The 115,343-nt window shown below is 45.4% G+C and carries 78 protein-coding genes, 1 pseudogene, 1 riboswitch and 1 other annotated feature (2 of these 81 running past the window's edge); of the genes and pseudogenes, 60 read left to right on the top strand and 19 right to left on the bottom strand.

What is annotated here, in order from left to right:
• Positions 1 to 1,244: the 3' portion of an aminopeptidase gene (locus tag MKX68_RS28075; protein WP_340915082.1), read on the top strand. Its footprint begins 1 nt before the window's first position; only the last 1,244 of its 1,245 coding nucleotides appear in the window; its start codon straddles the left edge of the window (only 2 of its three bases are visible, at positions 1 to 2); the stop codon is at positions 1,242 to 1,244.
• Between the two features lie 96 nt (positions 1,245 to 1,340).
• Here MKX68_RS28075 and MKX68_RS28070 read toward each other — a convergent pair whose 3' ends face one another.
• On the bottom strand, positions 1,341 to 1,799 hold the full coding sequence (locus MKX68_RS28070) for an AraC family transcriptional regulator (RefSeq protein ID WP_340915080.1): 459 nt from the start codon (positions 1,797 to 1,799) through the stop codon (positions 1,341 to 1,343).
• Positions 1,800 to 1,965: 166 nt separating this feature from the next.
• Here MKX68_RS28070 and MKX68_RS28065 point away from each other — a divergent pair, with 166 nt between their 5' ends.
• Complete coding sequence (locus tag MKX68_RS28065; protein WP_340915078.1) at positions 1,966 to 3,126, top strand: leucine-rich repeat domain-containing protein; 1,161 nt, start codon at positions 1,966 to 1,968, stop codon at positions 3,124 to 3,126.
• 247 nt (positions 3,127 to 3,373) lie between these two features.
• Here the strand turns inward: MKX68_RS28065 and MKX68_RS28060 are convergent, their stop codons facing one another.
• Complete coding sequence (locus tag MKX68_RS28060) at positions 3,374 to 4,006, bottom strand: nitroreductase family protein (protein ID WP_074094845.1); 633 nt, start codon at positions 4,004 to 4,006, stop codon at positions 3,374 to 3,376.
• A 130-nt stretch (positions 4,007 to 4,136) separates the two neighbouring features.
• On the opposite strand from MKX68_RS28060, the gene MKX68_RS28055 reads away from it, so the two are divergent.
• A complete protein-coding gene (locus MKX68_RS28055; protein ID WP_017688780.1) occupies positions 4,137 to 4,376 on the top strand; it encodes a hypothetical protein in 240 nt (79 codons plus the stop codon).
• A gap of 134 nt (positions 4,377 to 4,510) precedes the next feature.
• Here MKX68_RS28055 and MKX68_RS28050 read toward each other — a convergent pair whose 3' ends face one another.
• Both MKX68_RS28050 and MKX68_RS28045 read right to left on the bottom strand, forming a co-directional pair.
• Positions 4,511 to 5,284: a M15 family metallopeptidase gene (locus MKX68_RS28050; RefSeq protein WP_017688779.1), complete on the bottom strand. Its 774-nt coding sequence runs from the start codon at positions 5,282 to 5,284 to the stop codon at positions 4,511 to 4,513.
• Between the two features lie 462 nt (positions 5,285 to 5,746).
• Positions 5,747 to 6,109, bottom strand: a complete 363-nt coding sequence (locus MKX68_RS28045) for an iron-sulfur cluster biosynthesis family protein (RefSeq protein ID WP_338594318.1) — start codon at positions 6,107 to 6,109, stop codon at positions 5,747 to 5,749.
• A gap of 254 nt (positions 6,110 to 6,363) precedes the next feature.
• Here MKX68_RS28045 and MKX68_RS28040 point away from each other — a divergent pair, with 254 nt between their 5' ends.
• The 4 genes from MKX68_RS28040 to MKX68_RS28025 are packed head-to-tail and all read left to right on the top strand — an operon-like array spanning position 6,364 to position 10,900.
• Positions 6,364 to 7,338 carry an ABC transporter ATP-binding protein gene (locus MKX68_RS28040; RefSeq protein WP_340915075.1) on the top strand — a complete coding sequence of 325 codons (975 nt, stop codon included), beginning with the start codon at positions 6,364 to 6,366 and terminating at the stop codon, positions 7,336 to 7,338.
• Positions 7,331 to 8,845 carry an osmoprotectant update ABC transporter permease/substrate-binding subunit OpuFB gene (gene opuFB / locus MKX68_RS28035; RefSeq protein ID WP_340915073.1) on the top strand — a complete coding sequence of 505 codons (1,515 nt, stop codon included), beginning with the start codon at positions 7,331 to 7,333 and terminating at the stop codon, positions 8,843 to 8,845. The genes MKX68_RS28040 and opuFB overlap by 8 nt, the downstream gene beginning before the upstream one ends.
• 50 nt (positions 8,846 to 8,895) lie before the next feature.
• Positions 8,896 to 10,242 (top strand): dihydrolipoyl dehydrogenase family protein, encoded by a 1,347-nt coding sequence (locus tag MKX68_RS28030; RefSeq protein WP_340915071.1) that lies wholly within the window; start codon positions 8,896 to 8,898, stop codon positions 10,240 to 10,242.
• Positions 10,243 to 10,279: 37 nt separating this feature from the next.
• Positions 10,280 to 10,900, top strand: coding sequence for a DUF1349 domain-containing protein (locus MKX68_RS28025; protein WP_235200736.1), 621 nt, complete (start codon positions 10,280 to 10,282; stop codon positions 10,898 to 10,900).
• A 231-nt stretch (positions 10,901 to 11,131) separates the two neighbouring features.
• On the opposite strand, the gene MKX68_RS28020 is transcribed toward MKX68_RS28025, so the two are convergent.
• Entirely contained in the window at positions 11,132 to 11,605 is a 474-nt protein-coding gene (locus tag MKX68_RS28020; protein ID WP_338594325.1) for an SET domain-containing protein, read from the bottom strand.
• 197 nt (positions 11,606 to 11,802) lie between these two features.
• Here MKX68_RS28020 and MKX68_RS28015 point away from each other — a divergent pair, with 197 nt between their 5' ends.
• Together MKX68_RS28015 and MKX68_RS28010 are read left to right on the top strand one after the other, a co-directional pair.
• On the top strand, positions 11,803 to 13,359 hold the full coding sequence (locus MKX68_RS28015) for an ABC-F family ATP-binding cassette domain-containing protein (protein WP_017688769.1): 1,557 nt from the start codon (positions 11,803 to 11,805) through the stop codon (positions 13,357 to 13,359).
• 453 nt (positions 13,360 to 13,812) lie between these two features.
• Positions 13,813 to 19,035, top strand: coding sequence for an S-layer homology domain-containing protein (locus MKX68_RS28010; protein ID WP_340915067.1), 5,223 nt, complete (start codon positions 13,813 to 13,815; stop codon positions 19,033 to 19,035).
• A 192-nt stretch (positions 19,036 to 19,227) separates the two neighbouring features.
• Here MKX68_RS28010 and MKX68_RS28005 read toward each other — a convergent pair whose 3' ends face one another.
• Positions 19,228 to 19,788, bottom strand: coding sequence for an NAD(P)H oxidoreductase (locus tag MKX68_RS28005; protein ID WP_036670680.1), 561 nt, complete (start codon positions 19,786 to 19,788; stop codon positions 19,228 to 19,230).
• A gap of 177 nt (positions 19,789 to 19,965) precedes the next feature.
• On the opposite strand from MKX68_RS28005, the gene MKX68_RS28000 reads away from it, so the two are divergent.
• The 6 genes and pseudogenes from MKX68_RS28000 to MKX68_RS27975 form a co-directional block, all read left to right on the top strand.
• Positions 19,966 to 20,355 carry a winged helix-turn-helix transcriptional regulator gene (locus MKX68_RS28000; protein WP_280523071.1) on the top strand — a complete coding sequence of 130 codons (390 nt, stop codon included), beginning with the start codon at positions 19,966 to 19,968 and terminating at the stop codon, positions 20,353 to 20,355.
• Positions 20,356 to 20,574: 219 nt separating this feature from the next.
• Positions 20,575 to 22,410, top strand: a complete 1,836-nt coding sequence (locus MKX68_RS27995) for an assimilatory sulfite reductase (NADPH) flavoprotein subunit (RefSeq protein WP_340915062.1) — start codon at positions 20,575 to 20,577, stop codon at positions 22,408 to 22,410.
• A 53-nt stretch (positions 22,411 to 22,463) separates the two neighbouring features.
• A complete protein-coding gene (gene cysI, locus MKX68_RS27990) occupies positions 22,464 to 24,185 on the top strand; it encodes an assimilatory sulfite reductase (NADPH) hemoprotein subunit (RefSeq protein ID WP_338594332.1) in 1,722 nt (573 codons plus the stop codon).
• Positions 24,186 to 24,462: 277 nt separating this feature from the next.
• A complete protein-coding gene (locus MKX68_RS27985) occupies positions 24,463 to 25,179 on the top strand; it encodes a YebC/PmpR family DNA-binding transcriptional regulator (protein WP_036608916.1) in 717 nt (238 codons plus the stop codon).
• Positions 25,180 to 26,637: 1,458 nt separating this feature from the next.
• Complete coding sequence (locus MKX68_RS27980; RefSeq protein ID WP_340915059.1) at positions 26,638 to 27,525, top strand: hypothetical protein; 888 nt, start codon at positions 26,638 to 26,640, stop codon at positions 27,523 to 27,525.
• A gap of 257 nt (positions 27,526 to 27,782) precedes the next feature.
• Positions 27,783 to 27,893, top strand: a pseudogene (locus MKX68_RS27975) (YebC/PmpR family DNA-binding transcriptional regulator); the annotation flags it as partial.
• Positions 27,894 to 27,979: 86 nt separating this feature from the next.
• On the opposite strand, the gene MKX68_RS27970 reads toward MKX68_RS27975, so the two are convergent.
• The 4 genes from MKX68_RS27970 to MKX68_RS27955 form a co-directional block, all read right to left on the bottom strand.
• A complete protein-coding gene (locus MKX68_RS27970; protein ID WP_062834134.1) occupies positions 27,980 to 28,468 on the bottom strand; it encodes a DMT family transporter in 489 nt (162 codons plus the stop codon).
• 14 nt (positions 28,469 to 28,482) lie between these two features.
• Positions 28,483 to 29,181, bottom strand: coding sequence for a Crp/Fnr family transcriptional regulator (locus MKX68_RS27965; protein ID WP_340915054.1), 699 nt, complete (start codon positions 29,179 to 29,181; stop codon positions 28,483 to 28,485).
• Between the two features lie 34 nt (positions 29,182 to 29,215).
• Positions 29,216 to 29,641: a DMT family transporter gene (locus tag MKX68_RS27960; protein ID WP_017688761.1), complete on the bottom strand. Its 426-nt coding sequence runs from the start codon at positions 29,639 to 29,641 to the stop codon at positions 29,216 to 29,218.
• Positions 29,642 to 30,160: 519 nt separating this feature from the next.
• Entirely contained in the window at positions 30,161 to 30,958 is a 798-nt protein-coding gene (locus MKX68_RS27955) for a Nif3-like dinuclear metal center hexameric protein (RefSeq protein WP_340915051.1), read from the bottom strand.
• Positions 30,959 to 31,306: 348 nt separating this feature from the next.
• Here MKX68_RS27955 and MKX68_RS27950 point away from each other — a divergent pair, with 348 nt between their 5' ends.
• From MKX68_RS27950 to MKX68_RS27860, 19 genes are all read left to right on the top strand, one after another.
• A complete protein-coding gene (locus MKX68_RS27950) occupies positions 31,307 to 31,909 on the top strand; it encodes a biliverdin-producing heme oxygenase (RefSeq protein WP_340915049.1) in 603 nt (200 codons plus the stop codon).
• 319 nt (positions 31,910 to 32,228) lie between these two features.
• Complete coding sequence (locus MKX68_RS27945) at positions 32,229 to 34,769, top strand: diguanylate cyclase domain-containing protein (protein WP_340915047.1); 2,541 nt, start codon at positions 32,229 to 32,231, stop codon at positions 34,767 to 34,769.
• Between the two features lie 209 nt (positions 34,770 to 34,978).
• Complete coding sequence (locus tag MKX68_RS27940; RefSeq protein ID WP_340915045.1) at positions 34,979 to 36,556, top strand: TerB N-terminal domain-containing protein; 1,578 nt, start codon at positions 34,979 to 34,981, stop codon at positions 36,554 to 36,556.
• Between the two features lie 6 nt (positions 36,557 to 36,562).
• Entirely contained in the window at positions 36,563 to 37,906 is a 1,344-nt protein-coding gene (locus tag MKX68_RS27935) for an ATP-binding protein (RefSeq protein ID WP_340915043.1), read from the top strand.
• Complete coding sequence (locus MKX68_RS27930; protein ID WP_340915041.1) at positions 37,903 to 40,122, top strand: DEAD/DEAH box helicase; 2,220 nt, start codon at positions 37,903 to 37,905, stop codon at positions 40,120 to 40,122. The genes MKX68_RS27935 and MKX68_RS27930 overlap by 4 nt, the downstream gene beginning before the upstream one ends.
• Positions 40,123 to 40,269: 147 nt before the next feature.
• Positions 40,270 to 40,380, top strand: a riboswitch (purine riboswitch).
• A gap of 107 nt (positions 40,381 to 40,487) precedes the next feature.
• Positions 40,488 to 41,441: an EamA family transporter gene (locus MKX68_RS27925; RefSeq protein WP_340016927.1), complete on the top strand. Its 954-nt coding sequence runs from the start codon at positions 40,488 to 40,490 to the stop codon at positions 41,439 to 41,441.
• 394 nt (positions 41,442 to 41,835) lie between these two features.
• Positions 41,836 to 42,261, top strand: coding sequence for a cupredoxin domain-containing protein (locus MKX68_RS27920; protein ID WP_165980157.1), 426 nt, complete (start codon positions 41,836 to 41,838; stop codon positions 42,259 to 42,261).
• A gap of 97 nt (positions 42,262 to 42,358) precedes the next feature.
• On the top strand, positions 42,359 to 43,381 hold the full coding sequence (locus tag MKX68_RS27915) for an SDR family oxidoreductase (RefSeq protein ID WP_340915037.1): 1,023 nt from the start codon (positions 42,359 to 42,361) through the stop codon (positions 43,379 to 43,381).
• A 155-nt stretch (positions 43,382 to 43,536) separates the two neighbouring features.
• Complete coding sequence (locus MKX68_RS27910) at positions 43,537 to 51,039, top strand: fibronectin type III domain-containing protein (protein WP_340915035.1); 7,503 nt, start codon at positions 43,537 to 43,539, stop codon at positions 51,037 to 51,039.
• A 127-nt stretch (positions 51,040 to 51,166) separates the two neighbouring features.
• Positions 51,167 to 51,877 carry a trehalose operon repressor gene (gene treR, locus MKX68_RS27905; protein WP_074094863.1) on the top strand — a complete coding sequence of 237 codons (711 nt, stop codon included), beginning with the start codon at positions 51,167 to 51,169 and terminating at the stop codon, positions 51,875 to 51,877.
• Between the two features lie 173 nt (positions 51,878 to 52,050).
• Positions 52,051 to 55,389 carry a DUF5107 domain-containing protein gene (locus MKX68_RS27900; RefSeq protein ID WP_340915032.1) on the top strand — a complete coding sequence of 1,113 codons (3,339 nt, stop codon included), beginning with the start codon at positions 52,051 to 52,053 and terminating at the stop codon, positions 55,387 to 55,389.
• A 52-nt stretch (positions 55,390 to 55,441) separates the two neighbouring features.
• Positions 55,442 to 57,781: a beta-galactosidase gene (locus MKX68_RS27895; RefSeq protein ID WP_340915030.1), complete on the top strand. Its 2,340-nt coding sequence runs from the start codon at positions 55,442 to 55,444 to the stop codon at positions 57,779 to 57,781.
• A gap of 412 nt (positions 57,782 to 58,193) precedes the next feature.
• Positions 58,194 to 59,126: a glycoside hydrolase family 5 protein gene (locus MKX68_RS27890; protein ID WP_370739085.1), complete on the top strand. Its 933-nt coding sequence runs from the start codon at positions 58,194 to 58,196 to the stop codon at positions 59,124 to 59,126.
• A gap of 180 nt (positions 59,127 to 59,306) precedes the next feature.
• A complete protein-coding gene (locus MKX68_RS27885) occupies positions 59,307 to 61,376 on the top strand; it encodes a bifunctional aldolase/short-chain dehydrogenase (protein ID WP_091016717.1) in 2,070 nt (689 codons plus the stop codon).
• A 19-nt stretch (positions 61,377 to 61,395) separates the two neighbouring features.
• On the top strand, positions 61,396 to 62,667 hold the full coding sequence (gene rhaA / locus MKX68_RS27880; protein ID WP_340915026.1) for an L-rhamnose isomerase: 1,272 nt from the start codon (positions 61,396 to 61,398) through the stop codon (positions 62,665 to 62,667).
• A gap of 157 nt (positions 62,668 to 62,824) precedes the next feature.
• On the top strand, positions 62,825 to 64,498 hold the full coding sequence (locus MKX68_RS27875; RefSeq protein ID WP_339784107.1) for a ribonuclease J: 1,674 nt from the start codon (positions 62,825 to 62,827) through the stop codon (positions 64,496 to 64,498).
• Positions 64,499 to 64,743: 245 nt separating this feature from the next.
• Positions 64,744 to 65,727 (top strand): LacI family DNA-binding transcriptional regulator, encoded by a 984-nt coding sequence (locus tag MKX68_RS27870; RefSeq protein ID WP_340915023.1) that lies wholly within the window; start codon positions 64,744 to 64,746, stop codon positions 65,725 to 65,727.
• 147 nt (positions 65,728 to 65,874) lie between these two features.
• Positions 65,875 to 67,350 (top strand): glycoside hydrolase family 32 protein, encoded by a 1,476-nt coding sequence (locus tag MKX68_RS27865; protein ID WP_340915021.1) that lies wholly within the window; start codon positions 65,875 to 65,877, stop codon positions 67,348 to 67,350.
• A gap of 26 nt (positions 67,351 to 67,376) precedes the next feature.
• Entirely contained in the window at positions 67,377 to 69,359 is a 1,983-nt protein-coding gene (locus tag MKX68_RS27860; RefSeq protein WP_340915019.1) for a sucrose-specific PTS transporter subunit IIBC, read from the top strand.
• A 186-nt stretch (positions 69,360 to 69,545) separates the two neighbouring features.
• Here MKX68_RS27860 and MKX68_RS27855 read toward each other — a convergent pair whose 3' ends face one another.
• A complete protein-coding gene (locus MKX68_RS27855; RefSeq protein WP_338594374.1) occupies positions 69,546 to 70,445 on the bottom strand; it encodes a manganese catalase family protein in 900 nt (299 codons plus the stop codon).
• Between the two features lie 131 nt (positions 70,446 to 70,576).
• Positions 70,577 to 72,304, bottom strand: a complete 1,728-nt coding sequence (locus MKX68_RS27850) for a cellulase family glycosylhydrolase (protein ID WP_340915017.1) — start codon at positions 72,302 to 72,304, stop codon at positions 70,577 to 70,579.
• Positions 72,305 to 72,626: 322 nt separating this feature from the next.
• On the opposite strand from MKX68_RS27850, the gene MKX68_RS27845 reads away from it, so the two are divergent.
• From MKX68_RS27845 to MKX68_RS27825, 5 genes are all read left to right on the top strand, one after another.
• Positions 72,627 to 73,457 (top strand): amidohydrolase family protein, encoded by an 831-nt coding sequence (locus tag MKX68_RS27845; protein WP_340915015.1) that lies wholly within the window; start codon positions 72,627 to 72,629, stop codon positions 73,455 to 73,457.
• 464 nt (positions 73,458 to 73,921) lie between these two features.
• Positions 73,922 to 75,364 (top strand): 6-phospho-beta-glucosidase, encoded by a 1,443-nt coding sequence (locus MKX68_RS27840; RefSeq protein ID WP_340915012.1) that lies wholly within the window; start codon positions 73,922 to 73,924, stop codon positions 75,362 to 75,364.
• 424 nt (positions 75,365 to 75,788) lie between these two features.
• Entirely contained in the window at positions 75,789 to 76,619 is an 831-nt protein-coding gene (gene licT / locus MKX68_RS27835; protein WP_340915010.1) for a BglG family transcription antiterminator LicT, read from the top strand.
• Between the two features lie 211 nt (positions 76,620 to 76,830).
• Positions 76,831 to 78,720, top strand: a complete 1,890-nt coding sequence (locus MKX68_RS27830; protein WP_340915008.1) for a beta-glucoside-specific PTS transporter subunit IIABC — start codon at positions 76,831 to 76,833, stop codon at positions 78,718 to 78,720.
• A gap of 487 nt (positions 78,721 to 79,207) precedes the next feature.
• On the top strand, positions 79,208 to 80,677 hold the full coding sequence (locus tag MKX68_RS27825; RefSeq protein WP_340915006.1) for an Msr family ABC-F type ribosomal protection protein: 1,470 nt from the start codon (positions 79,208 to 79,210) through the stop codon (positions 80,675 to 80,677).
• A 145-nt stretch (positions 80,678 to 80,822) separates the two neighbouring features.
• Here the strand turns inward: MKX68_RS27825 and MKX68_RS27820 are convergent, their stop codons facing one another.
• Positions 80,823 to 81,413, bottom strand: coding sequence for a biotin transporter BioY (locus MKX68_RS27820; RefSeq protein ID WP_036608438.1), 591 nt, complete (start codon positions 81,411 to 81,413; stop codon positions 80,823 to 80,825).
• Positions 81,414 to 81,525: 112 nt separating this feature from the next.
• On the opposite strand from MKX68_RS27820, the gene MKX68_RS27815 reads away from it, so the two are divergent.
• The 5 genes from MKX68_RS27815 (at position 81,526) to MKX68_RS27795 (ending at position 85,946) form a co-directional block, all read left to right on the top strand.
• Positions 81,526 to 82,380 carry an energy-coupling factor ABC transporter ATP-binding protein gene (locus MKX68_RS27815; RefSeq protein WP_340915004.1) on the top strand — a complete coding sequence of 285 codons (855 nt, stop codon included), beginning with the start codon at positions 81,526 to 81,528 and terminating at the stop codon, positions 82,378 to 82,380.
• A complete protein-coding gene (locus MKX68_RS27810; protein WP_340915002.1) occupies positions 82,365 to 84,128 on the top strand; it encodes an ATP-binding cassette domain-containing protein in 1,764 nt (587 codons plus the stop codon). Before MKX68_RS27815 ends, MKX68_RS27810 begins: the two co-directional genes overlap by 16 nt.
• Before the next feature lie 146 nt (positions 84,129 to 84,274).
• On the top strand, positions 84,275 to 84,574 hold the full coding sequence (locus MKX68_RS27805; RefSeq protein ID WP_338594391.1) for a hypothetical protein: 300 nt from the start codon (positions 84,275 to 84,277) through the stop codon (positions 84,572 to 84,574).
• A 170-nt stretch (positions 84,575 to 84,744) separates the two neighbouring features.
• Positions 84,745 to 85,320, top strand: coding sequence for a GNAT family N-acetyltransferase (locus MKX68_RS27800; RefSeq protein ID WP_100528943.1), 576 nt, complete (start codon positions 84,745 to 84,747; stop codon positions 85,318 to 85,320).
• 44 nt (positions 85,321 to 85,364) lie between these two features.
• Entirely contained in the window at positions 85,365 to 85,946 is a 582-nt protein-coding gene (locus MKX68_RS27795; RefSeq protein ID WP_340915000.1) for a GNAT family N-acetyltransferase, read from the top strand.
• A 116-nt stretch (positions 85,947 to 86,062) separates the two neighbouring features.
• Here MKX68_RS27795 and MKX68_RS27790 read toward each other — a convergent pair whose 3' ends face one another.
• Positions 86,063 to 86,422 carry a MerR family transcriptional regulator gene (locus MKX68_RS27790; protein WP_340914999.1) on the bottom strand — a complete coding sequence of 120 codons (360 nt, stop codon included), beginning with the start codon at positions 86,420 to 86,422 and terminating at the stop codon, positions 86,063 to 86,065.
• A 102-nt stretch (positions 86,423 to 86,524) separates the two neighbouring features.
• On the opposite strand from MKX68_RS27790, the gene MKX68_RS27785 reads away from it, so the two are divergent.
• Positions 86,525 to 87,235, top strand: a complete 711-nt coding sequence (locus MKX68_RS27785; RefSeq protein WP_340914997.1) for an SDR family NAD(P)-dependent oxidoreductase — start codon at positions 86,525 to 86,527, stop codon at positions 87,233 to 87,235.
• Between the two features lie 589 nt (positions 87,236 to 87,824).
• Here MKX68_RS27785 and MKX68_RS27780 read toward each other — a convergent pair.
• On the bottom strand, positions 87,825 to 89,342 hold the full coding sequence (locus MKX68_RS27780; protein ID WP_340914994.1) for a sensor histidine kinase: 1,518 nt from the start codon (positions 89,340 to 89,342) through the stop codon (positions 87,825 to 87,827).
• Positions 89,342 to 90,025 carry a response regulator transcription factor gene (locus MKX68_RS27775; RefSeq protein ID WP_036608910.1) on the bottom strand — a complete coding sequence of 228 codons (684 nt, stop codon included), beginning with the start codon at positions 90,023 to 90,025 and terminating at the stop codon, positions 89,342 to 89,344. The genes MKX68_RS27780 and MKX68_RS27775 overlap by 1 nt, the downstream gene beginning before the upstream one ends.
• 226 nt (positions 90,026 to 90,251) lie before the next feature.
• On the opposite strand from MKX68_RS27775, the gene MKX68_RS27770 reads away from it, so the two are divergent.
• The 6 genes from MKX68_RS27770 to asd all read left to right on the top strand — a co-directional run bounded on the left by MKX68_RS27770 (position 90,252) and on the right by asd (position 97,565).
• Positions 90,252 to 92,417, top strand: a complete 2,166-nt coding sequence (locus MKX68_RS27770) for a glycosyltransferase family 39 protein (RefSeq protein ID WP_340915527.1) — start codon at positions 90,252 to 90,254, stop codon at positions 92,415 to 92,417.
• A 239-nt stretch (positions 92,418 to 92,656) separates the two neighbouring features.
• Entirely contained in the window at positions 92,657 to 93,643 is a 987-nt protein-coding gene (locus MKX68_RS27765; protein ID WP_036608414.1) for a glycosyltransferase family 2 protein, read from the top strand.
• Entirely contained in the window at positions 93,636 to 94,028 is a 393-nt protein-coding gene (locus tag MKX68_RS27760; protein ID WP_340914991.1) for a GtrA family protein, read from the top strand. The genes MKX68_RS27765 and MKX68_RS27760 overlap by 8 nt, the downstream gene beginning before the upstream one ends.
• Positions 94,029 to 94,085: 57 nt before the next feature.
• Complete coding sequence (gene galU, locus MKX68_RS27755; RefSeq protein WP_036608409.1) at positions 94,086 to 94,958, top strand: UTP--glucose-1-phosphate uridylyltransferase GalU; 873 nt, start codon at positions 94,086 to 94,088, stop codon at positions 94,956 to 94,958.
• Between the two features lie 150 nt (positions 94,959 to 95,108).
• Entirely contained in the window at positions 95,109 to 95,954 is an 846-nt protein-coding gene (locus MKX68_RS27750; RefSeq protein WP_340914988.1) for a class I SAM-dependent methyltransferase, read from the top strand.
• Between the two features lie 78 nt (positions 95,955 to 96,032).
• Positions 96,033 to 96,309, top strand: a binding site (T-box leader).
• Between the two features lie 170 nt (positions 96,310 to 96,479).
• Positions 96,480 to 97,565 (top strand): aspartate-semialdehyde dehydrogenase, encoded by a 1,086-nt coding sequence (gene asd / locus MKX68_RS27745; protein ID WP_100528950.1) that lies wholly within the window; start codon positions 96,480 to 96,482, stop codon positions 97,563 to 97,565.
• Positions 97,566 to 97,805: 240 nt separating this feature from the next.
• Here asd and MKX68_RS27740 read toward each other — a convergent pair whose 3' ends face one another.
• The gene (locus tag MKX68_RS27740) at positions 97,806 to 98,297 is read right to left on the bottom strand and encodes a MerR family transcriptional regulator (RefSeq protein WP_340914986.1); all 492 of its coding nucleotides are present in this window, start codon (positions 98,295 to 98,297) and stop codon (positions 97,806 to 97,808) included.
• A 172-nt stretch (positions 98,298 to 98,469) separates the two neighbouring features.
• Here MKX68_RS27740 and MKX68_RS27735 point away from each other — a divergent pair, with 172 nt between their 5' ends.
• Positions 98,470 to 99,321: an aldo/keto reductase gene (locus tag MKX68_RS27735; RefSeq protein ID WP_340914984.1), complete on the top strand. Its 852-nt coding sequence runs from the start codon at positions 98,470 to 98,472 to the stop codon at positions 99,319 to 99,321.
• Positions 99,322 to 99,440: 119 nt separating this feature from the next.
• Here the strand turns inward: MKX68_RS27735 and MKX68_RS27730 are convergent, their stop codons facing one another.
• Entirely contained in the window at positions 99,441 to 100,409 is a 969-nt protein-coding gene (locus MKX68_RS27730) for a bile acid:sodium symporter family protein (RefSeq protein ID WP_036608400.1), read from the bottom strand.
• 140 nt (positions 100,410 to 100,549) lie between these two features.
• Between MKX68_RS27730 and MKX68_RS27725 the strand changes: the two genes are divergently transcribed.
• The 5 genes from MKX68_RS27725 to MKX68_RS27705 all read left to right on the top strand — a co-directional run bounded on the left by MKX68_RS27725 (position 100,550) and on the right by MKX68_RS27705 (position 108,863).
• Positions 100,550 to 101,020 (top strand): DUF6376 family protein, encoded by a 471-nt coding sequence (locus tag MKX68_RS27725; protein ID WP_162158960.1) that lies wholly within the window; start codon positions 100,550 to 100,552, stop codon positions 101,018 to 101,020.
• Between the two features lie 325 nt (positions 101,021 to 101,345).
• Positions 101,346 to 102,101: an SDR family NAD(P)-dependent oxidoreductase gene (locus MKX68_RS27720; RefSeq protein ID WP_338594414.1), complete on the top strand. Its 756-nt coding sequence runs from the start codon at positions 101,346 to 101,348 to the stop codon at positions 102,099 to 102,101.
• A 498-nt stretch (positions 102,102 to 102,599) separates the two neighbouring features.
• Positions 102,600 to 103,397 (top strand): sulfite exporter TauE/SafE family protein, encoded by a 798-nt coding sequence (locus MKX68_RS27715; protein WP_340914980.1) that lies wholly within the window; start codon positions 102,600 to 102,602, stop codon positions 103,395 to 103,397.
• Between the two features lie 187 nt (positions 103,398 to 103,584).
• Positions 103,585 to 105,966 (top strand): polyprenyl synthetase family protein, encoded by a 2,382-nt coding sequence (locus MKX68_RS27710; protein WP_340914978.1) that lies wholly within the window; start codon positions 103,585 to 103,587, stop codon positions 105,964 to 105,966.
• Between the two features lie 269 nt (positions 105,967 to 106,235).
• Positions 106,236 to 108,863, top strand: coding sequence for a PAS domain S-box protein (locus MKX68_RS27705; protein WP_340914976.1), 2,628 nt, complete (start codon positions 106,236 to 106,238; stop codon positions 108,861 to 108,863).
• Positions 108,864 to 108,998: 135 nt separating this feature from the next.
• Here MKX68_RS27705 and MKX68_RS27700 read toward each other — a convergent pair whose 3' ends face one another.
• Complete coding sequence (locus tag MKX68_RS27700) at positions 108,999 to 110,765, bottom strand: ABC transporter substrate-binding protein (protein WP_340914974.1); 1,767 nt, start codon at positions 110,763 to 110,765, stop codon at positions 108,999 to 109,001.
• Between the two features lie 145 nt (positions 110,766 to 110,910).
• Between MKX68_RS27700 and MKX68_RS27695 the strand changes: the two genes are divergently transcribed.
• The 3 genes from MKX68_RS27695 to MKX68_RS27685 all read left to right on the top strand — a co-directional run.
• Complete coding sequence (locus MKX68_RS27695; RefSeq protein ID WP_340914972.1) at positions 110,911 to 112,146, top strand: MDR family MFS transporter; 1,236 nt, start codon at positions 110,911 to 110,913, stop codon at positions 112,144 to 112,146.
• A 617-nt stretch (positions 112,147 to 112,763) separates the two neighbouring features.
• The gene (locus MKX68_RS27690; protein ID WP_340914970.1) at positions 112,764 to 114,509 is read left to right on the top strand and encodes an ABC transporter ATP-binding protein; all 1,746 of its coding nucleotides are present in this window, start codon (positions 112,764 to 112,766) and stop codon (positions 114,507 to 114,509) included.
• Positions 114,506 to 115,343 carry the start of an ABC transporter ATP-binding protein gene (locus tag MKX68_RS27685; protein WP_340914968.1) on the top strand. 932 nt of this gene lie beyond the right edge of the window, so the window shows 838 of its 1,770 coding nt (coding positions 1-838); it begins with the start codon at positions 114,506 to 114,508; its stop codon lies beyond the right edge, outside the window. Before MKX68_RS27690 ends, MKX68_RS27685 begins: the two co-directional genes overlap by 4 nt.

The following is a 115,343-nucleotide window of genomic DNA, read 5'->3' as shown; positions in this document are numbered from 1 at the left end:
TGAGTCAATTTGAACAAACCTTTGAAAAGTCATTGGAACAATACGCAGAACTGGTTGTCAAAGTTGGCGTGAATATTCAAAAAGGACAGGATCTGCTCGTCACTGCACCCATCGAAACGCTTGAATTCACACGTCTGATTGTGCAAAAAGCCTATGCGACTGGTGCAAACTATGTACAAGTGGACTTTGATGACGACAACATTACCCGCAGTCGTTTTGAACATGGCTCCAATGACAGCTTTGACTACTATCCAGCCTGGAAGGCGGATATGATGGAGAAGTTTGCAGAAGCAGGCGGCGCTACCCTGACGATCAAAGTTCCAGATCCTGAACTGTATAACGGAATTGACTCCGACAGCGTGTCCCGGGCAACCAAAGCGGCTGCTCAGGCACGTAAAGGGTACTCAAAATACACACGTAATCATGAAATTAGCTGGTGTCTGATCAAGGCACCGACCAAGGCTTGGGCGAACAAAGTGTTTGCCGACATCCCGGAAGAAGACCGAATCAACGTGATGTGGGAAACGATCTTCAAAATGAACCGTGTGGATGGCGGAGACGCTGTACAAAATTGGAGAGAACATCTGGATACCCTGAATACCATGAGTGATCTCCTGAACAAAAAGAACTATAAGAGTCTGCATTACCGTGCGCCAGGTACAGACCTGAAAATTGAATTGGTCCACAACCACATCTGGGGTGGCGGTGGTAGCGAAAATAAACAAGGTGTATACACGGTCGCCAATATGCCGACTGAAGAAGTATTCACCATGCCTAAGCGCAGCGGAGTGAATGGATATGTTAGCAGCACCATGCCTTTGAACCTGAACGGGCAACTGGTAGACCAGATGAGAATCACATTCAAGGATGGACAGGTTGTAGCGTTTACGGCAGCATCCGGTGAAGAACATTTGAAGAACCTGTTTGCCACCGATGAAGGAGCACGTTATCTGGGTGAGGTCGCACTAGTACCACATGACTCCCCGATTTCCAACCTGAATCGCATTTTCTACAATACGGGTATTGATGAAAATGCATCTTGCCACTTGGCTGTGGGAAGTGCGTATCCATTCAATATGAAAGATGGCACAACGATGTCGAACGAAGAGTTGCTGAAGCATGAGTGCAATGTGAGTTTGACTCACGTTGATTTCATGATCGGTTCCGCTGAACTGGATATCGATGGTGAGTTACAAGACGGTACAATCGAGCCGGTATTCCGTAAAGGCAATTGGGCATTTTAATATCTTAACAAGTCTTAACTAGCTAGTAGTAGCAATCGTTAACAAAAAAAGTGACTTCAATTTGAAGTCGCTTTTTTTGTTTCTTCATAACATGAATTACACAGGTCTTACAGGCACACATATCTCGCAATAATGCTGATTAAGCAGTTCCCAACGATATCGTTCTATAACCGGCTTGTTGTCCATCTGATAACCACTTGTTTGTAAATGAGGGATGATCATATTCCATGCTTGCTGAATAGCTTCTGCCGTGTGCTTTACTATACAGATGAGATAATCTCCGCCTGATAGCTCGCCAAACTCAATAGAATCATCTTTCAGACGTTCAGATTCAGTGATAACAATACAGGCATCATATCTGCAGTTCTGAGGAGGTGTGCTCGCCGGGTCATCCTGGGGAATACCGAGTAGAATTGCTGCTTCATTAAGCAGTTGATTTTTGTCTGCCCATTGTTTCAGCGTATTCATCGCTTGAGCATTGGCTGGACCGTAAGGACCCACTTGTCGAACATAGGCAAGACGATATGACGGGAGGTTTTCGATATACATTTGCATGGAATTCTTCCTCTCAATATGGTTTCTCTTACAAGTTGGATGCTAACATGGTATAAAAGAATTTGCTTAGGTTATTGTTGAATCTCGGCGACGAAACTCATAGAATAGGGATAATATGTTGGAAGACTGTTCCAATTGAGCAAAACGAGAGGGGGAGGTATTAGACATGGATATTACTTATGCCTTCACGGATGAACATTTCAGGCAAGTTGTGTTGGATCGTTTTTGTAATCAGCGGGATTTCATTCAGGAGAGTGACGTTTGTGAGGTTGAGACATTGCAACTTTCCAATCACAATATTAGCAGTCTTGACGGAATCGAGTATTTCAGGGATCTTCAAGAGTTGGATTGTACCTATAATCAATTGAGAAGTTTGGATCTAGCTCAGAACCACAAGCTGAGGACATTACGTTGCAGAGAGAATCAACTTCTTACACTGGACCTCAGTTCTAATTCGGATTTGCAAGTGCTGGATTGCAGTTTTAATCGACTTCGCAAATTGGATCTTTCTCATAATCCCAAACTTGTAACGGTGGAGTGTCATTGGAATATGTTATCTGAGCTGGCTTCGGAGCCCCTTGAGCAGTTGGAGGAACTTAGTTGCAGTTATAACGCTCTTTTCTCACTTGAACTTGAACACAATAACCAACTGCGGCGACTTGATTGCGCCAACAATTACATGTTGGAACTTGATGTAACTGGTTGTCCCAACTTGCTTGAACTTCGTTGTAACCACAACCATATTAAACAGTTGGATCTTCGTTCGAATTTGGTTTTGGAGAGTGTCCGGTGTTTTAACAACCATATTAGCAAGCTGGATATTCGCCATAACGTGCAACTGAAAGAGCTGTACTGTTCAGAGAACAAGTTGGCCGAGTTAGATTATAGCCTTAATCCCAAGCTGGAAAGATTGCAGTATGCAGACAATCTAATATTTGAATCCAATCATGAAGTTCCGGGTATGGGGGTGTTTCAGTATGACGTCTCGATGTCCAACTATCAGATGAGCTTACTTATTCAGGATAAAGAACTGGTAGTCACTGCACAGGTTTCAACCAAGACAGAGATGGAAATATTGTCCCCATATATGAAAGAGACGTGGAAACGGTGGGACATGCTTGGTGAACAGGCGCTTAAAACCATTGCCGAGGCTCATCCGGACGAGGATATCAATGCATTGATTTTGGCTGATGCAGAATTTCAGGAAGATCAATACCTTCGATTGGGTTATGATGCGGGGGATACACCAGCTGGTCGACTGTACATATATGCCGAGTTTGACGATGAATTTCAAATGTTGGATACGTTGATCTATGAAACGTACTAAAGCCACGAGATCGTGGCTTTTTTGCTGTGTTATTGTGCTATATAAGTTGAACTAAAGATTATTTACACTGTCACTACGATGACAGAACAACCTTCCAATCGCTGTTATCCCCAGATTTTATTCGATTCCTTTTCTAAAGGGGAAAATCCGGGGATAAAGGCGAACGCTTCGCTTTTTCAGGTTTTTTCTGTCCTCTCCGTTTTCGTGAAAATGTTAGTTCAACTTATATAAATTGTTATATTATATGTTACTCAGCGTGCATTTTGTTGAAGCTAACATATTCGTTAATTGGTTTACGGTAACCGCGCGGGCGCTGTTTGGCTTCCGACTTTTTGCCGATGGTGATCAGCATAACTGGTACATAATGGTTAGGGATTTCCAAACTCTTTTGCAGTTCTTCGGAGTCAAAGCCAATCATTGGACAAGTGTCCCAACCGCGATCCTGAGCGATCAGCATCAATTGCATGGCAGACAGGCTGGCATTGCGAATCGCATCCTCACGTTGGAAGAATCTGCCCCGAGATTCGTAAAATTCAGTGACACTTTGGGATTCCTGCTCGTATTGGAACGGAGTAAGAGCGCCCAGGTTCAGCAAGCCTTCGTTAATGGTGCGGATATGATGATGTGCGTTAACATCGCCCAGAACCACGATGACCGCAGAAGCTGTTTTTACTTTATATTGCTGGGAAGCTTCATAGACTTTCTCTTTCTGTTCCTCATCTTTAATCACAAGATAGTGCGTGTGTTGCAGGTTAAAGGCAGATGGTGCAAATTTGTTCAGGGCAAAAATCTCTTGTAGTTCCGAATCTGAAATTTCAATTCCTTCTTCAAAAATAACGGCCGATCTACGGTTTTTGACTAGATTCTCCAACTCACTCATGGTGGTTTCCCTCGCTTATGTATAATTTATAAACTGACTATAACACACTTAGTTACTTTATGTAAGTATTATTTTAGAATAAGACAAGGATTGTCTGCCATACGCTAAAATAAAACACTAGAGGTGATTCATGAAAGCATTGATCGCAAGGTATATGGGAGGACATGACCCTCATGAATTTCGGGTATATGTGATCCAATCTTCGACGTTAAAACGTTTTGTAGTTGTGGAGATTATTCTAGGCCCTATCGTGTACAATGTCGCACTTTATTTGTGCCATAATGCAATACTTGCTGGCGTAGGCTCTTGGGCTGGAACAGAAGGCCTGAAGAGACTGCCACTGGTCTTTAGAAAAATCGTTGGGACATGACGAGGGGTGTAAATGAAAGATTGAAGCAGAAGAGGGCCAGTTGCGGCCCCATCTTCTCCTTCAGTCATGTTATCTATAGTCACGCTTCTTTTATCTAATGAAGTAACTGTCTAAGTTTTGGGTTCATAACTGCCTTATTTGGCACGTTCCAAATACTGCTCCAGCGTAAGTTTCTGGTTGGTAATCTCACCAGCAATATATACTCCGACATAACGTACATGCCATGGCTCATAGGAGTAACCGGTCAATTTCTCCTGATCTTTGCCATAACGGATGATGAATCCGTACTTGTGGGCATTGGCTTTCAGCCATTTGCCTTCTTTGGTGTTGCCGAAGCTTTGCTGAAGATCATAACCAGCCGAAGCACTGGAGATATCCATGGCTAGACCAGTCTGATGTTCGCTTTGTCCTGGCCGAGCACTTGTTTTATTGGCAACAGCTTCACCTTTGATGCTGGCATTACGGTCAAAGATCGATTTCTGGGTCGCATAAGAGCGATAGCCAGACACCGCTTTGATATCGATGCCGTCTTTTTTGGCAGCCGCAAATAATTTTTCAATCGCGGTTGCAGCCACTTTACGCATTTGTTTCTTCGGACTGGAGCCTGAGAAGCTAAAAGGAATATTAGGTACAACCAAATCTTGAGGTGCATAAGTTGAAGGCAGATTTCTCTTTTTATTGACAAGTACAACTGTACTGGACACATTGGTCACGGTTGCCACATTTTTGATGGTTTTGATCGTACGACCAGGTGCATTATCATGCAGAAATTGAGTGAAGCTAGAGCTTGCAGCAGACGCGACGGGATTCAGGCTTGAAGTGATAGGAAACGTAGTAAAAGCAGAACCTGCTACAACAGAGCCTACGAGAATTGTAGATATGATGGATTTACGAGTAAAAGATTTCATGATGTGTGTTCCTCCTCGGATTATATGAATCTATATACCGAGTATACTAGAGGATTATATCCATAGGTTCTCCAATTGTTTCCGAGTTGTAAACAAAGTTTGCTATATTAGTTGAACCAAAGATTTTTACACTGGACACTACGATGACAGAACAACCTTCCGATCGCTGTTATCCCCTGATTTTATGAATTCCCCTTAATAAGGGGAAAATCTTGGGATAGCGTATGCTTACGAAGCAGTTTTCTTTCAGAAAGCTTTTAGGCGAACACTTCGTTTCTTCAGGTTCTTTCTGTCCTCTCCGTTTCGTGTAAATGTTTAGTTCATCTTTTATAGAGTCTTTTTTGCAACTCTGATAGAGGCATATAAGGAAAAGAACGTTAAAAAAGCCGTTGCATTAGATGCAACGGCTTTTGATGTGAAGAAAGATAATGCTAGATTACTTCAAGTAAGCTAGAGACTGTATTACAACATGCAGGCGTCAGATCCACCGGAGCTTCCCACAGTTACGGCACGCGTGTCACGAACACGAACATTGCCGCTGAGCACACCGGAATCACTGCTTAATTTGAAAGAAGGATAATTTTCTTCCGTATCCAGCTTCATATGTTGTTCTAGGTTCAGCTGCTGCTTCGGATCAACATAGAACGGAACCAAATTGGTTTCAATCTGCGCGTCGAGAGCCGCAAGTTCATCAACAATGATAATAGCGATAACTCCGTTACATCCGCAACCTTCCAAGTCATAGATCACTTTGAAATATCCGGGTTGGTCATTCAGGCTTTCCGTCAATCGTTTTGCAGCCAAATCTGTAATTTGAATATACATATAGGTACACTCCTTTATAAATGAAAAAAGTGGTGAAAGGATAATTCATACTCTCAATGACTACCAATATTATACCACTATCGACATAGATCAACGCATTATTTTTTAGTGAACAGATAGCTGTAGTGAAAATGATTGAAGCAACATCATTATCCGGAGCAGTGATTATACGAACACACTTTTGGGGAAATAGATGAAGATGAATGTTAGGGCGTGTCTGAAACACGCCCTAGATAAAGGGGCGAAGAGAGCGAATGATTCAGTTCGAAAATGTATCGAAACAATATCCTGATGGAACAACGGCTTTGCGTCAGGTTAACCTCAACATTAACAAGGGAGAACTGTTTGTCATGATTGGTCCGAGTGGATGTGGCAAAACCACCATGCTCAAAATGATCAATCGCCTGATTGAGCGAACAGATGGAACAGTGCGCATTAATGAACGCCCAATCGATGAATACAACATTCACGAATTGCGCTGGAATATCGGATATGTACTGCAACAGATTGCACTATTCCCGCATATGACAATTGCCGAAAATATTGCGGTTGTTCCTGAACTGCGAAGATGGAAGTCAGCTCAAATCAAGAAGCGTGTACATACGTTACTGGACATGGTGGGTTTGCACGGAGATACGTACAGTGAGCGTAAACCGTCCGAGTTATCTGGAGGACAACAGCAGAGAATTGGTGTGTTGCGTGCACTCGCTGCCGATCCCGAGATAGTTTTGATGGATGAACCGTTCAGTGCACTCGATCCAATGAGTCGGGAGAAATTGCAGGACGATATTCTGGATATCCAACGTCAGATGAAAAAAACAATTGTGTTTGTCACCCATGATATTCAGGAAGCGATGAAGCTGGGGGATCGCATCTGCATCATGAAGGATGGACAGGTTTTGCAGGTAGGCACCCCGGAAGAACTGATCCGACAGCCAGCTAATGATTTCGTACGTGAATTTGTTGGAAGTCCTAACGCCGATACGATTTCACAATCTGATTTTGATCTCGAATCCATCATGTCACCACTCTCACCGGGTCATGTGCCAAAATCAGCCAAAACCGCCGTTCCTGTATCCATTACGTTAACGGAGTTAGTTGATATCATGGCTTCCCATGACCATCTGCTGGTTGAACGTAACCGCCAGATTATTGGCGAGATCAGTCGAGTTGATCTGATGAAATACTGGTCTGGTCAGTTACAGGAACGAGGTGAAGGACATGAATAGATTCACGGAGGTGTTCAGTGAGCGCAAAGGTCAGTTGTTGTCTGCTCTGCTGGAACATATTCAGATCTCATTTATCGCATTGTTCTTTGCTGTCCTCATCGCTATTCCGCTAGGTATATACCTGACACGCAAACCAAGAGTGGCTGAACCCATTATCGGGGTTACGGCTGTGTTGCAGACGATACCTTCCTTGGCGCTTCTCGGATTGCTCATCCCGTTATTCGGTATAGGCACACTTCCTGCAATTATTGCATTGGTGGTGTATGCGTTGCTTCCCGTACTTCGCAACACATACACAGGCATATCCGAAGTTGATCCTTCCATGGTGGAAGCAGCTAATGCGATGGGCATGAATAGTTGGCAACGTCTAATCAAAGTGGAACTGCCACTGGCGATGCCTGTTATTATGGCTGGAATTCGGACCGCTATGGTCCTGATTGTAGGAACGGCGACACTTGCTGCCTTGATCGGCGCAGGAGGTTTGGGTGCATTAATCTTGCTGGGCATTGATCGGAACGATACGGCACTGATCGTCCTTGGAGCCATTCCGGCTGCCTTGCTGGCTATTTTGTTTGATGTACTATTACGTCAGTTCCAGCGGTTATCCTTCAAGAAAACACTGGTTACCCTTGGTTCGCTGGCAATAATCGCGATACTTGTGATTACCATTCCCTTCTTGGCACGTGGAGGGCAGAAGGATCTCGTGATTGCTGGCAAACTGGGAGCTGAACCCGAAATTCTCATTAATATGTACAAATTGCTAATCGAAAAAGATACAGACCTGACCGTTGAACTAAAACCCGGATTAGGCAAAACGCCATTCCTTTTTAATGCACTCAACTCAGGTGATATTGACATCTATCCCGAATTTACCGGGACAGCGATCTCCGAGTTCATGAAGGAAACGGCAGTGAGTACCGATCGGACTGAGGTGTACGAACAGGCAAGAGACGGAATGCTGAGCCAGTTCAACATGGTGCTTCTGAAACCTATGGATTATAACAATACGTATACGTTGGCCGTTCCAAAGAGCATCGCAGATCAATACAATCTCAAGACTATTTCGGATCTCAAGCCAGTGGAACAGCAGATGAAGGCAGGATTCACCCTGGAATTCTCGGATCGGGAAGACGGTTACCTAGGCATTCAGAAGAAGTATGGGATTGAATTTCCGAACGTTGCGACAATGGAACCGAAGCTTCGCTATGGTGCTGTTCAACGTGGCGATATCAATCTCGTAGATGCCTACTCCACAGATAGTGAGTTGAGACAATATGAACTCGTTGTGCTGGAGGATGATCAGGAATTGTTCCCACCGTATCAAGGCGCGCCGATGCTTCGTCAAGAAACGGCAGATCAATATCCACAACTGGTTGAGGTGCTGAATCAGCTTGCTGGCAAAATTACGGATGACGAGATGCGTCAGATGAACTATGACGTGAACGTGGATGGAGCGAATCCCGAGCAGGTGGCTAGGGAGTACCTTAAACAGGCTGGGTTGCTTTAACGTTGTGTATCCCAACAATAGATGTAACAAAAGGAAGAGGAGGAACCATGATGACACAAGAAACGTATGACTTGATTGCGATTGGCACAGGAAGCGCGGCAAGCTCTGTAATCACCCGTTGCGCTGAAGCTGGCTGGAAAATCGCTGTAATTGATGAACGTGAGTTCGGCGGAACGTGTGCACTGCGCGGCTGTGATCCCAAGAAAGTGCTGGCTGGAGCGGCGGAGCTGATTGACTGGAATGAACGGATGCAAGGGAAAGGAATTCAGGGACAGGCGATCATCAACTGGTCTGAACTTATGGCCTTTAAACGTACCTTTACCGAGAGCATACCTAGAGCAAGCGAGGATAAATTCAAACAGGCAGGAATGGACACATTCCATGGTAAAGCTTCATTTGTCGATGAAGACCACATTCAAGTTGGAGAAGAAGTGCTCCATGGCAAACACATCCTGATTGCTACTGGTGCAAGACCTGCGCCACTTGAGATTGAGGGCTCAGAGCATCTTATATATAGTGATGACTTTCTGGATCTGGAACAGCTGCCGGATCGTTTAGTTCTGGTAGGCGGTGGATACATTGCATTTGAGTTTGCGCATATTGCGTCCAGAGCCGGGACGGAAGTCCATATCCTGCATCGGAGTGAACAGCCTCTGAAGTCGTTTGATGCGGAGCTTGTAGAATGTTTGTTGCAAAAATCAAAAGAGATCGGCATTCATGTTCACTTGAACGCGGAGGTAAATTCCATACGGCAAGAGGGGAACTCATATGTCGTTCATGGCACACGCAATGGTGCTGATCACCAGTGGCAGTGTGGACTTGTCGTTCATGGAGCCGGACGTGTTCCTAATGTGGATGGGCTGGAATTGGAGAAAGCCAACGTCAGCTACAGCAAAAAGGGGATTACGGTGAACGAGTACTTGCAAAGTGAAAGTAATCCGAGAGTGTATGCTGCTGGTGATGTAACCGATACAAAAGGGTTGCCCTTGACCCCGTTAGCAGGTCAGGAATCCCGTGCTGTATCGTTCAATTTGTTGGAGGGGAATCAACACCAACCTAATTATAAAGTGATGCCTTCCATTGTGTTTACTGTCCCTGCCCTTGGAGCTGTAGGTATGAGCACGGAACAAGCCAAGAAAGAGGGCTACGAGGTGCAGGTAAATGATATGTCGAAATGGTATACTTACAAGCGAACTCATGAAAAATTTGCCATGGCCAAAGTGGTGATCGATAAATCAACCGGACGTATTCTGGGCGCGCATGTGCTCGGGAGCAAAACAGAAGAATTGATCAACCTTTTTGCAATGGCGATTCAGTTCAATCTGACTATCGATCAGTTAAACACCATGAATTTTGCATATCCTACTGCTGCATCGGACCTGGGTTCTTTAATTTAGAAGTGATGATGAACTCCCCTTTGGGACGGAAGGAAGGATGAAAACAACGATGTCATCGGATTTTATTGGGCTTCATGAAGGCAAGTGGACTAAGGAACCCGTTGCTGCACGGATGGATGGGGATCGTTTCGTTGTGGAAGCTCGGGAAGGCAGTGACTTCTGGGAGAACACATTCTACGGGTTCTGTCATCGGGATGGACATGCCATGCTTGCTCCATGGGACGGAACGGAAGCGATTGAGGTATCGTTTGATCTAAGCTCATTCACCGAATTATATGATCAGGCGGGATTAATGTTATGGTACGGAGAAGACCAATGGATCAAGGCCGGAGTTGAGGTCAACGATGGCGTGGCACATGTCGGAGCTGTCGTGACGGATACGTATTCGGATTGGTCGCTCTCTCCGGTGCCAGAGTGGGGTGGACGAATTGTAACAATCAGAGCCTCCTACAGTAATGAGGCTGTTGTCATTCGTGCTCGCACAGATGAGCATCCTTGGCGTACGATTCGGGTTGCACGGTTTGCCTATCCAACGAACAAACACGCAGGTCCATTTTTGTGTTCACCAAAGCGTGCAGGCTTTGAGGTAGCCTTTACCAAGTGGAGATCCACGACACCCGATCAAGACTTGCATACAGATCCGCCGATTACGGATTAAAAAAAGTTAAGATGCACGATAAACCATGAAACATGAACAGGTGTATCTGGCTTAGAAAGCAAGACAACACGAATAAGCAAGTCTTCCATTCATGGAGGACTTGCTTATTTTTGTGTTTAAACTTTGGACCATGAAGAGTACTCCAGGTACTCATTTGATCATTCACCGGGGTCAGTGAGTTCTTTTCGCACATACAACAGAGTGCTTGCAAACTTTACTTGAGTTTAACGTTTATTTACTCGTGTCCGTATCCAGGGACTGGGGTTCGGTCTCTTTTTCACCCTCATCATCATTGGACTTATTGAACTCAAGCATACGCTCCTCGTAATCATCCAGGAACCATAACGGGTCCATGCTGTCTTCCTCACCGTTGTAATTGATCACGATTTCTTCGCCAGCTTTGATGTCTGTATACGCGTAGAAGTCAAAGGTGTGGTTATCAAAATTGATATCGTAAGTAGCGTTAGGTTCATAGGAGTGGTTGATCAGACTGCCGTAACCGAGCAGAATGGCGGTATGATTCGCCCCGTATTCGAACACGTAATCTTCCAAAATCGTTTTTTCGACATGCTCATGATCTTCATTTGGGTAAGGCACAACGGGTGCCTGATGGATAAGAGTTCCTTTGGCAATATCAACGGTAGCAAATACCCCGCGGTTAAACTCACTACCATCACCCAACTTGGATTGTTTCACTTCAATCATATTGTTCACCTGATGCTCTTCGAAGAGCTCCGTTCTATATAGTAGTAATTCGTTAAGGCAAAATTTTACCCCATACTTTCATATAAGGCAAATTTCAGACAAAAAGGTGCAATATTTTTGAATATGGCGTTGAGTTGTGCAGGATATAACGCTTATAATATACAAAGAATTAAGTCTATATAGAAAAGGTGTCATGAATGAGCATATTAAATGTAGAAAAATTAAGTCACGGTTTTGGTGACCGTGCTATCTTTAACGACGTTTCATTCCGCCTCTTGAAGGGCGAACATATTGGTCTGATCGGGGCCAATGGTGAAGGTAAATCCACCTTCATGAACATTATTACAGGAAAACTTCAGCCGGATGAAGGCAAGGTGGAGTGGTCCAAACGGATGCGTGTTGGTTATCTGGACCAGCATGCTGTATTGAATAAAGGCCAATCGATCCGTGACGTACTTCGCGGCGCGTTCCAGTATTTGTTCGACATGGAACAGGAAATGAATGATATGTATGGCAAAATGGGCGATGTTACCCCGGAGGAACTTGAACAACTTCTTGAAGATGTGGGTACGATTCAGGATACATTGACAAACCAGGATTTCTACATGATCGATGCCAAAGTGGATGAAACCGCACGTGGTCTGGGTCTGACGGATATCGGTCTGGATAAAGACGTCAATGACCTGAGTGGTGGACAGCGTACCAAAGTACTGCTTGCCAAGCTGCTGCTGGAAAAACCCGATATTTTGCTCCTCGATGAGCCTACGAACTATTTGGATGAATTGCATATCGAATGGCTGAAACGTTATTTGCAGGAATATGAGAATGCATTTATCCTCATTTCTCACGATATTCCGTTCCTGAACAGTGTAATCAACCTGATCTATCACATGGAGAACCAGAATCTAACTCGTTATGTTGGCGATTATGATCATTTCCAGGAAGTGCATGAGATGAGAAAACAGCAGCTGGAGTCGGCGTACAAGCGCCAACAACAAGAGATTGCTGATCTCAAGGATTTTGTAGCGCGTAACAAAGCAAGTGTAGCTACACGTAATATGGCGATGTCCAGACAGAAGAAACTCGACAAGATGGATGTCATTGAGATCGCCAAGGAGAAACCGAAACCGCAGTTCAACTTCCGTGATGCAAGAACATCCGGCAAGCTCATTTTCGAAACCAAAGGTCTTGTAATTGGATACAACGAACCGTTGTCCAGACCACTGGATCTGCGTATGGAGCGTGGGCAGAAGATCGCCCTTGTTGGTGCGAACGGAATCGGTAAAACAACCCTGATGCGCAGTATTTTGGGTGAAATTCAGGCTTTGGAAGGAACCGTTCAACGCGGTGAACATCTGGAGATTGGTTACTTCCAGCAAGAGATGAAGGATGCCAACTACAATACGTGTATTGAAGAGATCTGGCAGGAGTTCCCTTCCTATACCCAATTCGAGGTGCGTGCTGCACTTGCTAAATGTGGTTTGACTACAAAACACATTGAGAGCAAGGTAGCTGTACTAAGTGGTGGCGAGAAAGCTAAAGTGCGTCTCTGTAAGCTAATCAATAATGAAACCAACCTGCTTGTGCTCGATGAGCCGACGAACCATCTGGACGTTGATGCCAAGGAAGAGTTGAAACGTGCGCTCAAGGCTTACAAAGGCAGTATTCTTCTGATCTCCCACGAACCGGAATTCTACCGCGATGTAGTTACAGAGACTTGGAACTGTGAGTCGTGGACAACAAAAGTATTCTAAACAGAGGTTGTTCAAAAAGTCCGGTTTTGATTACGAATCACGTGCGAGCTGGCGAATAAGCTCGAAGCGTGAGAAAAGGCGCGAATTTTGCTTGCAAAACAGGCAGAACTCGCGCCTTTTTTGCGTGGTTTTAACGAAAGATGTTTGAGCCCAATTCACAGTTGACAGCTTGAATAAGGCAATAATATAATTCAGGAAAGCGATTACATTTATATACTAAAAACCTGTTTCACTGCATAGGGGCAAAGAAAACACGGTATTCCGTATGGGTATCATTGCACTTAGAAGGGAAGACGGGTCTTTTTTTGCACTTCAATGAAACCGGTTTCATTAAAATAAGGAGGTGGACAAACGCTCGTTACTGACCACTGGTTGCTGAGGATAGGCTGAACAACAACACCGCGTATTCAAGAACCATGCTTTCATCTTTCACGTCAAAGGAGAGAATGAACATTGGATAAACTCAGGAAACCCATGATATTTATGTTATCTGCAACACTTGCGCTGTCTTCCGGACCGTTGTTGCTGCCGAGTAAGGCGTATGCCGATCTGAACAGTATACCCGCCACGTTGCTGCAGGACGATTTTTCGGATGGGGATTACACGGAATCACCTGCGTGGAACGTAAGCTCAGGCAACTGGGAAGTGATTTCTGACCCGACAGATGCGTCCAACTCCACGCTTTTCCAGAGCGATACCAATGAAGGCATCATTTCTACTGGAGACTCCATGTCGGACATGACCGTGTCCATGCGCTTTTATACGGGAGCCGGTCAGGGGTATCCGGGAATATTGCCGCGGTTTCAGGATAAGAGCAACTTTTACTATTTTCAAATGCAGGTCCCCAATAATAAACTCGTTTTCTCCAAACGTGTGAACGGATCAGACACACCTCTGAAAACGGTGGATTATGCGTTTGCCAAAAATACGTGGTACACGCTCAAAGTGGTGTTATCAGGTACCAACATTCGTGGATATATCGCAGAAAACGGCTCCGATCGGTTAGTATTTGATCTGGTCGATACTACATACGGGTCAGGTACCGTGGGCATTCGGAATAAGTGGCAGTCGGTACATGCAGATGACGTGATCATTGCGGAGCAGCCGCCTGGGAACGATATTCAGCTCTCCATTGCGGAGCAGACGGCGTCTTCGGTTTCACTGCAATGGTCTGAAATCGTAGGTGCATCAGCCTATCGCCTGTACCGTTCCTCTACGCCTGAAGGCGGTTATTCTCTGGTAACCAATACCGGGACTTTGGGACACACGGATGAAGGATTAAGCGGGGATACGGTGTATTATTACAAGCTGGCTTATGAATACGGAGGCCTAACCGAATCATTATGGACTGCTCCGCTGGAAGTTCGGACGACTGCGGCGGCACCACAGGCTCCTGGCGAATTAAAGGCCGAAGCACTCAACGCAACGAGCGTGAAGCTATCTTGGTCCGCCGTGGACAAGTCAACGGGTTATCGCGTGGTTCGGGCCGAAGCTGGCAGTGAGCAATACGAGCAAATCTATGAAGAGAAAGGGCTCACATTTACGGATATTGCACTTGAGCCGGGCACCCGCTACAGCTATCGTGTGACGGCCTTTAATGCAGCTGGTGAGTCAGCATTCTCCGTTGCAGAAGCTACTACGTACTCCATTGACTCTCCTGCAGAGTTTGCTGCCACAGCTGTGACGGATACTTCAATCTCTCTGGGGTGGAATGCCCTTGCTGGATCTGATGTAACGTATACGCTCTCCAGGTCTACCAGTGCTACGGGTACGTATCAGCAGGTCTATAGTGGCAATGAAAGCACGTTTAACGATAGTGGTCTGACGATGGGCACAGGATATTTTTACATCCTTCAGGCGACCGTGGACGGCGTAACTTCTCCAGCATCCACACCGCTGGGTGTTGCCACAGTTCGTACAAGCATTACACCAGGGCAATTGTGGCCAGATCTGGACGGCAAGCCGATTGATGCGCATGGGGCTGGCTTTTTCTATGATGAACAGACGGAGACCTATTACTGGTATGGCGAATATCATAAGGGCGGCTGGCCAGCTGTTGGTGTGCGTGTGTATTCATCCAAGGATCTGATGAACTGGACAGACGAGGGCATGGCTCTAACGACGCTTCAATCCATGGATGATTTTGACAATGACCCATTGATTTCCGAATTGTATGCAGGACGCGAAGACAAGGTGGATATCTGGGCAGATATTCGCAAAGGACGGATCATTGAACGACCGAAGGTCATCTACAACGACAAAACGAAGAAATACGTGATGTGGGCCCACATGGATGGCGACAAGGACCCTTATAACGATAATGCAAACTACGGTAAAGCGCGTGCTGGTTACGCGATCAGCGACTCTCCGACAGGGCCTTTCGTGTATCAGAAGAGTTACCGAATGGACAGAACCCCCGAAGGAGAGAAAGATTACTTCCCAAGTGATGTGGGGATGGCTCGTGATATGACACTATTTAAGGACGATGACGGCACTGGCTATCTGATCTACTCCAGTGAGGAAAACCTGACGCTGTATATCTCCAAACTGACTGAAGACTACAGTGACGTAACAGGGTGGCATAAGGAAGGACGAACGGATGACAAAGGCAATCCGGTACGTGATTCCACCTATCAGGCGGAATACGGCGTCGATTACGTGCGTGTGTTCCCTGGAGGGCAACGCGAAGCGCCAGCGATGTTCAAGTATCAGGGTAAATACTATATATTAACCTCCGGAGCTTCCGGATGGGCCCCTAACGAAAACAAAGTGACGGTGGCGGACAATATTTTCGGGCCTTGGTCAACGCAGACCAATCCGTTTGTACGTACGTCGCAGAGCGATCCCGATCCAGGCAAAGCATTTGGCACCCAGACTACATCCGTCATTCCGGTCGATCCGGAAAAAGGCAAATTCATTTACGTAGGGGATACGTGGAACGGTGGCAATTTCTCGAATGACGCTGCAAAATACGTGTTCTTGCCAATTGAGTTTGGAATAGGCTCCGACATCGCGATAAAGTGGTATAACAGCTGGACGCCTGACCTGCTGAATTCAATGGGCAAGGTGGATATCGCTGATCCGCTGCCAGAAGCTGTAGTGCTTGGCAAAGTGCCATCCCTGCCAACCACATTAAATGTGCGCGACGGGGATGAACTGGTGTCAACGCCAGCAGTATGGACGATTGATAATCGGGCTATGACGGCGGAAGATTTTGCTAAGCCTGGACCGCTCACGTTACAGGTAACGACACCGGAATATAACAACAAAAAACAGGCGGTCCGTGTAAACGTCATTCCAGAGAATACACTTTATTTTGTGAATAGCGGAGGTTATGAAACTGCTGATTACAGTCTCATGGGCGCTTATATGAAAGGAACACTTGCGAACCCCGGAATAGCGGATCAGATGTACGTTCCGGCAGAGGGACGTAATTGGGGGTATGTCAGCCCAGATGCACTGGCATCCGGTTCGAATGGCGGGGATATATTCTCGACCGTGCGTTATCTGAACGGTGGCAATGTCAGCAATTCTCCTAAAGGCACGGACTTAACCTATACATTTGATGTGCCGAATGGGACATACGACGTGTACGCCGGATTCAACGATCCGTGGACTAATGCGTCACGCAGAGCGAATTTCATCATCAATGGCACCAATACCGGTGCAGTTACTTTTACACCTGCCAGTGTGAGAGCGCACAAAGGTATTAGTGTGTCAGACAACAAGCTGGAACTGACCGTGCGCAACACGGCATCGCAGGACCCGATGATTAGTTGGATTATGATCGTTAAACCAGATGCGGAACCACCTGCCAATGAGAGTGCTGGCCTCAATGCTGAGGCGCTTGATTCAACGAGCGCAACGCTTCATTGGGATGCACGTCTTGGTGCAGCAAGCTACAAGCTCTACCGCTCAGATCGTGAGCAAGGTGAGTATAGAGTGGTCTATAACGGAAATTTGAGAGAATACAAGGACAGTGAGTTAAACCCCGGCACAGATTACTATTACAAAGTGGAAGCTTTTGATGCGTCTGGGCAATCCGTGAGCGGTCTATCTGCCGCATATCAGGTACTTACGGTCCAGCAGACCGCTGCCGATGTAGCTACAGGCATTACGGAACTGGAACAGCCTTCTGCAGGTGCAAAGAAACTGAAGTTACCGGTAGTGCCGCAAGGTTTCACGGTGACAATCGCTTCCAGTTCGGTACCGGCTGTCATTCAAACCGATGGAACGATTATCCCGCCATCAAAGGAAACAACGGTACTACTTGCGTTGGAAATAACTCGAACTTCTGACGACAGTAAAGCTCTGACTGTGCCTTTGACGGTGAAGGTACCCGCGTATGTTCCTTCCCCCGGAGGTAACCCTGGTTCGGGCGGTAGTCCAGGTGGCAATTCCGGTGGTAATCCAGGAAATAATTCTGGTTCAGGCAACAATGGCCAACAGTCAGGAAGTGGTAGCCCAGGTGAAGAGAATTCTTCACCACAACCTGAGCCACAGAAAGACCGTACTGTTCTGGAGTTGCGGGGACAGTCTGACCAGAAGGGTGTAGTGCAGTCCAACGTGGATGTTTCAACGATTAAAGAGGCTTTTCAAGTTGCACCCTCAACAGATGCGGGTCAGCGCTTGGTTGAACTTCGGCTGAAGCCGGTTTCGGGAGCAACGGCATATGAAGTATCTCTGCCTGTCTCTGCGTTAATAGATCAGGGTGAGTCACATGTGTTCAACATTGTTACAGAGCTGGGGATGTTGGAGCTTCCTGCGACACTGTTAACGAAGGATATCGTTGGTGATGGGGTTGCATCAATCCGATTGGTCAGAACGGAGTTACCAAAAACAGTCGCAGATCAGCTTGGCACGCAATATGGAGTCCAGCTTGAACTTCAACTGGATGGTCAACCATGGCCATCGGAAAGCCAGTTAATACTTCGTCTGCCATTCCAATCATCACAAAATGCTCAGCAGGATCGGATTGTAGCATTTGCCATTGGTGCGAACGATGTGGCAACACCATTGCCGCAAAGTTACTACGATCAAAAAAGCGGGCAGCTTGTATTTTCCGTAACATCACTCACAGGAAATTATGCTGTTGTGCCTGTGGAGCAGACATTCGCAGATCTTGCAGAAGTGCAGTGGGCCAAGAAAGCAATGGAGGCTTTGGCTGTCCGAGGTGTAATTGATGCTGAGGCAAGTGGTGATTCCACGCAGTTACATCCAAAACAGGAGATGACCCGCGGCCAATACATGCAGTGGTTGATGACTGCGCTGGGCTTGAATGCTTCTTCCGGGAATGCGTTCTCTGATGTAAACGAAAAGGCTCCATATTACGAAGCCGTTACAGCTGCGCGTTCGCTAGGTATCACCAGTGGTACAGGTGACGGGCGCTTCTTGCCAGAGTCCACGATCACTCGTCAGGAGATGATGACATTAACAGTGAGGGCACTTGCGGCGGCTGGACTGGTTGACTCCGAGAAGGCTGGAGCAGATAACCTTACTCGTTTCCGTGATGCTTCCGAGATTCGCTCTTATGCCCGGGATAGTGTAGCATTACTTGTGGATCTGGGCATCGCCCACGGGTACAACGGTGAGGTGAAACCACTTGCCGAAGCAACCCGAGCCGAATCGGCTACGTTGTTATATGCGATGATGAGCAAACTGGTATGGAAGAAATGATGATACACCAGAATCGTAGCGTGTGAAAAAGAAGGCTTACTTTGACCTGGAGCCCAGGTTGGAGTAAGCCTTCTTAATTATGCGCCAGCCATGGGCGATAAGTAATTTACTCAACGAACGAGTAGTTTAATGTCGTTTTACAGTTGTTATCTGTAATGTCTACGAATTATTATCTGTAATGTCTGCGATTTGTTAATTGTAATGTTTGCCGATTTGGTATGCTTGCTCCAGCAAGCTTTCGATATGTTCTTTGGATTCTGAAATGGTTTCATAGAGGAATTCAACTCGGGATTCCTGCATTCTCGCATAACCTGCGATCCCATTATTCAGGTAATTGGAAATCATGTTGTAATAGTCGTATTTATGGAATGAAGCCTCTGTCCCTCCGGCTAGTGCAATCCACAGTGCCTTTTTGGAGTTTGCCTTGTTCAGCAGCCCCATGTTCCATACCTTGTCCAGATAAGCTTTGAGCATGGAGGGAACGTTGTACCACCAGATCGGGAAAACAAATACAATGGCATCAGCCGCAAGTACACGATCCAGCTCTTTGCGAATCACAGGGGCATGCTGTTTATCGGGATTTTGCCAGTCTCGCTCATCTTCTACACGATATAGGGGATCGAATCCGTCATGATACAGATCGAGGATATCGATTTCATGGGAATTCTCCTGCATACCTTCTATAAAACGATTCATCACGGCAAATGTTAGGGAATCCTGTCTTGGGTGAGTAACGACCAGTTTAACTTTCATGTAGGAGTAACCATCCTTTTTTCTTTTTATTTTGGTTAAACATTCTGACCAATGTTATTATAAGTTTCATGACATCTTCTTGAGAAGTACGCACCTGAGAGTGCTGTAGATACTTTGGGGTTCTTCGGTTACTTTTAATAACGGATATACATATATGTGAATTATGGGGGAGTACAAGTGGAACAAGAAATGAAAAAATATGAGAGTGGCGTGCAGGCGATGCTGGAACTGGTCGGTGGAAAATGGAGGATTCTTATTCTGCATCAGCTGATATCAGGTAAAAAACGAACAAGCGAACTTCGCAGAGCCATTCCTGGCATTACCCAGAAGGTCCTAACCCAACAGCTGCGTGAACTGGAAAAGAATGAAATCATCCATCGGATCATTCATCCTCAGATTCCGCCCAAGGTAGAGTATGAGCTGACAGAGTACGGCTTGACTCTACAGGACATCATTGACCGCATATGTCTATGGGGAGAGAATCACTTGGACAGAGTATACGGAGATAAAAGCAGAGTGCTAGGAGATCATTTTAGTGACTATATTCCACTTTCAACTTCAACTTGAGCTGGCCGCCGAATTAAAAATAAAACAAAAACCGTCCTTGATGTAAAAAGGAGGGTATATGTTGTTTTTTGTCCTTTATCAGCGAAACTGATAAATGCTATAAAATCATTGAAATTGACCCTCAACACCCGGTGTGTTAGGTTTTAGAGAGAAGAAATTAAATTAATGTGATGATTTTAGTCGGAATTAAAATCGAAGCAATGCGCGAGGTGGCAAACAGTGGAACTTCAAGTGACAAACAGCCCTTTTAATCAAGAACAAGTTGAACTGCTTAATCGTCTTATTCCTACATTGACCGATGGACAACGGACTTGGTTGAGCGGATATATTGCAGCAATTCAGGCAAGCGCAACAATAGCGGCTCCAGCTAACCTGGTGCAGGCTGCACCAACTACAGGTGTTGCACCTGTCAGTGCTCCGCCCGTATCCCGGGAAGTTACCGTGCTCTTCGGTTCACAAACCGGGAATTCCAGCGGCCTATCGAAAAAGCTGGCCAAGAAACTTGAAGAGCAGGGTCTTCAGGTAACGTTGTCATCGATGGGAGATTTCAAACCGAACGGACTCAAGAAAATTGAAAATCTCCTCATTATCGTCAGTACGCATGGCGAGGGCGAACCACCAGATAATGCGATTCCGCTGCATGAATTCCTGAACAGCAAACGGGCTCCGAAGCTTGAAGGACTTCGTTACTCGGTGTTGGCTCTGGGAGATACCTCCTATGAGTTCTTTTGTCAGACAGGTAAGGACTTCGATAAACGATTGCAGGAGTTGGGTGGTACAGCCCTTGTACCACGCGTGGACTGTGATGTTGATTTTGATGAATCAGCTGCGGAGTGGATGAATGAAGTACTGGCATCCTTAAGCAGTACATCTGCTGGTGCGAGTACGGTAACCACTGAGGCTGTCACAGCTGCGGTGAGCGGCGGGGAATCCGAATATGATCGCACGAACCCATTCAAAGCTGAAGTGTTGGAGAATCTCAATCTGAATGGCAGAGGATCGGACCGTGAAACACGCCATATTGAGTTGTCTTTGGAAGGCTCCAGCCTGGATTACGAGCCTGGTGACAGCCTTGGGGTATTCCCTGAGAATCACCCGCGCCTTGTTGATGAATTGATTGCAGCCATGGGATGGAGTGCCGATGAGCGCGTGACCGTGAATAAAAACGGGGATCAGGCATCTGTGCACGAAGCGTTGCTGCGTTATTTTGAAATTACAGCGGTGACGAAACCGGTGGTAGAACAACTTGCGAAACTGAATCCTGGGAGTGGACTGACGGCGTTACTTGCAGATGATTCCGAATTCCGTACAGTCATGAATAGCTGTGATCTGCTTGATCTGGTTCAGGATTATAATCTGAAAGGTATTCCTGCTGCAGAATTCGTAGCTGTTCTTCGCAAAATTCCGGCACGTCTGTATTCTATAGCGAGTAGTTCGAAGTCTTTCCCAGATGAAGTTCATCTTACCGTTCGTACGGTACGTTATGAAGCGCGTGGCAGAGAACGTTACGGTGTATGCTCGGTACATCTGGCTGAACGAATCGAAGCTGGGGACACCCTGCCTGTATATATACAGCATAACCCGAATTTCAAGCTTCCTGAGAATCCGGATACACCGATTATCATGGTTGGCCCAGGTACTGGTGTAGCGCCGTTCAGATCTTTTCTTGGTGAGCGTGAAGAAACAGGAGCAGAGGGCAAGACATGGCTGTTCTACGGAGATCAGCATTTCTCCACCGATTTCTTGTACCAGACGGAATGGCAACGTTGGCTCAAAGATGGTGTACTCACGAAGATGGATGTAGCCTTCTCACGTGATACGGAACAGAAAGTGTATGTACAACATCGTATGCTGGAACATAGCAAAGAACTGTACCAGTGGCTCCAGGAAGGTGCAAGCGTATATATCTGTGGTGACGAGAAAAAAATGGCACATGATGTGCATGCTGCGCTCACCACGATTCTTGAACAAGAAGGCGGTTTATCGCCTGAGCAGGCATCGGAATATCTGACACGGTTGCAGCAGGAGAAACGTTATCAGCGGGACGTCTATTAATAACCGGCTCAGCCGGATTGCACCATCCCGCAGAGACGAGAGGAGAAAGCAGCATGGTTTATAATAACTTACTTAACCCACAGCGCACGAATAGTGATGTGGAAGATATAAAGATCAAAAGTGATTACTTGCGCGGAAGTCTGACCGAAACGTTGGCCGATCGTATCACGGGGGCTATTCCAGAGGACGACAACCGTCTGATGAAACACCACGGCAGTTATATGCAGGATGACCGTGACCTGCGCAATGAGCGTCACAAATCCAAGCTGGAGCCTGCATACCAATTCATGTTGCGTGTGCGTGCTTCCGGTGGGATTGTAACCCCGGAGCAGTGGTTGATGATGGACAGAGTGGCACATAAATATGCAAATGAGACGATTCGTCTGACCACACGTCAGTCTTTCCAACTGCATGGTGTACTGAAGTGGGATCTTAAGAACACCATTCGCGAAGTGAACGATTCGTTGCTAAGCACACTGGCTGCATGTGGTGACGTAAACCGTAACGTGATGTGTAACCCGAATCCGAATCAATCTGATGTGCATGCTGAAGTGTATGAGTGGGCATGTCAGGTGAGCAATCATCTGGACCCTCGTACGCGGGCTTATCATGAGCTATGGCTGGACGGCGAGAAAGTGATTGATTCTCAGGACTCCGACGAAGAAGTTGAACCAATCTATGGCAAAGTGTATTTGCCACGGAAGTTCAAGATCGGTATTGCTGTACCGCCTTCCAATGATGTGGATGTCTATTCACAGGATCTTGGCTTTATTGCTATTGTGGAGAACGGTAAACTGCAAGGCTTCAACGTTTCCGTTGGCGGCGGCATGGGAATGTCTCATGGTGACGCCAAAACCTATCCTCAGGTGTCCAAAGTCATTGGTTTCTGTACGCCGGAGCAAATGATTGATGTTGCAGAGAAAACAGTTATGATTCAACGTGACTATGGAGATCGTGCAGTTCGTAAACATGCTCGTTTCAAATATACGCTGGATGATCGTGGTGTGGAGTGGTTTGTCGAAGAGCTGACCACCCGTCTGGGATGGAAACTGGATGCGGCACGTCCGTATCATTTCGAGACAAACGGAGATCGATATGGTTGGGTAAAAGGTAATAATGGCAGATGGCACTACACGCTGTTCATTCAGAATGGCCGGGTAAAAGATGTAGACGGCTATCCGCTCATGACGGGTCTACGTGAAATTGCCAAAGTGCATACGGGTGATTTCCGTCTGACTGCCAATCAAAATCTGATCATCGGTAATATCAGCAGCCAGAAAAAGAAAAAGATTGAAGCACTCATTCAGCAGTATAACCTGACGGATGGAGCACATTACTCTGCGCTGCGTAGAAGTTCCATGGCTTGTGTTGCGCTTCCAACCTGCGGTCTTGCGATGGCTGAGTCCGAACGTTACTTGCCGTCCCTGATCGACAAACTGGAGCCTGTACTGGACGAAGCCGGGCTGAGAGACGAAGAGATTGTCATTCGGATGACGGGTTGCCCGAACGGATGTGCAAGACCAATGCTGGCGGAGATTTCATTTATCGGTAAAGCACCAGGGAAATACAATATGTATCTTGGTGGCAGCTTCACCGGACATCGTCTGAATAAGCTGTACAAAGAAAACATTGGGGAAGCCGAGATTCTGGACACGTTGACTCCAATGGTGAACCAATATGCCAAAGAGCGCTATGAAGGTGAACATTTCGGAGACTTTGTCATTCGTGCGGGCTATGTTCCTGAAGTGTTGGATGGTCGACAATTCCACGCTTAATGGACCGGGTCAGATGAACGAAGTTAGGACTGATTTAGCACGGAAGCATTCCTTAGGGGGTGCTTCTTGTTTGTTATATATGGAGAGAATAGAGGTAACGTTTGTTGCTGCTGAGAGATTTGTGAGAGGATAAACTGAGGCTAATCTTCAAATGGAGATGGATAATCACCGCAGTTACTCCCATATTTTCGTGGGTATTAACTTGTTGAAGTACGCTCAACAAGATATAATGGCATAGTAGAAAGCAGATTACATGTTGAAAGTGAGCGGAAACGATATGGGTCGTAAGTGGAATAATATTAAGGAAAAAAAAGCTTCAAAAGATGCAAACACAAGCCGGGTCTACGCTAAATTCGGCGTTGAGATCTATGTAGCTGCCAAGAAGGGCGAACCGGACCCGGAAGCGAACCGTGCACTGAAAGTCGTGCTGGAACGTGCCAAAACGTATAATGTACCCAAAGCCATTATTGATCGTGCGATGGAAAAAGCTAAAGGCAGCGGGGATGAGAACTATGAAGAGCTGCGTTATGAAGGCTTCGGACCGAATGGTGCGATGGTCATCGTTGATGCACTCACCAACAATGTAAATCGTACAGCACCGGAAGTACGCTCTGCGTTTAACAAAAACGCTGGTAACATGGGTGTCAGCGGTTCTGTTGCTTACATGTTTGATCCAACAGCGGTTATCGGGATAGAAGGCAAAAACTCCGAGGAAGTACTGGAACTTTTGCTTGAAGCAGATGTGGATGTACGTGATATCGTGGACGAAGACGACGCTGTAATTGTATATGCAGAACCGGATCAATTCCACGCTGTACAAGAAGCATTCAAAGCTGCTGGTATTACTGAGTTCACGGTAGCCGAGCTGACGATGCTGGCTCAAAACCATATTGAACTTCCAGAGGATGCACAAGCTCAGTTCGAGAAACTGATCGACGCGCTGGAGGACCTTGAAGATGTTCAGCAGGTCTACCATAACGTAGAGTTCGTTTAAGAGAACGAGGCGATACGTGGTTTGATTGCATCATTGTAGCCTTGTCAGGGTAGGACAAATATTAAGAATTCATCATTTTTATAGCTCAGCGAGGGTATACCTGTTAGCGCTTGGTGATTTTTATGATGATATACGTTTTCCTATCTAAGATGTCTAAGGGCAGTATTAAAACTCACTTTTTTTATGGGAAAATCCATATAAGGAGTGAGTTTTTTATGTTATTTGAAGATGTTTACAAAGAGTTTCTTTTTGATTAGGAGATCAAGGACCATAGTATCCCCACTATAAAAGGATATAGAAATAACAATAGGGTATTTCTGAATTATTTATGTAATGAATTTTCAGTTGTTGAAATAGAAGAAATCAACACCTCTCACATCAAAGCATATCTTATGAGCTTGAAAATGAAAGAACTGTTTGAGTTCTACATCAATCATTCCAGTAGTACCAGACTACATTAAGTCAACATATATTGACGTAGTCTCCTAATATATATGGTTGTACGATTGCTATAGGATCAGGAAACAGGAAACAACATCTTCAAGGCAGATAACAGAGGTGTTTATTTAGGAAATAACTTCAAAGTGAGTATGGATGGGTAAGTAAGCTTTATCCTAGATTACATTACAAATCACTACAATTAATCATTATTTTTCTCATTGGATGAATTAAGTTTTTCATACTGTTCCTGAAAGTGCTTAGTGATGGCTGCTTTTCTAATTTGATCGTATGTTTTAACCTTTGTTTGTTCTTATATATCACTAGGTATAGGTCCTAATGATCGAAAACATCTAGTAGACTTTTCTTCTAAGACGTATTCTTTGTTTCAGGAATTAACCATCTACCCCCATTCCTTGTGTTTTATACCATATGATATAAATTCGTAATCTCTAAAAGCAGTATACATGAAAAAGATTTATCTGAATTTAATTAGATATAACCTGTAGATATTTCAAAGCACCTATCTATGGGGAGAGGGCAAAGATAAAAATAGGTAAGAAACTTTAATTAACCAGGAAGGAATGGAATAAAGAACCTATATATGTTAAACGACATTAGGAAGAATTCTTGTTGGAGGAGTAACCGTTATTTTAATTAAAAGGTGAGCATACCATCTTAAGTGTGGTCTTTTATGGCTTGTTCAAATAGTTGTCTGAGGCTTTCAACCATATGAAAAACAGCAGTTAGAGAGCATTCCAAGAAAGGAACGAATTCAATTACATTATTATTTTTATAGAGATATTGAGCGAACTTTATCCACTATGTTAATTCAAAAGAAAAAATGGAAATAACAATTATAATTTATATTCTGAAGAAAATGTAGTAAAAAGACATATTATGTCGAATCATCTCCGCATTAATAGGACTTTATTATTAAAAAAGCTTGATATCATTTACATTTACATATATATCCTATAAATTACCTTTTGTATTAAAAAACAATTGGAGGTATTTTATATGCATTATAAAAAGTTCGCTTGTGCAGTTTTAGCTGCCAGTTTATTATTGCCTACCAGTAGTCAGGTTTTTGCTGGAATTGAGTCTATATCTTCTCAATCAGTGTCACAGGACAATGTCGACTTCTCTAACCTTGATAGTCAATCTATTGAGGAGGTCATGGAATTACCTAAAGATAATATTTCTTTTATTAAGGGTAACTATGGTGACCAAAATATTGAATATACGTACACAAGCGCAGGAAGGGAATGGAAAGCAGTAGAGAACTCGTCCTCTGATTATAAGGAATTGCACAGTGAGATTTATTTGAAAAATGATAATGGTGATTATGAGTTGTTCACGACAATGGATGTTAAGAACATATCTGCTACAAAAATCGATCTAACTTTCACACCAGAGAACGGAAAGGCTTCATACAATGAAACAATTGATATGACTTTCCAGCCTGCTGGTGTAGAAATATTAGATAATCAGCCTCAAGAAAGAATGTCAATTACTGCTGCTGCTGATAATCCATCCGGGCTTCCAATTTCAGATTGGAATCACTATGGTAATTTCTTTTACAATACTAAAGTTACTAAATATACAATTTCTTTTGTCACAAATATTGTGGTTGGTTTGGTTAGTTACAGTACTTTAGGGATAGGCGGTGTAGTTGTCACTACAGCGGTTACTAACTTAGTTAGCGAGATTGTTAAAGATAATATTCCAGATTTATGGTATACTGATAAAGTATATTATAAAACAGTAGTTCCACCTGAGCCAGGTATGTTCAGAATGAAAGTAGCAGAAAAGACTATTCATACATTCTATTCTGACAGTGCCAGAACTAAACATGTTAAAGGGAGTCCAATCACTACTGAAGTCTGGTTGAGAGGATATAAATAATAACAAATGAGACCAAAAATCTTAAAACTTTTAGTTGCTCTTATCACAGGTTTTGCAGTCGTTGTTATCTATCATCTGTTTAGAAATACTCTTAATGATTTTAATTGGATAGAATATTTATTTTTCGCATTAGTGGCTGTAGTTGTCTTTATCTTACTTTCGGTTTCAGATCGTAAGAGAAAAAAGTAGGAAAAAATCTAGTCTATAAATTGACGCTGGTATTATACCAGTGTCAATTTTTGTTTAAAATATATCTAAACCATATTGAACTTCCAGAGGATGCACAAGCTCAGTTCGAGAAACTGATCGATGCGCTTGAGGATCTTGAAGATGTTCAGCAAGTTTACCATAACGTAGAGTTCGTGTAAGAGAACGAGGCGATACGTGGTTTGATTGCATAAAAAGAGTGTCTGACCAATCTGCGGGATTGGACGGACACTCTTTTTTTGTTCTTTTAAGAGTCAGACTGCAACGTTCCAGGGGACTGCTCTGATTTTTCCGATTTACCCCCACCGAACTTGAATAACACAATTCCGCCTACAATCACAAGTACTCCGAGCAGTTGATTCCACGAAAAAGGAATTTGCTCCAGACCGAGCCACCCCATGGAATCAAACAATAGAGCAAAGCTCAGTTGGGATGTCAGCACGATCGAGATGGCATACGTGGGACCAAGTAACTTCATGCCTTGCACGAGACAGAAGACTACACCAACGCCGATGGCTCCACTGAGCCAATACCAGGGTTGCATATGCTGAAAGCTGAATGTATTTTTGCCCTCCACTAGCAGAGAGATGAGGAACGAAGCAATGAATCCGGTGAAAAGCACCATCGTTGTTGTGGACCATGAACCGGTGCGTTCATTAACTTTGCTATTAAAAATCGTTTGCAGACTGACAAGTGCACCTGCCAGTAGCGCAAGCGAAATACCTGTGATTAACATGGTTGTCGAACTCCTTATTCATAAATGTTGTGACCTGCTATTTCACGTAGACCCGCCCGGTCCTTGATCATAATCAATCCTTGATGTCGTTCAATTAACCCGTCTGCACAGAGCTTCTGGATGACCCGGTTTAGGTGTCGGTAACTGGTGCCGATCAGATTCGCGATGTCGGTCAGATTGAACGCATCCAGCTCTTCATGAACGACGTTACCCGCTTCTTCTGTTGAGATGGAGAGCAGGTAGCTGGCTAGACGAACCTCAACGGGATACATCAGGTTGAAATTGGAAAAGTTCGAGTCAATGTAGAATTTGTGTGAGATGATTTTGAGCAAAAATTTAAGTAAAGGTGCATAATCGCTGGCAAGCTCAGCGAGCCATTGATAATGAATGCGAAGCATCACCACAGGTGACACGGCCTGAACCGTATTAACAATATCGCTTTCACGGACATACTCTATGTCACCGACAACTTCAAGCGGTGTTTTGAAACAAAGCACCAGCGTTTTGTCCTGTGCGGAGGTGGTGAAAATCTTGATTTTACCTTCGACTAGCACGTACAAATATTCGGAAGTTTCCCCTTCACGACAGATCAGTTCACACTTCTCAAAGTGGCATAACGTCATATGTGTACGCAGGGGCTCGTGAAATACAGTTTCGAGTTGATATTGCTTCAGATATTGTATTAATTGTTGCTCGTTATGGATTTCTTGCACGCTGTTGTTCACCCCCGACGATATTCTCGAAAAGCTACAGTTTCATAATAATAACGCCCGTGATCATCAAGGCAATGCCTAGAAATTGCGGCAGTTTCATCTTTTGTTTTACCACGCCGAACCATCCGTTGCTATCCACCAGAAAAGTCAGGAACAGCTGTGCAATGAGCAAGGCCGAGATCGTGAATGTAACCCCAATTTGCTGAATTGCTGTCACTTCGCTGAAAATAATGACGGCACCAAAAGCACCTCCAGCCAGGTACATAGGTTTTACTTGTTTGAGTCCTTGAAGGTTGGTGTCTCTAACAAACATTAGGATCAGCGCCGCTAATATGAATCCTGTCAGTTGTGTAATCGTAGCGGCCTGCCATGTGCCCATGTCGGTGCTAATCCGAGTATTGGCAACACCTTGGAGCGTGATACACGCGCCGCCCAGTAGTGCAAAAATAATTCCTCTCATATGTACGCTCCTTATTTAATCACTTCGACTTCTATTATTAAATGACAAATTAACTCTGAACGCCAAGGACAAATGTCCTGAGCTTTGAAGTCACAGCATCTAGAGTACAATAAAGAACCCCGAAAATCCAGATGGGGTATAAAGAGAGATGCGTGGCATATGTGCTCAGTACTCAATTTTTATCATAATCTAACGAACCAGTGACACCTTATTGTACTGATTCGATTGAATTGAGAAATCTAAGGAATCTCAGCAACGTTAAATGGGCTAACTCGGGTAGAAAGTGGCTATAAAACAGGAGGGGATGAAGGAATAGGGTGTCTACGATTCGTTATTTTTGATAATCGGCAAATATTTGCTACATAGGGTGTATGAGGTTCGTTAGCTATCCAAGAAATGAAAAGAGAGTCTGCCGACTCGACCCCGAAGCGTTGAAGGTATACAAGCTCCGGGGTACGCTGGGCAATGAGATTAGAACCAATCAGCTAGATCCTCTCGGTACACATCAAATTCATATCATTAGATCACAGTATACAAAGGCTTCTCGCCTACAAAACGAACAGACAATTCGGGAAAACGTTCTGCCAACCTGTCTGCTAATAGCTTCATTCCCGGAGCCTCGCTCTCTGCATGCCCCATCATGATCAGTGCCTTGGATTTGCCCTGTTGCACAGCATCACGGATATATTCCGGTGTCTCCCATTCGAATCCTTCTCCAGCAATGATGAGGTCCACTTGCTCGTTCTGAATCAAGGGAATCGTCACATGTCCATTACCACGAAAACCTACCAGAACCGCTGCGCGTCTACAGACTATTTCCGCATTGCCTGCAACGCGTACATAGTCGATGCCCAGGGAACTTTTCATATGGCGAGCAATAGCTTCAACGGTGCTTCCTTCTGGAAAAGAAAGGATGTCTGCTTCTGGTATTCGTTGTTCCACATAAGAGGACCACCCCAAGGCCTGAATCAGTCCTTCGGTAATGCCATCCGGTTGGAAGCGGTGGATGATATCATGACATCGATAGATGGAAATGCCTGCTTCGTTGATCAGCTTTCTTTTGTCCATATAAACCGAATCATTTGCAAGCCAATCTGTATGACTGTGATGGTTATAGAACGGAGATTCATGCGCAATAATTAAGTTAGCACCTTGCTGTATGGCTTGTTCAATCACATATTGTGTGGGCATAAAAGCGATGATAATACCTGTGACCTTACGATCAAGTGAGCCGGTAATGAGCTGATCCACCGTGTTTTCCGGCAGTGCAATGTTATCTAAGAGATGAAGTACAACGTCTTGAACTGTAAGATCCATAGAATACATTCCTCCAATAATAGGATATAAAAATAGTGTACCATGTTGACATCTGAAATCTACTGCCTTCCAGATTATAGGGGTCAGTTTTATGGTTTTCGGTTAATACTAAAACATACAGATTACAGTCAGTTAAGATAACAACCAAGAAAAGTGTTAACTATGTACAGATGTTGGATTCATATAGTTTTCTCAAACAAGAATAAGTATACTTACATAGAGTCTTTTTTGCATTAAATGGAGCTGTTTGCAACAAACACGGTTTCTATTTCAATATATACTGAGATTCGATTGAGGATAAGCACTCATATGCAACAACAGAACAGATTGTGAAAGGGGATAACTACGATGACAGCAACAACTATTATGGAACGTCTGAAGAGCGAGACAGCTCATTACCACAGACAAGTAGAACAGAACCCTTATGCAAAAGCCATTATGAATCAAACTGTGACTATAGAAGAATATAGAACATATTTAGAGAAATTTTATGGATTCCTGAAACCGCTAGAGGATCAGGCTGTACAGCAGCCTTTCTGGGAAAGTACGGGACTGGATATTGAGATTAGAGGCAAGGCTGGACTCTTGGAAAAAGATTTACGAAATCTGGGTGCCAGTGAAGAAGAGATTACTCAACTTCCGCTCTGTAAAGAACTGCCGGATATTTCAACACCTGCCCGTTTGTTCGGATATCTGTATGTAATTGAGGGGTCCACGAACGGTGGACAGATCATGACCAAACGTTTGTCGCAGTTCCTGCCCATTGAAGCGGATCGTGGATTGGAATATTTCAATGCCTACGGCTCAGAGACAAGAACAAGATGGAGCGAGTTTACGGGGTTGCTACAGCAGTCCATCAGCACGCCAGAAGATCATGACAACATGGTACACAGTGCATCGGAGACGTTCCGCCTGCTGGATCAGTGGATTAATACGGACAAGGACAAGTAACATGCCGGTTCACCACCCCGAACGCCTGTAGGGCAGACTTTTTTCATATATTAAAAGGTATCTATATAAGTTGAACTTATACATTTACACCTAACGGAGAGGACAGAAAAAACCTGAAAAAGCGAAGCGTGCGCCTAAAAGCTTTCTGAAAGAAAGCTACATCGGAAGCATACGCTTATAACCGGATTTTTCCCTTTAGAAAAGGGAATCGATAAAATCTGGGGATAACAGCGATTGGAAGGTTATTCTGTCATCGTAGTGCAATGTAAATAATCATTAGTTCAACTTATAAACATCATGAGAGGGGATTTTCCTGGCCATGGCCGAACCGAAATCCAAGAAAGAACAAAATTTGTTGAACCGCACATTGCTTCATCAGGGAACATACACAAATGATCCGATAGATCTGAATAACTGTGATAAAGAACCCATTCATATCCCCGGCTTTATTCAACCACATGGTGTTCTTTTGGCCATCAATACCAGTCATACGCCAACCATTGTTCAGTGTAGCCAAAATACGGAGGATCATCTGGGTATTGCCTATGACGACGTTCTGGGCATGCCTTTGGAAAATCTGATTGGCGAGGAAGAAGTAATCAAACTTTTGGGTAGCAGCTTCAATGCAGATGTAACCTCTGATTTGCATTACATGGATCTGACCATTAAGGTGTCCGGTGAAGACCGGGTTTTCTCCTCTGTTCTTCATGAAAGTGAAGGGCTGCTTATTCTGGAGATTGAGCCTTTTTATGAAAAAGAGGACATGGAGACTACCGACTTTGAGTGGATATCCCGTTTTTTTGGTCGGATCAAAAGTACAGATAGTCGCGTGGAAGCAAGTCAGATTGCGGCTGAACAGGTGAAGGAAATGCTCGGTTATGACCGAGTCATGATTTATGAGTTTGACGAGCAATGGAATGGTAAAGTAATTGCTGAAGCGCGTGAACAAGAACTCGAACCATTCCTTGGACACCACTATCCGGCTTCGGATATTCCAAAACAGGCTCGGGAATTGTATCTTCGCAATTGGCTGCGAACCATTGTGAATGTGAATTATAAACCCGTCGAGATTGTCCCTATGCTACAACCGCTCACAGGCAAACCGCTAAATTTGAGTCTTTCGGTCCTTCGTAGCGTATCTCCTCTTCATATCGAATATTTGCATAATATGGGTGTAGGTGCGACTGTAACGATCTCTCTCATTCATAACAATCAACTGTGGGGACTCATCACATGCCATCATTATTCGGCCAGATATGTACCCCATCGCGTACGGAATCTGTGCAATTTTCTGGGGGCATTCTTCTCGAATGAATTGTTCCAGCGTCAGCAACTCGATGATTATCAAGCAGAGATTCAATCACGTGAAGCCGCTTCACGAATTGCCAACATTTTTATTGGAAATACAAGTCCTGCCCGAGTTCTAGAGGAATTACAGGGAGAAGAAGAGACAGTGTTAAACCTGATGGATGCTGCCGGAGCAGCGATCTGTTACCAGGACAAGCTGTTGTTGTATGGTGAAACGCCAAACAGCGGACAGATTCGTGAACTGGCAGGTTGGCTTGCAGGAAAGTCCGAGGATTATAGTTATTACACGTCGAAACTGAGTTCAGAGTATGAAACATCCAAAGCTTATCAGGATAAGGCTTCCGGGGTTATTTATGTTGCCATTTCGCCTGGACAGCATAACTACATGCTCTGGTTCCGACCTGAGGTCGTCCAGGTTGTCGATTGGGCGGGTGACCCAGCCAAAGCGGTGCTCAAGACGGATGATGGCATGCGTCTGTCCCCTCGTAAATCATTCGAAAAGTGGCGTGAGGTTGTAAAATCAACTTCGTATCCATGGACATCCAAAGAGCTGAGCGTGTTACCTTTACTCAAAACCATTGTACGTCGGCAGACAGAAAACCAGTTGGTTCAGGCTGAAGAACAGGCGCTGCAAAATGCTCGTATTTTGCGACAAAATGAACAGCGTTATTTGCAGTTAATGGATTACTCGCCCGTAGCATTCTTTACTTTGACTGACGGTCAGATTATCTACTGTAATACGAAGGCTGCCGAGCTGCTCGGGTTCGAGAGTTCCAAAAACCTGATGGGCAAGGACTTCAGGGCGTTTGTACCAGAGCAAACGAGAGTGACGTTACAACAGAATTTTGAGGAATTAAAGCACAATAACACAAGTTTGATTACCAGCCAGTCCTATTTCACCACAGCAGCAGGTACCTCATTGTTGCTTGAAATTACACTTGCTTCTGTTACGCACGCGGGTAAACCTTCTGTGATGGTTCTGTTGCACAGCGGCGCGTCCCACCATGAACAGGACAATTACACTGAAACGACGAGCCAGCTTCAGAACTATCTGACGACAGATCCGTTAACGGATATGCCAATTCAGACGGTGTTCAAGTCACAGCTTCAGGCTGACTGGGATGACTGTTTACAGGAAAAATGTAGTCTGGGACTGCTCATTATAGATATTGATGATTTCCGTTCGTATAATGCTGCATATGGCCTTCAAGGAGGCGACCTGTGTCTGCAATGGATCGGTGAGGTGCTTACGGTGGTTAGCGAACAGCATCATGCCTTGATCTCTCGTCTTCGTGGAGGCACATTCATGTTAAAATTGAAGAGCACAACGTCTGATTATGCAGGAGAACTTGCTGAAGAGATTAGACAGCACGTGCTGGCTCTCCAGATTCAAAGGGAATCATCCGGTCCGAGTGGAATCGTCACAGTTAGTGTCGGTGGTGCAGTAATGGTGCCAGATGAGCATTCCAATGCATCCGATCTGATCGAAAAAGCGAGTCGAGCGCTGGCTCAAGCGAAAAGTGAAGGCAAAAATCGCGCAATTGTCGTGTGATTACGCCTGTGCAACGTTCGATTTGAAACGATACAATCATTATTTGAAAAAAGTTAAATTGACATGATGAAAAGAGGGCAGAAATGCCTTCTTTTTTGTGTCCAAGAATGTCTAAATTTCGTCACCGCAGACACAGGACAAGTGATATAATGATCCCTATGGATACACTTGTTCGTATTCTGTCTTGGAGGAGGGTGAGATAACGTTCTATGAAAGACAACTCAAGACAATTGGAATTTATGGAGATAGATCTGAGTGAAGAACCTGAAACAGCAGCAGTTCCGGTTCCTGATCGCTCAACCATTGTGCAGTCTGCACATGAACCGATGCAGCATCGTGGAGGCATATTGTCCTCAGAGAAACGTTTTGTAGAGGAAGCAAAGCAGTGGGCAGAGATGGAGGGGGATGTATCCCCGTGGGTTCCCTTTATGAGTTACTGGCCAACGTATGGCGTGATGAATGAAGCCCAGCGCAAGTGGTTTATGTTTTGGAGGAAGGAAGTACGTCAGGGGAGATACCCGGATACCGATCTGTCCTATCTATTTGTTCATATCTACGAGTTAATTAACGGCATTGGCTGGCAGAATCCTCAGGATGGTTATGATCAATTGAAGCAGCTATGGGTGAACTACCGTGAACGGCTGCCTCAATTAAATATATATATGCAAGAATGGATGGTCGATTATGTGCTGGTCCATCAGATGGAGATGTCATTATCCGAGGTCATGGGCCTTTCGGGCGGATACCTGCCAGCAGAGATGCTGGATAGGGAACTGCAACGTATTTTACAGGATAAGGTATCGGATATCTCGCTGAATATGCTGCAAAGATACTATGATTACGATATTACACTCAGTAAATTTTATAGAGATGGCGGCAAAGAAGTGATGGAGCAGTACATCCCGCGGGTCATGGCCTTGGTTGATTCGTACCTGGAACGTACGCGACTAGTTGGACTGTTGCCTGAGTGTGATCCTAACGATGAACGCACGGTGGAGCGTATACTGTTTCGCAAAGCAGTCTATGATGATTCGATCTATGGAAGATCGGTATCGTTCAGATATATGCCCATAGGTGAACAGGCTGAATTTGTGCAGATGGTCACGCGAATCTATCGATGTACTGAAAATAAACTTCGTGAACTGCTCGGATTCAGAGGCCGATTGCGAGGACAGACTCTTGAACCCGAACTTGCAAATCTGATTGAACGTTACCTGGACAAAACATATGCGATCGAACAGGCGGAGTCTGTGGAACAACCGATGATTCGGATTGATTCAGAGAAACTGGCATCGTTACAGCAGGAAAGTGAGTACGTGCGATTGGCGCTTACAATTGAGGCTGAGCACCCTTCTGAAGTGAAGGATGAAGAGGATAACAACGCAAATGTTACAAGTAATCCATTCGATGTACTGGAAGCAGGGAATGAGATCACTCCAACTGAAGGTTCCATGGAGTCGGAGCCATCCGCAGTAGAGAATGCAACAGGAGTGTCAGCAGAATCAATTGGGCTGCAATGGGACGTGGGGGCAGAGGCTGATTTGGATGAAGAATGGCTGCTCTTTGCCCAGGAACTCTCCCCTCAGCAGGTGCAAACGATTCATGTTCTACTTGGTGCAAATCCTGATACGGAGCTGATGCGTCTGGCTGAGCAATATGGAACGATGCCTACGCTTCTACTGGATGAAATTAATGATGTAGCTATGGAAACGATCGGTGATCTTCTGATTGATGGTGATCGGATTGTTCCTGATTATATAGATGTGTTCGAACATGTGAAGAGGTGATAGGCAGTGACAGAACTTAAAATACCAAAGCGGCTGACCACCGCACTTGTAAATTCATTAACGGCGGGTGTTGTCCCGCGCATAGGACTGGAGCAGATTGCTGTTGGTCGGAAACCGGAAGTGGAAGCCATCTTGCGGGATATGGACAATATTGCGGAGGGTGGCGCTGCGTTTAAACTCATTACCGGCCGTTACGGTAGCGGTAAAAGCTTTCTTTTGCAGATGATTCGTAACTATGCAATGGACCGTGATTTCGTTGTGGCAGATGCGGATCTGTCACCTGAGCGACGATTGGTGGGAACCAAAGGGCAGGGACTTGCGACATATCGCGAACTGATGACTCGTCTGTCTACACGCACACGCCCGGATGGGGGAGCGGTGGAGCCAATTTTGCAAAAATGGATCGCAGGACTGCAACAATCCACGATGCAGAGTCAGAACCTGCGCCCGGATGATCCCGCTCTGCCGCTTGAGGTAGAGAAGCAGATCTACGCGGTGACAGGAGAGATGCAGAATCTGGTCCACGGCTTTGATTTTGCCAAAGTACTGGCTTCTTACTGGAATGGGTACAAGCTCGCTGATGATGATCGCAAACAGGCGGCGCTTCGCTGGCTTCGAGGAGAATTTGCAACCAAAACGGAAGCAAAAAAAGAACTGGCTGTTGGTGTTATCATTGACGATGACAACTGGTATGACTATTTCAAATTGTGGTCTGAATTCACAGCGCGCATTGGTTACAAAGGATTGCTGTTGTTCATTGACGAAGCGGTAAATCTGTACAAAATTACAAACAGCGTCTCCCGTCAAAGCAACTATGAGAAATTGTTGACGATGTTTAATGATACGATGCAGGGCAAGGCGGAGCACCTGGGCATATTTGTGGGCGGTACGCCGCAATTTGTGGAGGATGAACGGCGCGGACTATACAGCTATGAAGCGCTTCGCTCCAGGCTTATTGATGGTCGTTATGCAACCAAAGCGTACGCGAATTATACAGGCCCGATCCTGAAGCTGGCGATGTTATCGCATGAAGAGATTCTGATACTGCTCCAGAAGCTGCGGCAGATTCATGCCCTGCATTTTGGATACAGCGCGAGTCTGACGGATGAACAATTGGTTGATTTTATGCAAACGGCGGTGAACCGACTGGGTGCGGATGAATTGCTCACCACGCGTGAAGTGGTACGCGACTTTATGGATGTACTGCATACACTCCACCAGAATCCCAAAGTGACATATACTCAATTACTTGGCGAGCGGGCTGCCAAACCTCAGGAAACGGATAAAGGGTCAGATGCTTCCGCAAATACGGATGGGTTGGACGACTTTCTGGCGGAGTTTGAATTATGAGTGAGAATCCGTTCTATCGATTGGCACCATTCGTTCAGGAATTTATATATAAAAAAAGATGGGAATCGCTTCGGCCTGCTCAGATTGAGGCCTGCAATATCTGTTTTCATACTCCGCATCATATGCTGATTGCGGCAGGCACAGCCTCCGGCAAAACGGAGGCGGCTTTTTTTCCTGCATTGACCGAGCTGTATGAACGGCCTTCAAAATCGGTTGGCATTTTGTACATTGGACCTTTGAAAGCCCTGATTAACGACCAATTCGAACGTCTTAAGGATCTGTTATCCGAAGGGAATATTCCGGTTTGGCATTGGCACGGGGATGTGCCTCAGGCGGAGAAAACAAAACTGATGAAAAATCCTTCCGGTGTGCTTCAGATAACGCCAGAATCGCTGGAAGGTCTGCTCATGAATCGACCTAATGCAATCCCGGCGCTGTTTCATGACTTGCGATATGTCATCATCGATGAGGTGCATGCTTTCATGGGAGCGGATCGGGGAATTCAAGTACTCAGCGAACTTGCCAGAATCGAGCGTATGGCTGGCTGTACACCGCGAAGAGTGGGCTTGTCCGCTACACTTAGTGACTATGATGCGGCTACATCTTGGCTTGCTGCCGGAACGCAGCAGGGGGTGGATGTGGTCTCTTCACCGGGTGGCCGCAAGCTGCGACTGCGGGTGGAACATTTCTCCTTTCCAGATGCACAGGACGAGGAGCAAGCGGAGCAGCTTCATAACGCACGCAAAGCCTACTACGACTTCATCTATGAGAGCACACATCGTAAAAAAGCGCTGATCTTCACCAACAGCCGTACCGATGCAGAAGTCACCATTCTTGAGATGCGGCGGGTCGCGGCTCGCAGACAGGAACGTGATGTGTTCCATGTGCATCATGGAAGTATCTCCGCCATGCTGAGGGAGGAAACAGAAGCTGCCCTGCGCACCGGGTCGGGGCCCGCGGTTGCTGCGGCAACGGTCACGCTTGAACTGGGCATCGATCTGGGCGAACTGGAACGTGTGGTTCAGCTCGGTGCACCGTATAGTGCGTCCAGCTTTGTACAGCGTCTGGGACGATCAGGGAGACGAGAGGACATGGCATCAGAGATGCTTTTTGTATGTCCGGAGGAAGAGGACGAGGAAGCGCAATTGCCAGCGCGTATGCCGTGGACTTTGATGCGTGCGATTGCTGTTATTGAACTATATGTAAAAACCAAGTGGGTCGAGCCGCTTGAAGCCCGCAAAATACCCATAGGTGTGCTCTACCATCAGACGATGAGCATGTTGAAAAGTATGGGGGAGGCGGAGCCGAGAGATCTTGCAGATGCCATCCTTTCGCTGGCTCCCTTTGCGTTGATAAGACCTGATCAATATCAGGTTTTCCTGAATTACCTCATTGAGACAGATCACCTGCAATGGACAGAGGATCGAACATTGATTATCGGTCTGACAGGTGAAAAAATCGTGAATAATTATCGCTTCTACGCGGTGTTTAAGGACGATGAGGAACATAAAGTGCTGAACGGTTCCGAAGAAATTGGTTCGATTACAACTGTGCCCCCACCTGGCTATTGCTTCTCGCTCGCAGGCAAACTGTGGAAAGTGGAAGAGGTCGATCATAAGCACAAGGCTGTGTATGTAAAGTCTGCAAAAGGTAAAGTAGATACGTTATGGCTTGGAGCGGGAGGAGATATTCATACGTCGGTAGTGCAGAAAATGCGTGAAGTGTTGTCTGACTCAGTGATCTATCCTTACCTGTCACCACAAGCCGTCAATCGACTTGAACGGGCGCGCCGCCTAGCTCGTGAAAGCGGACTGTTGAAGCAGGTTGTCATTCCGGCAGGGGGAGATTCGATGTATGTTCTTCCTTGGGTAGGAAGTAAATCATTCCGTACATTGGAGCGCCTGATGAAGCATAATCTGTCCAAGAAACTTGCCTTGCGTTCGGTTGTGCCCATGGAGCCATATTATTTTGTAGTGTCCGGCAAGGTCGACGAACGAACATTGTTAGCCGAGATCATGAGTGAGTGTCGAACGGCCGAAGACGCATCTGCGTTACTGGCTGAAGATGAAGCGCCTTATCTGGGCAAGTATGATGAATTTGTCGCGCCGCCTTTGATCCGTGAGGCTTTTGCCGTGGATGGGCTGGATCTGGATGGATTGAAGGCAGGTTTACAGCAAACATTGGAGTGGGACTCTTCAGGCTCCAATCGAACATGACGTTTTTGCGTAATTATAGTGTGTGAAGAATGGTACAGCAATTGAAGCGACTCGGTGTAATAATTTAGTTCAACTTTTTATATGGAATAGGGTTGACACCATCTCACCTCCCATGTAATATATGAAAAGTCGTCACACACGAATTACATCAAATTGCATATATCATTTCGTATAACCTCGCAGGCCGAAAGTGTACACAGGGCGAGGGTCTCTACGGGAAGCCTATACTTCCTAACTACGATGCCAAGGAATCAATGTATTCCTTGCTCGTAGTTAGGATTTTTTGCATTTAGATGGTGTCTGTGACCTTGGCATGAACCAACATGCGGGCGTATTTTTCTTATCATCAGGAGGTTTATTCACAAATGAAATATTATCTGTCCGTTCTCGCGGGAGCGATGAGCTATGGCATATTATCCACGATTGTGGTTTTGGCGTACGGCGAAGGATATAAACTTGGTGAGGTTGTGGGAACACAGTTGATCACGGGTTTTCTTCTATCCTGGATGCTGGCGCTATACACAAGATTTAGAACCAAACGCAAGTCACAGGCAAATGGCAAAGCATCAGGAGCCGTGGCACAGGTATTCAAACGGTTGACGTGGAAACAACGTCTGTTATTGATGGCTGCCGGAACACCAACGGTAATTACAGGACTCGTGTATTATCAGTCTTTGCGTTATATCCCTGCTTCACTTGCTATTATCCTGTTGTTCCAGTTCACATGGATTAGCGTATTGATTCAGGCGATTAGCAAACGTCAACGTCCAGACAAAGTCACGTTCCTGACGTTGATCATTCTGTTTGGTGGTACCTTGCTGGCAGCGGGTTTCCTGGAACAAGGATTGGGTGAGTTCAACGGTCTGGGTATTGCTCTTGGACTAATGGCAGCCGTAAGTTATTCCCTGTTTGTCTTGTTCAGCGGTAAAGCGGTTCCTTCAGCGCATCCAGCCTTCCGCAGTGCGTGGATGGTTACAGGCGGATTGATCCTCCTGTGCATTTTGTTCCCGCCGACATTCCTCTTTAATGGATTGATCTGGAGCCAGTTGCTTGTATTTGGATTGCTGCTTGGATTCTTCGGGGCTTTTATTCCACCAGTACTGTTCGCTATCGGCGTTCCGCATATTGGTGGTGACATGGCCGGAATTCTGGGTGCAGTTGAGCTTCCAATTGCGGTACTGTTATCCTCAATCGTGCTCCATGAGCATGTCAGCGGATTGCAATGGTTCGGAGTTATCATTGTGCTCATTGGTGTAGCCCTGCCAGAGTTGTATAAATTACGCATGAGACGAAGTCGAAGCACACCGATCTATTCCTGAGTTATACGAAAAGGGATATTAGGAAGCATGAACGGGAATAACCGTAGTAAAGCCTGAGAAATCAGGCTTTTTTTAATGAAATATTCTAGATAAATTCAACTAAACATTTACACGAAACGGAGAGGACAGAAATAACCTGAGGAAGCGAAGCGTGCGCCTTTATTCCCGGATTTTACCCTTTGAAAAGGAAATCAAAAAATCTGGGGATAACAGCGATCGGAAGGTTGTTCTGTCATCGGAGTGTCCAGTGTAAATATTCACTAGTTCAATTTATATGGCTCAACCGCAATAGCCCAGAGGGGTCATTTTCATTGTCATGCGAATCAGGTATGCTTAAAGAATACATCCGTCTGTTGATTGAATATTGATGGGACATCGAATGAGGAGTGTTTATATGAAAAGCTGGTTTGGAAAAACATGGCCTTGGTTAACGCTGGGCCTGACCGTTGTTGTACTGCTTGGATCATTTTTGGTTTATTTTATGGGTAAAGACTTATCCCCCGGATCAGGAAGTGCTGTAACTGCACAAGCTGAGACAGCGGAGGATTTGAAGGGATATGAAGTCATTGATGTGGACGTAAGTAACGATGGTTTTGGACCAGACGTTATCGAGGTGAAAGCTGGCGTGCCGACCAAAATCAACTTTATTCTGACCCGGTCGGTGACACATGTCAAATCAGTCGGCTCACAAAAGCTTGGCATGGATCTATACATGCAAAAGGGACCCAATTATTATACGGTCGACAAAGATCTGCCCAAGGGAGAATACGAGATTCACTGCGGTATGTATATGATATACGCAACGATTAAGGTCGTATAAGCAGAAGGAGCATGGTTTCGGGTCACCGAGCTTTGCTCCTTTTTTTGGTGCGTGATATCATGAGAAAGTGGGTAAAATCGATCAGGAGGTGGCAAAAATGAAAGCGCTATTTATTGGAGGGACAGGCACCATTAGTACGGCCATTACGGAGATGCTTGCACAGCAAGGCTGTGAACTGTATCTGATTAATCGAGGCAATCATAACCGTGACTTACCTAAGGAAGTCAACGTACTTCAAGCGGATATTAATGACGAGCCACGTGTAGCGGAACTGATAGCTGATCTGGAATTTGATGTTGTGGCAGATTTTATCGCTTTTGTACCGTCTCAACTGGAGAGAGATTACCGTTTGTTCAAGGATAAAACAAAGCAGTTTATATTTATAAGTTCAGCATCAGCGTATCAGACTCCTCTGGCTGATTACCGGATCACGGAAGGTACGCCTTTATCAAATCCATACTGGGAGTATTCTCGCAATAAGATTGCCTGTGAAGACTATCTGATGAAACAATATCGTGAGCACGGATTCCCGGTGACCATTGTGCGTCCGAGCCATACGTATGGCCACAAATCGGTACCTCTCGGTGTTCATGGTGCTCAAGGCAGCTGGCAGGTTCTCAAGCGTATACGTGAAGGCAAACCCGTTATCATCCATGGAGATGGCACCTCACTGTGGACCATTACGCACAATACTGATTTTGCCAAAGGGTTTATCGGGCTTATGGGTAATATCCATGCCATTGGTGAATCGGTACATATCACCTCGGACGAATCTGTCACCTGGAATCAGATTCATGAGATTATAGCTGGCGTGTTAGGTGTTAAGCTTCATGCAGTACATGTACCCTCTGAGTTCTTGGCAGCATGCAGTGATCAGGATCTTCGCGGCGGATTGCTGGGTGACAAAGCCAATACCGTTGTGTTTGACAACAGTAAGCTGAAGCGGCTTGTTCCGGAATTTGTAGCAACGACAAGAGCTGATCAGGGTATTCGAAGTACGATTGAGCACATACTGGCCCATCCTGAATTACAGACCGAAGATCCGGAATTTGATGTATGGTGTGACAAGGTCGTTGGCGCACTGGACGAAGCGTTATTAAAGATCAGAGATGAGAAATGAGAAGTAAGGCGTTCATGATCAAGTGTTTACATTCATGCGCTTAATCGTTATAATCAAGAAAAAATGACACTTGTTAGGGGAGGCACCCCAACTTAGGACATCGTTCCTTTGTTGGGGTGCCTCCCTTTTTTGTGTGCCAAAAAGGAGAGTAGACGTTGAAGAAATCAGGAAAACGTGTGAAGAAACAAGCCGAACAGTTAACCAAAGTGGTACTGGCATTTGCGTTATTATCACCTCAAGCCCTGTTGCTTGATTGGGGCGCAACTACGGTAATGGCTGAAACGGTTGAATCAATCGGGATTGTATCCGATACGTCCAGCATGAAGGCTGTACAGTCCTCCAAGGTGAAAGTGGAGATGAACAGTGATGGTAAATACAGAATTGTATTGCTACCAAACACAAATGTGTTTTACGGTGGCGATACAGGGAATGTATCCACCATTATCGACCATAACGGATCTCCCGTGAACTTCAAAACATTGCCGCTGAATTATTACCGAATTAACAATAATGTGATTGAAATGTCCCGGCAAAAAGATAATGTGGAATATATTTTACGTGTATCTATCGTTAATGCTACCTCACAAGGTGGGTACATGAAGGTTGAACTGGAAGCTATCAACCGTAGTGGAACGGCACTGAATTTGGGTGGAACATTTTATTGGGATACGATGGTGAATGGCAATGATGCTTCTCCGTTTGAAGTCATAGAGAATGGATGGCGCAATTACAGCGGCGGCGTTCAGGTCACGGCTTTTTATGCCAATACGTACAATGTTGTGAATGCAGATCGCATATACATGGGACAGTACAGCGGTCCGGACAATGCGCAGCTAACAGGGGGTTCTTCACCTTCGTCATTCACTCCAGGCCAGACCGTTACGGCGAGTGATACAGCTGCACAATTTTGGTGGGACGCCAAGTCAACAGTAAATCAGGCTTCACGCAAATTTTCAACCATTGTGGGGATCGGCCCCAAAAATGCTCCACCTTCATTTACCTTAACAGCACCCTCTTCAGGTCAAACCTATTACAAAGGCGAGCAACTTCAGATCTCTGGTACAACGCGAGATACGGATGTAGGCGACCTATTGACCGTAAAATGGTCCATTGATGGTGGGTCCGAGAACATTCTGACCCAGATGACCGCAACGGGTTCTAATCAGTCTTTCAACACCAATTACACTTTGCCTGACACCCTGCCAGATGGCACACACACATTACAAGTATGGGTCATGGATGACAAAGGTGGGGTGTCCTCAGCAGGCACCGTTAACTTTACGGTAAGAAGTTTTGTTGTGCCCGGAACGCCGACGTATACATTGGTTAACCCTAATAACTTGACGGTGAACTGGGATAAGAAGGCGAATGATGCCTCCGTTACGTATGAGCTGAAGAATATGACGACGAATCAGATCGTGGATACAGGTACATCAAACAGTCGGCAGGTGACTGGGCTCACTCCGAATACCAGTTATTCTTTTGCCGTACGGGCCAAAAATTCAAGTGGTTCCTTCACGGGGTACTCTAGTCCATCCACCAAATATACATTGGCCAATCCACCCGCTGCTGCAGCTGTGACACAATCAGGCAACTCCGTTACAGCGAGTTGGAATAATAATGGAAATCCTGCAGGCACCCATTACAAAACGGAAATACGCAGTCCAGGTGGGCAAGTACTCGGAACGGGAACAACAACTTCCACACGTACAGCGTTTGCCCTGACCGGACTCGCGGACGGAAAATATGAAGTATTTGTGGGGGCATTGAATGGAGAAGGGATACAGACCCCATTTATATCCGCTGGAGAGATGATGAAAGATACGACGGGTCCAACTGCTCCGTCTGTTACAGTCACTCCATCCTCATGGACTAAGGAAGATGTTCTCGTCACGGTCGAAGAAGGAAAGGATGCCTTGAGCGGAACTCAGAAGACTGAAGTGAAAGTTGGTCAGGCAGGAGAATGGCGTGAATACAGCGCTCCGTTTACCGTAAGCAGTGAAGGCAACACAACTGTTATGGCACGCAGTATTGATACGTTTGGTAATACAGGACAGGAAACGGCTGTGACAGCCAGGGTAGATCGGACGGCACCAACACCACCTGTTATCTCTTTGAATCCGCCCGAATGGACAAAAGCGGCAGTAATTGTGACATTAACGGAGGGTATGGACGAAGCAAGTGGCATTGGTCTGACACAGTATAAGCTGGGAAGTGAGGGAGAATGGATCGACTACAGGACCCCTTTTACACTCAGTGAAGAAGGAATAACGGAGATTTATGCACGAAGTGTCGATCGGGCCTCCAATGTCAGTGCTTCCACTTCGGCAACAGCCAGAATCGATAAGACTGGGCCTGAGCAACCAACGATTACGTTAAGTGAAGAGGATTGGACGAATCAGGATGTAACTTTTGCGATAAACAGTGGTGAAGATACGGGCAGTGGGCTTGCCAAGAGCCAATATCGACTTAACAAAGAAGGTCCCTGGATCGATTACACGGGCGAAGTGACGGTTACCGATGAGGGAGAAACGATCGTATATGCACGCTCACTTGACCGTGTGGGCAATATAAGCACGTCCGCTCAGGCTAAGGTTCGAATCGACACGACAGCTCCAACCGAGCCGGTGATTAGTTTAAGTTCTTCTGGATGGAGTAAAGAACATGTGCAATTTAATATCGCTGGTAGTGTGGATGAACGAGCGATATCCTATGAATACAGCTTGAATGATGCTCCGTATATGACAGGAAATACAGGTACAGTTAGTACAAACGGAGCTACCACCATTCGGGCGCGAGCAAGGGATACCGTTGGCAATGTGAGCAAGGAAGTCAGTCGAATCGCCTATGTGGATCAGATGGCTCCAACGATTACATTTGCACCGAACGGACATGGCTGGACGGACATGGACATATCCACCACCATTCAATATGCAGATGCCCACTCAGGCATTCAGGAACTGGAACGATTCTATCAAGTTACGAACAGTGCAGAATCACCGGAGCATTGGCTTGAAGCTCGCTCTGACGAGCATAAAATATCCATCGAATCGGAAGGCATATGGTACATCCATGCGAAAACCATGGACAGAGCAGGGAATACATATGAGACAACATCATCACCTTACCATATTCAACGCAAGCCCCAGCAACCGAATCATGTGAGAATGACACAGATCGCTGAGACATCAGCTGAACTTACAGTGGACTTGCCAACTGGGGAAAGGTATACCGATGGATATCAGTATGAGATAACGAATAAAACAACAGGACAGTCATGGACACTGGATTATCCTAACCACAGTATAATCGATCACTCTCTAAGTGGTGGTCAGGTCTATGAATATGAAGTTAGAGTGAGAAACCATACCGGAGTAAGTGATGCAGTAAGCGCTCAAGTATTAACTATCCCGGCAGCTCCCGGAACGTTGCGCGTTCGAAAAGTAGATTCGCAACCCAATTTGGCCGAAATTCAATTTGATTCAGTACGAGGAGCGGATGCTTACCGCATCATCGCGACTACTTCGGACGGTGCCACCGTATTTGATCAGAAGGTATCTGATCCTGGTAGCCTTCCCTATGTCAGCAACCTCGTTCCAGGAACCATTCATAACATTTCGGTAACGGCAATGAATGAAAGTGGCGCAGGTGGTAGCAGTAGGACCGGATTTCTCACACTGCCGGCAATGCCCGGTGAGTTTATGGCCGTTCAGATTCGGGAGCATGATATTTCATTAACGTGGGATACGGTGACTTCTGCAACGTATTATGGTCTTTCGCGTGATGGAACAGCTATATATGAAGGAGAGCAGACAGAGTATCTGGATTCAGGTCTGGATAGTGGCACGGAGTACAGCTATGCGTTGATTGCCGGAAACGAGACAGGCCCAGGGCCCTTGGCAGGATTACCTTTGCTCAAGACTTTACCTGGGCAAGTGTCCGGCTTACAGGTATCCGATGCTTCCACAGCGAGCCTTCGTCTGAATTGGGAAGCAGTACGAGGAGCCGATCGTTATGAGTTATGGTTGAATGGAGAGAAGTCGGGAACGGTTTCTGCTGGAACCCAAGAATGGGTCTTTGCGGGACTGAGTTCAGGAACATCTTATCAACTGGATGTACAAGCAGTGAACGGAAGTGGACAGGGGATACGCAGTTCGGTATCAGGAACAACACTACCGGAGAGCCCGTCGGGACTTCACGTTGTTCAAGTAACTGAACAGGGAGCAATCTTGAGCTGGGAGCCTGTAGCTGGGGCAACGAAATATCGGGTGGTCATCGATGGACAGAGCCATGAGATATCAGATACACAACTCGCGGTTCGCCATCTGTCAAACAGTCGTGAGTATACCTATGAAGTACAGGCGGGCAATGCTGCCGGGTACGGTGCATCCACCAGTAGTACAATTCTTACGCTACCTAGCAGGCCGGAAGGGCTAATTGTCACATCGACTGATGAGACAAGTATGGGACTTGCATGGCAAGCTGTAGATACGGCGAATCTCTATATTGTGAAAATCAATGGAACAGAAGTGGGCAGAACATCAGAACAGGCCTACAAGGTTGAGGGATTATTGCCAGGTACAGAGTACGCTTTGCAAGTTCAGGCTACGAATGCTTCTGGTCCAGGTGAGACAGCGCAGCTCATCCGATTGTCCAAACCTGTGTCTCCTGCCGAAGTACTTGTTGATCCAGGAGTACATCATGCAAAAGTTTCCTGGTCTCTCGTGGAAGGTGCCACTGAATACGTGATTGAGCAGAATGGCAAGGAGATCTATAGAGGAATGGAGAATGAAGCAACGATTACAGGGCTCCAGGATGGAACGAGGCATCGCTATCAACTATGGGCGGTCAACAGACAGGGAACTCGTTCTGAAGCGACGGATGTATCTCTGCTGACTTTGCCTCAGAAACCCGATAAGGTTCCAGTATATGATGTGGCAAAAAACAGCCTAGGTCTGGATTTCAGTAACACTGGTGTCCAAGGGGCAGATCATTATGTCATTGAACGGGATGGAAGAGAGATCGCTCAGATGGATTCAAGTGAAACCCAATTCGTAGACAAGCATCTGTCGCCAGGAACGAAATACACTTATGTGATTCGGGCAGTCAATGCGAGTGGAACGAGTGCGCCGCTTACTTTCGGTATAATGACTCAAACTTTGCCATTGGTTGCAGAAGATATCACAGTGAAAGCAGGAACACATCAGGTGGATCTGGCTTGGGATGTTGTTCAGGGAGCTGTTGCATATGAGATTCGCAATCGGGTAACGGGAGATGTACAGAGCGTGTCTGAACCGTCTGTACATCTCAATAGCATGCTGGATGGTACAGCGTATGAATTCGAACTTGTTGCTATTAATGAAGATGGTCATCGGTCAGAGTCTATTCAGATTGAAGTTTTAACGAAACCCATATCACCTCAGACGGCAGGTATAACCCACATCACAGATCAGACTGCGGTACTGGACCTGACTGGAAGCTTCACACGGGGAGCAGAGCAATTCATTATTATGCGGGATGGTGTTGAAGTCGCTAAGGTTCCAGCAGATCAAACTTCATTTGAAGATCATGGACTGACACCAGGAGAGCATTACACGTATACCATCAAAACATCCAATGCAACGGGAGAGAGTGATTCCGGTTTCGAAGTTTACTTACGAACGTTGCCTGCGACCATACATGAACCTTTACATGCAAGCAAGATTGGAGAAAAGGGGGGATTGATCTCTTGGCCTAAGGTACAAGGGGCGGAGGGATATATCATACGTATCGGAGAGCAGACGTTCACCACGATTGAAGAAGGGGATATCACAGAGGTGAAATTAACTCATCTGGAGAGTGCAACCCGATATGATCAGGTACAGATTATTCCTTATAATACGGCTGGTTCAGGAAGCCCAGTGACCGTGACTCCTTTTTACACCTTGCCTCATGTTGATTCACTGGAAATGAAGATATACCCCGAGACTGATCACGCCAAACTGGAATGGGACTTTCCTTATGGGAACGAAACATTCGTTGTATTGCTAAATGGTACTGAAGTATATAGAGGCAAAACAAAAGAGTTTATTGTTGAGCAACTAGATGCAGGCAAGCAGTACCCGATTCAAATCTACACAGAGAATGATCAGGGAGATGCATCGGAGAAGCTGGCGTATTCTGTCCTGACCAAGCCAGCAGCTCCGGTCAAAGTGGAGTATCATTCGGCGAAGGACCACATTCGTCTTATATTGGAACAGAGCCGGGTCGAAGGTGCCGAGTTGTTTATCATTGAACGGGATGGTGTAGAGGTTGCTCGTATTCCTGCAGACGAACTGTTCTATGACGACAAGGAACTCGAACCGGGTGTGAACTATATCTATACAGTGAAGACCATGAATCCCTCGGGCAGTAGTAATGGGGGTTATTACCTTCATGCAATGACTTTGCCCGGTAGTGCTGCTTCATCACCTGTAGTAGAGGGACGTTCAATGAATGGTGCAGACATCGTTTGGGAGCTGATTCCTGGTGCTGCGGGTTATCGAGTTTATCGAAATGAAGAGCTTATCGGAACGACAACGGAGACATCCATACATGTGTCTGATTTGAACAGTGCAGAGCGTTATACTGACTTTGCAATCATTCCATTTAATGAGGCAGGGGAGGGTGAGGCGCTCCAGGTTCCGGAATTCGAGACGTTGCCTTCCGAGGAACTGACAGTAGCAGCCATAGCGCAAGGTACGAATACGATTAAGCTAACTTGGGAACTGGATTCAATGAATGAAGTGATTGTGATCACCCATAATGATCGTGAGATTTACCGTGGCACCGAGCGTAGTTATGTATGGTCAGGGCTGAATGCCGAGCAGCATTATGAGGTGGAAGTATGGACGGAGAATTCAGCAGGTGAGAAAAGTGAAAGCAAACGGGCCGCAGCCATGACTTTTCCGTATCCACCATCCGCCTGGAGCGGTGGCGGTACAGCTTCAAATCCAGCAGGTACTTCGGTAAAAGCCGATGAGGTGAGTCCACAACCTGAACCTTCTGATGAGCAACCTGAGTTACCTGCGAAAAAAAATATCAAATTTATTGATATCAGCCAAACATTCAATAAAGACCAGATCACCTGGCTGGCGGAACAAAATATCATTCAAGGTGTTAGTGAAACTCGCTTCGAACCACGCCGCCCGATCACACGTGCAGAGTTTACCGCATTAATCGTGCGTTTGATGAATGTGGACACAATGGTCAATCAACAGCATGGATTCCAGGATGTGAACGATGAGGATTGGTTCGCTCCTGAGATTAAGGCAGCCGTTCATCATGAGATGGTTCAAGGGATGGGGAACGGCAAATTCGCTCCGTATGCACTGGTAACACGTGAACAGGCATCCAAGATTATAGCAAATGTTGTTCGTAAAATCAGACCGGAACCGCTGACTTCCCCAAGAGCGTTTACCGACCAGACTGATGTATCATATTGGGCCCAAGAAGTGCAGGAACTTGCGGGTTTGTACATGATTACCGGATATGAAGACGGCAGCTTCCGTCCCATGCAGCATTTGAGCAGATCCGAAGCTGCAGCGCTGATCTTCCGCTTAAATAAGCTGATTCAAGTCATGGATGAGAACCGTACAGATCAAGTGAAGAAAGCGTCAGCGTTTGATCGTCATATCTAAATTGAATTGATTCTTACATGTGATACTGCAAGCATCGCTAGTAACGACATTACCGCTTGATTGGTTTTTAATGCTATAATGGTTGCCAATATGATAAAAAAAGGGTAATGAACAATGGTGATGAATAATGAATAATAAATTTATCCGGATATATGAAGATATTGCAAATCGTATTCGGACCGGAGAGATTGAGGCAGGGACGCTGCTTCAATCGGAACTGGATCTATCGGAAAGTTATCAAACGTCTCGAGAGACTATTCGCAAAGCATTGAAAATGTTGTATGAAGAAGGTTATATTCAGAAGATTCAAGGCAAGGGTTCGATTGTACTGGACATACGCAAGATCGATTTTCCCATCTCAGGTCTGGTTAGCTTCAAGGAATTGGCCAAAAAAATGGGACATCGTGCTCAAACGTATGTGAAGGTTTTCGAGGAGAAACAGGTTGATCAGGCGTTGCACAAAAAAATTAACTTTGGTCTGAATGAACAGGTCTGGGAAATCAGACGTGTGCGCAAAGTGGATGGAGAGCATGTCATACTGGACAAAGATTACATCAGCCAGCGGCTTGTTCCTGGGCTCAGCAAAGAGATCTGTAATGATTCCATCTATGAGTACATTGAACAAGAGTTGGGGCTTTCCATTTCGTTTGCCAAAAAAGAGATTTTGGTGGAAGAACCAACCGCTGAGGACAGGGAACTACTTGACCTTGAAGGGTTCCATAATGTGGTTGTGGTGAGGAGCCAGGTGTACCTGGAGGATGCCAGTCAATTTCAGTATACGGAGTCGAGGCATCGACCGGACAAGTTCAGATTTGTGGATTTTGCACGTCGTAGATAAGTTAATGAAGATCGATCAGAGAGTACCTATCACTGCACTAATCAGTTGATGGGTACTCTCTTTGGTTATGGGGGAATCCGAAGATCGTCCATCAAGAACCGCTTAATGTCAATGTTCTTCCTGCATGTCGGAGCGTATGATCACAATATATACGAGGCCGAGGAGTGAGGGAATTGAATCACGTGACAGCAAAATTAAACGTTCGCATATGGGAAGAAACCAGAGATATCCCAACCTATGGTACAGGTAAACCGGACAAAAATCCGATGTTTCTTGAAAAGAGAATCTATCAGGGAAGTTCGGGTAAGGTGTACCCGTATCCTGTGATCGACAGCATTGAAGATAAGGCCCAAATGAAATCGTATCGATTAATTATTCTCGAAAATGAATATGTACGTATCGAGATGATGCCCGAACTGGGTGGACGGATCTATCGTGCGCTGGATCGGACCAACAACTACGATTTTGTATATTATAACCGGGTGATTAAACCTGCACTTGTGGGTCTGGTAGGGCCATGGATTTCCGGAGGAATTGAATTCAACTGGCCACAGCATCATCGGCCCAACACGTTTGGTCCAGTTGATTATACATTTGGCAGTAATGAAAATGGAAGCGCTACCGTGTGGGTGGGTGAGATTGATCGCATGTATGGTACCAAAATGACCGCTGGCTTCACATTACATCCTGGCAAAGCCTATCTTGAAATCCATGCCGAGGTATACAATCGCACCAGCGCACCTCAAACTTTTCTATGGTGGGCCAACCCGGCTGTAGCCGTCAACGATCATACGCAATCTGTGTTTCCGCCTGATGTAACAGCTGTGCTGGACCACGGAAAACGAGACGTATCCCGCTTTCCCATCGCAACCGGCACTTATTACAAAATGGACTATTCCGAAGGTGTGGATATCTCGCGATACAAAAATATACCGGTTCCAACATCCTATATGGCTTATAAGTCGGATTATAATTTTGTAGGGGGTTATGACCACGGGGTTCAGGCAGGTTTGTTGCATGTAGCCAATCATCATATTTCTCCGGGCAAGAAGCAATGGACCTGGGGGAACGGGGAATTCGGGCAAGCCTGGGATCGCCAGTTAACGGACGAGGATGGACCATATATTGAATTAATGACAGGGATCTATACCGATAATCAGCCTGATTTTACGTGGTTACAGCCCTATGAAGCAAAATCATTCTCGCAGTATTTTATGCCGTATAAAGGAATTGGTATGATCAAAAATGCATCGATTGATGCAGCGGTTAATCTGGAAAAGGATGAAACGACCGGAATGGTAACCGTGATGGTATATGCGACGTCGGTTTTTGAACAAGTGACCGTTGAAGTGATAGGTCCAACCACGGTATATCTCCATGAGAGATGTAATATCTCACCTACGGAACTATATAAATCTTCATTCTCGTGGAGCGGACAAGATGAATGGCATCAGTTGAAGTTAAGTGTTCGAAGTGGGGAAGGAAGAGTACTCGTGGCCTATCAGCCTGAACGTTCTGAGATTCAGGAAGTTCCAGATCCGGCCACAGCACTCCCGCTACCATCCGAGATTCGTACGAATGAACAACTATATCTGGCTGGTCTTCATTTGGAGCAATATCGGCATGCCACGTATGAACCAGAACCTTATTATCTGGAAGGGTTGAAGCGTGATGCAACGGATATTCGTCTAAACATTGCGTATGGCACATTGCTGCTGCACAGAGGGTTGTTTCAAGATGCAGAGAAGTATTTCAGACAGTCCGTTCAATCGCTGACGTGGAAAAATACGAATCCATATGATAGTGAAGCTTTTTACCAACTCGGTCTGAGTTTGAAATTACAGGGGAAACAGGAAGAAGCCTACGCAGCACTGTATAAAGCCGTATGGTCTGCACAGTATCAGGATACGGGGTATTACATGCTTGCTCAGATCGATACGGCGTTACATCGAGACATCGAAGCATTGGATCACATCGAACGTTCGCTGATTCGTAACACCAGAAATTATAAGGCTCGACATCTGAAGGTGGCTTTGCTGCGTAGATTGGGTCAAGATAAGCAGGCAATCCAATATGCGCGTGAGACGTTGGCACTGGACCCGGTTGAATTTGGAGCCGCACATGAATTAGTCCTGATCTACAGCGGAGCAACTGCACCTTCAGAGAGAGAACAAGCGGGGCAAACACGTGAGCATTTCCATCGTCTGCTGCGAGGAGACGTTTATAATTATCTGAATCTAGCCGCAGACTACGCGGATTGTGGGTTGTGGGAAGAAGCACTGACGGTACTCTCTTATGTTGAATCCGAAATTGCACAGCCTTATCCTATGGTTGGTTATGCTCAGGCCTACTTGTATCGTCAGCTGGGGGATGTGGAGCAGGCCCGGGAATGTCAAAAGCAGGGGGAAGCTGCTCCAACGGATTATTGTTTTCCTAATACGTTATTTGAATTCATGGTGCTTCAGGATGCATTGGCAGTGGATTCGAATGATGCGCGTGCTCACTATTACCTGGGAAATTGGTTATATGATCATAAACGCTACGAGGAAGCAATCACCCATTGGGAAACTTCACGCGAGGTGAATGCTGCATATTCGACTGTACATCGGAATCTGGGACTGGCTTATTATAACAAGCTGAATCGCCCTGATCTTGCACTGGCATCATTAGAGGAAGCTTTCCGGTTGGATTCACAGGATGCCCGAATCTTCTACGAGTTGGATCAATTGCACAAGAAGATAGGGTATTCCTGCGAGCATCGAATCAAATTGCTGGAACAACATATGGAGTTGATTCACCACCGTGATGATCTGTATATCGAGTGGGTGACTTTATTGAATATGCAAGGTAGTCATCAAGAAGCATGGAATGCCCTTCAGACCCGGCGGTTTCATCCATGGGAGGGTGGAGAAGGTAAGGTAACAGGACAATATGTTACGGCACTGACGGAACTGGCAAAGCGAAATCTGGAGAAACAACAACCTGAACTAGCATTGGAGCTGTTGAAGAAGGCTTTGGTTTACCCGGAGAACTTAGGTGAAGGTAAATTGGAGGGAGCCGGAGATAACCCCGTTTACTTTTATCTTGGCTGTGCCTACCAGCAACTGAAGAATAATCACGCTGCAGAGGAGAATTTCCACAGAGCCTCAATCGGTCTGAACGAACCGACAAGCGCGATGTTTTATAATGATCAGCCGCCGGAATCGATCTATTATCAGGGACTGGCCTGGCAGAAGTTTGGCAATGTGAAGGAAGCAAACAGGCGCTTTAACAAACTGATTGATTATGCCGAAAGACATATGCATGATCACATCCGAATGGATTATTTTGCGGTATCTCTGCCCGATTTTCTAGTATTCGACGACGATCTCAATCAGCGAAATGAAGAACATTGCCGGTATATGCGGGCATTGGGTCTTCTGGGACTGGGTCGGACGAGTGAAGCCAAACTTGAGTTGGAGCGGGTACTGGAGAAAAACCCGAATCATCAAGGGGCAATCATCCATCGATAATTGATAATCGATTCTACCATATCCCATCTATATCAAAGGAGTTATATAATCCATGAACGATAGTATAGCAGGAAGCCATATTCGCTTTATATTGGACGCGGAAGATAAGGACATTCGTGCGGGTCGCATGACTGGCAGTGGCGGCAAAAGCCCACGAGGGGAATCGTATGATTTTACCAACTATTATATGACTCGTAATGCTAAACCCCATATTCCTGTGGTAGGTGAATTTCATTTCTCCAGATTCGCTTACTTACAGTGGGAAGAAGAATTACTGAAGATGAAGGCAGGCGGGGTGAGCATTGTCGCTTCCTATGTTTTCTGGAATTTTCACGAGGAGCAGGAAGAGGAATTTAATTGGTCAGGAAACCTGAATTTGCGGCACTTTGTGGATCTGTGTGGCAAACATGAGCTGCCGCTGATCGTGCGAATTGGTCCATTCTGTCATGGAGAAGTGCGTAATGGTGGAATGCCGGATTGGCTATTCAGTTATCCATTCGAAGTCAGGTCGAACGATGAAGGATATCTGTATTACGCCAAGCGATTATACCGGGAGATTGCCCGTCAGCTCAACGGCTGTTTTTATCAGGAGGGTGGCCCTGTTATCGGGGTACAGTTGGAAAATGAGTACATGCACGCTGGCGCACTCATGGATGCATGGGGGTATACACGTGATAAGTACATTTCCTCCGGCCGGGATGGACGAGAACATCTGCAGATGCTTCGCCATATTGCCGAAGAAGTCGGTATGAAGCCGATGTTCTATACTGCCACGGCCTGGGGCAATGCTGCGGTGCCTGAAGAAGGAACATTACCGATGCTAGCGGGGTATGCGTACACACCATGGATTCCCAATCAGCCTCCAAGCCGGGAGTATCTGTTCCGGGATCTGCATATGAATCCTGTGGAAGAAGTGGATTATGACAGTCTGGAGTATCCTGCTGCGTATTGCGAGCTTGCTGGTGGCATGCAGGTCAGTTATCACGCTCGTCCGGTTGTTGATGCAGACAGTGTTGAGGCGATGACCATTGTGAAACTTGCGAACGGCAGCAATCTGGTTGGGTATTATATGTATCACGGGGGGACCAATCCAATAGGCAAAAATTCATATATGAACGAGCAGGCATTGCCTAAAATGACGTATGATTATCAATCGCCACTCGGGGAATTTGGACGTGTTGGTGAATCGTATGACCGCATTCGTACCTTGTCCATGTTCCTGGAAGCATACGGTGAGTTCCTTGCACCAATGGGCTGTGTTGTACCGGATGGTCAACATGCGATAACACCGGAGAACACGATGGATCTGCGTTGGTCTGTTCGCCAACAAGATGGCTCAGGATTCCTGTTCATGAATAATTATCAGGATCATGTGGCGATGCCTGATCGAGATATTCAATTGGAACTGCATACCAGCAAAGGGACTGCTTCCTATCCAAGAGAAGGAAAGATGCAGCTGAAATCCGGCATGGCGGCCATTCTGCCTTTCCATATGAATCTGAATGGAATGAAGATCATTAGTGCTACCGTTCAGCCACTGACCCGATTTATGGTAAATCAGGAGCTTGCGGCTGTCTTTTATGCCCATGAAGGTATGGCGCCTGAGTATGTTATGGATGCATCATCTGTTACAAATGTGGATATGCCCGAAGGCACTGTTTCAGAGCAGGGGAATGAAGTTGTGATACATCCGATTGCCGGCAAGGACCATCATCTGCGAATCACAACATCGGACGGTATAGTCATACGAATCATTACATTGACCCGTGAAGAGGCATTACATGCCTACCGTTTCCGTGTGGGCGGAGAAGAAAGGCTTGTAATTAGCAGCAGTCATCTGTATGTACAGAATGAGATGCTCCTATGTACATCTGTGGAGCAACCAGAGATGGAGGTATCCTTTTATCCGGCTCCAGAGCATGTTTCAGCTTCGAAATATGCTGTGTCATCCCAGTCGAAGCAGGGAATATTCGTTACGTACACATTCCAAGTTTCGCCTTACGAGCCTGCTGTAGAGGTTGATTACCCCAAAGAGTATGCAGCAACACTGAGATTGGACACAGCGTGGCCGGAACAAGTAAATGACGTGTGGGTTGAGATTGATTATGAAGGAGATGTTGCAGCAGCACATATTCATCATCAGATGTTAACAGATCATATTCACTATGGGCATAGCTGGATGCTTGGTTTGAAGCAATCCCGTCATTTGTTGGCTGATCACGCGCTTCGTCTGTCTGTAACCCCAATTCGAAAAGGGACGACTGAGAGTTATGTGAATCAGGCTTATGTGGAGCGATTTGAGGGTGTGGAGATCGGGAAGTTTAATGAGATTCGGGTGAGACCACAGTACCGGGTTGGTGTGGTATTGGCGGGAGTTAGGGAAGACACTTAGACTAAATCAGGGATTAAACAACAGATAAATAACAGATAAACAAGAGTTAACTTTCGTTAATAATACAGAGGGTTCTTTCTCCGAACGATTGTGAGGGGAGAGAGCCTTTTTTTGCTGTGTTATGTAAAAACAAATGATTCCTAATCATGGTAAAAAGATCTTGACTGGTAAGCGTTTTCAATTTATTATAACTTCATAACCTTAACGATAAAGTTTATTTAAACTAAATAACGCAACTTAGATAAAGTTAATTGTTATTTATTTAATAACCAAAAAACTTCTATTACCAACGATTTTAGTTAACTTCTTGCCTAGAGCAAGGTTAATTGAAATAAAAAAAACAAATACAGGAGGTTCCAAACGAATGGTTAATCTGAAAAAGTGTACAATCTTCACGGTTATTGCTGCTCTCATGTTTATGGTATTAGGGAGTGCAGCACCCAAAGCATCTGCTGCTACAGGTTTTTATGTAAGCGGTAACAAGTTATACGATTCCACAGGCAAGGCTTTTGTCATGAGAGGTGTTAATCACGGACATTCCTGGTTCAAAAATGATTTGAATACCGCTATCCCTGCAATCGCCAAAACAGGTGCCAATACGGTACGCATTGTTCTTTCGAATGGTAGCCTGTACACCAAAGATGATCTGAACGCTGTTAAAAATATAATTAATGTGGTTAACCAAAATAAAATGATAGCTGTACTCGAGGTGCATGACGCCACAGGGAAAGATGATTATAATTCGTTGGATGCGGCAGTGAACTACTGGATTAGCATTAAGGAAGCTTTGATTGGCAAAGAAGATCGGGTAATCGTCAACATCGCCAATGAATGGTATGGAACGTGGAATGGAAGTGCGTGGGCTGATGGTTACAAAAAAGCCATTCCGAAACTCCGAAATGCGGGAATTAAAAATACGCTAATTGTGGATGCAGCCGGATGGGGACAGTTCCCTCAATCCATCGTGGATTATGGACAAAGTGTATTTGCAGCCGATTCTCAGAAAAATACTGTGTTCTCCATTCACATGTATGAGTATGCTGGCAAAGATGCTGCAACCGTCAAAGCCAATATGGAGAATGTGCTGAACAAAGGATTGGCTCTGATCATTGGTGAATTCGGGGGATATCACACAAACGGTGATGTGGACGAGTATGCCATCATGAGATATGGTCAGGAAAAAGGGGTAGGCTGGCTTGCCTGGTCTTGGTACGGAAACAGTTCAGGTCTGAACTATCTGGACATGGCCACAGGTCCGAACGGAAGCTTAACGAGCTTTGGCAACACCGTAGTTAATGATACCTATGGTATTAAAAACACTTCCCAAAAAGCGGGGATTTTCTAATCCGCCGATGATACAGGAACACTCTGACGTTCACGTCAGGGTGTTTTTTTAATAATATACCTCAATCTATAATGACTTTTGAATATTTCCGTTTGGTTTTAAAAATATTTTGTTTTCAAAATAAAACAAAGATGTTAAACTCGGATTAGGAATAAAACAAACATTATCGGAGGGAAACAAATGGTACAGAGTTTATGGAATGCATCGCAGGCATCTGAGAAAACAACAGGACTTGAGCAGTTGGTTTACCGATCTAATCTCATTGGTTCTGATCGCAGTGTATGTAACATCTACGGTGGTAATACGTCTACCAAAACGACAGTGAAGGATTTTCGTGGTCGTGATGTAGAAGTAATGTATGTGAAGGGAAGCGGCTCTGATCTGGGTTCCATGGAAGCGAAACATTTTACCGGACTTGGGCTCGAAGACATTCGACCATTAATTGAACGTGAATCTATGTCGGATGAAGAGATGGTTGAATATCTGGGACATTGCATGATTGATGCCAAGCACCCGCGCGCCTCCATCGAGACTCTTCTGCATGCGTTCCTTCCATATAAACATGTGGATCATACGCACCCGGATGCGATTATCAGCCTGTGTTGTGCGCATAACGGCAAGGAATTGGCGAAAGAGATCTACGGTGATCGTTTTGTATGGGTGCCTTACGTACGCCCTGGGTTTACGTTATCTAAAATGATTGCTGAAAGCGTATTCTCGAATCCCAATGCCGAACTCGTACTGATGGAAAAACACGGACTTGTGACTTGGGGAGAAACATCCGAGGAATGTTACGCTCAAACGATCAAGATTATCAATGAAGCAGAAGCTTTCATCGAAGCAAGGGTGAACGAAGAAAGTTTGTTTGGTGGTGTGAAACACCCGGCACTCGCCGCTGATGTTCGTCGTCAGATCGTATCACGTGTGATGCCAACGATTCGTGGAGCGGTGTCGGATAGCAAAAAAATGATTTTGTCCTTTGACGATCAAGAGGACGTACTTGCTTTTGTGGGCGGAGCAGATTCCCCGGAATTGTCTCAGGTGGGCGCAGCTTGCCCGGATCATCTGGTACATACCAAAGTGGTACCTTTGTTCATCGATTGGACACCGGATGCGGAAGATATTGAAGGTTTAAAAGCCAAGCTGGTAGAAGGTGTGGCTGCCTACAAAGAGCAATATCAACAGTATTTTGAGAGCAACAAAAACGAAGGTGATGTCATGTTCGAAGCGGCACCACGCGTTATCCTCATTCCAGGTGTGGGCATGATCAACACAGGCAAGAGCTGGGCGCTTTCCCAAGTAAGCGGAGCGTTGTATCACAGAGCCATTGCCGTTATGCGTGGAGCTACTAGCCTGGGTCAATTCGTATCACTCAGTGCAAACGAATCTTACAATGTGGAGTACTGGCCGCTGGAATTGTACAAATTGTCTCTGGCTCCGGCAGAAACCGAATTCTCCCGTAAAGTGGCGTTTATCACAGGTGGAGCAGGCGGGATCGGAAGTGAAACAGCACGCAGATTGGTATCTGAAGGCGCACATGTGGTGCTTGCTGATCTCAACCTGGAGGGCGCACAGAAAGTAGCACAGGAAATTAATGATCAGTACGGTGCGAATCGAGCTTATGCGCTGAAAATGGACGTAACCGATGAGGAAGCCGTTCAATCTGCTTATGCAGATGTTGCTGTGCAATATGGCGGAGTGGATATCATCGTAAACAATGCAGGATTGGCCACATCCAGCCCATTTGACGAAACGTCCCTGAAAGAATGGAACCTGAACATGAATGTACTGGGTACAGGGTATTTCCTCGTGGCTCGCGAAGCATTCAAGCTGATGAAACAGCAGGGTATTGGGGGAAGCATGGTATTTATCGGGTCCAAGAACTCGGTGTATGCAGGTAAAAGTGCTTCTGCTTACAGCTCAGCGAAAGCGCTGGAAGCACATCTGGCACGTTGTATTGCAGCAGAAGGCGGAGAGTATGGCATTCGTGTCAACACGATTCTTCCAGATGCCATTCTACAGGGTTCAGCGATCTGGAACGGTTCCTGGAGAAACGAACGTGCAGCGGCATATGGGATTGAACCGGATCAATTGGAAGAGTATTATCGCAAACGGACGACATTGCTCGTGAATATCTATCCAAGAGATATTGCAGAAGGAATTGCATTCTTTGCTTCTTCGAAATCCGAAAAAACAACCGGTTGTATGATGACCATTGATGGCGGTGTACCGGCAGCATTTACACGTTAAATTAGGAGGGTTCTTGCGGATGGATAACCAAGTCAAGCAAGCGTATGAAGCAGCCAAGGCATTGTATGCCCAGCACGGAATTGATACGGACGAGGTACTGAACAAACTCGCGGAGATCAAAGTATCCGTACACTGTTGGCAAGGCGACGATGTCAAAGGTTTTCTGAATAAAGATGGAGAGTTAACAGGTGGTATTTCGGTTACAGGTCAATATCCGGGCGCTGCGACCACACCAGCAGAGCTTCGTAATGATCTGGAGCAAGCTTTTGCTCTGATTCCCGGCAAACATAAGGTCAATCTGCACGCGATTTACACGGATACCGACGAGCAGGTTGAACTGGATCAGATAGAGCCAAAGCATTATGAGAACTGGGTGAAATGGGCCAAAGAACAAGGACTCGGTCTGGACTTCAACCCAACATGTTTTTCCCATGAAAAATCAAGTGACGGGTTCACGCTCAGTCATCCAGACCCTGAGATTCGCAAGTTCTGGATTGATCACTGTAAGGCGTCCCGCCGGATTGGTGCTTATTTCGGGGAACAGCTTGGTCAGACTTGTGTAACCAATGTATGGGTACCGGACGGATTCAAGGATAATCCGGTTGATCGGTTGACACCACGCAAACGTCTCAAAGAATCGCTGGATGAAGTATTCGGCGAACCACTTAACCCGGAGCACAACCTGGACGCGGTAGAGAGTAAGTTGTTTGGTCTGGGTTCGGAAGCATATGTGGTGGGTTCTCATGAATTTTATATGGGTTACGGTTTGCAAAATGATACTTTAATCTGCCTGGATGCGGGTCACTTCCATCCAACAGAGGTTATTTCCAATAAACTGTCGTCCTTGTCTTTGTTTACAAGTGGCATTCTGCTTCACGTAAGCCGCCCGATGCGTTGGGATAGTGACCATGTGGTAATTATGGACGATGAGTTGCTGGAGATTGCCCGTGAACTGGTTCGACATGATTTACTTGCGACCACACATATTGGACTGGATTTCTTTGATGCAAGTATTAACCGTGTAGCCGCATGGGTTGTGGGGACTCGCAACACGATCAAAGCCCTTCTCCGAGCGATGCTCGAACCAGTGGATACCTTGAAACAAGCTGAATTGGAAGGGGATTACACGTTGCGCCTTGCCTTAACGGAAGAGTTCAAATCCTATCCGTTTGGCGCGATCTGGGACTACTATTGTGCTCAGCAAGGCGTTCCAGTTCGTGAAAAGTGGATTACCGATATTAAAACCTACGAACAAGACGTATTACTACAGCGTGATAAATCATTGGTGTAATCGTATTTATTTTTCGTATAAACCACTGTGGAATGACTATTCCATGGTGGTTTTTTTGGCATAATCACGCTGAAATGCATAACTGAGGCGATTGCTTCCATACTAGGAATATAGATCCGTATCGTATACGATTGCCACGCAAGGAGGAATAACAGAGTTGAATCTAGCCCACAACAAACTGTATATCGCTGCACTTGGCGGCGTGAATGAAATAGGGAAGAATATGTATTTCATCCAGTACAATCAGGACATCATCGTGATTGACTGTGGTTCGAAGTTTCCCGATGAGACATTGCCTGGTATTGATCTGATCATTCCAGATGTAACGTATCTGCTGGAGAACCTGGATAAAGTCAGGGGTCTTGTAGTTACCCATGGACATGAAGATCACATTGGTGGGATTCCCTATTTGTTAAAACAAATGAACATCCCGGTGTATGCATCCAGGCTCACTCGTGGGCTGATCGAACTTAAACTGAAAGAGCACGGGTTGCTGCGCAAGGCCGACTTGCATACGATCGATGCTCATTCCAGCATTACGCTGGGAGGGATCGAGGTTTCCTTTTTCGCAACCAGTCATAGTATACCGGATTGTCTTGGTATCTTTTTTCAGACCCCAGCAGGCAATGTTGTGCATACCGGAGATTTCAAGTTTGATATGTCGCCTGTACACGGACCTTTCCCAGATCTGCACCGCATGGCCGAGATTGGCAAACAGGGTGTCCATATTTTGCTCTCCGAGAGTACGAATGCAGAAAGACCCGGATTTACACCTTCCGAGCGTGTTGTGGGAGACCACATTCTGGATGCCTTTATTCGTGCCAAACAAAAAGTATTTATCTCCACCTTTGCGTCGAATGTCAGCAGGGTACAGCAGATTGTGAATGCAGCATTTGAGACGGGGCGCAAACTGGCACTGTTGGGCAGAAGTATGGTGAATGTGGTATCGGTGGCCAGTGAATTGGGGTATTTGCAAGTTCCTGACGGATTGTTGATTGAAGCTATCGATTCGGATCAGTTTCCACCGGAACAAGTCGTTGTATTATGTACCGGTAGCCAGGGAGAAGCAATGGCAGCATTGTCACGTTTGGCTTCCGGTAAGCATCCTCACGTAAGAATTAACGCCGGGGACACGGTTATTATTGCTGCCGGAGCTATTCCGGGCAATGAGAGGAATCTTGCACATGTTATTGATAACCTGTATGTTCTCGGAGCACGTGTGATATATGGTTCAAGTGGTGCAGCCGGTATGCATGTATCCGGACACGGCAGTCAGGAAGAACTTAAATTGATGCTTACTCTGATGAAACCGGATTATCTGATTCCGATCCACGGTGAGTTCCGCATGTTGTATCAGCACAGACTGCTTGCCGAGTCCGTAGGTATAGAGCGTGATCATGTGTTTATCGTGAATAATGGGGATATGGTCCAGTACAAAGACGGCATTGCTTCGCTGGGGCCCAAAATTGCATCGGGCAACAGCCTCGTAGACGGTCTGATCATGGGCGATGTTGGCAATATTGTACTGCGTGATCGCAGGCAACTGTCTTCCGATGGTATGTTGGTGATTGTGACTACACTAAGCAAAACGGAAAAACAGATGGTCACGTCACCCGAAATTATCTCCAGAGGGTTCGTGTTCGTCAAGGATTCGGAGGAATTCATGCATGAGATTCATGAGCTGGTTCTGAACCGGATGGGTGAGTTAACCGGTGCTGGCGTGAATCAGTGGAATGTGATCAAAAGAAAGCTGAAAGACGAGATCGGTCACTATATTTACGCTCAAACCAAAAGAAGACCTATGATCTTGCCTATTATTATTGAGGTTTGAGTCAGCAGGAATAGGCATTATCCTTGCCGTGATGGTCTTTGCAAACGTGTATATGAAAGTTGAACAGCCTGATGAATGTCGGATCATACATCTGTATGAACGCCACATTGATATCGGGCTTTTGTTATTACATCGGGAATGTACCATAGACGTGCGATAAATGGAGTTGAATCAAATTCCCCATGGGTTTGCGATTCGAAGTATAATAAAAGGTAAACTAGCTAATAGAAACAAGAGGAGTCTTTATGAATAAAACGATTTCTGATATCGCTCAGATGGCAGGTGTGGCAAAAAGCACGGTCTCTCGCTACCTGAATGGCGGATCTGTTAGTGAGAATACACGCCAGAAGATTGAGCGTATTATCAAACAATACAATTATGTTCCCAACACATTTGCACAGAGTCTGAAGGCTAAGAAGACCAGTATTATCGGTACGGTTGTGCCACGTCTTGATTCTTTTGCAACATCCCAGACATTGATCGGAATTGATGAAGAACTGCGGAGTAATCAGTATCAGATGCTGATCGCAAATACGAGTCAGGACATGCAACGCGAGATTGATGCCATCTATGATTTTGCACGACAGAAGGTATCAGGTATTATTCTGCTGGCTGCTGAAGTGACTGAAGCACATCTGAAGGCCGTTGAGGATATACGGATTCCGGTGTTATTGGTGGGGCAGCAGCATGAGCAACTGCACAGTCTGGTTCACAATGATGACCAGGCAGGTTATGAGATGGGCAGATATGTCGTAGAACAGGGTCACCGCAAGATCGTGTATATGGGAGTTAGCGAGAAGGATCGGGCGGTAGGGATCTATCGTAAACAAGGGTTCCAGCGAGCAATCGCCGAGTGTGGTGGATGTGAAGTGAAGTATTATGAGACAAGCTTTAAGATGTCGGAAGCCATTGTTACCGCTGAAGCCATACTGAAAGAAATCACACCAACAATCATTGTAGGGGCCACGGATAATATCGCACTGGGTGTGATGAAGATTGCGTTCTCCAATAAAATCCGCATTCCGCAAGATTTGTCCGTTACCGGATTTGGCGGATATGATATTACGGAGATGATTCACCCCACGCTGACGACAGTGAAATATCATTATTTGCAGGCGGGCAAAGTAGCGGCGAATCACATTATTCGTCTGGTCAAAGGCGAGTCGGTGGAGGAACGAACAACATTGGACGTAGAACTAATTCCTCGAGAAAGCGTTGACAAATTATAAAAACATCCTTTATGATAATTCCATCGAACCGGTTCCAATGTAAATATCCAATACGGATATGCGAACACGGGCAGGCATCAATGCCATATGGAATTATTTTTTTGCGTCGAATGGAACCGGTTCCTACATTTTGAATGGAGAACAGCTATGAAAATGACTAGAGAGCAACGCTACAGACGAATTGAGCAAGCGCAGCCTGAAGAGATTGCGAAGCTTGAAGCACAGATATCTGTATGTCCTTGGCGACAGAGTTATCACATTCAGCCGATAACAGGTCTGCTTAATGATCCTAACGGCTTTGCATATTATCACGGCTATTATCATCTGTTCTATCAGTGGTTTCCACTTGGAACAGAACATGGCATGAAATACTGGTATCATACTCGCTCGAAGAATCTGGTGAACTGGGAAAATGTCGGGATTGGAATCGAACCGGATAGCTGGTATGACTCACACGGAGCTTATTCCGGTAGTGCGATTGAAAAAGACGGCAAGCTGCACTTGCTGTACACGGGCAATACGAGGGATGAGGCTTGGGTCAGACATCCGTATCAGTGCTTGGCAGTTATGGATGAAAGCGGTTCAGTAAGCAAACTGAATGATCCCGTGATCTCGTCTGTGCCAGCCGGATACACGGAACACTTTAGAGATCCCAAGGTGTGGCAACAAGGAGATACGTATTATTGTGTCATTGGTGCGCAGAGAAAAGACGAGACGGGATGTACGGTGCTGTATCGCTCAATTGATCTGAAAAAATGGGAGTTTTTTGGTGAAATTCATACGCAATTAACCTCCTTTGGCTACATGTGGGAGTGCCCGGATTATATGGAGCTGGACGGGAAAGGTGTACTTGTCTTTTCCCCGCAAGGCTTAGATGCAGCGGGAGATCATTATCAGAATATTTTTCAGTCCGGTTATCTGATTGGTGAGCCGCTTAATCTCCAGACGAGAGAGTTCACACATGGTGAATTTCAGGAGTTGGATCGTGGATTCGACTTCTATGCTCCACAGACGATGCAGGCTCCGGACGGAAGACGTATTCTGGTTGGTTGGATGGGGCTTCCCGATCTGGCGTATCCGACAGACGATAATGGCTGGGCTCATTGCCTGACCATTCCTCGGCAGTTGTCACTCCGAGACGGGAAGTTAATTCAACAACCAGTTGCAGAGCTGGTTCAATTGCGCAAGCAAGAGGAAGGAACTTATATTCGCGCAACAATGGACAATGAAAGTCGTTCTTTTACAGGTTTCAATGGAATTTCCTATGAGCTGATATGTGAGATAAGCCATGTAGAAGCAGAGATTGTCGGCATCGAATTCCGAGCAAGTGAAACTGAGAAAACGGTTCTTCTGTATGATCGGATTCAGCACAAAGTTGTCTTGGATCGGATGATGTCTGGTGCCGAGCTAGCAGAGCAGAATGGCGTTGTACGACGGTGCACACTTACTGCGGACGTGATTAAGTTTCATCTGTTCGTTGATGCGTCTTCGGTAGAGATCTTTGTGAACGATGGGGAAGAGGTCTTTACCAGCCGGATTTTCCCAATTCCGGACAGCGTGGATATTCGTTTCTTTGCACGCGGAGGCAAAGCTGATTTTGAAGCAACACATTGGCATTATTAAGTATTACTTGAGAGGAATGAGATAACATGTCGGAGAATCAACGAATTGCCCAGGAAGTGATTCATGCCATCGGGGGCAAAGAGAATATTGCATCATTTGCACATTGTGCAACACGTCTTCGCATCATGGTGAAAGATAAAGAAAAGATTGATCAGAAAACGGTCGAGAACATCGAGAAGGTGAAAGGCGCCTTTTTCAACTCAGGTCAATATCAGATTATCTTTGGTACGGGAACAGTGAATCGAATCTTTGAAGAGGTTGAGAAGCTGGGAATCGAAGGAACATCCAAAGATGATGTGAAGAGTCAGGGGAAAAAAGAAGGAAACGCTTTTCAACGGGCTATCCGCACGTTTGGTGACGTATTTGTACCCATCATTCCCGTTCTGGTAGCTACAGGTTTGTTCATGGGATTGCGCGGATTACTTACCCAGAATGAGATTTTAGCGTTGTTCGGTGCAACACCTGATGATATCTCGGCCAATTTCCTGTTGTTCACTCAAATCCTGACGGATACGGCATTTGCATTTTTACCTGCACTTGTAGCGTGGTCCGCATTCCGCGTATTTGGCGGAAGTCCGGTACTTGGTATCGTACTGGGGCTAATGCTGGTTAATCCCGCATTACCCAATGCTTACGCGGTGGCAGATGGATCAGCACAGCCGCTGCATATGTTCGGTTTTATACCTGTCGTGGGTTATCAGGGATCGGTTCTGCCCGCGTTCTTTGTAGGTTTGATTGGAGCCAAGTTTGAAAAGGTATTAAGAAGACGGGTACCAGAGGCACTGGATTTAATTCTGACTCCTTTTATTACGTTAACAGTCATGATTACGCTTGGACTATTCGCGATTGGTCCCGTGTTCCATTCCCTAGAAGAGTGGGTGCTGCATGGAACAACTGCCGTATTGGATCTTCCGTTTGGCATCGCAGGTATTATCATTGGATTCTTCCATCAGATTATTGTCGTTACCGGTGTGCATCACATCTTTAATTTCCTGGAGATTCAACTACTGGAGAAAACGGGATTCAATCCGTTCAACGCCATCATTACCTGTGCCATGGCAGCACAAGGAGCGGCTTGTCTCGCAGTCGGTCTGAAGACCAAAAATATGAAACTCAAAGCACTCGCATTACCTTCTTCCTTGTCCGCATTTCTGGGCATTACCGAGCCAGCCATCTTCGGAGTTAACTTGCGTTATATGAAACCATTTATTATGGGACTGGTTGGTGGTGGTGTGGGTGGTTTCATCGCTTCCCTGTTCCATCTGCAAGGTACGGGCATGGCTGTAACGGTTATTCCCGGTACACTGCTCTATCTGAACAGCCAACTGCCGTTGTATATCTTGTCCAACGTAGTTGCCATGGCGATTGCATTTGCGCTTACCTGGTTCTTCGGATATAAGGATCAACCGATTGCAGAAGAATCAATGAGCCATGACAACAGTGGAGTAACATCAGGTGAAGTTAATGCAGTGGATTCTAATCCGCGTATTAATTCAGTTACCGATGCCGTTACAAGCAATCGTCCTAAGGTAGATTTTCTCGAAATCGCTTCGCCAATGAACGGTACCGTCGTTGCTCTGGAGCAGGTTCCTGACCCGGCGTTCTCGGAAAAACACATGGGTGAGGGCATTGCCATTGAGCCATCAGAAGGTAAGGTGTATGCACCGTTTGATGGTGTCATCGCACATGTCATGAACAAGAGTAAACATGCGGTGATTCTGGAGCATGAGACAGGTGTACAGATGCTGGTTCATATCGGAATTAATACGGTTGGACTAAAAGGAAACGGTTTTACTGCGCATGTGAATAGCGGAGATCGTGTAACTGCAGGACAATTATTGATTGAATTCGATATGGATGTCATTCAGGCCGCGGGTCTGCCAGTGATTACACCTGTGTTGATCCCAAGCGGAAATGAAACCATAGCGACCGTTACAGCAACGTCAACAGGTCATGTTCAAGCTAATGGGGAAGCAGTACTGGTCGTAAAATTTACTGAACCACAATAGTGGCACGTTATAAGGGAAATGGTAGAGATGTAACTCTCCCGTTTCCCTTTTTGGTGTACAATCGTATGAAATCAAAGAAATAGATCATCAATAATCTAATTGAACAAAGTGTTCTAGCACAAAAGGTAACACCAGTGTACGATTATCCAATCGACGCCCTATGAAAAACAAACGTCAATCGTTATCTTACAGACCAGCGTGACGTTTCAGTCGCTCGGCAATCTGCATTAGATCTTCCGCGGATATTCCTGGCGCAAATTCTTCCGGCAGATCAGGTAGCTCAGGCACTGGCCCTCCATAACCTGGCAAGCCGGCAAAAGCCTCCAGTTTACCACCATCGGTTGGATGTACTCCTTTCCAGATCTGGGCAATACCCTGATAATCCTTGTCACTAAACGTGTACAGCCTGCGGTGCTCTCCCATCGCTTCCCATTTTCGTGTCGTTTCAAAAGCTTTGTTATCCAGTCGTGGAATAGGGAACATCTTCGTTACATCCACGCCCGTTGCAATTTCCAGTGCCTTAGCATATGCCAGAACGTGCACACCTCCACGTACAAGCAGATAACCTGTCATTTCTCGGGCTGTCTTGTTATCCGTCATTTCGTAGACTCTCATTTTGTGCGTCCTGGCTCCACATTCAAGAAAGAAATTATGCAACAGATCAAAGATCAGATTGCCACTGCTCACGACATACGAACCATTCCAGGGTCTTCCCATGGAGTCATAAGGGAGCGCTGTCTGAGCTGATTCAATAAAATGTGAAGTCATCCGTGCGTCTTTGCCTACACGTAGCGGGGTAGAGTCTGGAGCGCCTGGTGATGTCGAACCTTCAAGCATGAGGTTAATCGTATTGGCGACAAGTTCGACATGGCCGAATTCCTCCGCGGTAATGCTTGCAACAATGTCATAAAAAGGACGCAGCTTGGATCTGCCTCTGAAATTGAATGACTGAAACATATAGTTATTTAATGTTGACATTTCCCCGAACTTTCCACCAAGCAACTCCTGAACTGCACTAGCTCCATTAGGGTCAGGATTACTGGATATGGGTAGTTCGATAGCAAGACGGTCTACACGTTTAAACATGACATTTCCCCCTCAATCCTAGTTAGTGTAAAGGTATGAAGGGGCACTTGTACGTTATTCGATCAATTGTGAAACAAAAACAAAACGTTCTGCCAGAGCTTAAAGCTCTGAACAGAACGTTAGATGAGTTCTTATTTGGAAGCTACGCCAACAATGCTGGTTCCATTTTTCGTGATTTTGTACGTCAGCACATCTCCGTTCCAGAAATGGAATTTAAGCGTGACTTCACCATCATTGGTTTCATTGAAGAAGTTAGGTTTCAGCTCAATCACATTACCTTCGTAATCTGGGCTAAATGTGTAGGAGAATTCTTTGAACGAAGTCCAGTTCTGTGGACCGGCGTTCTCTCCGTTTGCATATGTTGCTTCCATCGTGGCCAGCTGATTGCCGTTAAACGTAGTCGGAATGGCAAAGGCACTGGTTGTACCTGTTGCATCGTTCAACTTAGGTGTGTCATATTTAATGATATTGAAGTTCCAGTCAGCACCTTCATTGAATCCAGCCGTGAGTGTGGCATTTACGCCCAAATCACCAGAGGCTGTCAATTTGGTTAACAGATTGGATTTTAACGTAAGTACATCTTTTTTAATTGTATAGTCTTTACCTCTTACAAGAGGGGTAGTGCCATTTTTCAACGAATTGAATTTGTTCCCATTCAGATTGAGTTTTACCTTCTTATCTTGAATGGCTTCATTTTGTTTAAGATACACGAGGTCCGTTTCGGCTGTGGATGAGCGACCTGTCCAGCTGGCTTTCATGGTATCAAATAATTCCTGATCAGACCAGGTAAAACTTGTGCGACCGAAGTGTTGACCGTTATCCCATAACATCGTTGTCATCTGTTTTTGGCGCAGATATTGTCCAACAAATTCGAAGAATTTCAGTTTTTCGCCTTGCTCAATGACACCTGTGTGCTGGTCAAAACCAAGCAAGCCATACTCACCAACGATAACCGGAATGCCTTTCGCTGTAAAAGCATTGTATACCCGATCGAATGTGTCGGTAACGTCTTTCTGTACTTCCTCGTTATACTTGGTGTAACCTGCGATGTTCACACTGAATGGCCAGAACCCGTAGTAGTGAACGGTTGCAATAATATTGCTGTCATTCAATTTTTGAATGGTCTTATTCAGTTCATCCAGATCAGGTTGAGCGGAAGAAGTATGCATCGTTGGAAGCACAAGTGGACGTGTCTCGTTGTTTCCACCCGAAGTTCTTACGATCTTGTGAAAAGAAGTATTCAACTCGTCCAGCATGCGATATCCAATCGCTGCATCTGTTGTGCCGCCTTCAGAGAAACGTGGTTCGTTAACACTTTCGAACATGAGTTTATCGGATGCATCTTTGAATTTGTCCGCAATCTGAGTCCAAGCAGAGTTATAACGTGTAAGCACGTTGTCATGGTCTTTCTCCATGTAACTGATCCAACGCCAGGAATCATGGTGAAGATTGATCATGACGTAGAGATCCGCATCGAGGGCCCAGTTTACCACTTCTTGAACCCGATTCATGTAAGCGGAATCAATTATGTAGTCGGGTGCGTCACCGATGTGGGCTTCCCAGGTCACAGGAATACGGATACTGTTGTAGCCCTCAGCTGCGATCGATTGAATTAGTTCCTTTGTAATGCGCGGGTTGCCCCAGGCTGTCTCATCCTCACCAACGGCGTCCAGAGAGTTACCCAGATTCCAGCCAGGCTCCATGGCGTTTACATAGGTCTGCATTTTGCTTGGAGCGGCTGAGGTATTGGCCTGTTCGCTGTTGTCAGTTGCAGCTGAAGCCATAGCCGAGGAGAATAGAGATAGAATCAGGGCAGTCACAAGCGTAAGAGATAGGACTGATTTGCGGTTTTTTTTCATTAATATAGTCTCCTTCGAATAGAGAATGTTTGAACGTGAATAGCGGTTAAGCAGGGTGAAAATAGAGCTCAACGCAAACAAAAATTCACTTGTTTAATACTGGAATCACCACCGATTTATGTACTGAAAGCGTTTTCGTAATTTACTATATCATGATTTAATATTGGACAATACCTGCACAATTGGTATAAAAATCATGTAAAAATCAGTGATTTGGTCATATTTATAGATTGTGTAGTAAGCGTTTATTTCATTGGAAATAAAAATCATATGGTTGCTTTTTAATGATAATTAGATTTAAATACCCTGGGAGGGATCTAATATGAAGCTGGATGCACATCAACATTTCTGGGAATACAATGTCGCCGAGTACGGATGGATTGGCGAAGAGATGAAAGCCATTCGTCAATCTTTTCTTCCGGAAAATCTTGAACCTTTATTGGTCCAATCCGGACTGGAGGGATGTATTGCGGTACAAGCCAGACAATCACTGACAGAAACCGAGTGGCTTCTGCAGTTGGCAGATCGGCATGAATGTATCAAAGGTGTTGTCGGATGGGTGGACCTTTGTTCGGATGAAGTTCGGAATCAGCTTGAATTGTTCGCGTCCAATCCGTATCTTAAGGGCGTACGACATGTCATACAGGATGAACCTGATCTGAGGTATGTATTGAGAGAAGACTTTCAGCGCGGAATTTCATTGCTAAAAGAATATAGTTTGGCCTATGATCTGTTGGTATCCAAGGAGCAATTGCCTTATGCCGTTGAATTGGTTAAGACGTTTCCTGAACAGCGATTTGTCCTTGATCATCTAGCCAAACCCGACATAAAATCAGGTATAATCTCACCCTGGAAAGAAGCACTTGAGTCATTAGCCGCACAACCTAATGCGTACTGTAAACTTTCAGGGATGGTGACGGAAGCAGATTGGGCAAATTGGACTCCAAAGGACTTTACAGCCTATCTGAATATCGCCATAGAAGCCTTTGGTGCGGAACGGTTAATGTTCGGGTCCGACTGGCCCGTGAGCAACGTTTCAGCTACGTATTCTGAAGTATACGGTCTCATTAATTCTCACATTAATGCCCTACCTATATTAGATCAACAGATGATTCTTGGCGGCACATGTGCTGCATTCTATCAAATATCGTAGTGGGCATTCCGAAGCTAAACCGGTTTCAAGAAGTTGACAACTGTTCTGATTCTTGCTAAAGTTTTATCCAATCCGCATAATTGTGATCTGGGAATGTTACCGATATGGGCATAACCTGAGCTGGCTTGTTTACACGTAATCGTGTACCAGGCTGGTTCGGGTTTTTTCTATTTAAGTTGAACAAACGATTTTACACGGGACGACTGCGCGGCCAGAACAATCTTCCAATCGCTGTTATCTCCAGATTTTTCGATCCCCTTTTTAAAGGGGAAATCCGGTGATAGCGTATGCTTCCGATGTAGCTTTCTTGCAGAAAGCTTGTAGGCGAACGCGCCGCTTCTCCAGATTTTTTCTGTCCTCTCCGTTTATGTGTAATCGTGTAGTTCAACTTAGATATTTTGTCTCTATAATTTTCTCGTGATTTGAGCGGATAGCTGAATTACATATTTGGAAGGAGAATGATGATGACGAATTTTAAATTTCCTAAAGACTTTCTGTGGGGTGGAGCCATTGCTGCCAATCAGGCGGAGGGCGCATATCTGGAAGATGGCAAAGGGCTGAGTATCGTTGACTTGCTGCCAACAGGTGAGAACCGCAGAAGTATTATGAAAGGTCATGTTCCGGCTTTTACGCCGCTCGCTACCGAGTTCTATCCTTCACACGAAGCGATTGACTTCTATCACCGTTACCCTGAAGACATTGCTTTATTTGCCGAAATGGGGTTCAAAGCACTGCGTGTCTCCATTGCCTGGGCACGGATTTTCCCAACAGGAGAAGATGCACAGCCAAATGAAGCCGGATTGCAATTTTATGATAACCTGTTTGATGAATTGTTGAAAAACGGCATTGAACCTGTGGTTACATTGGCTCACTTCGATGTGCCTGTGCATCTGATCGAGAAGTATGGCAGCTGGAGAAGTCGTGAACTGGTGACGCTATTCGAAACTTACGCTAGAACGGTATTCACTCGGTACAAAGACAAGGTGAAATACTGGATGACATTTAATGAGATCAACATGTTGTTACATCTTCCGTTCCTTGGGGCGGGGCTGGCGTTCAATGAAGGGGATAACATCAAGGAAATTCAATATCAGGCTGCTCACCATCAACTGGTTGCAAGTGCACTGGTAGTCAAGGCATGTCATGAGATTATTCCTGGTGCCATGATTGGGTGCATGCTCGCCGCAGGAAGCTTCTATCCGTATACCTGTAATCCGGAAGATGTGTTCCAGGGTATGGAAAAAGATAGAGAATCCTATTTCTTCATTGATGTGCAGTCACGTGGGGAATATCCGGGTTACGCCAAACGGTTCTTCAAAGATCACGGGTTGAACATTGTTATGCAGCCGGGTGATGCGGAAATCTTGAAGAATCATACCGTAGATTATATTGGGTTCAGCTACTATTCAAGTCGTACAACAAGTACGGATCCTGAAGTTGTCAAAAATATGACCAGTGGTAATGTATTTGGCTCGGTAGCCAATCCATATCTGGCGAAGTCCGAATGGGGATGGACCATTGATCCCAAAGGATTCCGTATTACCGCCAATCAACTACATGACCGTTATCAGAAACCGCTGTTTGTTGTTGAAAATGGATTTGGTGCGAATGACGTGGTTACACCGGAAGGTGAAGTGGATGATGCATACCGGATTGACTACTTGAAACGGCATGTAGCTGAAATGGGTGAGGCCATTCAGGATGGGGTGAACATCATTGGTTACACCAGCTGGGGACCTATTGATATTGTAAGTGCATCCTCAGGTGAGATGAGAAAACGTTATGGTTACATTTACGTGGATCGTAATAATGAAGGTCAAGGAGAGCTGACACGACTGAAGAAGAAGAGTTTTGAGTGGTACAAAAATGTGATTGAATCCAACGGAACAAACCTGGGTGACGAGTAGTTTATATTTTTCTGAATTAAAATGGTCTTGTATGGCAATAAAACATCGGAAGCTTCATCTATATAAATTGAACTAAACATTTACACAAAACGGAGAGGACAAAAAAAAGCTGGGGATAACAGCGATCGGAAGGTTGTTCTGTCATCGGAGTAGCTAGTGTAAATATTCTCTAGTTCAATTTATATAACTATGGGACTTCCGATTGTCCCCGCCTTGAAAGCGTTGACATTTAGTCAGGTTCGCGCTATACTTGACGCAAATATATCGTTTCTGGGATTGTTACTACACGAAGTAGGCAAAACCTAAGCACCAAAAAAAGCAGACCACCATGTCTTGTTTATTTTGTGATGCTTCAGGTTTTTTTTGTATGCCCAAAAGACGATGTATAACTGCCAAGAGAGTGGAACGTGACGGGGGGATTGAAGTGAAAATAGCAAAGGTTATCAACAATAACGTCATTAGCATCTATCAGGCGGATGGAGCAGAGCTTGTGGTGATGGGACGTGGGATTGCCTTTAAGAAAAAGCCGGGGGATAAAGTAGACGAGACCCGCATCCAGAAAGTATTTGCATTGAAAAACAAACAAACATCCGATAATTTCAAAATGCTGCTGCGTGAAGTTCCGATGGAACTGATTGAAATTGTGGAAGAGATCATCACGTATGCGCGTGAGAATCTGGGCCGAAAGCTGAATGAGAACATCTATGTATCTCTTACAGATCATATTAACTTCGCCATCGAACGTTATCGGGAAGGCGTGGAGATCAAGAACGCATTAATGTGGGAGATCAAACAGTTGTACAAGCCCGAATTTGAACTGGGCCTGAGGACGCTGGAACAGATCAACACCCGAATGAATATTGAGCTTCCAACCGATGAAGCCGCTTTTATTGCCCTGCATATTGTTAACGCAGAGATGAACGAAGAAGTTATTACAACGATGAATATTACGAAGTTTATCCAGCAGATTATTAATATAGCGAAATATCATTTCAAAATGGAATTTGATGAGGACTCTCTCAGTTATTTTCGCTTTATCACACATCTGAAGTTCTTCTCCCAGCGTGTGCTCAGTGGTACGCATTACGACAACAACTATGATCATTTCTATGACATGATTAAGGAGAAGCATCCAGATGCGGCAGCATGTACGGAGAAAATTGAGTTGTTTGTCAAAAAGGAATACAACCATGAGCTGACCAATGAAGAAAAATTGTATCTGACGGTTCATATCGAACGAGTGGTTAATCGATAATATTTAAATGTTGACAAAAATGGTTTAATTATAATAATATGTGATTAACAGGAATTGAATACGATTTAACTGGGATTGTTACTGGTTATGCAGGCAAAACCTAAGTCATGAGAAGGTCAGGACCATTGCGTCCGCTCACTCAAGGCTTAGGTTTTTTGCGTGCAAAAAAATCGGTAAAGGGCCTGTTTGAGAAAAAGTGGGGGTGCAGATCATGAGTCAAGAGAAACTGGCCAAAGAGATTGTAGAACTGGTCGGCGGTGAGAAAAATGTGGAATCGCTGGTTCATTGTGCAACACGGTTACGGTTTGTATTGAAGGACGATGCCAAGGCAGACAAAGCCAAACTGGAGAAAACAGAAGGCATCATCGCAGTCAAAGAAAATGGAGGACAGTTCCAGGTGGTTGTTGGTAACAAGGTGCCTGAAGTCTATAGTGCCATTGGACAGATCAGTAACATTCTGGACGATTCGTCAGATAAAGAAAAACCTCGCAAAGCAGCCAAAGGGCTCGGGGGGATTATCGATATCATATCCAGCATCTTTGCACCACTTCTGGGTGTTATGGCGGGAGCCGGTATTCTAAAAGGGTTATTGCTGATTGCAAGCAATATCGGATGGCTGGAAACGACAGAAACAACATATACAATCCTCTATGCAGCAGCAGATAGTCTCTTCTACTTCCTGCCTCTGTTGTTAGCGGTTACAACAGCACGAAAATTCCAGGGAAATATGTTTGTAGCGATGACGATTGCAGGAGCACTGATCTATCCATCCATCGTCACGTTGAAATCAGAGGGAACACCAACGGATTTCTTCGGTATCCCAGTCATTCTGATGAACTATTCATCGACGGTTATTCCTATCATTTTAGCTGTCATTGTGATGAGCAAGTTGGAGAAGTTCTTCAATAAGACACTTCACGATAGTGTGAAAAACTTTGTTACGCCATTATTTTTACTAGTGATTATGGTACCACTGACACTGTTGGTATTCGGACCATTTGGTGTCTACGTTGGTAATGCAATTGCAGCTGGACTCGTTGCCGCATTTGGATTCAGTCCATTGCTCGCAGGAGCCGTTATGGGTGCAAGCTGGCAGCTGCTCGTTATCTTCGGAATACACTGGGGTCTTATTCCGGTATTTATCAACAACGTTGCAGTGTATGGACAGGATGGGGTTAAACCAGCTGCGACAGCTTCAATCTTTGCTCAAACGGGTGCTGCTTTTGGGGTTATGCTGAAAACCAAGAACAAAAAACTGAAAACGCTGGCGGGATCATCCACGTTGACGGCTTTGTTCGGTATTACGGAACCGGCCATCTATGGGGTAACATTACCACTGAAACGTCCATTCATTGCAGGAGTTATCGGCGGTGCAGTTGGTGGAGCTATCATTGGTCAAGCGGGCACATTGGCATTTGCATCCGGTGCACCGGGACTGCTGACCTTGCCAATTTTCTACGGACCAGGTGGACAAGGTTTCCCAGGATTGATTCTGGGTATCGTAGTATCGTTTGTTGTTTCGGCTGTACTGACGTACATCATGGGCTTCAAAGATCCGGTTGAAGAAGAAACAAAAACTGAATTTACGTCATCCGCCCAGCAACCTGCCCGTACAATGAATGCTTCAGATGAAGTGGTATTCAGCCCAATCGAAGGAACGATTGTGGAATTGTCGGAAGTTCCAGATCCGGCCTTTGCATCAGGAGCAATGGGGAAAGGGATTGCGATTGAGCCAGCTGTGGGCAGAGTCGTAGCACCTTTTGACGGTACAGTTACCGTTGCATTCAAGAAAAAACATGCCTTGGCTGTAGTATCAGACACCGGTGCTGAAATATTGGTTCACGTGGGAGTTGATACCGTTAAATTGGATGGGCAGCATTTTGTTTCCCATATCAAAGAAGGCGATCGGGTCCAAGCGGGAGATCTGTTGCTTGAGTTCGATATTGCACAGATTAAGGCCGCTGGTTATTACACGGTAACGCCAATTATAGTAACCAACTCAGCCAACTACGAAGAAGTGATTCCACAGGCTACAGGTCAGGTTAGTAGCCAAGAGCTTCTATTAAAATTAAGTAGCGGTAATGGTCAGGAACAAAAGTAGATTGATGTACTAATCTGATGGTGCCGTGTTTTCATGGTTCCGTTGACAGGGTGTAATTGGAAAATTATAATTAGAATTGTACATCTATACATGATAATGAAAGGTGGATTATTGAACATGACACATGCGATGAGACTGCGTTTCCTTCCTTTGAATCGGTAATTGAATATGTTCAAAGGCTCTGACCATTGGTTCAGAGTAAACGGGACCAGTCTGTCATTTTCAATCATCCTGACCTTAAAATAAGTGTTATACTCGCTTTCCCGTTTACGTTGAATCACAGGTCGTGGCCTGTGATTCTTTGTTTTTCTTCTGATTATCTTAATCAGATAAATAATTAGGTAAAGGCGCTCAATACAGACTACTGGAGGTAACCGCCATGATGACGTTACTGTTCTATTGATACGAGCTGGCACAATCAGCTCGTATCGATAGAAGCGTGCTTCGCTATCGATACGAAATAAATTTTATTTCGGAGGTAGCGAATATGGAAAAGATATGTTTTGAATTAGAACAGGTTGAAATGACCTATATGGATAAAGTAATACTGAACATTGAGCGACTGGCTGTTCATCAACTGGATCGCATTGGTGTAGTAGGTGGTAATGGTCAGGGTAAAAGTACACTGTTGAAAATCATTGCGGGGCAGATCCAGCCAAAAGCCGGAAAGGTAAAACGTTTTGCAGAGTTTGGTTATTTGGAACAAGTGGAACCACCCCAGTCTAACGAAAATATCGAAGTTGACGGGGCTTTACTCAGTAAATTAGCCATACCTCAACAGGATCAATCATGGAGTGGCGGAGAACAAACCCGTTTGAAACTGGCTCAAATGTTCACTCATTATCATGAAGTACTGTTACTGGATGAACCAACAACACACCTGGATCAAGAGGGCATTACATTTTTGCTGGATGAATTGCGTTATTACTATGGGGCAATCGTACTGATCAGTCATGATCGTGCGGTTCTGGATGAACTGGTGACCACGATCTGGGAAATCCATCAAGGTGAGGTTCGCGTATATTCTGGCAACTATAGTGATTATCAGGCACAGAAGAGGCTGGAGCGTGAACAACAAAACCAGGCCCATGAGCAGTTCTCGAAGGAGAAGAGGCGATTGGAGCTGGCCGCCCGGGAAAAGATGAAGAAAGCCGAGAAAATAACGCAGGCTGGAAGCATGTCCAAAAAAGAATCCAAGGCAAAAACAAACCGTATGGTTGAAACAAAATCCAAAGGCACCAGTCAAAAAGGGGTGCACCGCGCAGCCAAAGCGATTGAACAGCGGATGCAACAACTTCATGAGGTAAAAGCAGTGCAAGAGGATCGGCCTATGATCTTCCGTCAGCCAAAGACACTGGAGCTGCACAATCGATTTCCGATTATGGCAGATCGCCTTACACTTGAAGTGGAAGGTAACGTATTGCTGGAGGATGTGAGTTTTCAGGTTCCATTAAAACAAAAAATAGCGATAACCGGAGCCAATGGCAGTGGGAAAAGTACATTGCTTAACCATGTTTTCCATGTCGGAGATCAGATCATAATGTCTCCAAAAGCAAAGCTCGGTTATTTTCAGCAAATGAGCTATCGTTTCACGACAAAAGAGACCGTATTACAATTCCTGAAGAATCGTTCGGAATATGAGGAATCAGAGCTGAGAAGTGCATTGCATGCAATGCAGTTTACAGGGAATGACTTGCTCAAGAATGTTGGGACATTAAGTGGAGGGGAAGCGATTCGTCTTCAATTATGTCACTTGTTTCTTGGACAATATAACATTCTATTGTTGGATGAACCGACAAATTTTCTTGATATGCATGCATTGGAAGCGTTGGAGCGTTTTATTAAGGCATATGAAGGAACGATTCTGTATGTATCTCATGATCAGAGGTTTATTGAAAATACAGCGGATCAACAATTTCAGATTACAGAGCGTCAATTAATTCAGGTGAATATATAAGTTGAACTAAAGAAGATTTACACGGATCACTCCGATGACAGAACAACCTTAGAGGAAGAGAAGTAACAAAAACAGCCAAAGTGATTTTGGCTGTTTTTGATTTAGTATATGGAGGCTCGTGATCTAATAGGATATGTAGCTTCTATTAAGAATCCGCTTTTATAACCGTGGAATGCATGTTACCTGTTAGGCGTTGAGGTGGGAAAACCATGCGCACGGGCGCAATGATGATGGCAGCAAATACAGCTTTGACCAAATCCCCAATAATGTAAGGATAGAATCCTTGAATCATGGCCTCGGGTAAGGACATTTTGTATGCATAGGCAAGCCAAGGGACACCCGAGACATACAAGAGCAGTGAGCCAAATAGTTCAAATACAACAAAAGCGAGAATGAATCCTGTTACACCTTTGATGTTGATTCGTGCAAGCAGCAGTCCAATCAATAATGCGGAGATCGGCCACATCATCACATATCCTCCGGTAGGTCCAAGCAGTACTGCAAGTCCTCCGGTCCCGTGTAGCAAGGGGAATCCAAGAGCGGTGAGCAGAACAACGATCGTGACACTTAGAAAACCATAGAGTGGACCAAGTAATCCTCCGGCCAGCATGACAGCCAAAGTTTGTAATGTTATCGGTACAGGGGAGAAGCCAATGGGAATGCTTATGTAACCAAAAAGTACTAAAATTGCGGCCATAAGTGCGCTGAATACAATGCCTCGCAAAGATAATTTCATGTTTGAACAATCCTCTCCATTTTGGTAATATGATTGTTAACCAATTATATAAATGTGGTTAACGATTAGGATCGTACCACATAACAATAGAAAGGGAAAGGACTAATTTACGATGCAAGGCAACCTGCCTATAATTACATTAGAAGATGTCCGGGTGCATTATGCTACCGAAGGTGGTCAGGTGAGGAAAGCGCTGGATGGGGTTTCACTTACGCTGCACCAAGGCGAATGGATTAGTATAGTAGGGGCGAATGGCAGTGGAAAAAGCACACTCGCTGGACTACTGATTGGATTCATTCCACTATCGGGAGGCTTACGGGATATCTCAGATGAACTTACCGTTCGGGGGGTATTACAGCAACCTGATGCACAGGTACTGGGTGATACCATTGAAGAGGAATTTCATTATGCATTGTCACCATTAATGAATACTGTAGAAGAACAATTGGAGCAGAGGCAGGACGCATTACATACCGTAGGACTTCAATATCCCCCGGATATGGCCATCTCACAGTTATCGGGTGGACAGAAACAACTGCTTAACATTGCGGTAGCACTCGCGGCCAAACCGGATATATTAATTCTGGATGAGCCAACAGCCATGCTTGATCCGGGAGCAAGAGACCGTATCGAGGCTATCGTTCAGAAGATTACCCAGCGGGGTACAACGGTGATCTGGATTACGCACCATCTGGAGGAAGCAACCCTGTGTGATCGAATCATTGCTATGGAGAGGGGACGTTGTGTGTACAACGGGGAGCCGGGGTCCTTTTACTATGAAACAGAGATGAATGAGGAGGCTACTCGGGAAAATGTACAGCTATCTCCCTGTGAACGGTTAGGATTGGACCCCCCTTTTACTGTAAAAACTGCGTTATTGCTCAAGCAAAAAGGTATGATGCCAGAAGCCATGCCACTGCGACCTGAGCAACTGGCCAAGGAGGTCGCACGTTGGAGATTGAGCTAAGCAATATACGTATAGGAGCATCGGAATCGAGTAAACGTGCTCTGCTTGAAGATGTGACAGTGCAATTGAACAGTGGGGAAATCACGTTGTTGCTGGGCTGTACGGGTTCAGGAAAAACGACTCTACTACAGACATTGGCTGGTCTGAGACCTCCCGATGCAGGAAGTATCACATTGGATGGCACACCTTTCTGGAAAGAAGGAAAAGTGCCGCAGTCGATTTTATTGCAAATGGGATTATTGTTTCAATTTCCGGAACAACAACTGTTTGCGCGAAGTATTCAGCGTGAATTCACATATTCTCTGCGTCCCTATCGACTTTCAGAGAAACAGCAACAAGAGCAGATCACAAAAGCACTGAACCAATGGGACCCGCCAGTTTCCTCGGAGTTGGACCGACGTTTTCATCTGGACAGGTCGCCATTTGCTCTAAGTGGGGGAGAGAAGCGCAGGCTTGGACTTGCTCTCGGAAGTGTGACCAATCCACACTGGCTTCTGCTGGATGAGCCAAGCGCCGGGTTGGAAGCGCAAAGTGTCGGGCTTTTGCTGGATGTATTGGCGCAACATCGTCTGGCAGGTGGTGGGGGCGTGGTAGCAACCCATGATCTGGATACATTCTTGCCTTGTGCGGATCGAGTATTGTTGTTGCAGGAAGGCCGTCTAATCGCCGATCTTACGCCGATAGAACTTCACAAAAGACCTGAACTGCTGGAGCAGACAGGGATCGGACTGCCACCATCGATGAGACTGGCACAGCAGTTAAGAGCAGCGGGTCTTCAGCTGCCTTTAACCGCGATGACGCCAGAAGAGATGGCTGACTGCATTGTTCAGTCTAAGTTAATTGAGGTGGGGATTCAGAACGAGTCGATAGAAACATCAGGGACGGTAATGATGGAAGTCAAGAGCGATGCAATGAAGGATGAAAAAGAAGCACTGATGCTGTCGTCCATTAAAACGGAAGATGATCCGAAGCTTCTTCCGAACACATTGACTCATTCAGGCGGATTATATGGCGTTATGGACCCGCGTTTGAAATGGATTTTGTATATTTTGCTGGTCACCGCAGCTATGCTTCAACAGCGATGGCTGGGATTGACGTTAACACTGGTGCCGGTAGTAGCAGCACTTGCCGTGCTCCCGCGTCAGACTTTGGCTGGATGTATGAAGTTAATGAAGCCATTATTATTCTTTTTCATCATATCATCGGCGTTATCTGGGACAACTCTTTCAACAGAGGGAGGAGGTCTGCACTTTGGCTTTTCCCTGATGCAGGCGGAGGGCACTTTGCTGAATGTGTATCGTTTGTTTATCGTCACATTGGCAAGCCTTTGGTTTTCGTTGACGACACCTTATGGGCGAATGGTAGAAGGGCTTAACTGGGTACTCGGTATCGGTAAAAAAATCAGGCTGCCCGTAGCTTCGTTTGCACTTGCTGTATCGTTAATCTTTCGGTTTATCCCGATGATCTGGAGTGAGTGGCAGCGATTCTCACTGATCGTGCGGGCACGTGGAAAGGCAGCTTTAAGACCAAATACCGTTCGAATTCGTGACCTGGGTCCGATGGTGATTCCCTTGTTGATGGCACTGTTCCAACGTGCAGAGGATATGACCATTGCGATGGAAATGCGTAAAGTTAGAGAGCACTCTACGCTCGGAGGACGTTCATCGTTATTGGTATGGTCCAAACGCGATACCTGGATTAGCATGGCCGGCCTCATTGCTTTTGTACTTTTAATATGGATTCGCTAACTGTGATGGCGATAATGATCGTGATGGATCCGGTAATGGATCAAAACCTAAACGCAGTGTTTTCCAAAGGTCATGCATAAATGCGTTTGTCCTCGCTCACAATAAGTGGACGTTGGTCATCTGAAGTGGATCAGGAGGGATAAACGATGAAAGATAAGTTTTTGCGTGAAGATCGGCAAGAATATACCGATGTGTCTACGGTGGAGTCGCAGCGAAACGATATCACACTCGAAGAATTCCCGGAGGGTCCTTACGGTTCATCTCTGTTATCCGAGTCTCTTGGGAAAAGTTCTCCGTGGCGCGTGGACCAGCGGTCTGCACATCGTTTTGATTATGAAAATCATGAGCTTCACGAGGGAGACGTACGGGATTATCCAGGTCAGGATGTTTTTGACGAAACGGTTCCGGATAACGTGTCCAAGCCTCAATATACGGAAGAATCGTAATGAGATTTTGATATAAAATAGAGCGTAGCCTCCAACAGGTTTTTCCTGTTCGGGGGTTATTTTCGTTGTGTTGTGTTTAATGAAAACAAATCTCCTCCAATTCCACATTATGGGTTATTATGTTTGTAGCTCGAAGTAAAAATTTGGTTGAATATGCGGGGGGACTTGGAATGAGAGAGATCGATTATAGTCAGTATTTCTGGCAGGATGATAAGATCAGATTACGTGCTTTGCGTGAAGAAGATTGGGAGGATCATTATTATAACCGCTTTGATACACCTGCCCGTCGGTTATTGGAGTGTGCAGTAGAGTTGCCGCCAACCCATGTTGAAGCGAAGAGTTTCACGGAAAACTTCTCTGATTTTTCTTTAACCAAAGGAAGGATCATGTTTACAATTGTAAATATGGATGGTGAAAATGTCGGAGGTGTGAATCTGAACAGCATTGATGAAAGGAACGGTACCTTTAGCATTGGCATTCAAATTGACAGGGATCATCGAGGAAAAGGATACGGAACCAGAGCCGTTCGAATCTTGCTGAACTATGCCTTCTTCGAGCGCAGGCTCAACAAATTTAATGATTATGTACTCCAAGGAAATGAACCTTCCGCAGCAATGATGAGAAAACTTGGATGTGTTCAGGAAGGTGTGCGTCGCCAGGTGATCTATATGGATGGAAAATACCAAGATCTGATCCTCTTTGGATTGACCAAAGATGAGTTTATGGAAAAAGAGGGGCTTGTTTGAAGTAAAGCTAATAAGCTGAAATTAAGTGTGTAGTAGGAGGAACTATGAACCAACCCATACTAACCGATGAATTAATCATCAATTGCAAGGATATTTATTTACGTGAGTATCGACTCGAGGATTTGAAGAAACTGCAAGAAATTACGTGGCAACCTGAGGTGTATGAATTCCTACCTGGATGGAACGCTACGATTGAAAGCAGGACCCTGTGGCTCACTGAATATGAAATCCCTGAGAATCAGCGTTTTAAACAAGCTGTAGTGGCGGGAGGGGATATCGGAGAGTTATGTTTACGTATGGCTATCGTACTCAAAGAAAATGATGAGTTTATCGGATGGTGCTGCTCAGGGATCAAGGACGAACTGCCAGCACCCAATCGGGAGATTATGTACGGTATTTCGAAGCATTTCAGAAATCGTGGTTACACAACGCAGGCGCTCAAAGGATTGACAGATTATTTATTTGAATATACAAATGTGGAAGTGTTAAATGCCATCGCTTTGACTAACAATCAAGCATCCAATAAGGTGATACAGAAATGTAATTTTGAACGGTTAAATTTGATCGAAATCGAGAATGAACCCTATATCCATTATCAACTGTGTAAGGGCAAAGGTCATATTTGATTGAACGTTTATCCTCATTGAAAATAGCTATAATATGAAAATTTCGGATCAGGTTAGACAGTTATTGCTGGCTGCCTGATTTTTTCTGTCATTCAATTTATTGGACAAGGCTTATGTTAATAATTTTCTCCGCGATAATAGCGCTCCAGTTTGTTATCCAAATGAACAAGCTGCGCTTTTTTCTCCTCGATATCATTCAGCAACTTTTGCTTTTGATCCTCAATCAGCTTGGTTCTTTCCTTCAGCGTGGAGGTTCCTTTATTGACCTGATCATAATACTTTTTAATGTCTTCCACACTCATCCCGGTTTCGCGAAGGCATTTGATAAAAACGAGCCAGTTCAGATCATCCTCCAAATAAAGACGGTTATTCTGCTCATTTCGTGCAGCAGGTTTCAGCAGTCCCTTTCTTTCATAAAAGCGGATCGCTCCAATGGAGATCTCAACTTTTTTCGCTACTTCTCCAATCGTTAACATGATAATTCCCCCTTTTATAAAAATAATTTGACCTACACTAAGTGTAGCATAGTAACTTAAACATTGTTAAATATAAATCAAATTATGGAAAGAAGGATTCGCATGAAAAAAACTGTTTTTGTAACCGGAGCAAATAAAGGAATTGGATATGAAATCGTCAAGCAGTTGGGTGAAGCGGGTTGGAAAGTTATTCTTGGCGCACGTAGTGTCGAACGGGGGGAAGCAGCTGTTTCCGAGTTAACTTCCAGGGGATTAGACGTAGAATTTGTACAGATCGACATGTGCGACTCGAAGAGCATTGAGCAGGCAGCCGATACGATTCAGAAGACTTATCCTGCAATAAACCTTTTGATCAATAACGCCGGTATGCCTGGTGCTTTCTCTCATTCCTTCACGGATACAAAAGAGGAAGATCTGCGGAATGCCTTCGAGGTGAACTTTTTCGGCACCTTCCGTTTGAATCAGCGATTGTTCCCGTTAATCAAAGATAATGAAGGCACAATCATTAATGTATCAACCGACATGGCTTCTCTGGACCATATGCAAAATGCGGAATTTACTTTAAACGCCTTCGACTATAATTCATCCAAAACGGCCAACAGTGCAATGACACTTTCGATGGCTTATGAAGTTAAAAACAGCAGGGCTCAAGTCTTTGCAGTAACACCCGGATTTACATCAACAGATCTTAATGGCAATGCCGAAGGCGGTAAATCAAAAGAAGCCGGCGCTGCGATTATCGTGCGCTATGCGACGGATGGCAAACGCCATAACGGAGAATTCCTAGATGAGAATGGCGTGTACCCTTGGTAATCCACCGTTGCCAAAAGCACCAATAGATGGGGATGAATTTTAGAGTGTGTCTTCAAGCTCAGACTCAGGTAAGCCATACGATGATGGATATGAGGGGCTAAAAAGTTTTGAGGTTCATACTGGATGATCTTGACGATTGGGTAGACGATTTTCTAACGAACATAGGACGTCTTATTCGGCCTTTCTCTACGTTACTTAAATTGTAAGGAACATCAGACACGCTATTTCCCGAAATTCCCTTAGAAAAACGCAGTAAACGGCTGTTTATTCTAATATAACGTGGCTCAGATTCATTAGATCTCTGCGGACGCTCCAAATCCTTGAATATGACGTCTCAGATTCGTAAGCCTGAAAGCCCGAAACCAATTGGGTTACTACTCTACACTCTATCAATCGGATACAAAAAGAATCCCCCTTTCATTCCTCAACCGAAATGAGAGGGGGATTCGTCATGCAATGAAAAGCCGGAATTAAAATGAAAGTAAAGCAGCGTTTGGAGAACTTGACTAGAGCTTGTGTAATGATCAAGTAGATCTTACGTAAAGCTGCGTATAGCCAACTTATAGCCTACTTGGAGGCTATACTCAGCCTAGACATCAGCCTTATACAACGGCATTAATATCATAAATTCAGTTCCCAAGCCTACCTGACTTTGTACGGTAATTTTCCCAACATACGACTCCACAATCGAGCGGGTAATGGCTAGACCGAGACCCGCGCCACCTTGTTTGCGCGAACGAGAACTGCTTGTGCGGTAAAATCGTTCAAAGATATGGGGCAGATGTTCAGGTTCAATGCCTGTACCGTTATCCTTTACTGACAATTCAGCCTTATGGTGCGTTGCATACAACGTTATGGAGATGGCTCCATGCTCTGGATCGGTGTGCTGCACCGCGTTATGGAACAGATTCAGCACAACCTGTTTCAGCTTGTAAGGGTCAGCCAGTACATACACTTCAGCCGTCAGGTCAAGATGAATGGATCTTTGCTGAGCCATCATGGCGAGTTGTGATTGCATTTTGAGCAGCAGACTGTCTAGCTGAATGACCTCCCGCTCCTGCTTTGGAGCCTGATCCAGCTTGGTTAGTAACAGCAAATCTTCAACCAGCTTGTTAATTCGTACGGATTCGCCGTGCATGCTGTCCAGCGCTTTATACAATTGATCTTGATTGGTCGCTGCACCCCGCTGTAGAACTTCAATGAAGCCGTGTATGGAGGTAAGCGGGGTACGAAGTTCATGGGAAGCATCAGACAAGAAACGCTGCATCTGCTCTTTCGATTCCCGCTCCGCTTCAAACGAATTCTCCAACCTTTCAAGCATGCCATTAAATGAAACGGCGAGCTGATCCACTTCTTCTTGTCCCTGAACGACGGGAAGGCGTTCTGCGAGGCTGCCTGCGTCGATCTGCTGTACTTTATTCACCATATTGGACAGGGGAACCAGCGTCCGGCGTAATACCTTAGTGTATAGAACAAGACCAGCTACCATGGCCAACAGCGATAACATGAGGAATATCAGAAGCTGTTTAATAATCAAGTCTCTAAGTGGCTTCGTAGCCGTGCCCATCTGGACCATCGGTAAGCCTCGATTGCGTGGACCGGGTGAGGCGAATACAATCAATTGCTCATTGCCTTGGGTATCCGTAACGATCCGGTAGGGAATATGTTTTTGTTCTTTCAACTCATCTGTAATGTTCTGATATTCAGCGGTTGATAGTTGAGGGGCTTTCAGGCCATCTTCTCCAAAAACATCCTCGAACGTACCTTGGTTGTCAAACAGGGCCAGTGAACGGTCCGGAATAAACAGCACCCGATTGCCAGACCCGTTTCCTGCCTGTCCACCAAAAGGATTGTTGGATGAGCCACTACGTGACTGGATTCCGAGCCAAACCGGGGGCATGGACATAAGCTGTTCTTCCATGGTTTTTGCCTGATTCCGGTAGAGAAAGCTTTCCATGATCCAGAATTGCAGAATACCGATTAACAATAGTAACCCAGCAAGCACGAACAGGGAACGTGAGAGCAATTGAGAACGCAGTGAATGAGGCCAGATCCATTGGTGAAGACGTCTTAAACGAAGTTTATTTTTCTTAGGCAGCGAGTTCATCAGAGATCCACCCTGTAACCGACACCCCGAAGCGTGCGAATGAGTTTATGCTCTTTATCCCCGAGTTTGTCGCGCAAGGAGCGAACGTATACCTCCACAATATTTTCTTCCCCACCAAAATCATACCCCCACACCCGGCTCAGAATGGTCGCTTTGCTAAGTACAATCCCATGATTAAGCACAATAAATTTTAACAGTTCGTATTCGGTAGGAGATAATTCCAGAACCTGATTCTGATAGGTGATTTCTTTGCGCTGATCATCAATTCGGAAGGGACCGTGGGTGACGGCTCCTATTAATAAAGGAAATTGATTCCGCAGTCTGGCCTGAATCCGGGCGAGCAGCTCGTCGAAGGCAAAGGGTTTGACCATGTAATCGTCAGCACCTAACCAAAGGCCCTTAACCCGATTCTCGACTTCGTCCTTCGCTGTCAGCATAATTACGCCAACCTCGGTACCGGTCTTACGCAGACGCTCGACCACTTCGAATCCATCCATCTCTGGCATCATGACATCCAGAATAGCCATATGGGGCTTGAATTCAAGCGCCAACTCAAGCGCAGCCGCTCCATCTGGTGCGGTGCGCACATCGAAGCCCTCATTGCTTAATCCAAGCTCCAGAAATTGTAAAATATGTGGTTCATCATCAGCCAATAGTATTTTTATTCCGCTGCTAAGCTTCATAATGCGGGGTTCCTCCTTGCTTGCTTCCATCTATAGCTCTCCCTTAATTGAGAGGGACTGTATGTTGTATTATCGCTTGCCAAACTGAAATTTAGCTGAAAGGATTGTGAATTATCCTCAGACAACATTCAGCGGGCACTCATCCCAGTTTTATTTTGGCATGTCACAATACTAGACATGAAGAACTTTGAAGGAGTGATTAACTTTGAATAATACCAAGAGAAGGATGGATCTTGTCCTTCTGCCGATTGTATTACTGGCGGCATTTCTGAATGGGTACGGTATCTGGAACGATCAATATGCCAATTCCTATTATACGACTGCCGTTGGGAGTATGCTCAGCAACTTCCACAACTTTTTCTATGCTTCACTCGACTCGGCAGGCTCGGTCACTGTAGATAAACCACCTGTTGTCTTCTGGATTCAGACGGCCTTTGCCTATGTCTTTGGACTGCATGGATGGAGCGTTATTTTGCCGCAGGTATTAGCGGGAATCGGTTCGGTGCTCCTGATCTATTTCATGGTGAAACCTACATATGGTCTTGCAGCAGCACGAATCTCGGCACTTGCGATGGCAACTGTGCCTGTCGTGGCGGCAGTCAGCCGGACCAACAATATTGACAGCATGCTGGTGTTTACACTATTGCTGGGTTCATGGTTTTTGTTCAAAGGCAGCAAACAAGGCAGTACTTGGCGCATTCTGGTTGCCTTTGGGTTAATAGGCGTAGCCTTTAATATGAAAATGCTTCAAGCCTACATGGTACTCCCGGCTTTTTACTTGTTCTATCTGCTTGCATTTCAGGCGAAATGGAGAAGGAAGATCATCCTGCTGATCGGCAGCACAGCGGTTCTGGCGGTCGTTTCCTTATCCTGGGCGGTCACTGTGGATTCTATACCCGAAGACGAACGGCCTTATATCGGCAGCAGTGAAACTAACTCGGTCATGGAACTCGCTTTTGGATACAATGGTCTGGCTCGCCTAACGGGTCAGCAGAATACCGCAGGTAACGCAGGTATGCCAAATGGTATGGGACAGGGAAATAATCGTGGCAATCGAGGAGACTTGTCTTCAGGCCCTAGTCAGACAGGCAGTGGTGTTCCTGGCGCTGGGCAAGATGTCAATGCACCGGATAACGATAATATGAATGGTTCGAATGGCACAAACGCCATGGGTGGCATGAATGGGCCGAATGGCAATTTCCCGAACGGGCAGATCCCAAATGATATGGAAATGCCGAACGGAAGAAATTTCGGCGGAGGCATGGGCGGAATGTTTGGAACAGGGGAAAAAGGTCCTCTGCGTCTGTTCCAGACTGAACTATCAGGTCAAGCTAGCTGGCTTCTGCCAGTTGTGCTGCTTGGATGCATTGCTATATTTGCAAGATTAAGACGAAGAAATATAACCAACAAGCACAAGGAGGCCTTGTTCTGGCTGGCATGGCTGCTTCCTGTTGCTGCTTTTTTCAGTGTGGCAGGTTTCTTCCATCAATATTATCTGATTATGCTTGCACCTCCAATAGCGGCGCTGACTGGTGCAGGATTTGTAGCGATGTGGAAGTCATATCGTGATCGCGATGGATGGCAGGCATGGTTGCTTCCGGTGTCCGTGCTGCTGACGACTCTGTTTGGCTGGTATATCATGCAGGTGTATAACGAGACGATTGGTGCAGGCTGGTCCATTAGTGAATTGATCGCAGGCATTCTGGTTACGGTCATCCTGATCGTTATGCTTCATCGCACACATCAATGGAAACAGGGCTTCATTATCGCGGGATTCATGGTGATGCTGATCGGTCCAATCTACTGGGCATTCACCCCTATTACTTATGGTGGTAACAGCATGATCCCGGCAGCAGGGCCCACCGGTTCCAATGGTATGTTTGGTGGAGCAGGAATGGGCATGCCGATGGGTAACGGTGCAGGAGACACAGAAATGCCTACAATGGGTGGCCGTGGCGGAATGGGTAACCGTAACGAAGAAGTGGATACAGCCACACTGAATTATCTAAAAGAGCACAATTCAGGCGAAACGTATCTCTTTGCCACTACGGACTATAATCAGGCAGCACCTTATATCATCGATGAAAGAGCAGCGGTCATTACACTTGGAGGTTTCTCCGGCTCAGACCCGGTGTACACAACAGAGGAACTTGAGCAACTCGTCAAGAGCGGGCAAGTGAAATACTTCATGGTTGGTGGCATGGGTGGCCGCGGAGGAAACTCGGATATTAGCGATTGGATCAAAGAGCACGGATCCGAGATTCCAACGTCAGAATGGAAGACAGGCACGGACAGCGGAGATACGGATAACGGTGATACGGAGAGTGAAGCTGGACTTGGATTCGGATTCGGATTCGGCGGACAGACGACTTTGTATGAAGTGAAATTGTAGCTATATAAATTGAACTTATCATTTACACGATAACGGAGAGGACAGAAAAAACCTGAAAAAGCGAAGCGTTCGCCTTTATCCCCGGATTTTCCCTTTATAAAGGGAATCAAAAAATCTGGGGATAACAGCGATTGGAGGGTTGTTCTGTCATCGAAGTGTGCAGTGTAAATATTCTTTATTTCAATTTGTAAAGAGTGAAAATCTCGGACGAAGTCCATTGGAAAAGGGAGGGGACAAACATGGCTCACGCGTACCGATACAGCATTATTATTCCCATGTATAACGAGGAAGCGGTGATCGAGGAGACTTATCGGCGTCTGAAGAAGGTCATGGGCAGCACGGGAGAGAGCTATGAACTGTTGTTTGTCAATGATGGAAGCGTGGATCGAAGTGCACAGATGATCCGTGATTACGCCCGTTGGGACGAGAGTGTGAAGCTGATCGATTTTGCCCGTAACTTCGGACATCAGATTGCGATAACAGCGGGTATGGATTATGCAGTGGGGGATGCGGTGGTTATTATTGATGCGGATCTGCAGGACCCTCCCGAACTGATACTGGATATGATCGCCAAATGGAAAGAGGGTTACGAAGTCGTATATGCCCGTCGCACCAGAAGAAGCGGGGAAACTCGCTTCAAAAAATGGTCGGCGAGTCTGTTCTATCGTGTACTTCGTGCCTCAACGGATACGGATATCCCGGTAGACACCGGAGATTTTCGCCTGATTGACCGCAAAGTATGTGATGAGATGAAACGTCTTCCGGAGAAAAATCGGTTTGTGCGAGGGTTGGTCAGTTGGGTCGGATTTCGTCAGACTGCGATTGAATATGAACGTGATGAACGTCTCGCAGGCGAAACAAAATATCCGCTGAAACGCATGCTGAAGCTAAGCCTGGATGGCATTACTTCATTTTCGCATAAACCGCTCAAGCTCGCAGGTTATGTAGGTGCGATCCTGTCGGTAGGTGGATTCATCTACATGTTAACCGTTATTGGTTCGGCCATCTTTACGGATTCAACGATTAAGGGATGGCCCTCCATTGTGAGCATCATGCTGATGTTTAACGGATTCATACTGATCATGCTGGGCATTCTGGGCGAGTACGTTGGCCGAATCTATGATGAGACCAAGGCACGTCCGCTATACATTGTGAGAGATGTGGTTCAGGCCGAGGGCCAGCAAGCGCAATCCCGATTGACAGCCCGAGTTGCTCATCATGACTAAACGTCTAGTTACACTTTTCAAGTTCGGTATTGTGGGTGTTGCAAATACGGCAGTGGATGCGGTGATATTTGCTTTGCTTGCAGTGATCGGTGTACCGGTTCTGATGGCTCAAGTAATCTCGTACAGCTGCGGCGTTGCGAACAGTTATTGGCTGAACGGCAGGTGGACTTTTCGAGATACGGCACGAGGGGGCGGCGATAGAGCGAGACTTGTTCGTTTTCTAATCACCAATCTTATCGTTCTCGCGTTATCTGCCCTCATTCTGATGACTTTGCACGATATGCTGGGTTGGAGTCTCGTGATGAGCAAGATCGTGGCGACCTTGATGGGGATGGTTCTGAACTATATGGCCAGCAGATATTGGGTGTTTCGTATCGCTACTTAACTGCCCACAGCGTGCAATATTGGTTATAAGAAGCAAATGAAAGGAGTGTATGATGAAATGCGAATTAAAAAAGCAGTTATTCCGGCAGCAGGTCTCGGAACCCGTTTCCTGCCAGCAACCAAAGCTCAGCCTAAAGAGATGTTACCGATTGTAGACAAACCGGCCATCCAATACATTGTTGAAGAAGCAGTACAATCAGGCATTGAGAATATCCTCATTGTGACCGGACGCAACAAAAAATCCATAGAAGACCATTTTGATAAATCGGTTGAACTTGAACATTCTTTGTATGCCAAGGGCAAACAGTCTTTACTGGAAGAGGTGCAGGCGATCAGCGAGATGGCAAATATTCATTTTATTCGTCAAAAAGAACCGCTGGGACTGGGGCATGCCATTGGGTGTGCACGGCAATTTGTAGGCGATGATGCCTTCGCTGTACTGCTCGGAGATGATATTATGGTGTCTGAACCGCCTGCACTTGCACAGATGGTCCATCTTTATGAAAAGACAGGCAATCAGATCATAGGTGTCCGTCAAGTAGACGCGGCAAATGTGAGCAAATATGGCATCATTGATTCGAATGGTGCAGAGGACCGGGTTCACCGAGTCACCAATCTGGTCGAAAAACCATCCCTTGCAGAAGCACCATCCCGGACAGCCGTAATGGGACGATACATTCTGAAACCTTCCATCTTTCCTATTCTGGATCAGATCGAGAGAGGGGCTGGAGGGGAATATCAGTTAACGGATGCTTTGAAAGAAGTGAGTCAGGTGGAGGAGCTGTTGGCCCTTGAACTGCAGGGGCGCCGCTACGATATTGGTGATCAATTCGGATATATTCAGGCGATCTTGGAGATCGGACTAATGCGCAAGGAATTACAGCCCATGCTGACCCCTTATCTTCAGAAGCTTGCAACCCAGTGGGCCTAGGGATTGATATGTAGCAGAGGTTTAGATCTGCTGTAGGACGGGGTCTCCACGTACCATGGTTGTTCTGTCTAGACTCCAGCATTGTACATTGCTTCCTGTAACGCTACAATGAGCAAGAAGTTTAAGTTGCTCTTTGAGGGGTGAGGAATCATGAATGAATCTATCATCAGGGACCTTATTAAGTATATGGACGTAGAGGACAACGCCGCCATTCAGTATATTCAGACTGAGCATCGGATGAAACTGGGACTCTTTTGGGGGATACAGGAAGGCAGCCGCGTTCTGGAAATCGGGTGTGGTCAGGGAGATACAACGGCCGTGCTTGCACATCTGGTGGGGGAGCAAGGGTACGTTCATGGTGTAGATATTGCACCAGAGGATTATGGTGCACCGCTGACCGTAGGCGAAGCGGGTGCCAAGCTGCGGAGATCTCCGCTGGGTGATCGAATTCGAATGGATTATGATTACGACATTTTAAGTGATCAAGCCCAATTCTCCGAGAATGAGTTTGATGTGATTGTGCTATCCCATTGTTCTTGGTACCTGAAATCGTTTGACGAACTCGCCCAGATTCTTAGCAAGGTTAGGACGTGGGGACATCAGTTATGTTTCGCAGAATGGGATGCGCGAGTTACAGATGTGAGCCAGCTCTCACATTGGTTATCCGTTCTGATTCAGTCTCAGGTCGAATGTTACAAGGAGAACAGCTTCTCCAATGTGCGCACGCTTTTTACAACGGAGGATATCCAAGAGCTTGTCTATGCGGCAGGCTGGACGATTAAGGAAGAGGCTTCGATCCATTCTCCTGAGTTGCAGGACGGTCGCTGGGAAACCGAAATGACACTGGCAGAAGCGCCTGTGGAACTGCAAATGCTTCCGATCCCGGACAAAGTGAAAACACTTCTTCTTTCCGAACTGAAATTACTTAAGACACATCATGTCTCGGGGCCTGGGAGTCCACTAGGAACGTATGCCATGGTTGCCAAAAAGCAGTAAGGAAATAACATATAAATTCCATGATCTAAAAAAATGTGTTTACTTCATCACAGTAATTTTGATATTATAATCGCAATATCAAATGCGACGAAGAGACGAGTAGATAAAAATCATTCTTTCAAAGAGAGCTCCGGCAGCTGAAAAGGAGTAAAGAACTTTTTATTGAATAAAGACTCAGAGCAGCACATCGGAACTTAGCGTTAAGGGATGGTGTGACAGGAGCTCCTGTTACAGAGCTAGAGTATGAACGGTCTACAGCTAGCAACATGGTTGTAAACCTTTACTTGAAGAGGCGGATATGGTGACATATTGGCGAATCTGGGTGGTACCACGAGAGTTCAATCTCGTCCCTGAGACTATTGTCTTGGGGATGGGATTTTTTGGTTTTTTCAGGGCTGTGACTACACGCTTTGGAATTGCCTGAATAGTGTTAATTAGGAAGTCAAATTTCATAATACGTTTTTAGTGAGTTATGAAATTGATCAAAGAGAAGAATCACTTAAACCGAAAGGAAATGATGATTGAATGTCAGCAAAATTGAAAGTTGGTATCGTCGGAGGAACGGGAATGGTGGGTCAGCGTTTTGTGGACCTGCTCGATCAACATCCATGGTTTGAAGTAACAGCTATTTCTGCAAGCGCCAATTCGGCAGGTAAAACATATGAAGAATCCGTACAAGGCAGATGGAAACTCGCAGTTCCTATTCCGGAAGCTGTGAAGAAAATCGTTGTTCAGGATGCTTCCCAGGTCGAAGCTTTTGCCAGCCAGGTTGATTTTATTTTCTGCGCGGTTGATATGAAAAAGAATGAGATTCAAGCGCTCGAAGAAGCTTACGCTAGAACAGGCACACCTGTCGTGTCCAACAACTCCGCTCACCGCTGGACAGCAGATGTACCCATGGTAATCCCTGAGATTAACCCGGGACATCTGGATGTTATTGAAGCTCAACGCAAACGTCTGGGCACAAAAACCGGATTTATTGCTGTAAAACCTAACTGCTCGATTCAGAGCTATGTGCCTGCACTGCACGCCTTGCGTGAATTCAACCCGACTCAGGTCGTCGCTTCCACATATCAAGCAATCTCGGGAGCAGGTAAAAACTTTACGGACTGGCCAGATATGCTCGATAATGTCATTCCATACATCGGTGGCGAGGAAGAGAAGAGTGAGCAGGAACCACTGCGGATCTGGGGTAGCATCGAAAATAATCAGATCGTCAAAGCTTCTGCTCCATTAATTACAACACAATGTATTCGTGTACCGGTAACGGATGGACATCTGGCTACTGTGTTTGTAAACTTCGAGAAAAAACCAAGCAAAGACGAAATTCTGGAGCGTTGGTTGCAGTTCAAAGGTCGTCCGCAGGAACTGGCTCTGCCAAGTGCACCAAAACAATTCATTACGTATTTTGAAGAAGAGAACAGACCACAGACGAAACTGGATCGTGACATCGAACGCGGAATGGGTGTCTCCACAGGTAGACTGCGCGAAGATTCACTCTATGATTACAAATTCGTTGGATTGTCCCACAACACGCTCCGTGGAGCAGCAGGTGGTGCGGTTCTGATCGCAGAACTGCTTAAAGCTGAAGGATATATTCAACCGAAATAATTGCAAAGGCATCATGAGCAACAACAGATTTCTGAACAGGATATTTCATGAAAAACCATCACTTGTTGATGGTTTTTTTGTTCCAGCAGAGGGTTGTAGTGGCGAAAAACGCCGACAATGTTGTCGGCGTTTTTTACTCAGGCTCATTTAGGTATACATAATGTAAGAAATAGCCTATATGTTTAGAACATACGTGAGCTATATCATGTGAAGTTTAAGATACTATGCTAGTTTGCTGCTTCATAGCAGCTGCTGGCACTGAGCCGAAACCTCGGCTTCAGGAAGACTGCGACTTTTTAAACGGGATGCAGGACAACTCCCTTCTTCGTCACGCTTGGTTTCCCAATTGACCGGGTTGGTCATATCCGGGATGCGCTGCTCCAAAATGGCCTGATATTGACGTGCTTTCTCTTCCAAATGGGCTACGCGGCTCTTGGCCTCTTCAAGCTGAATCAGCGCCGCTTCCTTATACTCCATCATAAGTGCGAATCGCTGCGAAACGGTTGAATCACCTTCGAGGCAGAGATCGACGTATGTTTTAATATTTTCAATCGGTAAACCTGTCTGCTTGAGGCATTTGACGCCATGTAGCCAATTGATGGATTCTTCATCAAACACCCGAATATTATTTTTATTGCGTTGAATGCTCGGAACCAAGCCTTTATCCGTGTAAAAGCGAACAGCGTGCTCTGTGAGTCCCGTAAGCTGGGCCGCATCCTGGACAGTATACATATGTACTCCTCCTTCAAAAAAAATATTGGAGACCGCTTGACTTCGCGTAAGACGAAGGAGCTAGGGTTATTGTAACGCAAGTCGGCCGGAAGTGGAATCCTCGCTTCGTTGCTGAATTTCAGGAAAACGTGTCCACTTGCGATTCACAATTGAACCATAGGAGGAATTGAATATGCAAACTGTAACCTTGAACAATGGAGTGAAAATGCCGATTATTGGCTTTGGTGTCTACCAGGTTCCCGATGCTAATGAATGTGAGAACACGGTATATGAGGCGCTGAAGGCCGGTTACCGCCTAATTGATACCGCTGCCGGTTACCTAAACGAAGAAGCGGTTGGACGTGCAATTAAACGCAGTGGCATAGCGCGGGAAGAACTTTTCATCACGACCAAGCTTTGGATTCAGGATGCAGGATACGAAAGTGCCAAGCGGGCGTTTGCCAAATCGTTAAGTAAGCTGCAGCTCGATTATCTGGATATGTACCTCATTCACATGCCGTTTGGTGATTACTACGGCGCATGGCGTGCGATGGAAGAACTATACCGTGAGGGCAAGATCCGGGCTATCGGTGTCAGTAACTTCCTACCTGACCGCCTGATGGACCTCATCGTCCACAACGAAGTTGTGCCTGTCATCAATCAGATCGAAACTCATCCGTTTCAACAGCAGGTCGACAGCGCTGTTTTCATGAAAGAACAGGGGATACAGCACCAGTCATGGTCCCCGTTCGCCGAAGGTCGCAACAATTTGTTCAGCAACGAAGTCTTGGTTTCCATTGCCGACAAACATAACAAATCCGTCGCCCAGGTTGTACTGCGCTGGCTTGTGCAGCGGGATGTTGTTGTTATTCCTAAATCAGTACGCAAAGAGCGGCTTATCGAGAACTTCGATATTTTCGACTTTGTACTAAGCCCGGAAGAGATTGCAACCATTTCCACACTGGATACCAAGGAAAGTCTATTCATGAAGATTGATAATCCTGAAGTTGCCAAGATGCTGGGCAATATGAAAGTGGATTTGTAGCCAGGAACGGATTGCTAGGTTTACGAAACGTAGCAGTATCTTGGCAATAATAGTAACAATAGCAACTCAATGCAAAACGCCGACTAATATGTCGGCGTTTTTAACATTCCAATATTTTGTTAAGCGGCAGATGTCTTATCCGACTTTTGCAGAAGCTGAGAGCGACGACCGAGCAGATAACCTGTTAATGAAGCAAGCATCTGCTGGAATACCATGCCTAGCACGACCGGGACAGCAACAGGTGGCGGAAAATAAGAAACAGCCAGTACTGCGCCAGCACTGATATTACGCATACCTCCATTGAACACCAGAGCGACCTGATCGGCCTCATTCCAGCCCAGCAATCGGGCGATGAAGTAACTTAGCGCATAACCGAATGATGCCAGAAAAATAATGATGACGGCAAGTCCAGCGAGCTTCCAGTTGAAATCGGCCAAGTAGGGCGCAACGACAGATCCGTTAATCGCAACAACTGATGCCATAAACAATTTGGATAGCGGATTCAATCTCGGTCCCCAGACCGGGACAATGGCGCCTTTGGTCCACTCATTCAGAAGCATACCCACCAGCGATGGCACAACAATCATCCAGAACAGACTGCTCATCATGGCTGCCGTATCCAATGTGACACTGGTGCCGATTAACAGAGATAACACTCCGGGTACAACGAAAGGCGCAAGCATGGTATCAATCAGGATGATAGATAGCGTAAGTGCAATATTGCCCCGATAGATGCTGACCCAGATGAAGCTGCTTATTCCTGTTGGAATTACGGCTGCCAGAACAAGGCCCGTTATGGTGTACGCATCTGTAGGGAAGACCAGATGGCCCATACCGAGTGCAATTAGAGGCATCGCCAAATGCAAAATAAACAGACATACAAACAGGGGAAACGGCTTCTTCAGCACGTTCACAAAATCCCGTATCCCAAGACTGATACTTCCAGCGAACGTCATGAATGCAAAAAGCCAAGGGGATAAAAAGGTATAAGAAGAAAGAAAACTCCCGCATAACACGCCAACAATAATGCTGATTGGGGTAATCAGTGGCATGATGCGGTTCAAGCGTTGGTTCAAGGCTTGAAGCATAATCATGACATCCCTTTACCGTGTGATTTTACTATTATACATCTTAATAACGTTGGCTGCAGACCCATTTGCAAAGAAGCAGTCTGAACAGGTATCATGGACTTGGAACAAGGATTCCGATTAGAGAAGGGGAGATGATCATGTTCATAAGAAAAAGAAAGCACACGTTAATGATGACAGGCCTTATTGCATCAAGTATTCTGCTGATTTCAGCCTGTTCTGTCGTGGAACAAGCCAATCAAAGTCTAAATTATGTGAGTGGGGCTACTGATTATATAGAACAGGTATCAAACGCCGGGGCTGATCTGCAAGAGCTCGCATCGAGTGCGGTGAATAATCCGGAGATTACAACGCAGATTCAGGAGAAAATCGATCTGATCCAAGCAGAAGCAAGTGAATTTTCTCAGTTGACTGCTCCTGCAATAGGAGAGAGCATTCATGAGAATCTGGTTAGTTACAATACTCAATTAACGGAAGTCGTGGGCAATTTCGAGAATACAATTGCAGAGCAAGGTTTTACGGCAGAAAATTGGGAGAAGACAGGCATTCCTGAACTGATCACGAACATCAATAATTTGAAAGATCCGCTAAGCGGACTTCAGGGTGAATAAGTTGAATTGATCTTAGCACCTTAAGACAATCAGTTTGTAATCGAATACTTGAGAAGGGCGAGATATCGGAATGATTGAATTACCGTTATGCTCGCTTTTTTTATTTTCCGAAAACTCATGCATATTTAATATTACAGGAGCTAGACTATATCATGTAAATAGGAGATGTATATGACATTTATCTCTTAATTAATGTGAAGATGATCTATGGTTTGACAAGGTTGTGACAGAGGCGTATGATGAATTTATAAGTTAATAAAATATAGTTACTTACTATAAGTATATAACTGCAACTAAAACTATTTTGCCAAAGGAGAACTGAGTCATGACGGAGCACAATGGAAAAGTAATCATCATTACAGGTGGAGCTAGTGGTATTGGTAAAGAAACAGCACTTCAACTTTCGGATCAAGGTGCGACTATTGTTGTCGCTGACTATAACGAAGACGGAGCGAAGAAGATTGCGGCAGAGATTGAAGCAGCAGGCGGAACAGCGGGCGCATACAAAGTGGATGTATCCAAAGGGGACGAGATCAAAGCCCTGATCGACTGGACCGTAGAGCAATATGGTACGTTAAGCGGTATTTTCAATAACGCAGGCATTGGACTTGTGAAACCATTTCTGGAGATGGACCCGGAATCCTATCACAGAGTCATTGATGTAGATCAGCACAGTGTATATTATGGCATGTATTATGGCGCGAAAAAAATGGTTGAATTAAATGTACAAGGCACCATTGTTAATACCGCTTCGATCTATGGAAGTGTTGCTGCAGTAGGCAGCTTCAACTACAATGCAGCCAAAGCTGCTGTTGTCATGATGTCCAAATCCGGTGCACTGGAACTTGCTGAGCATGGAATTCGTGTAGTTGGTGTAGCACCTGGCTTTATTGAAACACCGATTCTGGGTGATGACAAAGCCATGAAGGATGCGCTTGCTACTCAACATATGCGTGGAGAGCTTATTCAACCGGAGAAAGTAGCCAGTGTGGTTACATTCCTGTTCAGTGATGCAGCAAGTGCAGTGAACGGGACAACCGTAGCCGTAGATGATGGATTCCTCAGCTTCAAAACCAAATAAAAATAAAGTAAGCAACCCTTTTAAGATGAAGGCAACTCATCTCAAAAAACAGAAAAAAACGGTGCAGAACGATTTATTCGTTTTGCACCGTTTTTGTATTTTCATTATAAAGTAATTGTGGCATATAAGACGGAAATAAGTTTGTCGAATCATCCCGAAATTTCAGAGATCGTGATACAATTAACAAGGTTATAGCTTTTTATCATTTTGTGGTGTCATAGACAATTCGAACGCCGAGAGAGCCATAACTCTCTTCTTTGTAATGACATTGAGAACAAGTTTTGGTCGAGCACAACGCATCGTTATGAACTTGTAATTTTTCGTTGCACTGTGGACATTTATTTTCAAAAAGAGTCTTCAACACGTTAAACATGCTTAATCACTCATTTCGGATTAATTTACTTGGTTTTTATTATAACGGATTATATTCACCTTGTATAGCACTTTTGAGTGGTATCGAGATGAGATTTATATTGCACGAAAGGAAGCGCATAACCGATGGATCTTCTGCTTTTTATCATCATGTTTATACTGGGTCTGGTCGGTTCATTCTTCTCCGGTTTGTTGGGTATTGGTGGGGCCATTATCAATTATCCGCTACTGTTATATGTTCCATCCTGGATGGGACTGGAGCCATTCTCAGCACATCAGGTATCTTCGATTAGTATGTTTCAAGTGTTTTTCGCTTCACTTGCCGGTGTGATTGCATTCCGCAGAAAAGTAAAAACGGGTAGAAGTGGTGGGGCGATCGTTCACCGCGGATTGGTGTTGTACATGGGCTCCAGCATTCTTGCTGGCAGTCTGATCGGCGGCTTCATATCCGGTCATCTGGACGGAACAGTTATTAATCTGATCTATGGCATTCTGGCGATCATAGCAATTGTTCTCATGCTGATTCCCGGAAAGGGAAAGCTTGATACCTCAGCTCCTTTGGTGTTTAACCGATGGATTGCAGCAGGCACTGCTTTTGCAGTAGGTATTGTATCAGGAATTGTTGGTGCGGGTGGTGCCTTTATCCTTATTCCCATCATGCTGACAATTCTCAACATCCCCGTACGAACGACGATTGCTTCTTCACTGGCAATTGTATTTATCTCCGCCATTGGCGGCGTTATAGGTAAAATTGCGGGCGGGGACATTCCGCTAGAACCCATTATATACACGGTGATCGGAAGTCTGCTAGGCGCATCCCTTGGTTCAAGGGTTAGTTCGATGATCAATGTGAGGGTACTTCGATATGCATTAATCGTACTTATCGCCATCACAGCGGTCAAAGTCTGGTCATCCATTCTGTAAAATCACGTATATGGGAATGAACAATGACGATTTCGTAACCAAACGGTTGAATCGCCGTATATAGGTTATGAACATGAGCTGAAGCGTTGGATACACGATCAAATGAGTTCAGTTTTCGTCCATGGAGCACCTCATCTCCTTTCATGGATACATGTTTAACATTAATAGAAGTTGAGGTATCCACCCTATGAATAACGTACTTACAGAACAGGCTGATGCAGGATATCGGCTAGCTGAGCAGAAAGCATCTCAGTATTTTACTTCTCTTAGGCAGCAACTTATGGATAATACGTATACAACAGCACTTACCCAAGATATTCATGTATGGCAAAAGAAACATATTCATCGTTTTGCTTGGCTTTCTCTTTTATCACCTAGCAAAAGAAAACCGGATCCCCGGGATGTTCATAGATATATCCACTGGCTGAATACGACAGGAAAACTGGATGATTACCTGGATCGGAGTATCTCCTATATTTATATGCGGGATCTCGGGCAAGCCCTTGATTCTTCGGGTACGCAGGCCCGAATTCAGAACGTTGTCCAGAATACCAAAAAATACTTTATGGGCTCAGCTGCTGGGCGAAAAGGGCAACCTGATTATATCAGTCTGGCTGCGTTGTACCGGTGGGGACAGAAGGAGCACATTGAAACGGCTGTCATCTGGGTGATGAACAAATTAAAGAATGTAGCATCCAACATCCCGAAGGAGCTGGATGCAGAGCAGGCGCAGCGGAAGCTCATCAAGATCATTCTCGGCGTGGTCCTTCATGTGGACGATGAGATGAATGAGCAGACACCACCTGAAGAGCGTGCGCGGAGGTTTGATGCGGCGATTCGACTGGGTTATTCGTACGGTTTGACGTATCCATTTGTGGATGACTTGCTGGATTCACAGGCTTTGACTGTTCAGGAAAAAGAACAATATTCCCTGATGATACGTGATGCACTTCTTACCGGGATCGTACCTGATCTGGGGGAGTGGAAAGGCAGCAACCTTGAAGTGATTGAATATGTACATTCCGAGCTTCGGGAAGCATTTGAGTACATCAAGAACTACCAGCATCCAGAGAAACAGCGCACGTTTTTAGAGCAATCCTATGTGTTCTTTCAGTCTCAGGAGATCGATCGCAACAAGAAATTAGCCAATGCGAATTATACCAATGAAGAATTGTACATTCCGATTATTATTAAATCTTCCTCTTCCCGATTAATCGTCCGGTCTGTTCTCAGTGCACCGGTGGATGAAGGATTTGATCTGCGGACGTTCTATTACGGGATATATAATCAGCTGGCTGATGATTTTGCCGATATGTTTGACGATATGGAAGAAGGGGCAGTAACTCCGTATACGTACTATTTGAAGTACCGTGACCTGCGTCCCGACTTGATTAATCCATATGAATTGTATTGGGCAGTCATCTCTCATCTAATCCATGATGTATATAACTCGGATGCCAAGACCCGCGAGGTCATACTGGATCGTGCGATCAACGGTCTGAAGCGTTGTAAAGAACGGTTGGGGCAGCAAAAATATGATGAAGTGATGACGATCTTTGCCTCTGGGCAGCCTGAATTCAATCAACTGGTTCAACAGATGGTGCGAAAAGCAGATGACGTTGATTTCCTTGATAAATTATTACGGGATCAGGTTGTGCTTCAATTGAAAAATGACAAGCAGGAAAAAGAGGAGTTTAAACAGACCATTCGAACGGTTCGCGAACAGATTAATGTGGAGTTGCAGATTGCGAAGCCCGGTGGACTGCATGAGATGAAAGAAACGTTAATCGATGCAGCCAATTATAGTTTGCAGGGAGACGGAAAGAGGCTACGCCCCATATTAACTTGGGTTATGGGTGTGCGCGAGTATGGTCTACCTGAATCATCCATCGTTCCGCTGCTAAGATCATTGGAGTACATGCATACCGCTTCCTTGATCTTTGATGATCTGCCTACGCAGGATAATGCTTCGACAAGACGTGGACGTTCCACGCTGCACCAGGTACACAATAGCGCCACAGCAGAGCTTACCGGTCTGTTTCTCATTCAGAAGGCGATTGGAGAACAATCTTCATTGAATCGCTTTGATGCGGCAACCGTGCTCACGCTCATTCAGTATTCGGCTGAAAAAGCAGAGGATATGTGTATGGGGCAGGCCATGGATCTGAACTCCAAAGGCAAGGTATTAACACTTGAACAGTTGAACATGATCTGTTTTTACAAAACAGGCATTGCCTTCGAAGCTGCACTGGTCATGCCAGCCATACTTGCCCAAGTGAAGGAACCGGAGATGGCTATGCTGAAAAAGTTCGCTTATCATGCAGGTATCGCCTTCCAGATCAAAGACGACTTGCTGGATTTCGAGGGAAATTACCTCATTCTTGGGAAACCTGCAGGTCAGGATGAGCGGAACAACAATTCAACCTTTGTGTCTATTCTTGGTGATGAAGGCGCGAAGAAAGCGATGTGGGAGCATTATTGTCTTGCTACAGATGCATTGAACGAGATGCCGAAACCTATTCCATTTTTGAGACATTTATTGGATTATCTTATTGGTCGCGAGCGCTAACCCATTTTTCTAATGATTCCATGATGCATATGACTTATTATGATATATAACGACAAAGGTCAGGACTCCATATGAATGGATTCCAGGCCTTGTTTGGTTTTAAAGACACAAATCTCTTAAAAAGATTTGTTTCAACAGCTGAAATTCTGGGTATTAAGCAGGTACTGTTGTTTCAAAACTGACTAATTTTTATAGAACATCTTATATCAGTAAAAACTTTAGATTTCGACAAAGTATACATGGAGTCTATGCCAAAAGGAGAACTTACAATGCAGGTTCAAAAGGTCGATCATCATGAATTGTTCGAGCAGATCTATAATCAAGCGCCTATTGGGATTGCACTCGTTGCTCCAACAGGGCAATGGATGAAAGTGAACCCTGCTTTTTGCTGTATGCTAGGTTATACAAGTGATGAACTAATGGATCTCACGTATCAGGATATTACACATCCGGATGATTCGTCACAAGATATGATCTGTAGTTATGAGCTATTTGAAGGTAAATCAAAAGAAAATCAATACGAAAAACGTTACATTAATAAAAATGGTGACATCTTATGGTGTTCAATACATGTTTCCTTGGTTCGAAGCGAAATTACGGATGAACCTCTTTATTCCGTTTGCCATATTGTTGATATTTCCAATCGTAAACTGTCTGAACAAAAACTTCTGCATAGTGAAGAAGTTTTCAAACTTATTACGGACCATGCTCAGGAGATCATTTATATTGCTGATTTAGAGGGCGTTTGTCGGTTCTGCTCACCGTCAGTCCAACAAATATTGGGTTATTCCCCGGAAGAAGTCATCGGCCGAAACAATAATGCTTCCTTTCACCCACAAGATCTGGAACGGATCTCACAGATGGATTTGACTAAAGGTAATCTGTTGAATATTAGAGTCCGCCACAAAGATGGGCATTATCTTTGGTTTGAAACCACATACAAGGTCTTTGGTGATGCGGAGCATGAACAACAGATTCTTACGATTGGACGAGATATATCAGAGCGAAAAAAACAAGAGGATATCAGTGCTGAGGCTGAACGGATTGCCTTAATTGGTAGTTGGGAATGGGATATGGTCAAAGACCATATTACATTTTCAGATCAGATCTTTGAGATTTTTGAACTTGAACGCACCTGCAAACCATATCGTATAAGTGATGTTTTTGATGTTATGAATTCCGAAGATATAGCCTCTATACAAAAACATATTACAGGGGTAAAACAGGGTGAACCGCTTGATTTTGAATACAAACACATCAGTTCTGATGGAAATGAGAAGTATCTTCACTTGCGCGGATTGATTACACTCGATGAGAATCGTCAGCCAATCCAGCTAAACGGAACACTACAGGATATCACTGAACGAAAACGCATCGAATTTAAATTGCAGGAATCTGTGGAGCGATACACTTCGCTTAAGAAATACAATCATGACGCCATTATCTCGTTTAACATGGATGGTAATATTATGAATGCAAATCCAGTAGCGGTGAAAATGACGGGCTGTCCCGTGGCTGAAATGATCGACACAAGTATAAGCAGATTTATCGGAGCCAGTAATCTGGGTCTGATTCTGGGCAGTAATTATGAGATGGCTGAAAAGGAGATCAACGCTGTTCGGCACACGGATGGATCTGAGACAGAAGTCTTGGCTACGCTTGCTCCAATTATTGTTAACCAATCCAATGTCGGGTTTTACCTGATTGCGAAGGATATTACGGAGCAGAAAAAACTACTTGTAGCCAAAGAAACGGCGGAGAGAATGAATAAGGCCAAAAGTGAATTTTTGGCGATGATGAGTCATGAAATCCGTACACCCATGAACGGTGTAATTGGGATGACCGATTTGCTCCTGGATACCCCTGGACTTAGCGGGGAACAAAAGGAATATATCGAAATCATCCAGAAGAGTGGAGATTCCTTGCTTGCCATCATTAATGATATTCTTGATTTTTCCAAAATCGAATCAGGCAAAACTGATCTGGTTGAAGATCCTTTTGATCTCGTAGAGATCGTGACCGAGACAGTGCAAATTGTAAAACCACTGGCTCGTGAAAAAAAGCTGGATGTTCGTATGTGCATAGAAGATGCTATTCCAACTCCGGTGTATGGTGATGCTTATCGACTTAAACAGGTACTTACCAATATCATCGGCAACGCGGTCAAATTCACTTTAGAAGGCGGCGTGGAAGTTAAAGTGGGAGTTAAGGAGCAGTGCAGCAATAACGTGCAGCTTTATTTTCAGGTAAAGGATTCGGGCATTGGCATTCCGGCTCAGAGGAAACAACAATTATTTGAACCTTTCTACCAACTGGACAATTTTATGACCCGCAAACCCCAAGGGACCGGTCTTGGCCTTGCCATTAGCAAGAAACTGGTGGAGCTTATGCAGGGCGAGATCTGGATTGAGGAATCGGATGAACCGGGTACAATATTTATATTTACCGCCCGATTTAAATTAAATAACGGTGAAGAAAACAACAGGTTGGATCAACTGCAGAAGAAGAGCAGAACATCAGCCTTGCGAATTTTAATCGCAGAAGACAATGAGGTGAATCAGCTCGTCCTTAGCAGAATCGTTGAGAAAAAAGGGCACTTTGTGGATCATGTGGCAGACGGTGTTGAGGCAGTCGAAGCGGTCAAACACAATTCGTATGATATTGTCTTCATGGATGTGCATATGCCAAGACTGAATGGCTTCGAAGCGACAAAAGTGATTAAAAATTCTTTGCACCCCGAGAGTTGTCCATACATTATTGCGGTAACTGCAAATGCGTTAAGAGGAGACATGGATAAATGTTTGAAGGCAGGCATGGATGCGTATGTCAGCAAACCGATTAAAATTGAGTCCATTATGCAAGTGTTGGAGACCTATTACATCAAAAATAATCTCTAAATATTAATCTCTGATTGCACTAAAAATGGATCGGCAATAGAGCCGCTAGCTTATCGTCAATAGGCTACCGGCTTTTTTGCTGTTCCATTACGTGGTCCACTCCTGTATGCCGCAGATGCGACTGTGCACAAATCCCTAAGGATTTTTGATCCATAATTTCGAGATGTCCATATATCCGAATTCCGCTGTCTGCATACCGAAGATGCTCTGATCCAGTTCAGCCTGCTTGTTCATGTGACAGCCATGCAAGATCCAGCAGTGATCACGTAGCAAGGCTTCAGCTTCATCCAGGAGCGCAGTACGTTCTGCCCGATGAAGCTTAGCGAAATGATCCAGTTTGTCATCCAGTAGAGACTGGAATGCAGGAGACATACACATATGAAAATGGTTGGACAGGTTTTTGAAAAAATGAATCATGCCGTACTGCCAATCTTCCTCCAGTATCTCTTCAGCGAGGATCAATTGTGCGTTCGTGGTTTCCTCTGAGTTGAAATAATCCACAACGGCTTGCATGCTGATGTTCAGACCGATGGACGCTGCACGGCACTGAAACCACTCTGCAACATCTGTATCCTTATTATGCTTATACGATAATGTTACCGTCTCACCCTGGTACCCACAGTTATGCAGCAGTTCAAGAGCATGCTCAAGAGAGGCAGCGGACCAGTCTTGGGCTGCACTTCTCCAGGGCAGAAAGCTGCTGGCTGGTGTGATCCGATTCCCACCGAGATCTCGGACAAGCGCGACCGAATCATAGACGATACGCAGAGCATGTCGAAATAGGGGATGATGATGGATGCCTTCCTTGTGAAAATTGAACAGCATATACTGACAACCAAGCGCCGGGTAATTGATACTGTTCGTCTGATCACAGCCTGTTGTGACACTCAATCGATCTGTACCCGGTAGCTCATAATAGCGATCATTCGGACTCAGGTCAGGCACAAACCAGAAATGGACTTGATCCAGATGTGGCCTGATTCCGTAGTACGCATCAAAAGCGGTAAGCTCCAGCACATCTTCATTCAGCTCAGAGATCTGAAAAGGACCGGTACCAATTAAGGTATTGGCTACATTGTAATCGTAGGGCAGGATCGTCATCCGAATACAACTGAACAGATGCAAGAAGAACCGATTAGGACGATGTAGAACAAACTTGATGCAGTAATCACCAGCTACTTCCGCACGTTCAATATCCCGATACAACCAGATGGACGGACTATGCACATCAATCAATCGTTGTAACGTCGCTTGAACATCCCGGGACATCATGACACGTCCGTTGTGGAAACGTACACCTTTTCGGAGATAGAAGGTCCATAGGCGATGATCCTCGCTGCACTCCCACATGTGAGCCAGTGCTGGCAGGAAAGATTCTGTCTTGGCATCATAAGTGATTAATGTATTACAGACCTGGCTCAGCAGATAGGTTTCAAATGCAGTATAAACAAAGGCCGGGTCCAGATCACCTAACTGGCGTGACCTCATGATGCGCAAGATATCCTGACCTGAGGAAGTTTCATCGTGGCTGTGAAATCCCATCTGTTGATGGAGGGAGAGCATGAGCTGTTCTCGCAGTGAATCATGCATCTGAACGTTTCCGATGAGTTCAATGGCGTCTTTCATTTTGCCTTTACCCAAAAGTTCGGTAAAACTCGCTTCCAGCGCCTCATTCATGCTGCGCAGCATCGTTAGCTTCGAATGATGTCCACGACCACGTCCCGGTTGCCAATGGATGAAGCCCAGTTCTTCCAATTTTCTGAGAATGAATTTCACATTACGAGGGGTGCAGCACAGGGCAGCGGACAAGCTATCAATGGTTACAGCTACAGGTTCATGGAGCTTAAATGAAAGTTGTTCGGCCCCGGCGAGCCTTATAAAGTGTGTATGTAGGGTATCCATGGTCATGACTCCTCTATTAAAGGTGAAAAGTGTGATCATATGTTTACACTTTTCTTTCCCCCTTTTATCCTTACAATTATACATTAGAAGAGGTAGTTCAAAAAGTCCGCTTTTGAAGCATTTGTAAAGAATAGGAGAAGTTCGCATGAAGCAATATTTAAGGCAAATTCACCCCTTGGCATGGACGATCATTATCGGAACCATGTTTGGACGTCTTGTGACGTCAATGAGTATCCCGTTTCTATCCATCTATCTGACACGTGTACTAGAAGCTACACCGACCCAGACCGGTATTACTGTGGCAGTTAGTTCGCTGGCAGGTGTAATGGTCAGCTTTTATGGAGGTTATATTTCGGACCGGATCGGGCGCAAAATCGTGATGTTAATCTCGGTATTTAGTTGGGCAGGTGTGTTTTTTATTTTTTCAGCAGCAGAGCATCTATGGGTGTTCTTTGTTGCCAATACGTTAAACGGATTATGCCGCGCAGTATTTGAGCCCACCTCCAGAGCACTGTTATCGGATATTACTTCTCCAGAGAACAAATTGCTGGTGTTCAACCTCAGATATGCTGCAATTAATCTCGGTGTGGTCTTTGGGCCAATTATCGGATTTCAGCTGGGATCATCTGAATCAACGTTTCCGTTTATGATTTCCGGCTTGGTATACATAGCCTATGGACTTGTATTATTTCTACAATTCAAGCTACAGCATGCCAATCTGCCAGAGCGTCATCAGGCAACCGCACCACGTTTGCGTGAAGCACTTATGACCACCGGCCGCGACCGGGTGTTTTTGCCAGTATTAATCGGTACCACATTTTGTGTTCTGGGTTATGGGCACTTTAGTTCTACGTTGGCACAGTACTTGGCGAGGAGCCCGATCTTTGAAAATGGAAGCCAGATGTTCTCGTACATGCTGTCCCTGAATGCCGTGACGGTACTGATTATTCAGTATCCTCTTGTGCGAACCTTCCGAAACTTCCCACCGCTTGTTCCTCTGATTGTGGGTAACCTGCTGGTTGCAACCAGTCTGATGATGGTTGGAATCGCTGAAGGTGTACTCATAATGATGATGAGTGTCATACTATTTACCATTGGGGAAGTATTGTTGTTCACGATGATGGATATGCTCATCGACCGGATTGCAAAGCCGGAATGGAAAGGGACGTATTTCGGAACTATCGGCTTTAATAATATTGGTAGTGTCATTGCTCCTGTAATGGGAGGGGTATTGTTAAGTCAATTTGGAGCGGAGAATGGGCTGGCCGTTTTTGTACCTATTGCGCTGACGACTGCACTGGGAGTACCTTTTCTTCTGATCGCACATAGACGTCTTGTTGTTAGAGAGAAGCAAGCCGAATCCACATCATTAAGTATGTAGCGGAAGTTGAAAAGATTAATGACATGAATTAAATAACAATTCAGTTAAAATTATCTTGACGGATGTTATTCCAGCGCATACAATAAACAACAAATATGTGAAACGGGTGGGAAGATGATTATGTTTATGCCTATACAGATTTCGAATCGATAACTGAATACGCATGAGCATAGTGACATTAATCCAATTATTTTGCAATGATCGCGTTGGGACAGTCATGTTTGTGCACCCCTGTCGTGGACGCTCATCATTATTGCGATGCAGAGGAGATACGGGAAATGCTTTGCATTTCATCCGGTCTCTTTTGGTTACAAGCTGTAGATGAACATTAGTTCATCTATGGCTTTTTTGCATGCATTCCACCAATCCGTTCACATGGAAAGGAGAGTTTGGAGCGTTATTTTATAAAAAACTAACTTGTTAAAAAGGAGAGTGTACAATGGTCAACTTACGTTCTACATATCAATTATGGGCGAGAAATCCCGATTTTAATGTCATTATGTATGACTCATCCTAGTGGGGATAACAGCGACCAAAAGGTTATTCTGTCATCGTAGTTACAGTGTAAAGTTCTTTAGTTCACTTTATATAAATAAACCAATAAAGAGGTGGGACCTGTGCCCAAAACAGAGAAAAGCTCCATGTCATGGCTGCTGCGCTATCTAAAACCAGTCAAAGGACGGCTGGCCTTACTTTTAATCATGTTGCTCACATCAACGGGGCTTCAGCTCTTGAATCCACAGATCATCAAACGATTTATCGATACAGCAGCAAGTGGGGGAGTCCTCACCAATCTTGTTCAACTCGCAGGAATATTTCTGGTTGTTGCCGTGTTTAATCAACTCATCACGGTAGCGGTAAGTTATTTGGGGAATGATGTGGCCTGGCGGGCCACGAATCAACTGCGCGGAGATCTGCTGAAGCACTGCCTGCGTCTTGATATGCGTTTTCATAATGTGAAAACACCTGGAGAGATGATTGAACGTGTAGATGGTGACGTAACGAGTATCTCCAATTTTTTCGCGATGTTCATTGTGCAAGTGATCGGGAGTTTTGTACTGCTGGCCGGAATTCTCGGGTTCATGTTCAGTGTCAATGTGCCTATTGCTTTGGTTATGACCGTGTTCACATTATTATCGATCCTGTTCATGGTCTTCATCCGAAATCTGGGCGTGGACTCTTCCAAAAATGAACGGGCGGCAAGTGCCTCTCTGTTCGGATTAATTGAAGAACGCATTGCCGGGATTGAAGATGTGCAAGCGAATGGTCATGTGCCGTATGTGATGAACCGCTTTTACCGCACGATGCGCACGGTATTCCTTAAGGGGAGAAAAGCCTGGCTGCTACGGGTTATTCCGTGGAATACCACGGTAGTTCTGTTCGCTCTGGCGGTCACTGCGGTGCTTTTGCTGGGTGTGCATTATTATATGGAAGGTCTAATTAGTATCGGAACATTATTTTTGATCTACCAATATACGCAGATGCTGAATGATCCGATTGAGATGCTTGGAGATCAGGTGCAGGAGTTCCAAAAAGCAAAATCAGGCATGCTGCGCTCCAGAGAGCTGTTGTCCATGCAGAGTGTGATTCAAGAGGGTACAGAGGAGCAATTGCCGGAAGGACCGCTTGGATTGGAATTCAGTCAGGTACATTTCAGTTATAACCAGGATAAACCGGTATTGCAGGACATTACTTTTGCTATTAAACCTGGTGAACGTCTGGGAATCATCGGTCGCACAGGTAGCGGCAAATCGAGTCTTAGTCGTGTTCTTCTCCGCCTGTACAATCTGGATCGGGGCACGATCCGTGTAGGTGGAACGGATATCACAAAGCTCTCTTTACAAGCCCTCTATCGCCGGGTAGGCATGGTGACACAGGATGTGCAGCTGTTTGATGGCACGCTGCGTGATAATCTGACCCTGTTCAATGGAGATGTATCGGATCAGATGATCAAGGAGACGACGGATCGGCTTGGACTTAGCCAATGGATTAATTCACAACCAGAAGGACTCAATACGTATCTGGCAGCAGGTGGAGCTTCATTGTCAGCAGGGGAAGCACAGTTATTTGCCTTAACCCGCGTATTTCTGACCGAACCGAGTCTGGTTATTCTGGATGAGCCTTCGTCACGTCTCGATGCTGCGACCGAAGGTATGCTGCAATCTGCAATTGACCAGTTAATGAAAAAATCCACCGGAGTCATTATTGCTCACCGACTGGCTACGCTGGAGAAAGTTGACCGGATTATGGTGCTCGGGGATGGAAAGGTACTGGAATTTGGAGCGAGAGAAGAACTTGCCAGTAACCCGGCATCTCATTATGCCAGACTGCTCATTACAGGTCGAGAGGAGGAATTGGCATGACTGTAGCAGGATTTATAGGCCGTTTGTTTCGATTCAGGCCTTTGTTATTTGTAATCAACGGATTGTTATGGTGTATATTTCATTCCTTGCCGCTAGCCATTGGTATTGGAATGCAATGGTTTTTTGATCGCACAACAGTGGGGTCAAATGACTACATGTGGCTTGTTGTGCCGCTCATCTTCATTGCTTTGGTCCGAATGGCACGGGTGGGCACATTTTTTGTAGCCTTCTATGCATGGGTTACGTATCTGTATCATGTTCAGGCGATTTTGCGAACCAACATGCTCGCAGCGATCATGCGCTGGCCGGGACGTAATCTTCCGGCTTCACCAGGGGAAGCGATGAGTCGCTTTCGGGATGATGTGGATGAAGTCGTCGAGTATGTAGAATCATGGGTAGATTTCTGGGGACGGCTCGTATTTGCCGTTGTATCCATCGTCATTATGGCGAACATTAATTGGCAGATCACATTGGTTGCCGTGCTGCCATTGGTGGTCGTTACCTTACTTAACAACCTGTCCGGAAATCGGGCTCGGAAGTATGCACAGGTTAATCGTGAAGCGACTGGGCGAATTACCAGTTTTATTGCGGAAACGTTTGGAGCAGTGCAAGCCCTGAAACTGGGTCAGGCCGAAGAGAATGTCTCTTCACGTTTCAACCAGTTGAATGAAGATCGTCGTCAGGCTGCACTTCGAGACAATCTGTTCAAGCAGTGGATGAGATCAATGAATCAGCATGTTCTAAGTATCTGTACCGGACTGATTCTACTGATGTGTGCAGCTGAGATGAAAGCAGGGAACTTTACCGTAGGTGATTTTGCCTTATTCACAAGTT

Origin of the sequence: Paenibacillus sp. FSL M8-0212, from assembly GCF_038004645.1 — a bacterium.
Classification (GTDB): domain Bacteria; phylum Bacillota; class Bacilli; order Paenibacillales; family Paenibacillaceae; genus Paenibacillus.
The sequence above is the reverse complement of the archived record's forward strand: the minus strand, read 5'-3'. Positions and strand labels throughout refer to the sequence as shown.

Excerpts from the sequence above, each read along its gene's own strand:
- MKX68_RS28070 (WP_340915080.1), bottom strand. The coding sequence starts at position 1,799 with ATGCAAATGTATATCGAAAACCTCCCGTCATATCGTCTTGCCTATGTT.
- MKX68_RS28065 (WP_340915078.1), top strand. The coding sequence starts at position 1,966 with ATGGATATTACTTATGCCTTCACGGATGAACATTTCAGGCAAGTTGTG.
- MKX68_RS28060 (WP_074094845.1), bottom strand. The coding sequence starts at position 4,006 with ATGAGTGAGTTGGAGAATCTAGTCAAAAACCGTAGATCGGCCGTTATT.
- MKX68_RS28055 (WP_017688780.1), top strand. The coding sequence starts at position 4,137 with ATGAAAGCATTGATCGCAAGGTATATGGGAGGACATGACCCTCATGAA.
- MKX68_RS28050 (WP_017688779.1), bottom strand. The coding sequence starts at position 5,284 with ATGAAATCTTTTACTCGTAAATCCATCATATCTACAATTCTCGTAGGC.
- MKX68_RS28045 (WP_338594318.1), bottom strand. The coding sequence starts at position 6,109 with ATGTATATTCAAATTACAGATTTGGCTGCAAAACGATTGACGGAAAGC.
- MKX68_RS28040 (WP_340915075.1), top strand. The coding sequence starts at position 6,364 with ATGATTCAGTTCGAAAATGTATCGAAACAATATCCTGATGGAACAACG.
- opuFB (WP_340915073.1), top strand. The coding sequence starts at position 7,331 with ATGAATAGATTCACGGAGGTGTTCAGTGAGCGCAAAGGTCAGTTGTTG.
- MKX68_RS28030 (WP_340915071.1), top strand. The coding sequence starts at position 8,896 with ATGACACAAGAAACGTATGACTTGATTGCGATTGGCACAGGAAGCGCG.
- MKX68_RS28025 (WP_235200736.1), top strand. The coding sequence starts at position 10,280 with ATGAAAACAACGATGTCATCGGATTTTATTGGGCTTCATGAAGGCAAG.
- MKX68_RS28020 (WP_338594325.1), bottom strand. The coding sequence starts at position 11,605 with ATGATTGAAGTGAAACAATCCAAGTTGGGTGATGGTAGTGAGTTTAAC.
- MKX68_RS28015 (WP_017688769.1), top strand. The coding sequence starts at position 11,803 with ATGAGCATATTAAATGTAGAAAAATTAAGTCACGGTTTTGGTGACCGT.
- MKX68_RS28005 (WP_036670680.1), bottom strand. The coding sequence starts at position 19,788 with ATGAAAGTTAAACTGGTCGTTACTCACCCAAGACAGGATTCCCTAACA.
- cysI (WP_338594332.1), top strand. The coding sequence starts at position 22,464 with ATGGTTTATAATAACTTACTTAACCCACAGCGCACGAATAGTGATGTG.
- MKX68_RS27985 (WP_036608916.1), top strand. The coding sequence starts at position 24,463 with ATGGGTCGTAAGTGGAATAATATTAAGGAAAAAAAAGCTTCAAAAGAT.
- MKX68_RS27980 (WP_340915059.1), top strand. The coding sequence starts at position 26,638 with ATGCATTATAAAAAGTTCGCTTGTGCAGTTTTAGCTGCCAGTTTATTA.
- MKX68_RS27970 (WP_062834134.1), bottom strand. The coding sequence starts at position 28,468 with ATGTTAATCACAGGTATTTCGCTTGCGCTACTGGCAGGTGCACTTGTC.
- MKX68_RS27960 (WP_017688761.1), bottom strand. The coding sequence starts at position 29,641 with ATGAGAGGAATTATTTTTGCACTACTGGGCGGCGCGTGTATCACGCTC.
- MKX68_RS27955 (WP_340915051.1), bottom strand. The coding sequence starts at position 30,958 with ATGGATCTTACAGTTCAAGACGTTGTACTTCATCTCTTAGATAACATT.
- MKX68_RS27950 (WP_340915049.1), top strand. The coding sequence starts at position 31,307 with ATGACAGCAACAACTATTATGGAACGTCTGAAGAGCGAGACAGCTCAT.
- MKX68_RS27945 (WP_340915047.1), top strand. The coding sequence starts at position 32,229 with ATGGCCGAACCGAAATCCAAGAAAGAACAAAATTTGTTGAACCGCACA.
- MKX68_RS27940 (WP_340915045.1), top strand. The coding sequence starts at position 34,979 with ATGAAAGACAACTCAAGACAATTGGAATTTATGGAGATAGATCTGAGT.
- MKX68_RS27930 (WP_340915041.1), top strand. The coding sequence starts at position 37,903 with ATGAGTGAGAATCCGTTCTATCGATTGGCACCATTCGTTCAGGAATTT.
- MKX68_RS27925 (WP_340016927.1), top strand. The coding sequence starts at position 40,488 with ATGAAATATTATCTGTCCGTTCTCGCGGGAGCGATGAGCTATGGCATA.
- MKX68_RS27920 (WP_165980157.1), top strand. The coding sequence starts at position 41,836 with ATGAAAAGCTGGTTTGGAAAAACATGGCCTTGGTTAACGCTGGGCCTG.
- MKX68_RS27915 (WP_340915037.1), top strand. The coding sequence starts at position 42,359 with ATGAAAGCGCTATTTATTGGAGGGACAGGCACCATTAGTACGGCCATT.
- treR (WP_074094863.1), top strand. The coding sequence starts at position 51,167 with ATGAATAATAAATTTATCCGGATATATGAAGATATTGCAAATCGTATT.
- MKX68_RS27895 (WP_340915030.1), top strand. The coding sequence starts at position 55,442 with ATGAACGATAGTATAGCAGGAAGCCATATTCGCTTTATATTGGACGCG.
- MKX68_RS27890 (WP_370739085.1), top strand. The coding sequence starts at position 58,194 with ATGTTTATGGTATTAGGGAGTGCAGCACCCAAAGCATCTGCTGCTACA.
- MKX68_RS27885 (WP_091016717.1), top strand. The coding sequence starts at position 59,307 with ATGGTACAGAGTTTATGGAATGCATCGCAGGCATCTGAGAAAACAACA.
- rhaA (WP_340915026.1), top strand. The coding sequence starts at position 61,396 with ATGGATAACCAAGTCAAGCAAGCGTATGAAGCAGCCAAGGCATTGTAT.
- MKX68_RS27870 (WP_340915023.1), top strand. The coding sequence starts at position 64,744 with ATGAATAAAACGATTTCTGATATCGCTCAGATGGCAGGTGTGGCAAAA.
- MKX68_RS27865 (WP_340915021.1), top strand. The coding sequence starts at position 65,875 with ATGAAAATGACTAGAGAGCAACGCTACAGACGAATTGAGCAAGCGCAG.
- MKX68_RS27860 (WP_340915019.1), top strand. The coding sequence starts at position 67,377 with ATGTCGGAGAATCAACGAATTGCCCAGGAAGTGATTCATGCCATCGGG.
- MKX68_RS27855 (WP_338594374.1), bottom strand. The coding sequence starts at position 70,445 with ATGTTTAAACGTGTAGACCGTCTTGCTATCGAACTACCCATATCCAGT.
- MKX68_RS27850 (WP_340915017.1), bottom strand. The coding sequence starts at position 72,304 with ATGAAAAAAAACCGCAAATCAGTCCTATCTCTTACGCTTGTGACTGCC.
- MKX68_RS27845 (WP_340915015.1), top strand. The coding sequence starts at position 72,627 with ATGAAGCTGGATGCACATCAACATTTCTGGGAATACAATGTCGCCGAG.
- MKX68_RS27840 (WP_340915012.1), top strand. The coding sequence starts at position 73,922 with ATGACGAATTTTAAATTTCCTAAAGACTTTCTGTGGGGTGGAGCCATT.
- MKX68_RS27830 (WP_340915008.1), top strand. The coding sequence starts at position 76,831 with ATGAGTCAAGAGAAACTGGCCAAAGAGATTGTAGAACTGGTCGGCGGT.
- MKX68_RS27825 (WP_340915006.1), top strand. The coding sequence starts at position 79,208 with ATGGAAAAGATATGTTTTGAATTAGAACAGGTTGAAATGACCTATATG.
- MKX68_RS27820 (WP_036608438.1), bottom strand. The coding sequence starts at position 81,413 with ATGAAATTATCTTTGCGAGGCATTGTATTCAGCGCACTTATGGCCGCA.
- MKX68_RS27815 (WP_340915004.1), top strand. The coding sequence starts at position 81,526 with ATGCAAGGCAACCTGCCTATAATTACATTAGAAGATGTCCGGGTGCAT.
- MKX68_RS27805 (WP_338594391.1), top strand. The coding sequence starts at position 84,275 with ATGAAAGATAAGTTTTTGCGTGAAGATCGGCAAGAATATACCGATGTG.
- MKX68_RS27800 (WP_100528943.1), top strand. The coding sequence starts at position 84,745 with ATGAGAGAGATCGATTATAGTCAGTATTTCTGGCAGGATGATAAGATC.
- MKX68_RS27795 (WP_340915000.1), top strand. The coding sequence starts at position 85,365 with ATGAACCAACCCATACTAACCGATGAATTAATCATCAATTGCAAGGAT.
- MKX68_RS27790 (WP_340914999.1), bottom strand. The coding sequence starts at position 86,422 with ATGTTAACGATTGGAGAAGTAGCGAAAAAAGTTGAGATCTCCATTGGA.
- MKX68_RS27785 (WP_340914997.1), top strand. The coding sequence starts at position 86,525 with ATGAAAAAAACTGTTTTTGTAACCGGAGCAAATAAAGGAATTGGATAT.
- MKX68_RS27780 (WP_340914994.1), bottom strand. The coding sequence starts at position 89,342 with ATGAACTCGCTGCCTAAGAAAAATAAACTTCGTTTAAGACGTCTTCAC.
- MKX68_RS27775 (WP_036608910.1), bottom strand. The coding sequence starts at position 90,025 with ATGAAGCTTAGCAGCGGAATAAAAATACTATTGGCTGATGATGAACCA.
- MKX68_RS27770 (WP_340915527.1), top strand. The coding sequence starts at position 90,252 with ATGGATCTTGTCCTTCTGCCGATTGTATTACTGGCGGCATTTCTGAAT.
- MKX68_RS27765 (WP_036608414.1), top strand. The coding sequence starts at position 92,657 with ATGGCTCACGCGTACCGATACAGCATTATTATTCCCATGTATAACGAG.
- MKX68_RS27760 (WP_340914991.1), top strand. The coding sequence starts at position 93,636 with ATGACTAAACGTCTAGTTACACTTTTCAAGTTCGGTATTGTGGGTGTT.
- galU (WP_036608409.1), top strand. The coding sequence starts at position 94,086 with ATGCGAATTAAAAAAGCAGTTATTCCGGCAGCAGGTCTCGGAACCCGT.
- MKX68_RS27750 (WP_340914988.1), top strand. The coding sequence starts at position 95,109 with ATGAATGAATCTATCATCAGGGACCTTATTAAGTATATGGACGTAGAG.
- asd (WP_100528950.1), top strand. The coding sequence starts at position 96,480 with ATGTCAGCAAAATTGAAAGTTGGTATCGTCGGAGGAACGGGAATGGTG.
- MKX68_RS27740 (WP_340914986.1), bottom strand. The coding sequence starts at position 98,297 with ATGTATACTGTCCAGGATGCGGCCCAGCTTACGGGACTCACAGAGCAC.
- MKX68_RS27735 (WP_340914984.1), top strand. The coding sequence starts at position 98,470 with ATGCAAACTGTAACCTTGAACAATGGAGTGAAAATGCCGATTATTGGC.
- MKX68_RS27730 (WP_036608400.1), bottom strand. The coding sequence starts at position 100,409 with ATGCTTCAAGCCTTGAACCAACGCTTGAACCGCATCATGCCACTGATT.
- MKX68_RS27725 (WP_162158960.1), top strand. The coding sequence starts at position 100,550 with ATGTTCATAAGAAAAAGAAAGCACACGTTAATGATGACAGGCCTTATT.
- MKX68_RS27720 (WP_338594414.1), top strand. The coding sequence starts at position 101,346 with ATGACGGAGCACAATGGAAAAGTAATCATCATTACAGGTGGAGCTAGT.
- MKX68_RS27715 (WP_340914980.1), top strand. The coding sequence starts at position 102,600 with ATGGATCTTCTGCTTTTTATCATCATGTTTATACTGGGTCTGGTCGGT.
- MKX68_RS27710 (WP_340914978.1), top strand. The coding sequence starts at position 103,585 with ATGAATAACGTACTTACAGAACAGGCTGATGCAGGATATCGGCTAGCT.
- MKX68_RS27705 (WP_340914976.1), top strand. The coding sequence starts at position 106,236 with ATGCAGGTTCAAAAGGTCGATCATCATGAATTGTTCGAGCAGATCTAT.
- MKX68_RS27700 (WP_340914974.1), bottom strand. The coding sequence starts at position 110,765 with ATGGATACCCTACATACACACTTTATAAGGCTCGCCGGGGCCGAACAA.
- MKX68_RS27695 (WP_340914972.1), top strand. The coding sequence starts at position 110,911 with ATGAAGCAATATTTAAGGCAAATTCACCCCTTGGCATGGACGATCATT.